Here is a 114,568-nt window from a genome sequence, read left to right as displayed (position 1 = left end):
CATCCGGTACCCAGAACGTTATATGGACCCTCGGGGCACCAAAATGTGGGAGACGGTATGGAGCATACTCGGCCGCTTGGGTGTCGGTCTCCCTGTATAACCTGTGCGCTCACGCACACCCAACCTGTGCGTACATGCAACATAACCTGTGCGCCGGCGCACACCCGTACAATCTTATTATATGTCTCCTTATAGGATCTTAAAATAATGGATGTACTCGACCCCCAAAAACTCACTTACCGTCGAGCAGTCAGGCGGCTCCCCAAAGCTAAGTCACCGCGACCGAGTCCAGGAGAAAAGTTTCTAAAGGGGCCAATCCCCATGTCGTGGCTCTCAAAGGCTGCCAGATTAAAGGGGCAAGCCCTACATGTGGGGATGGCTCTCTGGTTCCTGGCAGGGATTAAACGAAATGGAACTGTGGCCTTAGCAAGTTCAGTGGTAGAGGATCTTGGTGTCTCAAGGTACTCAGAATATCGTGCTCTTCGGGAACTTGAGGATGCGGGGTTAATAACCGTCGACCGGCATACCGGTCGTAATCCAGTGGTCACAATCCTGGATGCGCAAGAAGGCAATGCGGCTGGGGGGGATGTCAGCGGCCCCGAGATAGTTATTGAAGGCCTTGAAGGTCAAAGGGTGGGGGGACGGCCGGCCACCTCGTCTTGCGGAATCTAACCCGGTGACGGACAGAGCAACGTTTAGCACAAGCAGCAGTTACCCCCTGTGGAGTCTGCCACCTGCCTGTTGATGTCTGGTGAGTTGATAGGAGGAAAAACCATGAAATGTATAATCAGTGACGACGAAGTCCATGTTTATACCCCGATGAAAGCAATTCGGCGGAAATGCCTGGATTGCTGCTGCGGCAGTCCCAAAGAGGTGGAACTCTGTCTGGTAACGGCTTGCCCCTTATATGCCTATAGATTCGGTAGGAGGCCAGGGACCGTAAAACGGGAGGCGACCCCGGCCCAGATAGAGCGACTCAGAAAGGCCAGGGAGGCCCGTTTAAATGGCCGTCCTTCCGATTCATCTCTATCAGTGGATAGAGAAATTTTGGCAAACGCACAGGATGAAGGTTAGGGGTCAGGGGAGGCAGCCTTTGCAACGGAACCTTATTAATGCGCAACCGACTTTTCAAGGAGAGGTGATCATGCCTTATAAGGACATAGAAAAACGGCGGCAATATAATACTCTATATAAGATGCGGTGGCGGAAGGAGCGGGCGAAAAACATACCTGGGGTCAGAATATTTATTTGCCCAAGGTTTCCTTCCCTAAGTGTGGGATTGGTCAATTTTGATGGCGGTTTTCTCATCACAAGTAGGAAGGATGTCATAGACCAAGTCTTGCGGCATCCCGAGTACATGCGGTTCATTTTCCCAATAGCCCTGGACTCGGACCTTACCCCTACTCCTTCGTTAGCCGAAGATAAATAAGTTCTGTTGCTCTGTCATAAGCAAGGGGACATGCCCTACTTTATGTCCCAGGAACCCTCGGTAGGGCTTGCCCCCTAGGCTATCGGGTTAGGAAAGAAGCATGTTTTCGGTACAAAATTAATTTCATAATTCATATTTTTTATCAATTTATTTCCATTTATCTAAAATTCTATTTATAGTCAACTAATTGATTTATTGCAATAATATTAAGACCAGTTGCATTTTCGGAATAAATATCGGGCCTAAAACCCGAGTCCACCTCCGTATGTTGCATGTTTTTTCGCTCATATTTTTGTCGCCATCTCCCTGTCAATCCCGCATATTTTCCTTGAAAATGTAGGACCAGAGCACGTTTTAGGGTTTCTCGGGTTGACCACAAAATCAAAAAACAGTATTTTCAAAAAATTTCAATGGCCCAATTAATTCCGGTTTCCTCCCTGTGCCCAATTTCTTGATTATGCCGGATTAGCCTGGCTCACCTTCACTTTCAAGAGGTTTAAGAAAGAAATTGCCAGGGTTGACCGGGGTTGACTTGAGTACCCATTCCCAATGATCTGTAATTCTGTCCTGAAATATTTCTGGGCCATCTATTTTCGAACCTTTTCCTCTCAACTCGGCCGAACTTTACCCTCTAAATACCAAGCAGATCGACAATTACCCCACAGGGTCAAAATCGAAACAAATCTGTGAAAGTTACTGATGTACGTTACTCAAAAGGTCAGCTTTCTTCGTTCAGGATAGCGTCCCATTCGGCCAACACCTCCCAGGACAGGGTTTGAGGATCGGGTCGAAGGCGCAGCACCTGCTGCCTGATGACTGCTAGCCGGCCGGCAAGGTCTTGAGAGAAGCTGTCCTGAGCTACCTTGATTTCCATGCCCACGCCCCCGCAACTGGTAAAGAAAGTCCCGTGAATTTCATATCCGCCGGCTACAGGGCGGCGTTCTCGATATTCCATAAAACTGGCAGTGCCCGGCAAGGTGGAACTCACTTCAACTGTGAATACCGGATAGGTCTCCAAGAAATAATTCAGACTTAAACCAGCCTCTTCCGGAGCTCCCTTAAATTTCATTATCTGAGCCAATGTTTGGAAACGAAATAAATTCTCCAATTCTGCAAAAATAGGGCATCGTTGCGCAATCTGACGATACCGGTCCGTAAACCGCTGGGCGAACTCCCGGGCCAAGGGGTGTGCGTGGCCGGTGCCCACCCTCTGCCCAGCCTGCGCCAAGTGCTCTTCTTCAGTGAGGAGTTTCACCGTGCAGCGTTCGATGATTTCAATCCCCCTATCTTCTCGATAGTGGTTTTCGCCGGGGTAAAACCAGAAGCGGCTTATAAACGACAAGGGCATAGATGAGTCTTTGGTTTGAGATTGTTTCTTTTGCATTTCCAAAACCATGCTACTAATATTGATTAACCCTGGTATTTGAAGAGATTCGGCATCATCCGTTAATCTTTTCATTTCGTAATCGGCACTTACCATGACCCAGGCGAAGCGCGAGCTAAAGGGGACGCCCATGACCCGCACCTCCTGAGGCGACTTCCAGACACGGATATATCTTTCCATCCAGGCTTTCATCTCTTCTAAGGGAGCGCAAGAGAGCTGTTGCTCTTTGAGCTCCATAATCTTTGTTAGAGTCTCGGGGAAGGGATCGATGGAACACCCAGGAAAACTATAATAAAATATTTTTCCCTCCTTTCGGGCGTATTTATAAAAAGCGTTCCTCAGGGCTACCACCAAGTCGTCCAGATGCAGGGATGGCAGTTGAGGGTCGGTGTTGCCGATGATGATGAGGTCGTGGTTTGTCTCATCCACCACATAGCCGATAATTTTCTTCAATCCATCGAGTTGGAGCAGCTCCGGGGGGTAGGCCTTCCGGTAATGATATCGCGACAATTCTTCTTGTAGCGCCTTCAAAGATACCGCTTTCTTCTTGACGGCCTGGACACCGCTTTTATTCTGGTCAGCGGTGGATAGGTGACTTGTCCAGGTCCCAACCGCGGCCATTAGAGCGAGGACTCCGAGCCATTTCTTCATGAAAGATTCTCCTAGTCCGGCACTTCCCAGGAACGACTTCCCGAGGTAGGGCGGGATTTCATGACCTTGTCCTCTAATTCCTTGCCACCGGAGCCCTTCTTTTGAGGTTTAGGAGCTATTTGGACACCGCCAACGGGCATAATCCGGTCATAGATCTCAAACCTGGGGACCGGCACGGAGGATAAGGAGAGCGGCGTGGAATAAACGGCATGGTGACTGAAAGTTACGCTGCGGTCACTATCAATGATAATCCGGTCTAAGGTGAAGCCGCCTTTTTCCGACTGCGCGCTGGCGGTCCCAGGCATGGGGGCGATTTGTTCCGTTCCGGGCAGCTGCCACCCTTCCAGAGGAGGATGCCAGGTCAAGGCATTGCCCGCAGGACGGGAATTTAAAACCGCCTCTTTCAGGGCCGTGACGTCCCCGGCTTCCAACCGTACCACCAGAGGATTGACCACCATACCGCCGCTGAGAATCAAGGTAAGCTGATTGTGGGGGAGCTGCTGGGACATCTGGAGTAGTTCATAATATTGGGGGGTATCCACTCGGGGGATCTCATAGGCGGTCAGCCAGAAATTCAACGCCGATTCGGCCTTAATATTTCTGACCCCCTCAGCCAGCGCTACCATGGCGATGATGGGCCGCACCCGGGCCAAAATGGGGTAATGGCCACCAAGATTATTGATATGGGCCGCCACCTTTTGAGCGAATTCTTCGCCGACTTTATCTCTAATGTCCGCTAATTTCTTAGCCTTCTTCCCCTTTGTCTCCGCATAGACCACTTCCGTTTCCACGCCTACCCCGAAATTCATGATGGCAAAAACCCCTTCTCGTACGGCCAGCGCGGGATTGACGGGGAAAAACCAGAAGCGGCTGTTGACATGATCCTCTTTGATTCCCCCTTCTGCGTCCTTAACCGATAGGGATAGATAGGAAGGCACTTCACTCAAGGGGGAAGTAACTTTGCCCAGGGCCAATTTTTTTAAGACAACGTCGGCTTCCAGCATGTCTTTGCCGAGGACAGTGTTTTCCAGGCCCCCTTCAAATGTGACTACTTGTTTCTTGGTCTGGGCGGTCTCCGGAGTGCGGTCAATGCTGACTAGAGGGTATTTTTTGTGGATAAACAAGGCCCGCATGGCCACCACCAAATCATCCAGATGGAGGGGAGGCTTACCATCATTGATCTTACCGACAATGATCAATTCATGATGATCGGGGTAGTACACCATGCCGGCCAAGTCGGTAATGCCGCCAAGATTCACGACGTCCTGATCTGTCTTGCCGGAGACGGTGATGCGTCTTTCCGCCTCCTTCAGGGAATAAGCGACAAACGGCCCGGCCATGATGTAATCCGGGTAACTTAAGCAATAGAATGCCAATATTCCTAAGAGTATTTTTCTCACCGTATTTCCTCCGTGATTTAATGGAGGTTGCAGGCAGCCGGGTAGGCTAACCCGGCACCAGGCTATTTCACCCCCTGATAATTCAGGCCGTACAGTGGGAAGAAGGGCCAATCGGTTTGATCCCAGTTGGCCTGAGCCAGGGTGGCAGCAAATCCCCCGGGTGACTTGAAGTCGACCTCAGGGAGTCGGCCTAAGGCGTCCCGCCACACCCGAGCGTCCCCGGTCTTCATCCTATAGTCCGCCAAATTCTTGGCGCCCACGGCGATTTCTCCACCCACCTGCACATTTTTACTGCCGCCTGAAACAAAAGCTTTGGTGGTGATATCAGCCACGTTGCTATACCAATCACCAATCGAGCGCTCCCGTTGGATCATGGTGGACCTAAGGCTCTTATTTACTTCCGGGCTAATCTGCTTCATCTGGTTGCTCCAGATCCCCCGCAGATAGGGGTTATCCCGCATCAACTGGATATTTTGATTCAGCGGCCCGCCCCATGAGCCGAAATTGCCCTCTTTGATGGCCTGGCAATTGGATAAAAACTTTTTTTCGATCTCTGTTGCTGGGATTCTTCCACCCGCCAGCTTCAGATTCTTGTCCTGTTGTTCCTTAATGAGCTCCAGCATATGTCCGATATTCTGGGCGATAGTTTTCCGCAGACAATCAGACTTCAGAGCATTCCTCAAGTCCCTTTCCGAATCCTTCCACTGCCCCAGCAAGGTGAGGACACAACCTCGGCCGTAAAGCGCCACGGCAAATTCTGGAGAGAGGGACAGGGCTTGATCGTAAGCCTTTAAAGCCCCGAAAACCCCATCCTTCTTTTGGACCCACATGGAGCCGAAACTGGCGTAGGCGTCAGCCAGAGCGGGCTGGGCGGAGACTGCCGTGCTGAAATCCTGAATGGCGTCGTCAAATCTCCCTTGGGAAGCCAAAAGAATACCTCGGGCGTTCAAAGACAAGGCGTGGTGCGGGTTAAGCTGCAATGCAGCATTAAAGGCGCTGAGGGCTGGATCTCGCTGCTGACGGCGAGCCAGGGCGTCGCCTCGTAGATAGTGGGCCACTGCCACCTGCCTATTCCTCGTGGCAAAGTTCTCGGCCCATTCCTGCCATTTCTGGAGATCCGAATCACCTGCCGTGCTTAAAAATAAGCAGAGTGACTCATTGTTCTTATTCAAGGCGAGGCAGGCATGACCTTTAATGAGACGCAGGATCGGAGAGGGACCTTTCTCTGCATTTATTTGTTGGAGGACCTGGGGCCAGTCTTCTGCCAGAATTAAGGCTTGGAGTTCTGGGGAAACCACACCTTGGACTTGCGCTTGGAGGGTAACCGGGGCCAAGAGCATGATAAAAATCAATAATATTAACATTAAAGATAAATAGACATCGGCAAGTAATAACCTGCGGTCCTTGAAATGTGAGAAATATCCCTTAATCATTGCATTGCTGTTCATAACTTCACTCCTTGGTTATCATTTATAATAAGGCATCATGAACTGCCAGGGATGCTTTCAATAACATGGTTTTCAGCTGGTCTGCCAAGGTGCTCCTGGTAATATTCCATGTGCTTGATTCCTGGATCCTTTGGATCAATTGGCCGCTTCTTGCATGAAACAGATGTAGTTCCACACGGCAGGAGTTGGATGAAAATGGAGGGCTATCAAAGGTTATTGCCTTGAACGGCTCGTAATAGGTACCCATATAAATGATGATTTTTACTTGGTTTGCCGCGGCTTCACAGGCCTCTTCCGGATCCGACAGGTCCGCATTTTTAGCCCACGCCCCATAGTTGACGATGCGGTAAAGTTTGGTGGCGGAGAGTACTCCTCGTAATTGTCCCAGCGCCAGTAAGCTGATGGAATGGCCTGTAGCCGGCGCAACGTTGTAAGGCAGGATGGAGATCTCCAACGGGTGATCCAGGCGCTTCAACCATTCCCGAGCTGTGTTAGCATCTTCGCTAACCGGGTTCAGCAGGACCGCCTTCTTCAATACTTGTCGGGCCTTCTCGCCTTCGCCAATCTTGGCCAGGGCCTTACCGGCCAACACCAGGGTGGCCTGGTTGTTGGGCTGCAACCGATAGGCTTCTGCCATAGTTTTTAATGATTCGAAGTACTTTCCCCTAGTGAAGTCCTCCTCTCCCTTGACCCGTAATGCCTCGGCCGTTGCCGAATATTGGGAGGCTGGGGGCGACTGTCTGACGGTCTTGCGTTTGGCTCGTTTGGCCCGCATGCTCGATTTCCACAGGGAAGGGGGCGGTGAGTCACCTGGGGGAAAAGATTGCGCCAGGGCCGAGGATGGCGTTTCAGCCGTGGTGGGGCTTTTTAGGGCTGCTTCAGGAGAGGGAATCGGGGTTTCCTTGGCAGTGCGCTTGGAGCAGGCGAACAGGGATCCCAAACAGAAAACTAATAGCCAGCAGACCGGTTTGGAGGGGATCATTCCCATTGCTTAGGTCCTCCGGGTTTCTTGGTATAAGGCCGGGACGAAGGACGGGGCTCAGCGGGTGGCGGCTTTTGGGCCTGCTGCGTTTCAGACTTGGGCTTCTGACGGGGCGCAATCTTTACCGTTTTCGGAGGTGGCAAAACAGAATGAGGTTGTACGATGACCCACGGTGGTGGGGGCTTAATGGTCACCGGTGGCAGGGTTGGCGGTATGGATGGCGAAATCCGTTGCGTCGGCGGCGGGATTATGGAGCTAGGCGGCACAAACGTTGAATGGGCCCGAGGCTTTGGTTTCATAGCCTCTTGCTGGAGATATTGAACAACATGAGTTGATACGAAATAAATGAAGCCGATAAATAACAGTGACGGAGCAAGCAATCTTGTCAGAGCAATTGCAAGGTTTCTGAGGTTTACCCCTTCTTTAGAGAGGAAATGTAGCGAGTAATCTTTCATGGCCATGATATAGGTCCAGGCGGCTAGCCAAGAGAGGACCTTCCAGTGGATTTCGTTGATAACAAAGGAGGCTAAGAAAACTATCGCAAAAGTTCCCGCAAATAATCCCTTTACTGCCTGGTTAGGTTGGATATTACTCAACAGCGCCAAAGGTTGGGCCTTTGAACTCGATGTACCGGATTTGGGAGTGACTAGGGGATCCTTGATGGTCTCTGTCTGGGTCCACCAGGATATTTTAGCAGTGCCGACAGGGCCGGTCGCGGTTGACTGTGAAGAGGATGACGAACCGGATGGGGATGGCCTACCCGGAGGAGTTGGGGTATGGGTCTCCCACCAGCGGTCCACTGGCGGTTTGGGCCTTCTGGATGGAGGAGAGGCAGTAGCCGCAGGTCTTACCGGTCTGGCCGCAACTCCAGGGGCGGAGACCAGCACGCTCTCTAGATCCGGCACCTTGGCCAGAGGAACCTGACAAAATTTTTCTAAACAACCCGCCAGATACTTCACCTGCTCGTTGGGATTGTTTTTCAATCTGGTGAAGACTCGGGATAGGGAAGGGTTTTTTAAATCTTTATCCACCAGGATCAGATTGTCTTCATTATGGAACTCTTTCCATAAGCGTGGCTCCCGACCCAGGGCCAGAAGCGATAAATATATGAGGATGGCGGAAAAGTTGTCGAGATTCTCATTATAAAAGTAACCGCTGCGCTGGGGATGCTGATAATTGGGATGGCCCCGCTCCAGGCACTTTTTATTCTTGTGTTTATGGACATACATACCGTCATAGTCCACTAATTTGATCTTGCCGCCTTGGGTGACCAAAATATTGCCGTGTTGTAGATCGCCGTGAGCCATTTTATGGGACCTCATGGCTGCAACCACCTGGCGGCATTGCTCCGCTAATTCAGCTAAGATCTTGGGCTTTCGCAAGTGGTTCCCGATATACACATGGAGGGGGTCTCCTTCCACCCATTCCATCTTGATTATGGGATACCGGCTTCCTCTAACTTTGATACCCTCAGCCTGATACTCAAAATCAACAAATTCCGGGAGTCGATTATTTTTTAAGTAATCACCAATTATACGGTAATGTTCTTTTATGTCAGGAACTTCCCTACAAAAACAGCGTATAGCCCAGCTCTGCCGGCCGCACTGCAGCCGGCAGACTGCCGCCACATTGCCGGTAATCAGACGCGGTAGTCCCAGTGAGTTGGTGGTAACCGCACAATTATGCAAGGTGCCATCTTTCAGACATAATTTCGGATTCTGTAATTCTTCACAGTAATCGGATGGCAGCGGGTAGGCCATCTTACGCGTCCTCGGCCGATTTTTTCTTGACCTGGATGATGATCAGAGTGGTATCGTCATTGCGGATAGTTCCATCCCTGCGCAGGTTAGTGACGAACTCTACAAAATTTGATTCATTGGTGATCGCTAGAAGTTTTGACCAGGGCTCCCTTTCAGCTTCGCACTCCTGCAAAAACCATTGGCCCAAGGCGTCTGTGGTCAGGAAAAAGGTGTCATTTACCGAAAAACTTCCCCTGTAAGTCTCCATTTTTTCAAGTAAATTCAGCTTTTGTTGTGGGTGGCTGCATATGAGGTAGGGAGAGTTGCCGAAGTCCTCCGACGCCTTCATGGGAAACTTGGCGATTACCTGTTCTTGTCTCACGTGAAAGAGGCAGCAGTCGCCCACCGCCCAAGCCTCCCACGAGCCTACCATAGCATTCCCGGTGTGGAAGAGCCGAAGACCTAAGAAGGTAGTAAAAGCCCCCTCCTGCGCCTTATCATAGGCATAATAAGGCAATTTGTCCCAATGAATAGATGCATGCCATATTGGCTGCAGTGGGAGTAACCATTCCTCAAATGCTAGAGTGTCGTCTTGTTCTTGATAATGCTTTATAGATTCCGTTGCGTCTTGACTATGATCAAATGATAGGGTGGCCTCTTCCACACATTTCTTAAGTTTTTTAAAATACTTTTCAAATTCCTTTGGGTCTTTTGTTTGAAGAATTTGTTTTGAGCATTCCTCGACTTCTTTCGGGTCTCGTGTTTGATGAAATGATGGGATGGCACCCACACCGCTACTTTCCAAGCGCCTCTCTGAGTCCTGAGCTTTTGGTTTGGGATCCGATATGGGTGGAAGGGATTCGTACGCTTGAGCAAAGGCCTTCACCAGGATGTCAGCCCACTGTTTGGCAAAGGAAGATTCGGCAGCTCCGTCGGCGATGGCGAAGCGCATGCCTTCAGGATCGCAGAACCAGGCATCTTCATATTCTTTAGGGGCGTTGCCTGCTTTGTGAAGGTGGTAAGGCGCAGCCTCTAACTTAAATTTGTATGGCATTATGTACCCTCGGAATTTCAAGGATTACGTGCAGATAATGACGTACGGGGCTTTTGCTCTGGCCCAATCCTGACTTTCCCCAGATATCTTGGGCTTAGACAAACCCGTAGACCCACTTTCGGCCTCATCGGCTCCTGCGTCTGCTATCCCAGCAATTCATCTATCCTAATATCATTGAGAAGCCGGCATGGTGGCCTCGATTCAGGTTTCTCCAGTACTTGCTTCTTTTCTAAAAGAAATAAAAGTACGTACCAAAAGTTGTCTTACTTTTCCCGCTTTACTATGCCTGCCCTCCAGACCCACGAGATATCGCGCAGATGCATCGAGCCGAGAAACATGTCCCCACTGCCGCCAGCTTTCCCATATCAAGGAAAGTTCTTCTTTAGCTTGTCCCTCCTGCAGTAGGACGGGGCAGTCGAGCTTCTTTGTCAGTGGTGGGTGGTTGAACTTCTGGTCCCGGTTTTTCTTCGGGGGATGCCTTCTTGGCCACCAAAAATTCACAAAGTTTCTGGTCATTTGACTTGGATGTCTTGACGGCTGTCATTAACTTATACTTGCCATCCGGTGCGTTGGCAGGGATTTGCATGGGCACGGAAAACTTGTAAGTGCCACTAACTCTCTCTTGCTTAAGGCAAAAGGGCTGGCCGCAAATCTTATCCCCCACCATGACTATTTGGGTGATTTCAACAGGTACCGGGTCCATGCTGCCGGTGAGGACGCTGAAGACGGAATTCATAGCCACGCTGTCACCCGGGGATGAGCTGTCCGGCTGCACCTCGACGGCCTCAATGATTACTTTTTCACCCTGGTCAGTATTATACTGGTGGTATGCCTCCGCGGCCTGCCGGTCACGATGAAGCTGCTCCTGGTACTTGCCATAGGCAAAACCGGCAACGGCTCCGGCCACCAGTCCAGCTCCGGCCCCAATGATGGCTCCGCGGGCCACATTGGCGGCAAGATTGCCACCGGGGATCAGGCCAGCGAGGGCGCCCAAGGCGGCCCCCGCCAACGCCCCCGCTACGGCACCACCGACAGTGGAGCGGCCCGGCGAGGCTGTGCCATCCGGATTGGTGGTGGCGCAGCCCACCGAGTACACGCTAAAGACTACAAGGATACATATCGCCGTCAACTTCTTGCACATCTTCTTTCCCTCCGGTTGAGTTATGGTGGTGGTTTAATCTGGATCACCTCGGGTCGCCCGAATTTAAATTGTAGTTTTCTGGGGTCGGCCGGCGGCACCGGGGCCTGCGGCGCTGGCGGGGACGGGGAAGGAGCCACAGGCTGGGCCAGATGCTTGGTGGCCTTTGGGGGTCGGCGTGGGGCACGCCGGGTCGCCGGAGGTTTAGGGGCTGACGGCGGCTCGGCGACAGGGCCCTCCAACTGGGATGGAGGGATAGTTGGGCCTAGGGGAGGCGTTGGCTGCACTGGTGGCGGCACCACCACAGGTGGCGCGGGACTGGGGGGGGGCACAGTAGGCTTCAGCGTTGTGATTGGGGCAGGCCGGGGTACCGTGGTCACAAAGCTGGGAGGCGCGTAAACTCTCCCGTGCACCACTGACAAGACTGCCAATAAGACGCCCGGTAGGGCCATGATTTTCGCCGCAGTTAATATGGTGTTTTTACGATTGACTCCCTTTTGAGCAAGAAAATGTAAGGAAGGTTCCCACCAAGCCAGAATTGATAGTCCTGTGAGGAGCCCCAAGGGGACCAGCAATATATAGCTGAAATTTTCGATAAAACTGAAAAGCACCACACCTGAAGTTAGAGAAACAGCTGAAGCGCAAATCGCGGCTTTTCTGAGTTGTTGCACCGCGACCGAGGCCATCGGCGCAGATGGAGTGACCACTGGTGGCGGCAGATGGAGTGGCGTAGGCGGCTGGATGGGGATGTGGGCCGGCAAGGCTGATGGACCTGATACCGGTAGAGGCGCAGCCAGGGAGGAAGGTTGGGCCAGCGCAGCCTCCAAATCCGGTACCATTGAGATGGGTTTCAAACAACATTCTTCCAGTACACCGACTAAATGCCGAACTTTGGCCTGGGCACTATTTTTGAGCCTAGCCATCGCCCGGGAATACTTGGGATTTTTAAGGTCATTGCTGGTCAGAATTAGATTGTCTTCATTATGGAACTCTTTCCATAAGCGCGGCTCCTGGGCCAGGGCCAGAAGCGATAAATATATGAGGATGGCGGAAAAGTTGTCGAGATTCTCATTAAAATAGTTACCGCTGCGTTGGGGATGCTGATAATTGGGATGGCCCTGCTCCAGGCTTTTTTTATGCTTGTGTTTATGGACATACATACCGTCATAGTCCACCAATTTGATCTTGCCGCCCTGGGTGACCATAATATTGCCGTGTTGCAGATCGCCGTGAGCCATTTTATGGGATCTCATGGCTGCAACCACCTGGCGGCATTGCTCCGCTAATCCAGCTAAGATCTTGGGCTTTCGCAAGTGGTTCCCGACATACACATGGAGAGGGTCCCCTTCTACCCATTCCATCTTGATTATGGGATACCGGCTTCCCTTAACCTTGATACCCTCAACCTGATACTCAAAATCAACAAATTCCGGGAGGCGGTTATTTTTTAAGTAATCGCCAATTATGCGGTAATGTTCTTTTATATCAGGAACTTCCCTACAAAAACAGCGGATGGCCCAACTCTTGCGGCCGCACTGCAGCCGGCAGACTGCCGCCACATTGCCGGTAATCAGACGCGGCAGCCCCAGCTGGTTGGTGGTGACCGCACAATTATGCAAGGTCCCGTCTTTCAGGCAGAATTTAGGATTCTGCAATTCCTCGCAGTAATCGGATGCCACCGGGTAGGCCATCTTAGGTATCCTCGAGAGATTCTTCCAGCAAAACCTTGATGATGATCAGGGTGGTGTCATCATTGCGCAATAATTTTTGCCGGCGTAATTCTTGCACTAATTCCTCGAATTGTCCTGGACTGCTCAGGTCGTTAAGGATCCGCCAAGGTGGGTGGCGGTCTTTACTATCACAATGATCGACGGTTTCACTTTGACGCAGAAACCACTCTCCCAGGGCATCAGTGGTCAAGATAAAGAGATCGTTTACCCAAATGCGGCCAGCACAGCCTTGTTGGTAGAAGATCACTCGACTCTCTTCCCAGAGCCGCTGGTTCTTTTGCGGGAGACTACTCAACAGCGCCGGGGAGTTGTTAAAAGCATTCGGTTGTTGCAAAGGAAAGCTTTCCACTATGGTGTTGTCGCGTACCTGGAAAAGGCAGCAGTCCCCTACGGCCATAGCGTGCCACCCACCAACGATGGGGGGGCCAGAGTCCTTAAGGGAGGGATCGAACTGTAACCCCAAAAAAGCTGCATACGCCCCTGCTTGGGCTTTCTCCTCCGCATAAAAAGGCAACTCCTCCCAATTAATAGCCCGATGCCAGGCTTCTTGCATTGGTCGTAGGCGGCGCTGCAACGATTGGTAACTACAACCGTGGCAAAAAAAGGGGGATGCGGTGAACCCTTCCACCAGGCGGCGGGCCCATATTCCTGCAAAGGAGGCTTCGGAGGCACCATCGGCAATAGCGAAGCTCCTGCCCTGGGCATTGAACCCATAGGCATCCTCGTAATCCTCCGGCGAGTTGCCCGCCTTGTGGATCCAAAAAATCTTCCAGGTCAGACGCACCGCTTCCCCTCTATGGCACCTTTACTTAGGATTAGCGGAAATCAACTCTGGTGCCGATGTCCAGAAAACGGATCAGGTCAACCATATCGGCATTAAAGACAAATCCCCGGGCGCCGTCTCGCAATGAAAAATCCTTCTTGGCCTGGTCCAAGACCTTGGGCGGCAGTTCGCTGGACATATTAAAGAGCATTAGGGCGTATTGATCTCGAGGCAGTTCGCTTTCTTCAGCCGGGAAACAGACCTGCCCTGCCCTTGATGAAATATGGATATTGTAGAGGAGCACATTGCCGTCATTGGTTTTCAGGTTCATAATTCTCTGACCGTCGGCCAAAGGGTTGCCGTCAGTGGCCTCGCCGTCGGTTATGTTGATAACAATTGGGGGAAAGGAGTCCTGGTGGTTACTGAGCCAGTTCTCTAAAATTTCATGGGCGTGGCGAAGGGCTGCACACATGGGGGTGCCCCCATCCGCCATGGGCTCAAACCAGATGGGAAATTTGACCTTCTTCTTAATTATTTCACCGGTATCGTCAACCTCCTCCTTAACCCTCTCTTCCACCCTCAGTGGGCTCTCCGCCACTTCGACTATGGGCACCAGATCGCGCCCCGATAGTGTGCCATCGAAGGCAGGTCCCACCTGGGCGCCCATGCCCCGGGGCTCCTTGTAGTAAATGACGCCGACGTCGAAATAATACCGGATCCCCTCATCTTTGGCACATTTCAGGCCAAGGTTATGCAACATCCGGTTGATGGCGGTGGCCACTCCTTTATCCTTGGTTTGTCCTTGGGTAGCCCCCCAAGTATCGGCCATGGAGCCCGACTGGTCGATGAGAAATAGCATGCACGTGGGGTTGTCCCGGCTCACCTGCGCTTCATAGGCCATAATCTTAACCTCCTCTTGGAATAGGTTATTTGGTGTCTCTTTTTTCCCATGAGTCAGCCAGCGGCTCCGGTATCATTATCCGAGCCTGTGAGATCTAAATGTTTCCTTATATCCCTCTTCCAATTGATGAAAATCTGGAGAAAAAGATATGACAGCTCTTAACTCATCTTGCATAAGCTTAACGATATTCCACTCTGGTGCCGATCGCCAAAAAGCGAATCACATCCACCAAATCGGCAACAAAACCACGAGCACCTTCTTGGACAGAGAATTCTCTCTTCATCTCTGCCAATATAATGGGAGGCAGCTCACTGGCAACCTTAAAAAGTAACCGGGAGCATCGATCATTGGGAAGTTCATCTTCATGAGCAGGGAAAAAAACCTGTCCGGGTCTCGCTGAAATCATGCAATGAAATAACAATACATGGCCATCAATGGTTTTCAGATCCATAAGCCTCTGGGCATCAATCAAGGGATCTCCGTCGGTGGCTTCACCGTCGGTAATATTGATAACCAGCGGCGGGTAGGAGTCTGGGTGTCTCCGGACCCAGTCAGCCAATATCACATAGGCATGCCGCAGCGCTGCACTCAGAGGCCTACCTCCATCGGGATGCAGTTCGATCCATATAGGGAATTTGACCTTCTTTTTAATTACTTCGCCGGTCTCGTTAACCTCCTCCTTAACCCTCTCTTCCAACCTCAGTGGGTTCTCCGCCACTTCGACTATGGACACCAGATCGCGTCCCGCCAATGGCCCGCCGAACGCCGATTCTACGCTTATGCCACCTTTCAAGGGATCGTGATAAGCAATAACACCGATGTCGTAGTAACTCCGGACTCCATCATCTGTGCAACATTTCAGAACAAGGTTATGCAACAGCCGATTGATGGCGGTGGCCACCCCTTTGTCCTTGGTTTGTCCTGTGGTAGCGCCCCAGGTATCGGCCATGGAGCCCGACTGGTCAATCAGTAATACGATGCACCCCGGATTAGTTCGGCAGATCGGAGCTTCATAGGCCATAATAATTATCTCTCGATTAATTGATTAAGAATGCAGATATTATCTCACTTCCAGACCCTGCCGCTCCTAACGAGGAACTCTTGCAACAATCGGGCCAGGGACTTCCGACACCGGTAAGCAGGGTTTTGCCCGGAAAGAATTAGCCCTGCGCCCGCCGATCTGAGGAGAACCTAAGCCTGCGGCAACTCGGTTGGGGTGTTCTCGCTTGCCTCCGAGGCTGCGCCGAAACACCCGGCGTGACTTTGTTCCTCTGGGCGCCAGGTTTAGCTTAGACCGCACCCCAGCTCGACTATCCCGAGCATCAGTACAACAAGCTTTATGACTGTAATGGTTTTCTCCTATGCCTGATGGTTATCTGAAGGTCATCATAGTGGTTTGTCGATGAAGCGAAACAAGACCTCCCCCAATTTTACCACCGCTCCCGGTCTTAAGGGATTCCTATCAATCTTCATGGTCATCCCTAAGTCACTGGATAGACTGACAAAGGTGCCCTGCTGACTCTGCAGATCGTATATCACAAACTGGTCACCTTCCCAACAGATATTGGCATGCCGGGCCGACACCGAGGGATGGGCGGCCATGAGGTGATTCCCCGGGGCGGAGCCAATGAAGTTATCGCCCTTCCGCAGCGAGTAAGTTTGGCGAGGGAGGGCTTGACCCAGAGGCTGCAGGGAGAAACCGCTGACTGGGGGCGGCGGGGCGTCCGGCTGACGGTCTAAGCTCTTCGGTTCCACGCGCGGCGAAGCAGTTGACGGCACCTTATCCTTGATGGTTCGGATATTATTTTCTATCTCTCTCCGAGGGCCAGGTTCTTTTATAGCCTCCGAAAGGATCGCAATTGGCTGGCGCCGACTCCGGGCGCGCCAAGCCGGTGCATAGGCCAGGGCCAGCAACAACAACAGGAAAGCGCAAAAAAGCACGGGGTCAAAGACGACGACCATGATGCCGGGGATATAATAGGAATTTCTGCCAGTGGCCGAGGTCCCTTGAACCGTGGCGGTCAGCTCCACCTCTCGGGTGGTGCCGTCACGCATGACATTAGGGCTGTTATAGGTGAGTTCGTAGCCCCCATGAAATTGCCGTGACAGATGCTCATAAATGCCCAGAAGCTCCTCCGCCGCAGGGGCGAAGTAGTAAAGGCCTCCGGTTTCCTCCGCCAAACGGCGCAACGCCTCTTCATTGATGCCTGTTTCATTGGATAAACTGCTCTCTTTTTGGCCCAGGCCTATAGCATAAACGGGCACACCGAATTTTCTGCTTAATTCCACCACCTTGTCATGGGTTTTGCTGCTGCTATTGTCCATACCGTCGGTGATGGCCAGGACCAGTTTCCTTCCCTTGACCTTACTGATCATTTTGGTGGCTTCATAAACCGCGTCATAGAAAGCCGTTTTTCCATTGGGAGTTAAGGATTGCAAGGCCCGAATCAACGCATCCTTATCGTCCGTCAAGGTCTGTAATTTTTGAACGGTATCGGCAAAGGCTATGATGCCGAGGCGATCGGATTTTTTTATGTAGCGGGTGTAATTGGCGGCCGCGAGCTTTAATGCCGGCATCTTCCCGGCCGAGTTCATGCTGCCGCTGCAATCCACCACCAACACCGTGGTCATGGGACCGGCCAGAGAAGGATCAGCAAAGTCGAGGATTTCAACTAACTTTTTATTTTCATAAACCTGAAAATCTGATTTGCTCATGTCCTTGGCTGGCTTACGGGATTGGTCCTCTATATCCGCGAACAATCGTATGGCGGGAAAATCAGTTTTATCCACTTGGCTCAAATGCACCTTGATGGCTAAGGCAGTGCCAGGCGCCAGACAGACGCCGAAGATCAAAGCCAAGGACAACAGCATGCCAAGATAACCTAATTGCGCTTTTTGTAAACATTTGGGTGGAAGATCAGCGTCGTCCATTATAATACCTCATGAAGCCTTAATCTTTTCTTTCCAGCGGAATACCAACTTGGTGTCCCCGACCTTGAGGCGATCATTATTGGCCAGTGCAACCTCAGAAGTGATCAGACGTTCGTTTACCCACAATTTACCAGCCGTGTCTTTCAGCCCGAACAAGATAAACCTTTCGCGCTCCACCCGGATTTGGGCATGCTGTGGCAGAACTTCGGCATCACCAAACAACGGCACGTCGCAATTCTCATCACGGCCAATGAGATTAATCTTTTTTGCCAAGGTGAATTCACGGCCTTCTTGCCGACCGCTGATTACCATCAGCCAAGCGACACGCAGGATATCTTCCACTAAACCTATGAGGAAACCGATACAGGCGCCCAGGATTATTAACCCCAGGGCCTGGCTGAAGGCGTAACTGCCGAAATTCTGCCGCAGGAATTCGAAGATGGCTCCCCCAAAAAATCCCCCGAGGGTACCGCCGATAAGCCCATAATTGATCTTTTTTGGGGCCCGATTGGCCACCCCCTCGGTGATCCCCACAGCCAGGCCGATGATGGCCCAGCCCACGGCCCGGCCGCCAATGCCGCCGCCTATCACCCAGAGAACCAGTTCGCCGATCAAGAGTCCGGCCACCCCCCCCACAGCCCCATAGCCGACACCTCGGACGGCCCCTCGCGCCCCTTGAGCCAGGGACCTGTCAAAAATACCGTCTATACAGCCGATGGCGGCGCCAATGCAGCCCCCCACCGCAATCCCGTAAACGATATCTCGGAAGATCACGCTGGTAAATTCTCCCATCTGACCTAAAATCCCCCAACTTACCAGGCCACCTAAGGCTCCTAAAACCGAATTATAATAAATTCTCATTTTCATAAATTAACCTTATCGCCTAATGTTGTCTGTTGATTTTTCCAAAAGTCTATCACTGCAATATTAAGGGTTTGATCAATGTATTACTTGACATTATTAACGCCAAAGACGGCGTACCAGAGTAAATGGAATTCTAAATATATTTATTAATAATAAACAACTACCTTTGAGGAGATCATAAATAAGATTGCCTAGCACTTCTCGAAAAAGGTTGGCCCCCAAGACGATCCTCAGTAAAACTATTAGGAAGATGGGCAGCAGCACTATCAGGGTGATAATTTGGTAAGCGACGGGTAGTTGGCGCCAAAAATCGATCCCCGCAGAGTAAATTATCCCAATAATAAGGGGAACAAACAGAATACGGGCAAAAATCTTTGGAACTCGGGAGATGCGAATGATCCCCAGCATTACCCCTAAACCGGTCAGTATGAGCAGGAGGAGCTTGAAGGCCTCATTCGGGTCGGATGGTTGCATAAGACATCAAGTCAGCAACTTTGCTATTCGGGCAACAGGGGTATGACTAAGCAGCCGAAAAACCTTTCCAGGAAAGATGGGAATCTCTTGTAGCCTGGGGCCCCGCATTAGACTTTCTCATCTGCCGGCTAAATATCAAAACCCTCCATTATTTTTTGATATATCAATATTGCATAAAATTAAAGAAATATTTTTAATAATTTCTATTAAAATTGATTTAGGCCTTAGGATTTCTGCCAATCAATGGCTTCCTCAGTTTTGAGAAAGAAATGAGCGCAAAAAAAAGCATAGGCACGTTGGGCAAAGAAACTAAGGGGGGTCAGCGCGGAAGCCCCAATTTCTTCCCCAAGATCCATAGATATGGAAGGTACATACCCGGTCCTCCCTAAAAAGCCTTGTCAAGAGTCTGTTGGGGGAGTAACCGTTACTAATCCTTTTCCCACTCCGCCGACTTTTATTCTTCCACTCGCTATCCAGTTTTTGAACCATAGATTTGGGTTAATTTTTCCCCCACTGCCTTCGTTCGCGGATCATCTTTTCCCAAGGAGATTTCATAGATGCTTTCTGCCAGGAAATAATACTCTTCCGCCGAAGGCAAATCTCCTGATTTTCTATAAATATCACCCAGGTTCTCGGCAACCGGCGCTACTCGCAGCCCTTCAGGTGCCGGATGGTCGTTGACGATGGACCAGGCGCGTTCGCACAGCTTTTTCGCCTCCCCTGCTTGGTCCAGGGCCAGGAGAACGCCGCCCAATTCATTGAGTCTATCGGCTACCCGTAGGGGAGAGCGGTCAGTGGCATGATGTTCCATGTCAAGTGATTCTTTAAACTTATCTTCGGCCTCTTCAGGTTTTTCCAAGGCTTTGAGGGTCCTGCCCAGGTAGAACAGCAGATCAGACACTGCGGTATAATAATGATCCTGCGGCGCCTCCTGAGCAATCCTCCGAGCCTGGTCGAGTCTAGTCAAAGCGTCTGGAAATTTTCCCAATTCATAGAAGGCTAGGCCTAATTGAGTAAGGGTTGGGATTAACTCCGGACGTCCATAAGCTTTATAGCCATAAGCCCTATCGAAACAGGCCAGGGCTTCCTCCAATGATACCCGTGCCTTGGCATTATTGCGTTCCGCCAAGTAGTAGGCCCCCAGTTTCGTCAGCAATCCCCCTTGGGAGACCAGGGCCAAACGGCGGGCTTTGACATGTTCCAGCACTGCTTCAGCATGGGGGACCAGCAAGTCGACGCGGGTCCGTGCGGCGGGATCTTCCATTGTCTTAGGAAAGGCTTGGTTGACCAAGCTGACGGCAGTCTGAGCATAAGTATCCCATATTTCCTTGGACATGCGGTCCCGGGCCATAACCTGCACCAATGGGTGCACCGATAACAGCCTATCCTTCCGGTTCATTAGAGAATAAGTTTTTATTGCTCCCACGGTTTTATCGAACCCTAAGGATTGGCATGCTACGGCTCTCAAATTTTCCGGAAGATGTTCCTTATTTCCCATAAAGAGCTGCTGAGGAATATCTTCCGGGGCCAGGAAGGCGCACAAGTTTAGGAGATCTGCGGCTGCTGGGGCTTTCTTGACCACTCGGCTGAATGATAGTTCCCAGACGGTGGCAACCGTGAATTCATAATCATTGGCCGGTTCCCTGTATCGCAGCAATTCCAGCCGGGTTCTCTGGTTCTGGAAGTTCTGCCAATATTCGGCCATGGACATGCCGGTTTCGCTCATAAAGGCTGCGGCCTGGTCCAGAGCCAACAGGTGACCTCCCAAGGCTCTGGCCAAATTTTGCGCCTGGTCCCGGTCGGTGTAACCTGTGCGCGCCAGGAGAAAATTCGTGGCTTCGGTTTCGTTCGCCATCGGCAGATGGAAGGGTTCAGCCAGTCCTCGCCAACTGGGGTTGCTGCTGGTGATAAGGATATGGCCCCTATTGCCTGCGGGGATAAAACGCCGGACCATTTCCGAGTCCCTGGCGTTGTCAAGAATGAGTAGCCATCGGTTCCTCTGCCCCAGATCACGTTTAAGCGCAGCGGCATGGAATTCTACTCTGGGGTCTATCTTTCTAGAGAACTTCACCTTTCCGAATAAACCGAAGCATTTTGCCCCCAGGGAATACTGGACCTCTTGCGCCGGTGGCGCGGCAAAACCGGGCAACTCTTGAGCCAGAGCGGCATAGTCGGACATTAAAGTATCTCGGTCTTCGGCGCGCACCCACCAAACTAGGTCATAGTCCTGCTCATACTGATGAGCGTATTTTATAGCCAATTGCGTCTTCCCCGCCCCCGACATAGCCCAGACGACAAACGCGGCCCGTTCTGCCCGGGCGGCATTATACCTGCGATGTAATTCCCGAATCTCATTTTCTCGCCCAAAGAAGTTATAATTGAGAGGTGGCACATTGCTTATACGTTGGCTTGGCCGGACTTCTTCATCGGTGCGGCGAGTTTCCTCTTGACCCGCGCCCTCCTCGGCTTCTCCGGGGGAAAAAGCGCTGGCCTCCTCCCCAGGCGCTTCAGCAAATCCGGTTGCCTGGGAATGGGCGTGAGCACTCCCCATTTCCGCTTCTGTCGCGCCATCAGTCGTTGCCTCTGAAGAAGAGGCTTCTGCAGCTATCCCGGATGCGTCATCGAATCGGTAGCCTTCAGCTTCCGTTGGCCCGCTGCCCTTATCCTTGCCTCCGTCTTCATGCTGAGCGTTGAGATATAGGCCCAAAAGGTTCAGAACCTCAAAGGCGAAGGCACTGGCATGACGGGAGGCAATATCCTGCAGGGCCGCCTCATCCCCCGTTTTATTGCGGCCTTTATCGTCAATGAGGTCGGAAATACCCCGAATGACCAGGCTGTAGACCTGCGAGTGGTTCGCCGCCGCCTTCATGAACCCGAACCCTTCCATCTCCACGGCTATAGCATCCCCATAATGAGTGCGAAGACGCTCAGATAGGGCGGCCTTCTTGGAAGTGAACACCTGCTCTCCTGATGCAATGGGCTCGATATAAACCTTAGGATCTCGCAGGTGTAAGGAGATCGGTGGCAATGGGGTTTTGATTCTTTTCCGCCAATCATTAGCTGCAGCACATTTTAAAGCCCACTGGATTAAATCCTCTTTCACTTCCCGAAGATTGGGCCTGGCCCAAAAAAAATCCCTCGATTTATCGATACCGGATTTGCCGGCTTCATAATAGTAAACTTTATTAGCGGCCACCACGTCACCATGGCTGACATCCTTAAAACCACCCGCTACTCCCAAGAAAAAGGCGGCCTGAGGCCGGAAATAGGTGAGGGCCTGCTCCGTTTTTAAGGCGGCGCTAATGTTCCCTCGGCCGGTTTGCGCCAGCAAAACTTCCCATTCACCGCGGGCAAAGACAAAAGTACCCCATTCATAAATGGTGTTCTTGTAAAGCTCCCGGAGAGCCTCCCCATTGGGGATCTGCAAAAGTTCTTTAACAGCGGCAAGTTCCACTGGTAGCGCGGTTAAGATAATGACCCTTGGGCGATAACGACCCTTACGCGCCATTCTCTACACCTCCCAATTCAAGTCGAAGTTCCTGAAGAAGAATTAACTGAAACTATGCCGCAAGATTGCCAATTATCGGATTATGGCAACCAATGCAAAAGTTAAAACAGGTCCTCTTATCGTTTTTCTAAATTTGCTGGTTTTCTTAAAATGATGACAGTTTGCAACATGTCGAAGAATTTTCACTCGTTAGAAATGTTCTCACCCCGCCCTTTACAGGATTCCTAATAGGCTGATAAAAAAAGCTTTATTAAAAGAGCTACCGCTACCATTCCCTTTGACGGGTATGTGCTGAAGATATACTCTGAAAATTGCCCTCCCTCAAAGGTATCCGATGCCAACATGCAGTCGAATATCGGCCTGCCTTGTCGCTCAAGAAGTTCGGAGTGTTTATTCTGTTTTTAAATAATATTCTTTGCTATGAAGTTCAGTCATATCCCTCAGATCACGGGCTGGAATACCTGGATAGTGTCCCGTACTATGCCCTGTTTGCAACCATTCCTCAAATTTTTTGCTGAGATTATCAGGTACATCAACCAGGAGGATTTCAAACCTTCCCGCTGGTGGCCTGCCACCCTCAAATACCTCTCCTTCCCACCGACCTTCCCGGACAATCAGCTTTGGTTCCTTCGGCCAATGTTGTTGACCGATCCTCTCTATGAGCCATAGGTTTCGAGATCTTCCCGCTGTGACAGTTCCTTGAACCGAAAAATGTCTTTTGACCTGGGCACCGGAAAGTGGAGATTCGATCCTGCCTCTCAAATTTGGATCGCGCGGCCTCTGTTTCCAGTCTGTTTGGCCAAAAGTTTTGCCGGTGATGCCTGATACAATTCCCAAACAAGTTAAAAAAGTTATAGTCTTAATCGCTAACTTGGCAGACCACATATGTCCTTTTACCATTTCCAGAACCTCCATTAGTTTTTTATTTTGATCTTTCTGGAACGGAATTGCTCCCATATAATTGTTCCAATGACTGCACAAAATTTGCAGGCAGACGATCGGGAAACATTTCGACTAATACGTAGGCCTTATTCAAAGCCACTTGAGGTGAAGGGCTATTCATTACAATTTCCACCGCTTTAATTTCAAAATCTTTCCTTGCTTGGTTAGCAAAGTTATAAATACCGAAGCAAATAGTTGTAATAGTTGCAAATATAGGGATTAATATTGATATAGCTGTCCATTTGGTTTTATAGCGATCTATTTTTATACGTTCGTATTCTATTCTCAGTTTTGCACGTTCAAGAGGATGCAAATCACGTAACATATGGGGGTCATCATTGAGCATAACATTCATTCCTCTCAAGAAATTGAATTCGTTAACAATAAATTTTCCCGAATATGATAAGAAATCGAGGTTCAGGATAAAATCGCAATTTATGCTATCCGAGATTATGTGCCCGCCTTGGTTAAAAGAGGGGTTTGGATTCTTCCAACGAGGGTTCAAATCCGCTCCTCTTTTTGTAGCCAAATCGTCCTTTTTTAAACACTATAGCACAAATATCCATTTTCATTGTACCTGCCAGCCTCCCACTGGGAAGCTGCCACTGTCCCCGCTGATCCCTTTCCAACAAGCGCCATCGGCCCCGATCACCGATTAAAAATCGGCACAGGGTCCTCCGTCGCCCTTCATCTGTCCGACCCTGCCTGCCAGGAGCACGCTCACCCCTTACCTTCCTATTGACCTACCCCGAATCGTGCCTCAGGGCATGCGTGACGCATTTGAGGCGACAACCTGGGTGGCAAGTTATCCTTCCCAATTGATGTTCTCTGCGCCGGCCAGGATCATGACCATTCCGGCTTACCCCCCGACTAAAAATCGATTTGAAATTTTTGAGGCTTAGGTCCCATCACCCGGGGGGTGCTATCTGTCGGGACCTATCCCAGACAAACGGAATATATTGAAATTTCGATGTGATGTCCGGGCCAAGCATATAAGACAGGGGGGGTAGGAGTCCCATCTCCGGGTTTGCCTCCTGGGGCCGGGAGAGGGGGACGTGGGCAGCATCATCAGGGGCCTGGAGGGAATAAGGGTAGTGAACTCCCCACGGTGAGCCTTGGCGCCGGGGCCGGCGGTCCCTTGCGTCTGGGTGGCGATGACGGCCGCGGCGGTGGTTTGGTGCCGGGACTATGGCAGGATGCCAACTACAGGTTTTTCAGAGGAGAGCAGGAGAAAGTGGAGGTCTAATTGCGACAGATGCCCGAATGAGGATTAGAGGCTCGTGCCGGCAACCCTTCATGATGGTCACCCCCCCCCACCATCGATGGTCAAGGCATTGGTCGGCCTATCAATTCCTTTCCCTCGGAGGCAGGACGATAGTTCCGCCCTCACGAACGGAGGGAGGACTTCCCAACATGCGGGTGGTATGGTCAAGCTCGGAGCCAGGTATGGGGCGGCCGGAGTCAGGTAGGTACAAGCAGGCAGGGGGCAGTTGTGGCAGGTCTGGCCGACATCCTGGTGGCGCCCACGGGCCCGGCGTGCTAACGGTACCCTACCCCTGCATCGGGAAGGATAACTTCAGGCGCGGGGTCCACGGCTTCAAGCTGGCTATAACCAGATCCTAAGCCACCACTTAATGGGTGCTCTGGGGTGTTGGGACAGGTAGACGGTGAGGGGCCCGGATTTGGTCTTCAAGGTTATTTTTCCGCACTCTGGTTATCCCTGAGTTATCCCTGCCAAAAATAGGGCTAACTGAAATTAGCTAACTCATTTGAATCATTGGCGCGCCTGGCAGGATTCGAACCTGCGACCGACGGATTAGAAGTCCGTTGCTCTATCCAGCTGAGCTACAGGCGCACTGTCGGATATTCTACCTGATTATTTGCTTGGGAGCACTATGGGAGCACTTTTTTGGACTGGATAGTCAAAAAGAGGAACCCCCATAACCCGGCCCAGGGTTATGGGGGGTTACTCCACGCGCCCTGGTCTTTCCTGGCTAAGCGAATCTTCGGTCTCGGCCTTAAACTGGAACATGGTCAAGGAATGGGGCTTAAAAGTATACATGAACCGGGACGCCGCGTCGTTAATCTGGGTGGTGTCCAGGGTGACGGTTTTGGATTGATCCTCATTATTGTCGCTTATCCTGGAACCCGTGATTCCGAAAATCTGGGCAGTGGCCTGGGGCTTATAATCCATGAGCTGGATGGTTGCCGCCAGCGAGGCTTCCAGAGAGCGGTTGATCACCAGCAGCGTAAGCACGCCCCCATCTTTAGAAACAGTCGCCAGCGCCCCCACCAGGGGGATAGCCGTTGCATCCGTGACGTTCCCCACCCGCTGCACTGAGAAAGTAGGGGTGGTAACCTTGGTTTCCACAACTATCGGCGCCAGCTTTCTCAGAAGCTGCATGGCGTAGTAGTGTGGCCTTAGAGTCCGGGTCCCGGTCTTCCAATCATAAGCGATGGCAGCGGCTTGCATACTACCATGCAATGCCCAATTGGCCGCCAGGTTAATCCCTAACCCGGGACCATCCCGGAGAAGACCCATGAGGAGATCCGCATCGAATAAGGCCCGGCCCAGGTTGGCCCAGTCTCGCGCATCTTTGGCATCAGCCGGCCATATGCCATACTCGGTTACGGCAATTTGAATTTGTTTTCCGGCCGGGGCGTTTTCTTGTATGACCTTTCTGATCTCTTTGATATCGGCCATGGCCTGAGAGGCCCCAGCCATGACGGCCGCGAACCAGGCCTGGCTCTGATAGGGGGCGGGCTTCAGCCCCGCAGACGGATAGTAAGGGTGGAGAATAAGAAAGTCCATGTCCGCCCCACCTATCCGAAGGACCGTTGGGTTCCATTCATCGGTAAAGTCGGCGTCCCCACGCCCACGGGGAGAGGTTATCCCCACCGCCCCAATCTTGATGTTCGAGTCAACCTCTTTCATGGCCCGGGCAAAGGTCACAAAATCCTGACCATAGGTTTCGGCGCTGGTGAACCCCCCTTCATTATTTTTGTCATACATCTCGTTGCCGATTTCCCAGTACTTCACCCGGTAGGGCGCAGGATGCCCCAGGGCCTCACGTCTGCCGGCCCAGTAGCCCACAGTATGCCAGTCATTCCCCTCGTCATCGATGCCCAGAGAACGCCCGTCTTGGGGGGTACCGTTGACAAATGCCACCAGCGCGGCGGCTCGTTTAGCCTTCTGACTCAGAGAGACTTTATTGGACAGGCGCCCCTCCCGATCTAACCCGGTATTATAATTGACAACGATAATGGCCTCTGCGCCAAGGGAGGTGACGAATTTCATATGCTCCATGATGCCGTAATTATTAAAGAAATAATCCGGTTGCCCAGCCCTGGCATCGGGGCGGATAATAACTCCCGGAGGATAAGACCCTTTGAGATCTAAAACCCCTTCGATACGGTTGCCTTCCAGCCGCAAAAATTTAAACGGCTTTCCCAAGGCGCCGGCGCTGCTATGCAAAAGGCGCGCTTGCTGAACCGTCTTCCAGTTGGGAGCACCGTCCAGGGTAATGGTGGGGGTGTATGGCTTGATCTCTGCGGCGGTGCGGAAGCCCAGGCCGTCCTCCCACAAATATATGTTGCTGGCGGTGCCTCCGGGAAAACGCACTATGGTAGGGGCAAGACTTTTTACCAGCGGCCTGGCTACGGGATCGATGTCGTCAATGCTCGTGTTCCAGAGGCTATTGCTGGCAAAGAGGATATTTTGCCCGAAGATCAGGGGATTCAAGGAGTGCATTCTGTCTCTGGCATGGACCGTGATAACCGTCTCGGTCTCATCTCCCCTCACCTGGCCCCCAAAGAACAGAACCAGCGCCAGAGTTGCCAGAAGTGAGAAAAACGGCCCGGACCGCCAGAAGGAACACGGACGATTCCCGCCATGACGGGAGGAACATCGGAAAATCATTGGATTAATACCCCACCCGGAAGTTCTGCACAATAACCCCCTATGAGGTTATTCAACTTTTGACCCAGGGGCTAGTTGAAGCGTCCTCAACCCCCTCCTTGCGAATCCATATAAAGAGACCAGTCCGTGGCATTCCAATCCGCTTCGGGTACCGAGTATATTCCTCGGTAAGGTGGCTTTGCCATCTTTTGTTCGATACCCGTCAACTGACGCTGAATGCTGGTCAATTGGCGATTGACGTCCGCCACCGGCAGAGATTGATTATCCTCGGAAGTTATCGTGCCATACGCCAGGGTGTTACTGCCGGCTTCGCTCCCAGCAAACCTAACGTCACTGGCTGATTTTGGCAGAGCCAGATAGGTCATAAATTTCTGGGTTGCTGGGGGTAATCGCTTGTGGAGATTCCAGGAGCGGATTTCCTCGTCCGTAGGTTCACGCATCATCCAAGGGCCGACTTTGCCGTCGTATTTCATGCCGTTGATATCGTCGACGACAACAAAGTATAAGCTGAACCAGGAAACCACACTCTCAGTGGTCCGGCCTTGCACGGCCACCATTTTCCCTGCAAACCTCTTCAGACACGCGGGGTTTTGGTTGAGGATGACAAATTCCCGGTCGCCGCTTAATAGGTAGTAACCATCCTCACGGAACACAATTTGGCACTGAGACAGCTTAATCTTGTAGCGGGCCCGCGACCTCTCCTTGACATAGTCAGGGATTTCTTTATAGAGGATTGGCATGTTGGCCGGCACCGCGAGGACCTGAGCCTGGAGTCTATTTCCTCCGCCCACAAGAATGATGGCCAGCATGAGAGCGGCAGCGCCGCATCTTTTCAACGCTGATTTTTCTTTGGCCTGAGTCATCGTTTTACTCCTCATGCATATTCTGGATGGTTCCGGGAAATCTCCTTGTCACAGGTAGACCGCCCGTTTTGAGGTTATAACGCGTTTTCATATTTTAAAAGGTAATAGAGTGTCACTGCAAAAAAAGAAAGCATAAGCGGGGGGGAACATAACTGGAAGAGAAGCTCCTGATGGAGGTTAAGATGGCTGCCCGGCGGGCTAACCTCAAATTTTGCCCTCACGATGCAATTGATCAATGGGTTTGGAGAATTCGACCCCGGCATGATAACGGCTCTCTGCCGGCATAAGCCTGGACCACACCACTTCACCGGTAATCCGAACATTTTGATTCTCGCCGGGGGGGGTGAAGGTGATCTCAATATTTCCCATGGTGTCAAAGGGCTTAAAAGATCCAACCCTGGCACCCCAGGCGCTGATGTCTAAAATCATGGTATCAGTTACCGCTTGGCCATTCAGTTCGGAAACTTTCAAATAGACCTGGTAACGCTGGGCTCTGCGGACAACCTTGGATTCCTGATCTTCTTCCAAGTCTTCATCCAACTCCGCTTGGATGGCCTGCTCCAACTCTTGAACGGTAAAAGCAAAGCCTTCCCTCTGGACAAATGCCATCCGTTCTGCGTCAGTGGATAATGATTCAATCTTTTGTTGGAAATCGCTATCCTCGCGCAATCGTTGGAGAAATGCTTTGGCCCCCGTAGGGGTCTCCAGTTCTCCCCCCTCTGTCTCCATCCCCCTCAGCCAGGCCATGAGGTCATTTTTGACAAAACGCCACTCATTCCCCAGTTTTTTGCCCGGGATCACTCCCCGCCGGGCATAGGTGCGGATGGTGAAAGGTTTGACCCCTAAAAGGTCGGCGGCTTCCTCGGAGTTCAAAACCTCCTTATATTGCATAGCCTTAGTCTCTCTCACGGTTTAATAAGATTTCCCAAGATTACTATCGCTCCATAAACCCGCACTTTCTCTATCGGAACATATCGAAGAAGTCATAAATATCTCTATACTGAAATATATTCGCAGGCAAAAATCGCCGGGGAGGCTCCGGCTGACCTCACCCTGGCTCGGAAGGCCAGGGACGGCCCTTTCACCCGGCGGCCGAAGATTTATTGGCGCCCTCTACCTGAACGCTGAAGGTTTGAAAGCTATAGTCCACCACCAGGGTCGTAAAGACGTTGGCCCCTTCCCGACGGGTGGAAATCACCTCGATGTAATGGGGCACTCCAAATTCGTCGGCGAAGGTGATGCGCTCCCCGTCTTTGAAGCCGCCCTGCCGGAACCAGACCTCCGGCGGCAGCAACCAGACCTTGCCGTACCGGGCTTGGAACTTGAAGAATGACAAGGCATCGAAGGGAAACTGCAAATAGAGCACCAATTCTTCGTCGCTGACCGGCCGCTCCAATTCGCCTTCCAGCCGTCGGCGCTCCATCTCCAGATCCGCATCCCCGGACTTTTGGATGCCCGTCTCATCCGCCAGGATCTGCGGCCATTTCTTGCCGTCGTAGCGCTGGTATTCCAGTACCTTCTCGCAGATCCAGGCTTCGGGTCGATAGAACGGCAGGGGTCCGTAGCGGCCCAGAAGGAGATTTTTCAGGTCCAGAGAGGGTCTCTCATAACGCCCATACAGGACGTTGTTGACTGCCGTGGTCCAGAGGATTTGGGAGCCTGGGGTCACCGACCACCAGTTGCCGAGTTCCACCTGAACCCGGGCCATTTCCGTGAGGATTTCCGGCATGCGGTCGAGAAAACCCCCTTTGTCCGCCTGTTCAAAGGTGCTGCCCACCGCGCCGCCGGTGAGCTTATAGGCCGCCACGGTGGGGTCATGTCCCCGGAAAGGGCTCTCAAAGGGCTCATAGATCTTACGTTCCTGGCGCAGGAGGTCGGAGGACTGGATGAGAGCCGGGATATCCACCCCCACGGCCTTTTTCCCGTAATCATCCAAAGCCTGAATCAGGGTGAGGGCCGGGGCCTGGCCGTAGATCGCCCCATAGCCGTGGTCCGCCACGTCGCAAATTTTCGCCCCCGCCCGGACCGCGGCGCTCATGCGTCCGATGTCATTGCCGTCGGTGTTGCAGCCGTGATAATGGAGCACCAGGCCGGGGAAGGCGGCACAGATGGACTCTACCAACTGGCTGATGCGCTTGGGAGTTCCCAGGCCCGCATAATTTTTGATGGAAATGATGACCTCAGGCCCGGTGACCTCCAGGATCTCCCTGACCTTATCCACATAATAGCGATCGGTATGCTCCGGCCCGGTGGAGAAGCAGACACTCGGCATCAGGAGGCGGTCCGCCTTCTGCACCTCATCCATTACCGGCATCATATTGGGCACGTGATTGAGAAAATCATAGACCCGCCAAACATCCACGTAGCGGGCGAATTTCCGCACCGCCAGACGGATAACGTTTTCGGGGTAATGGCGGTAGCCGAACAGGCTGGAACCCCGGCAAACAGTTTGCAGCAGGGTCTTGGGCATGGCCTTCTGGGTGATCCGCAGGCGTTCGAAGGGGTCAACTTGCTTGCGCATCAGGTCCACGTGGACGGAGGCGCCGCCGCTCACTTCCACGGAAAAGAAACCCGCGGCCTCCCGGAACGGCGCCACCCGCACCGTGGTCATGGGCAGGAGCCGGTTTTTGAAGTCAGACTGCGACACATCCCGTTCATTGTTACACAGGTAATACCCCTCAGACTCCTGCAGCACCTTCAGAATCTCAGTGGGGGTCATTCCTCGAACAATTCGTCCCTGCATGATCTCTTCCCTTAATACGCTGAAACGAAGGTTGATGTTTCTCTACCCATAAGGATTCTTCTCATGGGCGTTGATTTCGGCAATGAGGCGCGCCACTTTCTCCACCTCCCGTTCCTGCTCCCGATAATCCAGAAGCTGCGGGTGGTCATCGATATACGCGGTGTCCAACTGCATCCGGATGAAATCCGGCTCTTTGACAATCTGTTGGAAGTACGGGATGGTGGTCTTCACCCCGATAATGAGAAAGTTGTTGAGGGCTCGGGCCATGCGGTCCACCGCCTCCCGCCAGGCGAAGCCGTACACGGTGAGCTTCACGATCAAGGAGTCGTAAAAAGGGGTGATTTTGTACCCCTGGTAGACGGCGCCGTCCAGCCGGACCCCGTGACCACCGGTGGACCGGTATACCTGGATAATCCCGGGACTGGCCAAGAAATCGTTTTTGGGGTCTTCGGCATTGATCCTGAGTTCGATAGCGTAGCCCCGCTCGGCCACCTGGTCCTGGCAAAAACTGATGGGTTCGCCCATGGCGATTAAGAGCTGTTCCCGAACGATGTCGATACCGGTCACCACCTCGGTGACCGTATGCTCCACCTGCAGGCGGGTATTGACTTCGAGGAAGTAATAGGTGTCGTCGGGCTCTACCAAAAATTCCACTGTCCCGGCGCTGAGATATTTGGCGGCCCGGGTGACTCGCACCGCCGCGTCGCAGATTTCCTCGGTCAAGGCCTGGGGCAATCCGGCGGGGGCAATCTCCACCAGTTTCTGGTGACGGCGCTGAATGGAGCAGTTGCGAGTCCCCAGGTGCACCACATTGCCGTAGGAGTCGGCCAGGATTTGGACCTCCACGTGTCGCGGCCGGTAGATACATTTTTCCAGATAGATGTTGTCATCCCCGAAGGACATGAGGGCCTCGGCCCGGGAGCGGCTGAGCCCGGCCAGCAGACTGCTTTTATCATCTACCTGGCGAATGCCCCGGCCGCCTCCCCCCGATACCGCCTTGATCATGATGGGGTAGTCGTGTTGGGCCGCAAAGTTCAGGGCTTCCTCTTCGCCCTGAGGTCCCGAGGCCAGCACCTGGGTGGCCGGAACCACGCGGATGCCGGTAGCTTTGGCGACTTTTTGGGCGACGACCTTGCTCCCCAGGTTCCGGATGACCTCCGGGGGCGGCCCGATAAACACCAGACCCCCATTGGTGCAGGCTTCGGGAAAATCAGGGTTTTCGGCCAGAAAGCCGTAGCCGGGATGAATCGCCTGAGCCCCGGTCTTCTGGGCCGCGGCAATGATCTTGGCAATGTTGAGGTAATCTTTCCGGGGGCCGGGACCTATGCAGACCGCTTCATCGGCCCGCATGATATGATACGCGTCCTTGTCGGTCTCCTCGTAGATGGCTACAACCTTAAGGCCTAACTCCTGGGCGCTCCGCATGATCCGCACCGCGATCTCGCCGCGGTTGGCCACCAGAATTTTGCTAAATACCAGCTTATCTACCATGGTTGTCCATCTCTCTTAAGCCAGGCTTCCACCTTTCACGTCTGTCCAAGGGAAAAAGAAAATCTAACACCAAGACCCCTTTCATCAGCCCTCCCCCTTATGGAAACTGGGAAAACGGCACATGCTAAGTTTTATTATATATCATGAAATTATCTCGTTGCGGTAAACCTGATCTTGACTAGGTTCAATCAATTGAGAATCTAGCGGCCGCTCATGTCAAAAAAATGGGGCATCATAAGGACAAACTTCTGCCGCGACAACGTTTGGCACTGGTTAAAGACCGGAGCAGGACGGCCACATCGAGGACGAAGAGTCGTTAACGGCTCGTTTGGGGCTTAAGGAGGGTGTAGACCTGGTGCACCAAATCTATCGGTTTGAAGGGCTTCTGGAGGAACGCCACCGCTCGCTCCGCCACGCCGCGTTGGACCACCTCATCTTCGGTGTAACCCGACATATAAAGCACTTTCATATCAGGGCGCAAGGGGGTGAGACGGTCGGCCAGGACGCGGCCGCTCATCCGGGGCATCACCACGTCAGTCACCATCAGGTGAATCTGCCCCTGGTGCTGTTCACAGATCAGCAAAGCCTCGCCGCCGTGGCGGGCTTCCAGCACCGTGTACCCGTGGAGCCGCAAGAACTTGGCCAGCAAGGTCCGAAGCACGTCCTCATCTTCCACCAAGAGTACAGTTTCTTGCCCCCGGAACTGCGTAGGCTTGGAAACCTTGACCTTCCGCGTCTTGGTGGATGCATCCAGACGCGGCAAATAGATCTTGAAGGTGCTGCCTTTCCCGGGCTCGCTGTCCAGGTCGATAAAACCTCCGCTCTGCTTGACAATCCCATACACCGTGGATAGTCCCAGACCGGTGCCCCTCCCCGGTTCCTTGGTTGTAAAAAACGGCTCGAAGATGTGGGCCTGGATGGCTTCATCCATACCCATGCCGGTGTCGCTCACCTGCAGCACCACATAAGATCCCGGCTGCGCCAGTCCGGATCTGGTTTGCCGGCTCGTGTCAAAAATGACCTCAGCGGTTTCCACGGCAATACGGCCTTCACACGGCATGGCGTCCCGGGCGTTGATCACCAGGTTCATGATGATCTGGTTAAGGTGGCCGGGGTCTATCTGCACCGCTCCCAGCTTCGGGGCAGTAATGATTTTCATCTCGATGTCTGCCTCGATGAGCCGTCGCAGCATCCGTTCTAGATCCAAAACGACCCGGTTGAGATCCATCATCTGAGGGCAGACGATCTGGCGCCGGCTAAAGGTCAGCAACTGTCCGGTCAAGGCCGCAGCCCGGTCGGTGGTTTTCAGGATATCTTCCAGGTAGCCGTAAAGCGGGTCGCCTTTAAGAACTTTGGTTTTCATGAGTTCGCCGTAACCCGTGATGGCCATCAGGAGGTTATTGAAGTCGTGGGCCACGCCTCCGGCCAACCGCCCCACTGCTTCCATCTTTTGGGCCAGAAGGAGTTGCTGTTCCAGAGTCTTGCGCTCGGTGATGTCCGTGGCCACTCCCGTAAACAAGATAACGTGGCCCTGCTCACCTTTGACCGGGAAACCCCGGTCGTGAATCCAACGCACCTCCCCGTCGAGCCTGATAATCCGGTATTCCAGGCTAAAGGCTTCGCCTCGATTATGGGCTGCAAAAACCTCCGACTTTACCCGCTGCCGGTCTTCCGGATGCATGGCCTCCAGAAAGGATTGGGGAGATTGGTATAATTCTTTCCTCGGGCGGCCCCAGATCTGTTCGTATCTCGGACTCACATATTTCGTCTTTTCGATACCTGGGGTGGCAATCCAGAAGACGTCTTGGATGGTCTCAGCCATGAGCCGGAACCGCTGCTCGGACTCCCGCAGGGCCTCTTCCGCCCGCTTCCGGGCGGTGACATCAAGGATCGTACCCACCACCCGGGCCTCACCCAGGCCATTCTGTAATCTCGACAGCATTGCGCTGACCCAGACGATTTCGCCATCTTTGCGCAGGTACCGTTTTTCTATCGAGTAGTATTGGCGTTTGCCGGCAAGAAGTTCCTCTTGCATCTCCAAATTTCCTGGCAAATCCTCAGGAAGGGTAAGCTGTTGCCAGATCAGGCTCTGAAGCTCTGTGGCGCTATACCCGACTATCTCTTGATAGGCCGGATTGGTTTGGAGGAATCTCCCGGTGTGATCCACCATGGTTATTCCCACCGGAGCATGCTCGAAAATGGCCCGGAGGCGGGCTTCACTCTCCCGCACAGCCTCTTCGGCCCGCTTCAGGTCGCTGATGTCCTGGGCCACGCCCATGATGGCCTGGGGCTCACCCGCGGCGTCTCTGAGGAATGAGGCGGTTACCAGGCAAGAAACTCTGGTGCCGTCTTTCGTGAGCAGCTTCACGTTCACGGTTTGACTCTCACCGGTTTCGAACATCTCTTGGATGAGCGGCAGAACGTAGGGCTGGTCCTCCGGTGCGATAAAGTCCACCCCATTTCTCGTCAACACCTCCTCCGGGCTGCTAAACCCAAATAAGTGCAATCCCCGCTGGTTCGCCATGGTGATGTTCATCTGCAAGTCCATCAACACTATGCCATTGGGGGAGGTTTCGAACAGGGTGCGATAGCGCTCTTCGCTCTCTTTGAGGGCCTTTTCCGCCTTTATTTGTTCAGTGCGGTCAATACCGATACACAGCACTTCGTTGAGTTCACCATCACGACCATAGATCGCTTTGTTGGTCCAGGCCACCCATACCCTTTCACCGTTGCGGCGCATGTTCTCATTTTCGTTGCTGTAGTAATCCTCCGGGTGTTTCAATATATCCCGCACCTTTGCGGCGAGATCATAGCCGCTGGAATCCACCTCCGGGACGATCGTCCCCACTACGTTGCGGCCAATTATCTCCTCATCCGTAAAACCGAAGAAAGTCTGGGCGAATTTGTTAAAGAACCTGATGTTCCCCTGGGTGTCCAGGCGTAGGATGATACAATTGGCGCTTTCCACTAATTCCCGGTATTTGACTTCGCTTTCCCGCAGGGCGTCTTCGGCCCGCTTGCGGAGGGTGATGTCACGGGCCATTCCTGTCAACCCTTTGACTAGGCCCTGAGGGTCCCGCATCAAGGTGATCGTGATTTCTCCCCAGCCATGAGAGCTATCCTTCCGTTGGTATTCCACCTCGTATCTGAGAGACGGAGGCATCTCGGGGGCGAGTAATTTTTCCAGCGAGGTGCCGAACACCCGGTGGTAGACGGGCAGAACGATCTGTCTCAACCCCAAAGACAAAAATTCCTCAGGGGTATAGCCGGTCATATTTTTGACCGATGGACTGACATAGGTAAGCGAATAGCTCGTATCCATTATCCAGAGGACATCCATTACATTGTCGGCCAGCAAACGGTAGCGCGCCTCGCTCTCCCGCAGGGCCTCTTGCGCCCGCTGCAACTCGGTAATGTCCGTAAGGACACTAACCACGCCACCATTGCCGGAGGCCTCGATAAAGGCAGCCTTATAGCATATCATCTGGCGTTGGCTGCCATCGGCCGCAGGCATTTGTAGCTCCAGGCGGACCTTGGTCCCTGGATCCTGCAAAGCCTTCTGGGCTCCAGCGTCGCAGACCCTGGCCACCTCCCCCGGGGAGAGATCATACACGGTCTTCCCTGGAATCTCCTCCTGGGCCACTCCCGCATACTCTGCATAAGCCTTATTACATCCCAGGATAATGCCTTGAGCATCTTCATAAAAAATCGGATTGGGGATGGTTTCCATGAGCAGTTCGATGAATTGCAGATATTTTTTCGTAGCCTTTGCCAGGTGCTTATGCGCCGTGATATCTTCCTGGACAGAGATCCATAATTTCTTTTCGGGCAGCTCTAGAGTGGTGACTCGGGCATAAGTTATGAACGAAATTCCATCCTTCGTGCGGTTCTGAACTTCTCCGGTCCAAGTGCCTTCCTTCTGCAAGCGTTCTATAATTTCCCGGGCAAACCGTTCACTCTCCTCTGGCGGCAAATCGTTCAGCACTGTAACGGGTTGGCCGGTCAACTCCCCCTCAGGGTATCCGAACATGGTATAAGCCGCGGGATTGGCAAAAACAATGTGCCCATCCTCGGAGATTCCGGTGACCGCTTCACCCATACTCTCCAAAACCAGGGCCTGGGTTTGCAGGGCCTCTTGGGCTTGCTTACGCTCAGAGATGTCCCTGACCAAGCTTAATACCTTAAGGCCTTCCGAGGTGTTTATGGTGGTGGCGTTTATCTCGACGGGAATTATCCGGCCATCTTTTTGCTGATAATGCAATTCGAGACTTTTAACGAAGCCATTCTGAAAGCATTGCTTAACTTCAGCCGCGTTGCGGTCTCGATCTCCCTTTGCAGTCCATTCAATGACACTGCGTCCTACAATCTCCTCTAACTGGTCATGTCCGGAGATCCTCACATACTCCGGATTGGCGTCAAGCACCTTGCCTTCGGGGTCAATGATCACATAACCGGTGCCGGTGGTCTCAATCAACCCTCTATATTTCTCTTCACTGTCTCGCAGGGTCTCTTCGGCTCGCGTGCGCTCGGTGATATCCAGCAACGTCCCCACGATGGCCGGCCGCCCCTGGTAATCGATCCGACGGCCTAAACCCTCTAAATGGATTACGGTTCCATCCCTTCGCAGGCCGCGGAAGGTATAGTGGGCTTCTTCGACTTCACCGGTCAGTCGCTGGCGGATTTGTTCATCCACCAGAGGGAGGTCATCGGGATGAGTCGTGTCCCTGGGGCTCATCCGGCCGATCATCTCGTCCGGGGTGTAGCCAAACATCTGGGCCAGTACGGGGTTTACATAGCGAAACTTGTGGTCCTGAATGAGGTAGACCCCGGCCAGAGATCTTTCGGTCAAGACGCGGTAGAGTTCCTCCCGCATTGCCAAGTCCGCTTCAACCTGCTTGCGTTCCTGGATGTCCCGTCCGTGCTCGGCCACCAGGACCACATTACCGGCTTCATCCAGGATGGGAAAGGCATAGATTTCCCGAAACCCGCCAGCAACCGGGTCGAACCATTCCCGTATATAAGGGGAACCGGTGGCAAAGACCTCCCGGACCTGACAAAACTCGCAGGGACTGTCCTGGTGGGCGTAAATCCGGTAACACTTGAGATAGCTGCGACGTTCCGCTTCCGTCCCATAATCATGCCTGGGCCAGTTGCTCATAACGATGTTGAAGTCCCGGTCAATCACGGTGAGCAGGTCGGGAAGGGCTTCAAAGTCATGGTGCAGGAAGGTTTCACAGCGGCCTTGGACAGCTTCCGGCTGCCGGGAGTGCTCCATTTGGACGCCCGGGGCCTGCTTCAGGTGGCAAGTCTCGGCCTCCTGTGCGGTCCGCAATTCGGCGATAGCCTGAGCGACCGCTTGTAAGACCGGCGCCAGCGCCTCCCGCGCCTCGGGCCAGCCTCCGGCCTGGTCCTGCAGGGCCTGAAAACGCTGCTCCAGGGCATTCAGGTGGTGATCAAGATCCTCACCCTTCATCATTACAATACCTCTGACAAGTTATAGGCGCCCGGTACTGATAAAGCTCTTGAGGCTGAGCTGCAAATTATTACCATATTTATTCAAATTTATTCAAATGAATAAATAAAACTATGCCCCGCGCCAGCCAATCTGCGCCGCTTAAAATCCTGGAACGCCTGGTTGACCTGTGACCTACAGCCTTCTGGCCTGTGAGCGCAACCGGGCGCGCCATCCGGGAGCTCTGAGGACAAAAAAACCGGACCCCGCGGCCCGGCTCGGACTCCCAAACTTCCTGCCCAGACCCTACTTCTTTTGTCCCTGTTGGATCTTGGCCCAGGCGTCCTTCAGGGTGACGGTGCGATTGAAGACCGGGGCGCCGGTCGAGCTATCTTTGCTGTCCACGCAAAAGTAGCCCTGGCGTTCGAACTGATAGAAACTCCCGGGCGCAGCAACGCTCAAGCTGGGCTCCAGGCGGCAGTCGGTCAGAACCTGAAGCGAGGCGGGATTCAAATCCGCCTTAAAATCGCCGCCGTGGTCCTCGCCGGGCACGGGCTTGGTGAAGAGGCGGTCATAGAGACGCACCTCCGCAGGGATGGCGTGGGCCGCAGAAACCCAATGCAGGGTGGCTTTGACCGGGCGTCCGTCCGGGGCGTAGCCCCCCCGAGTGGCGGGGTCATAGGTGCACCGCAACTCCACCACCTCTCCGGTCTGCGGGTCCTTGATCACCTCTTCGCACTTGATGTAGTAGGCGTAGCGCAGCCGCACTTCCCGGCCGGGAGCCAGACGGAAGAACTTTTTGGGCGGGTCCTCCATGAAGTCCTCCCGTTCCAGGTAGAACTCCCGGGAAAAGGGCACTTTCCGGTTCCCCATAGTGGGGTCTTCGGGGTTGTTCACGGCCTCCAGTTCTTCCACCTGGCCTTCGGGGTAGTTGACCAGGACCACCTTCAGGGGTTTGAGCACCCCCATAACCCGGGGGGCCCGGTAGTTCAAGTCTTCCCGGACACAGAATTCCAGCAAAGCCAGGTCCACCAGGTTTTCCCGTTTCCCCACCCCGATGCGTTCACAGAAAGTGCGGATGGCTTCCGGGGTATAGCCCCGGCGCCGCATCCCCGCCAGGGTGGGCATGCGGGGGTCATCCCAACCGCCGACGTGCCGTTCGTTCACCAGCTGCAGGAGCTTGCGCTTGCTCATGACCGTATAGGTGAGGTTGAGGCGGGCGAACTCATACTGACGGGGCTTAAACGGCACCGGGCAGTTGTCGATAGCCCAATCGTACAGGACGCGGTGGTCCTCGTACTCCATGGTGCAGATGGAATGGGTAATACCCTCCAAGGCGTCGGACAGGGGATGGGCGTAATCGTACATGGGATAGATGCACCAGGCGTCGCCGGTGCGTTGATGGCTTTCATGCTTGATGCGGTACAGGACCGGGTCCCGAAGATTCAGGTTGGGGGAGCCCATATCGATCTTGGCCCGCAAGGTCCGGGCGCCGTCGGGAAACTCTCCGCCCCGCATCCGGTCAAACAGGTCCAGGTTCTCCGAAACCGGCCGGTCGCGGTAAGGGCTGTTCTTGCCCGGCTCCGTCAGAGTGCCCCGGTAGGCTCGAACCTCGTCGGCGCTCAAGTCACAGACATAGGCTTTGCCCGTCTTGATGAGGTGCAGGCCATAATCATACAACTGCTCAAAGTAGTCGGACGCGAAAAAGAGCCGGTCCCCCCAGTCGAACCCAACCCAGCGCACATCGGCCATGATGGATTCCACATACTCCTGTTCTTCTTTGCTGGGATTGGTGTCGTCGAACCGGAGGTTGCAGACGCCCTGATAATCCGCAGCCAGTCCGAAGTTGAGGCAGATGGACTTGGCGTGGCCGATGTGGAGGTAGCCGTTGGGCTCCGGGGGAAAGCGGGTGATCACCCGGCCGTCATTCTTATGATTTTTCAAATCTTCAACAATAATATGGCGAATAAAGTTAGTTGCGGGCGCAACATCGCTGGTAGTCATCGAGAGGGTTCCTCACCTGTTTCCGTCATGGCAATCTCTAACATCGCGTTCGTGGGTACCATTTTTGCTTATCGGAAACGCGGTCCGGTAAACAACAGAAAAATCATTATATACTTGATATCCGGGATATTGCAATCATCCCCGCCGGGGGCATTCCCAGGCTCCGTCTGGGAAAATCCGCATTTTTCCCTTTACGCCAACATTTTGAAATATCACTAGAGCGCAAGTTAAGTTAAACTTATAATCATCCAGACTTCCTCGATCCGGCTCCTAAGGGGAGACCAACCCATGTTCAGTTCGCTCCACTGGGATATTTTTTTTACGTGCGCTTCGTTTCTCCTGCTGGCGGTTTACCATCTCTATTGGGTTTACCTGATCCGCAACAAGCCTTTGACGACCTCTACGGGCATCACCAATCACCTGCGTGGCCACTGGGTCCAACACATCAGGGAGGAGAGGCTGGATATCTTAGCCGTCCAAACCTTGCGCAACTGGGTGATGGCCTCCAGTTTCCTGGCTTCCACTGGCATCCTGATCTGTCTGGGGCTGCTCAGCGTGGCCGCCAGCTCGCAAAAAATTGCCGAGATCACCCCCAGTCTCAGTGAGCTGGTGCGGGGACACCGGGTTTTTTGGTTATTCAAATTGATGGTGCTGATTATCGACTTCTTTTTTATCTTCTTCAGCTTTTGTCTGGCCATCCGCTATTTCAACCACGTCAATTTCATGATCAATGTCCCCTCTACCCTGGCCCACAAAATCACCCCCGAATACATCACCAAGATCCTCAACACCGGCACGATGCATTATACTATGGGGATGCGCGGTTATTATGTGGCAGTTTTACTCTTTCTTTGGTTATTCGGTCCCATCTGGATGTTGATCGGGACGGTTATCATGATTATTGTTTTGTATCATCTGGACCAAAGGGCCTAGCGGCCTTGCCAAGCTTGAGCCGTCATCATCCGCCGCGTCTTTATTTTACCCGGCCTGAGATCCTGATAAACTTGGCTTACTAAAGTATTGGGAGGACTGACTATGCGAACCGGCAATCCAGCCCTTGGCGACAATACCTTCACCGGGGTGGGGCGCATCGCCCGGACCGAAGAGGCCATGACCGCCCAGGGAACAGCCAACAAGGCGCTCTTGCTCCTGTTGTGCGTCCTGCTGACCGCATCCTGGGTTTGGAGCAAATACTACGAAGCCATGAATCCCCAGGTGGTAACTCCCTGGGTGGCGGTGGGGGCCATCGCCGGGTTTATCGTGGCCCTGGTTACCGTGTTCAAACAGACCTGGGCCCCCATCACTGCGCCCCTATACGCCCTTTTGGAAGGGCTGGTCATCGGCGGCGTCTCCGCCATGTTCGAAGCCCAATTCCCCGGCATTGTCATCCAGGCCGCGGCCTTGACCTTAGGCACCTGCCTGGCCATGTTGCTGGCGTTTAAATCCAGGCTCATCCGGGCGACCGAGAATTTCAAGATGGGAGTGGTCGCAGCTACCGGCGGCATCGCCCTCTTCTATATCCTCACCATGGTCCTGGGATTTTTCGGTATCCAGATGCCGCTCATGTATGGCAATAGTCTGGCCAGCATCGGCTTCAGTGTGGTCGTGGTCATCATCGCGGCCTTAAACCTGGTGTTGGATTTCGATTTCATCGAACAGGGAGAAACCCAGAGAGCCCCCAAATACATGGAATGGTATGGGGCCTTCGGACTGATGGTCACCCTCATCTGGCTCTACCTGGAGATGCTCCGGCTGCTGGCCAAACTGAGGAGCCGGGATTAGCGAGCCGCCACTTTGCGCCTTTGCGACTTTGCGTGAGAATTTTTCTCTTGCCAAGACGCCAAGAATCGGTGGCACAGGCTTTCCAGCCTGTGCATGGCAATACTTTTCCAAGACAGTTATCCGGGACCGTCTATGAAGCCCCAAGCCATTGGCCCCTTAAGCGAAACCGGCCTGATTACGGCTTTAGCCCGGGAGTTCGGCCCTGCTCCCTCTGAGGTCATCCTGGGGATCGGGGATGATTGCGCCGCGATTGCGCTCAGTGGCGCCGATTATCTCCTGTGGACCGTGGACACCCTGGTGGAAGGGGTTCACTTCGATCTGGCCTATACGAGCCTTACCCAGTTGGGCTGGAAGTCCCTGGCGGTGAATTTGAGCGATATCGCCGCCATGGGGGGAGTTCCGCGACATGCCCTGTTATCCCTGGGCTGGCCGCCGGATCGGGACCGGCGTCTGGCTCTGGAGTTTGCTGCGGGTCTGGCCCAGGCTGCCCGGGAATACGGCGTGGCCATTATCGGCGGTGACACCGTGGCCTCTCCCAGCGGCCTGGTTATAACCGTGACCTTGACCGGCTCAGTACCTGCGACCCAGATGCTCCGGCGCTCGGGTGCTAAGGCAGGGGATTTAATTTTCGTCAGCGGCCCCTTGGGGGAGGCCGCCACCGGCCTGGAAATCCTGCAACAAGGACTTGCCCTGGTCCCGGACTTAAAAGTTCCACTTGTTGAGGCGCATCTGTTGCCCCGGCCGCAGCTGGCCGCCGGCCGCCTCCTGGCCCAAGAGGGTTTGGCCACGGCCTTGATCGATACCTCAGACGGCGTCGCCACCGATCTGTACCATGTCTGCCAGGCCAGCGGGGTGGGAGCCCTCCTCCCGGCCGCGTCCGTCCCCATTTCTCCCCGGGTGCAGACCGCGGCCCCTCATCTGGGCCGCGATCCCCTCCACCTGGCCCTCACCGGCGGGGAAGATTATCTCTTGCTCTTCACCTCTCCGCCCGGGACCGTAGCGCGCCTGGCCCAGGCTTTCGCCCAAGCCGGGCTGCCAGCGCCTTTGCCGTTGGGCCGCATTGTCCCCGGAGACCGGGTCATCCTGGAAACCTCAGGCGGCGAGGTGGATATCTCGGGCAAAGGCTACGACCATTTCGCCCTTGACCTTAAGGATGAAGATCTTTAACATGATTGGGGAGAAACTGTGGAACCGCCGCCCCCGGCGGTTTATGCGCCGGCGAGGCGCCGGCGCCACATTTCCATTAAAACTAAACTGGAAGAGAGGCAAACAGAATTCCATGACACCCCATTTGAAACCTCGGCCCCTGAAGGTCTGTTCCACCTGCCGCCACTGGTCCTACAAGTATAAGGGGCTGTGTTCCCGTCTGAACCAGGGAGTAGGAAAGTTCTGGGCCTGCGAAGCCTGGCTGGCGGCGGCTGACCGTCCTATGCCCCAAGCCCGGCGCACCGGACCGGGCCCCACAGCTCCTTAACTACGGGAGAATAGTGATGCAGACGGAAGCTTTTACGGCCCTGGTCCATGGGGTTTACGTGGTTACCACCCGCGTGGGCGAAAAGGTCAACGGCATGACCGCAGCCTGGGTCTCCCAGGTGTCCATCAATCCCTTACTGGTCATGGTCTCCATCGCTCCGGCCCGTTATTCCCACACCCTGATCAAGGAGGCTGGCATCTTTGCCATCAACGTGCTGACCAAAGACCAGGCGGAACTGGCGAAACGCTTCGGCTTTAAAAGCGGACGCAAGATCGATAAATTCGCCGGCCTGGATTACCTCACCGCCGCCACCGGCGCACCTATCCTGCCCCAGGCCTATGCCTATCTGGACCTGAAGCTGGTGCACACCTATGCCGCAGGCGACCATACCCTGTTTGTGGGCGAAGTCATGGAAGCCAAAATTCTCCACCCTCAGAGCTATCCCCTGGTCTTTAATAAAAATGATTTTTTTGGATAGCCTGACGCCCTTGCCCGTCAAACTCTGCCGCCCTCCCCTGCCATCCCCCTCATGGCCCACCCGTAGCTCCCTTCGCTCGAGCAAAATATTTTATTTGATTCTAGTTTAATTTTGGTTTATGTATTTTCTAAGAGTTTCCGATCATAGGAGTAACTCTAAGATACTTCCAGGAGCGGAAACTGGAGGGGGAAGGGTGAGATGGTTAATTTGGGGGATGTGGGACGAATTTGTCTCAATCAGGAGATGCGGGGGGTTTGTAAGAGCTGTCTCTGGTGGGAATGGGACCCCGGCCAGCAACGGTGCGGTAACTCTCAATATAATGTCTGCCCGTTGTATCGCGAACAGCTCTTCAACAAGATTGCCTCCGCCAAGTTAGGCCAGAGCTTCATCAGGGTCTAACCGTCGTAAGCGCCTGCTCAGGAGATCGGCCTGCCGCACCGGTAGGGGAATTCGGTATTTAGTGACGCAACCCAAGGTGATGTGGAGACATTCCGGCAGGGTGATGCGGTGCCCGGGCGAGACGTAGAGCGGTTTTATGCCTGTTCGGGTCCGCAGGATCAAACCTACTATTTTTCCCTTCAAAATCAAATGGTTATATGAACCAGCCGCCAGCGCCGGTTCTTCCCCAATGCCCACCAGACGGCTTTTGGCCACCCCAATCGTTGGTATATCCGCCACCAGCCCCAAATGCGTGGCCAGACCCAGGCCCCGGGGATGGGCAATCCCCTGACCGTCCACCAGGACCACGTCCGGGCGCTCTTTGAGTTGCGCCAGCGCCGCGGCCAGAATGGGCACTTCCCGAAAACTCAACAGTCCCGTGCGGTAGGGAAAGGGACACTCCCCTGCCACCCCGGCCTCCTCGATCAGTTCCAACTCCGGATAACGATAAACCGCCACGGCCCCGAAAATGCGCGTATCGGCCCGGTTGCAGATGGCATCAGCCCCGGCCACCAGCCGCGGCTGCCGCGGGAGCGGCACCAACCGCACCCGCTGGCACAGTTCTTCCTGCAGGACCACGGCCTCCTGGTAAGTCTTAGGCCAGTCTGTGGGAGGCTTTGCCTCGCCCATAATGAACTCAGACATGATTATTGAAGTTATCATAGGGCGTGCCGTGCACGCCGATTCGTGGTGGCCGCGGGCCGCCCTATAGCCTAACGCGAGGCCCTTGCCCACTACCCCCGCACCAACTCCGCACTATAAATAAACGCCCCATCCCGCTTAATCAATTTTCCGTCCCGGTTCTCGACGATCCAACCGCTCTCGCCTTTGCCGCCGAAGGGCAGGCGCAGAGGCGTGAAGATGAAATCCGGGTTATCGTACGTCATGCCGAATTTTTTTGTCAGGGCCTCTCGAGCGCCTGGGGGCGGAGAACCGAACCAGGCCACCAGGAAGGGGTAGCGGCTGCGCAACACCTGTTTTACCGCAGCCTCATCACTGTCCACCGGAGTTAAAGTCAGGAAGGGACCGAAGAGTTCCAGGTCCGGCGGCTCCAGGGTTTCCAGCAGAAACGGCCCCTGCCACTCGCCGTCCCGGCGGGGCGGCACCAGGAAGTGCGGCTCGTGCAGTGACGCCACGGCCCGCTCCAGGAGCTTCCGGGTCCGTTCCACCTTGATGGGGCCGATCCGGGTTTCAGGGTCCCGGGGGTCCCCTACTTTCACCTCTGGCATCATTGCCAGGATCATGGCCTTTACCTGCTCGTAAATCTCCCGGTTGATATAAGCCCGCTTCAAGGTGGTGCAGTACTGGCCCCCATTGATAAAGGCCCGCCGCACCACGAATTCCACCGCCTGCTTCAAGGGCGCGTCTCGAAATAAAATCGAGGGCGGCAGGCCGCTGGGCCCGGCAAAGAAGAGCTTGTCGAAGTGCCGCACTTCTTGGGCGTAAGACGCCCCCACCTCGCCGCCTCCCGAAATAAACAGGACCCGGACCAAAGGGTCGTGGACACAAGACTGGCCGAACTCCCGGTTGTCCATACCCGTTACCGCGGTGAAGGGCGGCAACCCTGCCACGATTTCTTTAAGAAGTTGCGCCGTCCGGGGGGTTTGCGAGGAGCAACTGAACCGAAACTGATTGCCCCCCAGGATGGCGGCGCCGCCCACCCGGGCCACCATGATGGGCGGGGCGTCATAAGGCAGGATGGCAGCTACCGTGCCATAAGATACTTTGCCCTGGACGAAGGGCACCTCCGTCGCCATGGTGCGGAGATGCGAAACCGCCATATCCACTTCCATGCCCGCAGCCGCGCAGGGCGTGCCGATATCTTCCGCTTCCGCCTCCAAAAACTCCGCCCGGCGTTTCTCCAGCCTATCGGCCAATTCCTGCAAGAGATTGAGTCGTGCCTCTATTTCCTTAGTCATAATTCAATCATACCCCGGCAACGGTGCATTTCCTGCCCTCTTCGGTGTCAAACGATGTTTCTGCAGCCAGACAACGTCGAAATCCTCTAGGTCCCTCAAGCGATTAAATAGTGTCTTCCAGCCCACTAAAATTTTCATATCACAAAACATTGGCTTGGCTGCGAAAAAATTTTGCGGCCCTCTCAGCGGGTTTGCTTGCCGGAAACAAAACCAGGCGCATCTCAAGGGGCGGAAACACTGCCGTAACCACCCCCAAAAATGCTTTTTTTTCTGATAAAAATATTGTATAAATATATGAGGGTATATTATTGATATAATGTTCAATAACCCCATAGATTGAGAGAATGTCAGGCAAGCCGGCTGCGCAGCCTGCGCCTGACTGGAAGTATCACACCAACACGTACTTAATGGAGGACCAATGCCAGAAGAGGCCGTTAACGAAATCAAGGTGGACAGGAAGCACCGCAGAATCGGGATTACCCCCGATATGGCGGACCGCTGCTATACCTGTGGCACCTGTGCAGGAGGCTGCCCCGCCAGCGGGCTGGTTCCCGGCTGGGACCCCCGGAAGGCTATCCGGGCCATCGTCCTGGGCCTGGAGCAGGAGGTCATTGATTCCAAATGGCCCTGGGTCTGCACCCTGTGCGGTCGCTGCCAATACCAGTGCCCCATGGGCATCCAACTGATGAAGACCTTCCGGACCTGCCGCACTCTGCGGGATCGGGACAAGGTGCCCGGACCGATCCACAAAGGCACCATGATGAATCTCCAGAGGGGCAACAACCTCGGGATTCCTAAAGACGATTTCCTGTTCCTGCTGGCTGAACTGGGCGTGGAGCTGGAAACCGAGGAAGAGCAGCCCTGTCCCGGCTTCTATGTGCCGGTGGACAAAGAAGGCGCTAACGTCATCATCACCGTCAACTCCAAGGAACCCTTCGGCGAGCCGGACGATATGAAGTTCTGGTGGAAGATCTTTTACGCCGCCAAGGAAGATTGGACCGTCTCATCCACCAATTGGGAAGGGGTCAACTGGGGACTGTTCTCCGGCGACGACCCGGCCTGGAAGGAGCAGGTGGGCCGTGTCATTGAAAACGCCCGACGACTAAAGGCAAAAACCATTTTGTACCCCGAATGAGGGCATGCCTACTATGCAACCCGGGTCGGGTTCAAAAATTGGTTCCCCGAAGTCTTCGACGAATTCAAGGTAGTCAGCGTAATGGACCTGCTGGAGGAGTACATTAAGTCCGGCAGGATCAAACTCAACACGCATAAGTACCACGAAACCTACACCGTCCACGATCCTTGCAATTACGTCCGCAAGTCCGTTTTGCTTTATAATGATTCGCCCAACAACGCGGAAAAAAGCCGCTGGATCGCCCAGCAGTGCATCGACCCCAGCCTCTATCGGGAAATGTGCGACGACCCGATGAACAACTTGTGTTGCGGGGCCGGAGGCGGGGCTTGGGCTATGCCATATGACGCAGAGCGCCTGGCTTACGGCAAGATGAAGGCCGATCAGATCAAGGCCACTGGCGCCGAGATCGTTATCGCCCCCTGCCACAACTGCCGGGACCAGATCATGAAGGGTCTGGCCGGCGAAGTTAAGAAGGGCACGATGGACATGGGCAACTACAAAGAAACCTTTTACCTTTGGGAACTGGTTTCCTTGTGCCTGGATTATGAGCCCTGGAGTGCCGAAGAAATCGACAAGGCCCACGCTGAACGCGATGCCCAGTTTGAGCGGGACGGCATCGTGTTGGATGAAGAGGAATAAGCCCCTGGTCTGAGTCCAGGTAAGCTTCAGAAAAAGCATTTTTCAGGCCCGGTGAACCCAAGGTTCACCGGGCCTTTTCTTATTTTTTTGCTGAATAGACCGTTCGTGCTAAAATTCACGAACTCTTGTCAAAAAATCTTTTCTTTCCAATCAAAATTTTATATGGTGAACGTGTAAAGTACCATAGTTAAAATGCCCAACCGGGTGAAGGAGAACCTATATGGATGCTTTGGATCTGAGCAATCTGGCTGAAAGGAAAAAGAAAAGCATATTTGCCGACGCTGTCCCTGCGGCGCATGCAAATTATTGCTATACCTGCGGCACTTGCTCCGGCGGCTGTCCCCTTACCGGCATGGAGAGCACCCGGGATGAAAACCTAGACTGCCGCAAAGGCATCCGCATGGCGTTGTTGGGCATGGACCAGGAGCTTATCGATGCGCGGTTCGTGTGGACCTGCACCGCCTGCTATCGCTGTGTGCACGGCTGTCCCATGGGCATCCATCTGACCAATATCTGGTACACCGCCAAAGCAGCCCGTCCCCGGGACCGGGTCCCCGGCGTGCTCGACAAGGGCGTCAAGATGTGCCTCAACACCGGCAACAACATGGGCATCCCCACCGATGATTATGTGGAACTTCTGCAGGAGTTGGGCGAGGAACTGGCCGAAGAAGATTGCCCCGGCTTCGTCACTCCGGTGGATAAAGTGGGGGTGGACTACATCCACTACCAGAACTCCAAGGAAGCCTACGCCGAGCCCGACGATATGAAGTGGTGGTGGAAGGTCTTTTATGCCGCCAAGGTCGATTGGACCACCTCATCCACCAACTGGGAATCAGTGGATTGGGGCATCTTTACCTGCGACTGGGAGGCCAGCAAGGAGTTTGCCCGGCGCAAAATGGACAACATGAAACGGCTCAAGGCCAAGACCATGATCTTGCCGGACTGCGGCGGCTCCTCCTGGGGCACCCGCATGAATCTCGAAAAATATTTCATGAACGAGTTTGGCCCGGAAACCGGCCACAATTTCGTATACCTTTTCGACGTGCTCCTTTCGTGGCTCAAAGAGGGCCGCATCAAGGTGGATAAATCGGTGCACGCCGACCGCATTTTCACCTGGCACGACTCCTGTAAACATGGCCGCGCAGCCTACTACGCCTTCGGAGACGACTCCAACTTCGACAAGATGCGGGAGATCCTCTCGTATTGCTTCGACATGAAAGATTTCGTCGAACTGCCCCATACCAAAATGGACTCCTTCTGCTGCGGCGCCGGCGCCGGCAACTGGCCCGGACCTTTTGAGAAGGAAAAGACGGAACACGGCAGATTCAAGGCCGATGACATCAAGGCCACAGGCGCCGACTTGGTAGTGGTCGCCTGTTCCAATTGCCGGGACCAGATCATGAAAAACCTGAAGCCGAAATTCAAACTGGACATCGAGGTAAAATATATCTGGGAAGTCATCGCCGACGCCCTGATCCTGGACGAAGCCGAATAAGGTTTCTCTGACCCGTCAGCCCAACCGAGGGGTAAGGCGCCCGGCGCCTTGCCCCATTTTTCGTTCACGACATCGGCCTCCGCCCAGGAGGAAACCCGATATGGATAAGCCCGGCACGCACGTCTTTGAATCCTCAGCCCAGGAATATGACGCCTGGTTTGAAAAACACCGTCTCTGTTATGAGTCCGAACTCCGGGCCTTAAAAACCTTGGCCGGCCCGCACCAATGCGGCCTGGAACTGGGGGTGGGCACCGGTCGGTTCGCCACGCCCTTAGGAATCGCCGTGGGGATCGAACCGGCCCGGGCCATGGCCGCCATCGCCCAAGAGCGCGGCATTCAGGTGGTTCAGGCCGTGGCCGAAGCCCTGCCCTTTCTTCAGGAATCCTTTGACCTGGTGGCCATCATCACCGCGCTGTGTTTCTTCCGGGACCCTTTCCAGGCTCTCATGGAGGCCACCCGGGTGCTCATCCCCTCAGGCCGGATTCTCATCGGCATGATCGATAAAGACAGTCCTCTCGGTCGCTTATACGAGGCCAACCGCCTACAGAGTAAGTTCTACCGTGACGCCCGGTTTTACGGGGTCAGGGACATCTTGACCTGGCTTAAACGATTGGGATATACGGATAAAAAACTCTGTCAGACCATTTTCAAGGGTTTGTCCGAAATCACCGAACCGGAACCGGTGCGGAATGGCTTTGGTGCAGGTGGTTTTGTGGTAATTTCTGCCCGGAAAGTGGACGGAGCGCTATCGGCTGCTTAAATTATTAATCAGGGTCTCAACCAAAGCACCCTGAACCATGTGTCATACTCCATCTGCCAAGAAAGGATATTGTCATGAAAAAATCCATCGGCCCCAGGACTATGGCCTTACCTACCCCGGTGTGGGTAGTGGGGACCTACGACGCCAACGACAAACCCAACGCCATGACCGCGGCCTGGGCCTCCATTTGCTGCTCCAAACCCCCGGCCATCGGCGTCTCCTTGCGCAAAGCCACTTACACTTACGGAAACCTGGTCCAACGCCAGGCCTTTACTATCAGCGTGCCCTCCGAAGCTCACGTCCGGGAAGCCGATTATCTGGGCATGGCCACGGGCCGGGACGTGAACAAGTTCGCCACCGCCCGCCTCACCCCGGTGGCCAGCAACGTGGTGGACGCCCCCTATGTGGACGAGTTCCCCCTCGTGCTGGAGTGCAAGCTGATCCATACTCTGGAAATCGGCCTGCACACCTTGTTCATCGGGGAGATTTTGGACGTCAAGGCCGATGAGAGCGTCATCGGGCCAAAGGGCTTTCCGGATATCGAGCAAGTCCGGCCTATCATCTTCGGTCCCGAGATTCGTACCTATCACGGCATCGGGAAATTTCTGGGCCAGGCCTTTGCCGTCGGCAAAGATATCGGATGAATTGTAGGGGCGCACCTGTGTGTGCGCCTCAGGGGGGACACGCAGGTCCCCCCCTACAAAAAGCTTTAAAGGGAAAACCATGAGTCCTGAAATGACCGAAGCAGAAATCCGCCAGATTCGTACCGGCATCCTGGAGAAGTATGCCAAGGTGGCCGTAGAGGGGGCCGGGTGTTGCTTTAAATACCCCACGGGGAAAGAGGGGATGACCCGGCAAGGCTATCCTTTGGAGATCCTCCGGGATTTTCCTCCGGAGATATTGGCCGCCTTCTGCGGTGTGGGCAATCCCTTCGGCCTGGGTCCCCTCTATCCCGGGGACGCAATCCTGGATATCGGCTGCGGAGCTGGGGTGGACTCCCTGGTAGCGGCTCACCTGGCGGGGCCGGGCGGCCGGGTGGTGGGGATCGACGTCACCTTCGCCATGCTCCAGCAGGCCCGGGCCCACCTGGCGCGGCTGGGCTGGCCCCAGGTCAGTTTTCAGGTGGCCGACGCCGAGGCCCTGCCCTTCCCGGACAACGACTTTGACGCAGTGATCTCAAACGGCGTCTTCAACCTCACCCTCAATAAGGCCAAGGCGCTGCAAGAGGCCCACCGGGTCTTGAAACCCGGTGGCCGCCTCATGCTCGCGGATATGGTCCTGGTGGCGGCGCTGCCCTCGGACCGGCAAGATCAGGTTGCCAACTGGTACCAGTGAATCGGCGGGGCCATCCCGGGAATGGATTTCCTGGGCTTGCTGCTTAAAGCCGGCTTCCACCGTGCCGCGCTCAAGCGCTACACCGGTTTCAAGAGTTCCCCCTACACCGAAGGGGCCTTGTTTTATGGGGAAAAACTCGTGGATGCGAGTGCCCAAGACGCCATCCGCTCCCAGGCCGAACACCTGTCGGAGCCCCTTACCGAGGTGGCCTGCGAACCCGGCAGCACCTGAAAACCGAAATAGCCCGCCCGGGCCGGGTGGGAGTAAGAACGAAAGCTAACAGGGGATTGATTGCTCATGAGTGAAGAAGAAAACGATTATGCGGCATATAAGGCCTATATAGACCTCTGGGCCAAAGAAAATCCGATTAAAACGAACAAGCTCCAGGTGCTTCTTGTGGTCAATAGCTTGCTCGTCTCGGCCCTAAATTTAGCCGGGGGCTTTATCCCGAAAAATTGGTTTATCTTTTTAGCCGGTGCGGTATTCTCATTTATCTGGGTTTTATCCATTGGCAGAACCAGCTTGTTTCAGAAGGTATGGCAAGCCAAAGCCAACGAAATTGCTTCGAAGCCGGAACACGTCAATAATCCGAAATTTCAGATATTAAAAACCGAGGCCGCCGAGAAGAAAGCACCAGTGTGGCTCCAGGTTTTGGGTTGTATGCCGTCCAAATATTATCTCCTGGGTGCCCCAATCTTGTTTTCGCTGGCGTGGGCCATTTCCCTGATCTTCATACTGATCCACCGGTAGCAGCAGACCGGGGGAGTATGTTCAGCTATCGGTGCTCTGTGCGTCTTGCTTTAGTGGTGCTTGGTATTCAAGAATAAAATGGCTGGAATGTTTATCAGGCGATTCAAGGCAACTACGATAAGAAAGCGTGTTGGTATCGTCGTATTTGAAGATATCGAGGTTTTCGATTTTTGCGGGCCATTCGAAGTTTTCCCGCCACCCGCCCCAACGAAAATTAATGATATCGGGGCCAAAGGCCCGGCTTAGCACACTATCCAGGCTAACCGGCCATTGGCGCGGCCACCCTGAGGAGTTCCTTAACCACCAGGCCCATGAGGCCCAACACCGCATCCAGTTGCCAGAAACGGTCCAGGCCGGATGGTACCGTGAAAGACACCTGGGCCGGAAACTCGTCATCCGCTTCCCAGAGAGTTACTTCAACGCTCAGTCCCGGATAAACCGACAAGGCAAAAGCGCCGTCACCGCGGTCACGAGGTTCGCCGCCCAGACGACGGCCGGCCTCTAAAAAACCGGATAGGTCCCGGCCAAACCGTTCTTCCAGGGGGGCGCTCGGGATGGCATGGGGCCCGCGGCTCTGGAAAAAAGTGGTGGCCCCGGTCAGTTCCATGGGACTGGAGGGCGGCCCCAACCCTGCGGTATCTACCAAAAGCAGGAAAAGTAAGGTGACCAGGCAGCGCCGGAAACCCGGCTCCTCTTCGGGTGTCGCGGTTCGGAAAACCCGTTTCTGGTCCAAATCCACCACCGCTTCTTGATTAAAGAAAGAGAAGCGCAAGACATTCTTTTGACGACGGACGCCGGTGCGGCGGAGGATGTCCTCCGGATCGGCCTGGGCCAAATCCCGCCAAAAATTCTCATCCACCTCGGCGCAACGGTTATAGAGCATCGCATCGGTCCATGAGCAATCCTGTAGGGAAAATAGGGTAGCCGCAGGCTTCAGCCCGCGCTTGCTAAAGCTCGCGGCTACAGAATTGACTATTTTACGATTCGTGGCATTGGCAAGATTCTTATTCTTCCCCCGGATTAAGCAGATAGGCCTCCACGAAACGGTCCAAGTCGCCGTCTAAGACCGCATCCACGTTGCCCTCTTCATGCTTGGTGCGGTGGTCTTTGATCATGCGGTAGGGCTGGAGCGTGTAGGAGCGAATCTGGCTGCCCCAGGAGATATCTTTCTGGGTATCTTGTAGTTCTTGTTTCTTTTCAGCCCGTTTGCGCTTCTCCAAGTTATAGAGGCGGGCCCGGAGCACCTTCATGGCCAGTTCCCGGTTGCGGTGCTGGGAGCGCTCCGTCTGGGACGAAACCACGATGCCGCTGGGTATATGGGTGAGGCGAACCGCGGATGAGGTCTTGTTAACGTGCTGGCCCCCGGGGCCGCTGGCCCGGAAGGTGTCGATGCGCAGGTCTTTCTCCTGAATATCGATCTCGATGCGGTCGTCCACCTCGGGCAGGACCTGCACCGCGGCAAAGGAGGTGTGGCGGCGGCCGCTGGCGTCGAAAGGCGAGATGCGCACCAGGCGGTGGATGCCGTTTTCGCTTTTCATAAAGCCGAAGGCGTAAGGACCGCTCAGAGTGAAAGTGACGCTCTTGACCCCAGCTTCGTCACCGGGCAGCAGATCGATGGTCTCGGCCTTAAACCCTTTGCGCTCAGCGTAGCGCAGATACATGCGGGTCAGAATCTCGGCCCAATCCTGGGCTTCGGTGCCGCCGGCCCCGGCATGGATGGTGATGATGGCGTTCTTCTCGTCTTCTTCGCCGCCCAGGAGCAGTTTGAGCTCCCAGTCGGAGAAGTCGCGCTCCATGGCGGTCAGGTCCCTGACCACTTCTTTCAGGGCCTGCTGGTCCGCTTCTTCCAGGGCCATATCCAAGAGGAGCTCGAGGTCCTCCAGTTGTTTGCGCCGCGCCTCATATTCTTCCGTCGCCTGGATGAGCGAGGCCCGTTCTCTGAGGATGTCCGCGGCCCGGGCCTGGTCGTCCCAGAGCTCCGGCGCGGCCATCAATTCTTCTAAATGCCGCAGTCTGACCTGTTTGCCCGCCAGATCAAAGATGACCTCGAAGGGTTTCTATGCGGTCCTGTAATCCTTTTAATCTGGTTTTAAGATCTACGCTATCCGGTAACATCGTAACCTCCTCATTTCTTCTCGGGAACCTTGACTCGGGAGTAGCGGGACCAGAAACGGCCCCGATTACTCTTTCCTTAACCTTTTAATTTTATCAAAATTTTTCCAAATTGGAAGGCTGAGACTGCTAAGGCGGGCTCGGCGCCATTAATAATATTAAAAGGGTTATCAGACAGTTATCTAATCCACCCCACTCCCCTTTATTAGAAAAGGAGGGAATGAAAATAGCCATAGCCCAGCAGCAGCGCCCCGGTCAGGACCAGGACTTCCAGGCCTTCGTTGGTGGCCCCCAAGATGTCGCCGGTGATGCCGCCCAAACGCTTCTGAAAATAGAGGCTCCCCAGCCAGACAGCGACCCCCGCAACCGCAAAGATTACCAGGCCCGGGAGGCCCATGATTGCGACCGATAAGGCTCCGGCGCTGAGGCTGGCACAGGCCGCCACCCGGCGGCTTACTCCCAGGGTCATGGCCCGCCCCAGGCCCCCTTCCGGCCGGGCATAAGGTGACAGATAGGCCAACAGAACCATGCCCCAGCGGCTAATCACCGGGTAAAGCAAAAGGGCGCCGGCGCCCCCGGGGGTGGTGGCAAAGGAGAAAAACAGGGAAAATTTCAAAAGGAGCGCCACGATGAGGCTGATCACCCCGAAGGCGCCCACCCGGGAGTCCTTCATGATGGTCAGCGCCGCCACCGGGGTGTGTCCCCCACCCAAACCGTCGGCGGTATCGGCCAGACCGTCTAAGTGGAGGCCGCCGGTGATCCAAACGCTGAAGGCGAGCAGGAGCGCCGCAGCCGCAGGCCCCGGCAGAATTTTTATAAGGCCCGTCCAAGCTCCCCAGAACGCCAAACCCAGTAATGCCCCGACCCAGGGAAACCAGAACATGGACCGGGCCAGAGCGGATTCGTCCGCCGGACCCGGCCAGGGCCAGGGGAGCTTGGTGAGAAAGGTGAGGGCCAGGGGAAAGGTGTTTTTCATTTATAGCTGTTTGCCAAAGAATTACAGATTTATCGGTAATCAGTAATCAGTGATCAGTAATCGGTTTTCAGTTTTCAGTTTTCGCCTCTTATCAATCGAGGGTTTTACAGGTTGCTCTAGTCTCAAATAATGACCACTGACCACTGATCACTGATCACTACTCGCTCTCGGCCACCCCGGCCTCCCCGAAGGTGGCCATTTCCCGGTAAATCCTCACACCGGCTTCCAGCAGGTTCAGCCCCAGGGCTGCGCCGGTGCCTTCACCCAGGCGCATCTGGAAGTTTAACAGAGGCTTCAACCCCAGAAAATCCAGCATGATCTGATGCCCCGGTTCCACGGAACGATGTGCGGCGATGAGGTACCCAGTCACGGCCGGGGCCAGGGCCGCGGCCACCAGCGCACCCGCGGTGGCGATAAAGCCATCCAGCATGAGGGGCCGCCGGGCCGCGGCGGTTCCCAGGATGAGACCTGCAATGCCCGCAATCTCCAGGCCGCCCACCGCAGCCAGCGCCCCCACCGGGTCCTCGGCGCTGGGCTTGTGCAGGGCCAGGGCCCGGTTAATCACCGCGATCTTGTGGCGCAAGGTCTGATCCTCGATACCGGTGCCCTTACCGGTGACCGCGGCCACAGGTCGACCCGTAAAGACCGAAGCCAGAGCCGCAGCAGGCGTGGTGTTGCCAATGCCCATGTCGCCTGCGGCCATGGCATCCATCCCCGAGGCCGTGGCCTGCTCCGCCAGTTCCACTCCCACCAACAGAGCTTGGATGGCCTCCTCCCGGGTGAGAGCCGGCTCCTGGGCCATATTCCGGGAGCCGTAAGCCACCTTTCGGACAATGAGATCGGGCATCTGGCCGAAATCGTGGTTGACCCCGATATCCACCACCGCCACCCGGGCCCCCACATGGCGGGCCAGAACATTGATCCCCGCGCCTCCCCGGAGAAAATTCAGGACCATTTGGTAGGTGACATCCTGGGGATAGGCGCTCACCCCTTCGGCCACCACCCCATGATCCGCGGCAAAGACCACCACCCATTTCTTTTCCAGAGGAGCCATCGGCTCCCGGGTGATGGCCACATAACGGGCCGCCAGCTCTTCCAGGCGCCCCAGACTACCCCGGGGCTTGGTCAAGGAGTCTAGGCGCTCTTGGGCTTTTTCCACCCAGGTGAGATCAACAGGTTCAATCTGGGAAATTATTTGGGACAATTCCGTCATCATAAGCAATAAGTCCTTAGTTCATAAAATAGCTATCAGCTATCAGCAATCAGCTTTCAGCAAAAAACAACAAGCCGGATTATGGCTGTCCCCGTAAAAAATCGCTCACCTTGACGAGCAACGGCACGCCCGCCACCACCAGGACCACCAGATCCGCCACCTGGGCCAGGCGCTGATGCAGCCAACCCGCCTGATCCCGAAACTCCCGGGACAAGGGATTATCCGGCACAATCCCCATCCCCACCTCGTTGCTGATCAGGATGATGGGAGTAACGGTCTTTTGTAAGGACTCCACCAGACCCTCACAGGCGGTCTGAATACGTCCCTGGGGAGCGCCTTCTTGCAGCAAAAGATTGGATACCCACATGGTGAGGCAGTCCACCAGGATGACCCCGTAGTGACCCTGGGCGGCGCTTAAGGTTGCCGTCAATTCCACCGGGACCTCCTGGGTAGTCCAATCCGAGCCGCGTTCGGTCTGATGGGCGGCGATACGGGCCTCCATCTCGGCGTCCCGGGGTTCGCAGGTTGCCACAAAGAGACGCGGCGCAGGACAATGCGCCGCCAGCCCCAGGCCATAGCGGCTCTTACCGCTGCGGGCCCCTCCTAAAACCAAGGCCACCCGGAATTGTGAGGTTACATTTTCCATAATAAAGATTGGATTCGACGTTTCACCACGGCACATCCGATTATCTGATGACTAACGTGAAAATGTAACCTAATTATCTATCACTGCCAACCAGTCAGTGCCTAATTACCGGACGGCGCGGCCGCGCCGGCATAATCTCTCCTTCCCCGGCAGAAGTTCCCCTCCCTGCGAGTGCCTTGACCAAGTTAAGCAAATATAGGATGATAGCCCTGAAGACCATGACCAGCAAAGGGGAATAGCATGGATTTTACTCTATCACCTGAACAGCAGGCGGTCCAGAAAAAGGCACAGCGCCTGGCTCGGGAAGTAAAAGACCTGTCCACCCGTCTTGACCGTGAGGCCCAGTTCCCCCGGGAAATCCTGCACCTCTGGGGCCAGGAAGGCATGTTTGGCCTGGCCCTCCCCAAAGAATACGGCGGCCAGGGTTTGAATTCCGTGGCCTACGTCCTGGCCCAAATGGAACTGGCCCAGGCTTGCCCGGCTTCGGCCTTGATTCTCCACGTGAACCACACCCTGTTCGGGGGCTCAGTGGCCCAGTTTGGCACCGCCGCCCAGAAGGAGGCCTGGCTGCCGCAGGTGGCCCGTGGCGAGGTTCTGGCCTGCTTCGCCCTGACCGAACCCGAGGCGGGTTCCGACCCCGCGGGGATGAAGAGCGCGGCCCACCGGGACCAAGCCGGCTGGGTGCTTACCGGAGGCAAAAATTTTGTCACCTCCGGAGGCGAGGCCCGGTTTGCCCTGGTGGCCGCGGTCACCGAGCCGGGGCAGGGCGCCAAGGGGATCAGCGCCTTTGTGGTGGATATCCCTGCGACCCCGGAGATCACTTGGGGGAGCCGGGAAGAGAAGCTGGGTTTGCGGGCCGCGGCTTCGGTGCCTCTCTTTTTTGACGAGGCCCTCCTGCCGGAAACCAGCCTCCTGGGCGAGAAGAATAAGGGACTCACGGTGATGCTAAGCGCCCTGGACGCAGCTCGGGTGGGCTCTGCGGCTATTGCCGTGGGGCTGGGCCGGGCCGCCCTGGCCGAGGCCATGGCCTATGCCAAAAAGCGGCAACAGTTCGGTCAGCCGGTGGCGAATTTTCAAGCCATCCAATGGAAATTGGCGGACATGGCCACGGACTTAGAAGCTGCCCACCTCCTGACCCTGAAGGCCGCCTGGCTTAAAGACCAGAAGCAGCCCTACCGGGTCGCAGCCGCCATGGCCAAGAAATTTGCCACCGACGCGGCCATGGCCGCGGCCAACGAAGGCGTGCAGATCTTGGGGGGCTATGGGTATCTCACGGATTACCCCATGGAACGCTACTTCCGGGACGCCAAAGCAGGCCAGATTTACGAAGGCACCAACGAAATCATGCGGGTAATTATCGCCCGGGAGTTGCTGAAAGGGTGATCAGTTGTCAGTGGTTAGTGCTTTAAAGGAAGCAATATGGCTGAAACGCGACTAAACCCGGGCCTCATCCAAGTTTACACCGGGGATGGCAAGGGCAAGACCACCTGTGCCCTGGGACTGGCGCTGCGGGCCGTGGGCCAGGGGTTTAAGGTCTACATGGTGCAGTTCATGAAAGGCCGGGATACCGGTGAAGCCCGGGTGGCAGCAGATCGCCTGGCCCCGGATATGACCCTACGCCACTTCGGACGCCCCGGGTTGGTCAACCTGCGGGCTCCGGACGAAGAAGACCTGGCCCTTATCCGGGAGGCCTGGGACCTGGCCCGGCAGGTCATCGTGGCCGGGGAACACGACTTGGTGATTCTCGATGAAATCAACCTGGCCCTAAGTTTCAATCTCCTGCCCCCGCAAGAGGTCTTCCAGGTTTTGCGGAATCGGCCCCCATGGGTGGAAGTGGTTCTGACAGGCCGTCAGGCGCCCCCTGAACTGGTGGAGTTGGCCAACCTGGTTACGGAAATGCGGCCCGTGAAACACTACTATGAAACCGGGGTGCAGGCCCGGCGCGGCATCGAGTGGTAGAGGTCTTTGACCCGCTGAGACACAGGGGCAAAGCTGGGGCGACCCGACGGGTCGCCCTTGTCATGTAGAGCACAAACAGTATGCTAGATCACCGTCGTCCTCAAGAACTGCCAAGCCGGCTGAGAAGATGGACTCTCAACGCCGGTCTGATCGCTTTAAGCTTCCTGGTGGCGCTCACCTGCCTGGAGGTCGCCCTCCACTTTACCTCCTATAGATACCTTTTAACCAGGGATCGTCACCTGCGTTACTATTACCAATTCGACCCGGTTAAAGGCTTCGACATCAAGCCCAACGTCAAAAGCATCCCCATGTCCGTGGACAATCGCACTGAGTATCATATCTGGTCCAATGAACTGGGATGCTTCGATGAGCCCTACCGAGGGGACAAACAGTTCATCCTGCTCGTAGGAGATAGTTTTACCCACAGCTTTGCCCCCTTTCAGGATAAATGGGGAACGCAAATCGAAAAATTATTGGACTATCGGGTCCTCAAATGTGGCGTTACCGGATATGGCACCGGCCAGGAACTGGAAAAGGCCAAGGATGTCATTAAGCAGGTGCAGGACAAGCCGCACCTAATCATCGTGGGGTACTTCTGGAACGACCTCAATGATGATACCGCCTTCCCCGGCCTGACGGTGGTGGATGGTTTTCTGGTGAATTCCCTTAAATACCGGGACCCTAAAACCAATAAACTCCTCACCGAAAAATTGACAAAACGCTATACCTTGCGGGAGAAGCTCTTTAGCGGCACCTATCCATTAAGTTTGGGGGAGATGATCAGGTACTCCTTGGATCAGCACCTGATTATCATGAACCTGATCAATGATACCTTGGCGAGGATTTTGCCGGGAGATAAATTGGATTACGCCGTCTCCAACACATTTATGGCTTTTGAACCGGAGGAGAGGAACCGCAAGTCTTGGGATCGCCATTTACAGAACTTGACGGCCTTTAAAGACTTAGCGGCAGCCGATCAGGCCAATCTTCTGGTGGTGCTGATCCCCACCAACACCCAGGTCTATCCCTTCTTGGCGTCCCATGCGGACATGGATCTGGAACGGCCAAACCGGGTTCTGACGCGGTTTCTGAAAGCCCGAGGCATTGATTATCTTGACCTGCTGCCCCTCATGCGCAGCTATGCAGATGAAACACCTCGGCCGAGCTTGAACCCCGAGAAGGACCTGTACTGGCAGCACAATTCCCACTGGAGCATCAAGGGCGAGCACCTGGCGGCCCTGCTGGTTTCCCGGTATATCCTGGAGCATAATCTGGTCCAGGTGCCAGACCGGGAAGCCCGGCTTAAGAGTATTGCAGAGAGATTGAAAGACTTCCGGTAATCTTTCTTTACTTCCACACCCCGTCGATTTCGGCCTGACACTTGGGACATTTCCCGTCTTTGAGATTATAGCGCTTGATGGCATAGCCCAGGCGCTCGATGAGCAGTTCCTGACAGGAATAACAATAGGTGTTCTCGCCGCCTTCCCCCGGGATATTACCCACATAGACGTAGCGCAGCCCGGCCTTCAGGCCGATCTCCCGGGCCCGGCGCAGAGTGGCCACCGGAGTGGCGGGCCGGTCCATCATTTTGAAGGTGGGGTGAAACGCGGTCACGTGCCAGGGGATCGACGGACTTACCCCTTTGATGAAGTGGGCGATGTCGGTGAGTTCGGCATCGGAGTCGTTGTGTCCGGGGATGACGAGGGTCGTCACCTCCAGCCAGACGCCTTTTTGCTTCAACCGGGTGATGGTGTCCAGCACCGGCTGCAGCCGGGCCTTACATACCTTGCGGTAGAAATCGTCCCGCATGCTCTTCAAATCGACATTATCGGCGTCGATAAACTCCGCCAGGGCGTTGGCGGAAGCTTCGGTCATGAAACCGTTTGAGACAAAAACGTTGCGCAGGCCCTGTTCCCGGGCGATTTTGGCCACGTCCTGGGCGTACTCCATAAAGATGGTGGGCTCGGTGTAGGTATAGGCGATGCTGGCCGAGTGGGATGCCAGGGCATAGGCCACAATGGCTTCGGGGTCCCGCTCGTCTCCCAAGATCTTGCCGCCATGGACCCGAGGATACTGAGAGATGTCATAGTTCTGGCAGTGCAGGCACATGAAATTGCAGCCCGTGGTGGCAATCGAATAGGACCGGGTGCCCGGGAGGAAATGGAACAAGGGCTTTTTCTCAATGGGGTCAATATTCTCGGCAACGACCCGGCTGTAGTTAAGGCTGTAGAGGGTGCCATCCTGGTTTTCCCGGACGTGGCAGAGGCCCCGCTTCCCCGGATCGATTTTGCATTCGTGGGCGCATAAAAAGCACTGGACTTTCTGATCAGCCGCGCTCTCCCAAAACCTGGCCTGATACATAAGCTCTCCTTAAGGGATCTACAATTTTACCTTATATGCTCCGGGAGAGATTGTAAAGGTGTGAGGCAAGGATGCTACACCAGCGAACGCCGAAGCCGCCGTCATGGACTATTGAGGTTTGCCGCGTTTCAATATGCGCCTTGCCAGGAGCCGATTCGTGTGTTACAAAATAGCCTGATGGTGGGCGTAGCTCAGTTGGCAGAGCACCGGGTTGTGGCCCCGGCGGTCGCGGGTTCAAGTCCCGTCGTTCACCCCAGAGATTTCAAGGGGTTAGGTCAATCGGCCTAACCCTGCTTTTTTTGTTCCCCGCACTATTCCCCGCACCCAACCCAAAATTGAGGCATTTTTTAGCCATCGGAGAGCCATATCGAAGGGGTAGTCGAGGGGTGATTCATACCCCACCATCATTTCGTGGGGTAGGTCTGCGAAAAAAGCGAATTAAGCGAAAAAAGGGGTAATAGTAGGGGCAGGGTCCAGCCGTTATCGTTGCTCTACGGGGCTTAGGTGAGGCCATTTTTTTGGGGAAAGTCAATAAAATTGGGGAGTTGGGGCAGGTAGGGGCAGGGCTCGCACCCCGCCCCGGTTGTGGGTTAATGCAATGACCCTCTTAGGCCAACCGTCTTTAAACTGTCCTTAGCCAATTTCAGCATTTCCCTGGCCTTCCCTAAGAGGATCAAAGTTTCTTCGGTAAGTATATGAGTCGGGGCCTCGTGGGTATAGCCGGTAAGGTGGGCTATCTCCATAACTTCGCCGCCGAAATTTAGAAAGAGGTTTGGTAGGTCTTCCATGATTGCCCCGGTTGTGGGTTATCTGGTACTACAACGTTGATATCTCCATTTGCCGCCTATGGCTTCCTGGTAGGTGTCATAAAGCTCCGCAAACTGATCTTCCATGGTCATGGCGAAGCCTTCATAATCAAATTCATCCCGGCCCGTGGAAGCGGCAACAAAGACGCTGATCTGTGTTTTGAGTTTGGCCATTTTCTGCATAATGGCGTCAAGATTTTCAGGGGTGAGTTTGGTAGAGTTTTGGTCGTAACCCGCGGGAGGTTGTAATTGATCCGGGGGTGCGGCCTGGGGTTCTGGTTCGGGTTCTCCTTTAGGTCCCTCATAACCGATAATCACCAGCCCCTCTGTAGCGAGAGCATTAATGTGAGACCCGATCTCTGCAAGGGTATCTTCGCTAAATTCATTGCGGCCTTGCCCCTCACTGTCCGCCGCCATGCACAACAAATCGCCAATACTCCTGATAGCTTTGAGGTTTTCGGTAACCTGCAACTGTTCATTGAGTAATTTGTTTGTGATAGAATCATCTGTAGCCATGACTTAACCTCCTATGTAGGTTTAGGTTGTGGTTAGGGCCGGTCCTTGTGCTGTAACACTCGGGCCGGTCTGTTTCTTGGCCGCTTATTCTTTTGCGCTCTCGCCCCCCTTTAAAAATGCTTCCAGTTCGCTTTCTAAGACCCGCCATAGGCGGCCCGCCTTCACTCCCTTTAACTTGCCGCTCTTTAACCATCTCCGTACGGTCAAGGGCTTCACATTCAGCTTGTGAGCCACATCATCAGGAGAAAGATAACGTTCATGGGATTCAGGCATGGGCACCCTCTGCTTAGTTTTGATATAGCTTAATATAGCTTTATATGCTTGTCAAGTGCTTTTTATAGCATAAAATAGGGCATGGCGAAAAGATTCTAAGCCGCCCTCTGGTTCCGGCTTAAAAACTAATGTTAGCTTCAAGGGCTTGCGTTTCGGCGGGGTAGGCTCTGGTGTGCAGGTGACGGTGTATCGCTTCGCCTTGGCTTCCTGGGAAGCCTTGTTGATGGACTTCTCGCCGGCCATTACTGCTTGCTTGGCTTCCGGGTCTGAGAGGACGTTCCGGGCACGCTCGACGGTGGCTTGGGAGGTCCCCACTATCTCAGCGGTTTTTTTGGCTGACTTACCGTTAGCATCATGTGATGCTTTCGGTTGAAACTTCCCTTCAACCCTATCCTGCCCTTCCCCCCGTTCCCGCCGCTTATCCACGGCCTCAATACACCGGAGCAGTTCCGCCTCCGTTAGATTGCGCCGGTTCCGCTGGTTATGGATGGCGTAGGCTAGGCTGCGGATTCGTTGATTGAAACAACTTCATTCATAGTTTGCACTCTCGGCTATGACGAGCGCCTCATTTTTTGTAGGCATTAGCGAGGGCACTATAGGCAAGGGTATGCATATTCTCATGCCAACGCTCAGGATGTGCTTGCATAAATTTATCAATTATGGCGACCAGTTGATAATTTGCAATTCCATCAACACGGCTTTCAAGCCACGAGAGTTTGCTTTTACTAGCACCAAATAATGGAGACAAAAGTATGCCGTCAAGCAAGCCCATGCAATATTTTGCCTTATCTTCTACATCTAATTGCATGTAATTATTGCCTTTATAAAACCCATTGTGAATGAATACATTCTGACCGATAGCTAAGCTCGCCCCTCCAATCCCAAACATTACTATCGTTAATACAGCCACCGCACTAAGGTCCCCAAATCGCCGTCGCCAGGGGACTTTCTTTATCAATGGTCGTGCCGCCATTACCATCCTCCCCTTTTCCATGTCCGTAATCCGGTCTTTATGGCCATTTCTCACAAATTCACCATGCCATAACTTCTGTAAAAATATCAAGCGTTCATATTATTCCCGCTTCCCCTGCCGTCGCTCCGCCTTGGCGCTCTCAGGGGGTTAATTTCCCTTGACATTTTCAAATCATCGTCTCAATAGTGATATGGAGGTCACACCATGAAAACCTTAGTCATTGTGTCCCTGATTCTCTCTCTCGCCGTCCCCGCCTTCGCCCAGGTACAGTTTTATGACCGCAATGGACAGTATCTTGGTTCGGCGCAATCGTCCCCCTCAACTGATGTGAACCGTTGGCAAGGATTCCCGCCGCCGATTCCCAACCCTGGCCCGGTCCCGCCGGCCTCATCAGGATCGTCCTACCCTAATAGTCAATTCCAGACCAACAATAACAACTGGGGGTATCCTCAGCCTCAGCCTTATCCCCAGCGGGGTAGTAGCTATTGAGGTAATTGAGGCATCTGTTACTGCCGTCAGCCATGTAAGTCATTTTTCGACCTTGGAAAGAGCAGGGGGGTGAATATAAGCCAGCCTGGGGGCTCTGTCAGGGAGTAGAGTTCAAATGCAAAGAGGTGGCACCAAACGTGCCACCCCCCACCCCCAGAAAGTCACCCTGTCCTGTAGACCCTCAACCTGGGGGCTCTCCTGTCGAGGCAGGGTCATGGGCCAGGGCCATCAACTCTTGAAGCTTATGTCGGGTCCAGAACACGGCTACGTACTCGCCGGGTTTTGCTGCAGCGACCAACTCCTCCTGATACTGCTGCAATACCGCTTCCTCCTCAGGACTAAAGCTCTCCAATTTTTTGGCATTGCCCGACCACTCGCCATCCTCCGTTTCCTCCGAGGTACCGATCACTTCGTAAACGACGCGAATCACAACTATCTTATCGCTCCTGCTCTCCTCCAATTTTGCCACACGTTCCTCTAAGTTTTTTATGCTCATGCCATACCCTCCTTTTCGCCTAAGGTCGGTTCGCTGCTGGTATCCTGGCCGGCTAATAACTCCTGGGCTTTATCCTTGGTCCAGTGCACAATTATGAACCCTTCACCGGGTTTCGCTGCGGCCACTGTCTCATCCTTATATTTCTGTAAGACCACCTCTTCTTCGGGGGTTAAGATTTCCCGATTTCCGGCATTATCGGACGCGATTAAAATAACAACGAGAAGCACAACTGGCTTATCTCCCCCGCTCGCCCGCTCTAATTTCTCAATTCGGCCTTCCAAGTTCTTCAGGCTCATTTCTTGCCCTCCAAGGCCTTCAACCTGGCCTCGATTTCGTTGAGTTCAACTGATTTCCGATAGGTTTCCAGCATAGCCGTGATGGTCTGCCCTTCACCGGGGGTCAGGTCCCCGCTGGCTACCGCTTCCAGCACCGCCGGAAGATTAGCTGCTCCCTCCACCTGGGGTAACTTTATGGACAGCCGCCGCTCCCTGGCGTTCGGAATGAGTTTATCCAGAATCAGCTTGACGGCCATCAGGTCGCCCTCTTTTGCCTTCTCCACCAACTTCTCGGTAATGGCCTCCAAGTCTCCTTCCAGTAGTGCCAGGGCTGCCCGTGTCGCCTTGTGTAACGTGCCCTTAGCTTTCCCCTTGGGATTGCCGGATTTTCCAGGTTTAAACATCTTACCCCTCCTTGAAAATGCAAAATATAAACAACGAATTTCTTTCAGGCTTTGGCAAAGCCCTTTCCGCTAAAACCCTCGTAACCCGCTTTGCCCACACTCTTGAACCACTTGGCCAGGTCAGGCGTTTGCAAGTAAATCTGTGGCCCTATGTGTCCGATCCTGGCCCGCGGTTCACACCAGATGGAAAACCCTAATTGCCTCGCCTTGACGCTGAAAGACAAATCCTCCCAATAATAGCCGCTCGGAAAGTCCCCCTCGATGCCGGGGTTTTGTGCGGTGGGGTCGAGTATTTGATGAATGGGCAGGGGGTCAAAGGGCCATATCCTACGTTCGAAAAAAGCTTCCAGCACCCGCCGTCTGATAAGCAAAAATCCAGTCCCGGCTGAGGCAAGCTCGAACGGTTCATCAGGGAGGCTTTTCAGGCTTCCGCTTAGAGGTACTATCTCCACCTGGGCGGGATAGGTCTTCATGAAAATCAAGCCGGTCACGATGTCCTTGTCAACATCCATCAGGAGCTCTACGTCTTCGGCCATCCAACACTGGTCACTGTCAACGAACAGCAGATATTCCCCCGGGCCTTTGAGAAATTCCCGGCAGAGGCTATTCCTTTGGTGGTGAAGGGTGGACCCCTCCCGGATAAGATAGTTGTAATTGAATCTCCCATCCCGCAGGGTTTCCGCCAAGGATAGGACATATTCCGGGCTGAAGGACCGCCGGTGTGGGGTGGCTATGGTGATAGAGGTCTTATTCATGCCGCTCTCTCCTGGGCTTGATAAACCCGTTGCCGTGACCGGGCCGCACACTCAAGCACTCCAACCGGGTCCGCGTAATCATAGACTTTTGCCTTATCCTTCCCGGGTGCCGGCCGGAGCACCCGCCCCAGGTACTGTAGGAGACGGCCATTAAACTTGATAGGAGTCGCCAGGAAGAGCGTGGAGAGCTCGCGGCAATCGAAGCCCTCACCAATGAGTTGCCCCGTTGCCACCAGGACCTTGACGTGACCGGCGTTCAGGGCTTCCACCACGGCTTGACGTTCCTTTGTGGGCATATCCCCGGTAAGAACAGTCGCGGCAATGCCACGGGCCACCAGGACGCCCGCCAGCGTTTCGCAATGGGCTTTACGGTCTGTCAGTACCAAACACACGCCGCCGCCGTTCCCCACTTCCTTTGCTACGTCTGAGGCAATCAAGGCATTACGGCCCGGGTCCTGGGTTAGTTCACTCAGCATCTTGCTATACTCTGCACTTGCATCATGGAAGGGCCGGAAATCTGTCTCTCTCCAAACAACATCGGCTTGTAAGACGTGACCGGCTTCCACCAATGCGGCCTTGTCAACCTCATGCACCAGATCGCCCAAGCTCCAAAATATCAGCCGGGAGAGTTTGTCCCTTCTCCACGGGGTAGCAGACAATCCGGTCATGAATTTTGAGTCAAAGGTCGTGACACACTCGGTAAAGGTTCGGCTGGGGGCTCTGTGACATTCATCTATCACCAGGTGCCCGAAGTGACTGGCTACATTTGTGGCCACTTTATAAAGGCTCTGAACCAGGGCCACGGTGATCTTTCCCCCCACTTGATTCTTGCCGCCCCCGATCCGCCCTATCTCGTTAGCCGGGATTCCCAAAAAGGTTTCAATCCGGCTTATCCATTGCTCTTGCAGTTCCTTGGTATGACACACCACTAAAGCCGGTTGCCGCCGCCGAGCAATCATCGCCAGGGCCATAACCGTCTTTCCTGATCCGGTAGGCGCTGCAAGGGTGCCGAAGTCACGGTTGAACATTTGTTCCACGGCCTCTTTCTGGAAGTCTTTAAGCTGCCCATGAAAGGTAAAATCAACCTCTGGCAAGGTGCGCCGGTGATCCTCTATCCTATATTGCACCCCGGCACTCTTGAGAATCCCCACCAGTTGCCGGGTGAATCCTCTGGGCATGGTGAGCACATTGCCGTCCAGGGAATAGCCTTTGATTTCCGGGGCAATATTCCAAGTAGAATAGCCGCGTTTCTCTGCGTCCTCATAAGCTGGGTTCGGGAAGGTGAGCCTGGCCTCGATGGTATCCCTAACCCGTTCGGGTATGCCGGTGAGTTCAATGCGGCTGGTGACGGTGACGGTAGTGGTCATGATTTTGCCTCCAGCGCCGCCTCGCACGCCGTAGCGCAGCCGTAGCGCCCTTTCTTCCGCTTCTCACACCGCCCAAAGGCTTGAGTCGGGTTAGGGGAACTGACGGCGGGCCGGAAATGGTCGCACTCGAAGCAAGTCAAGATGCGCTCTGGGGGAGTCGGTCTGCTTAGATATTCCAGTACATCCGGTTTATGCTCCTTCACCGTCTCAAGTAATGGCCGCACCGTGTCCGGGTCGGGTTCGCCGGGGCCGTGATACTTGGCTTTGATCTTCTCCCCGTTCACCGTGAACCGATAACCGATCTTTGCCAGCGTCCTCACCGCTTCGATGCCGGGGCTCATAGTTCCACCTCATTGCATGAAAAAAGAGTGAGATTTTTTTCTTCGATACCCCCCGATTCCTCGTGTCCCTCGTGTCCCCCGCCATTATCTTTAGTGTTATCAACATCATAAGGGGGACAGGTCATTTCCGGGGGACGTGTCCCCTCGTGGCCTTCAAGTCCTTCCGTTCCCAAAGGGGACAGGTGGGGACGTGTCCCTTGATTTTCTTGTGTCACCTCAAACTCATTAGAATTATTAGTATTATCGCCGGGGGACAGGTGGGACAGGTCATTTCCGGGGGTATCCCTTAAATAAATTTCACACAATTCTTTGACGCGGGCCGGATTGAATTGATAGGCCGTCTCCTTCTTGCCTTCACTTTTGGTTCGTCTCCTGGCTTGAGAAAGATGGTAGTTAGAAAGTGTATTCCCCACCCATTTTCCCCCCGGCTGTTTATCGCCCTCGATATTCATAGCATTAAGAATTTCGGAGACGGTCATCTCGAATCTGTCATTATGTGACCGGGCCTCATCCCGCAGCACCTCTAACAAGGTGCACTCCCAGCCGGTAGGCTCATGTCGGCCTTCCTGGGCCGCTTCCATGAATAGGGTGCGGATAGCTTCGATTTCCCCTTCCTCTACCCCCAGAGCCAACAGCACCGCCAGCATGGGCCGCCAGAGTTCGCCTATCCGGGTTCCGTTGCCGGGGTTCGCCTCATAGTGCTGGCGAACGGTCTTGAATGATGCCAGCGTGAACCGATATAATTTGTCTCTTAATTCACCCCATATCTTTTCCCACCCCTCCAAATCAGGAAGTCTCTGTCGGGTCCGGGTCATGGCAATTCGGACACATCGGTCGGCCAAGTCCAGGTCAAGAGGTTTGGTGCTGGCGTATGCCTTGGGGCCATAGGTGGAAAATTCAAGAACAGACCGCCCGGCTTTGGTGATCTCCACTACCCGGCGCTGCCCCCCGGCTTTCTTATAACTGTCCGCGAGTAAGCCAATGAGGTTTCCGGTCTCCTGTTCGCTGTTCAGTTTTTCGGCTTGGTCAAGAAGCAGGGTCCCCCGTTGGCCGTCCGCCGTATCCCCCAGGGCCGCCGATGTAATGTCTCGCCCTTTCCATGCGTTTAAACAGACGCACCGCATAGCCTCTAACGATTTGCTCTTGCCTGATTCCTTGGGGCCGTGAAAGTGAAGGAAGGGGAAGGCCGTGAACAGGTGGGCATAGTAGGTGCCTACTGTCCAGGCCGCCATTAGTCCATAAGCAGCATCGGGTAGGTCAAGGTAGGTCTTATAAGCCCCCACGAGGTTGTTATAGAGTTCTTTGGGATAGGTAGGATGGGCCATGAATGACTTGAGCAGGTCCAGCCCCCATACGTCTCTGAGAAACGGCGGGGCACCCGGCTTGACTTGGTAGGTCTGTCCACCCATTTCTATCTGCTCTGGGCCAACCTCCACTTTTACCCCTTCACCATCGGAAATTACCAGCAGTAGGCCGGTGTCGTTGTCGGGGAGGTCAACCCGGAAGCCGATGGTCATACATTCACCAATAAAATCAATGGCAGCGTGGAGACGGCGCACATCTTCCAGGTCGTTCAATGCCGGGGCTGCGGAGTCGCCTTTCTTGGCCTTGGCTTTTTTCCGGGCCTGTTTAACGTCCGCCTCTAAGCTGCTGAGGTCTTTGGCTCTGAGATTGAATTTGGCCTTGAGTTTTTCCAGCATCGCACCCGCTTCAAGGTGGGTCATTTTTGCCAGGATGGGCGCAAGAGGTAGAAGGGCAGTCAGCTTGTCAAAGGTGCTGCTTTCCGGGGTAATGTCTCTGAGGATCCAAGAGATATCGGCTTCATGGTCATTCAAGGCCGGGTCATAGGGCCGTGAGGTCTTGAGCAGGTCGGCCAATGACGCCGGATCATGGGCCGCCAGGAAGTCATCAGCACCAACCTTTTCACCGTTCGGGCCAGTAGGGAAGAACAGTACATTAACCACGTCTCGCCACCTCCCGGGCCAACCGCCAGGCCGCCAGCCGCACATTAGGGTTACTGACACCATCTGAGTCGAAAAGAATGGTGACGGGGCGCTTCCAGTTCACGAGGTCAAAGTCGGCAATGGGGCGGGATTCTTTGGGACGCTCGTACCCCTGGCCGCGCTCGCACCAGTTCCAGACCCCACCAATGCCCACCACTTGATAACCGGCTTGCATCAATGCCAATGCCTTTTTCTCGCCCTCTACCAGCAGCAGGGGAGAGTCGCCTTTCAGGTCAACGCCAGGGGGAAAGTAAAGATGGTTTGGGGTGTCTTTTTTTTGCCGGTACTTGGGGCCGCTTTTCCCTTCCTCATAGAAGCATTTAAAGCGCTCATGGCTTTCACGATAAGGGAAACAAAGCATCGAAACGACCCCGCCATCGTTGCCACCTAATTTCTTGCCAATGTCGCCAGGGGTGACGGTGTAGATACCAGCGGCCTGGATGGTTTCATCGGTCAGACCGGATTTACGGAGGTCCGCCAGATGGTCAACATGAAGGTTACGCATGGCCCACCCCCACACCCAACACGTAAGAAAGGAATTGATTTTTAAGGAAGATTCTGCTATTATTTAAGTAACGATTTTGCAGAGTTACCCCACACCTTACCCCGGTCCTGCCATGGCCGGGGTTTTTCTTTCCCAAGGGCCGCATTTACATGGCCTCCGGTTCGATCCGGTGGGATTCCATGATTGCCAAGATTTCGGGGAGGAAGTAGCGGACCTGGCGCCCGAATTTCCGGTAGGGAAAGCCACGGCCTTTGTGCCGGTCGTTCCTCAAGGTCTGGACTTTGCGGCCGGTCAGGGCTGCAACTTCGTGCTCGGTGATGTAACGTTGGGATTGTGGATCGGATGGTGCGGAAACGCTGGTCATTTGTTGCCCCTTCTTTTGTCGGGGGCAATAAAAAAAAGCCCCCAAGGATAAACAGCCATTGAAGCTGTTTCTCGCAGGGAGGCCCTTTTAAAAAGGCGTTGCCTGGGCGTATATTTAGTTTTAAGCTACATTGTCAGGGAAGGCCGTTGTGCTCACGGCGTGCCTGGGGTTTAGTTGTTAAGTTACATGGTCAAGGAAACCGGTGTGCTCACGGCGATAATTACCATCTGAATTATTATTAAACCACAACTTACCTTAAAAGTCAAATACTATTTCGATAGATAGCCGTTTTGTGAAAATTATTATTTACTCCCCATCCGCCACCTGCTCGATGTTGCTGTCAGACGCTAATCCTCTACCACCTTAAGATGGTCCCCGTTCACGACGGCTTTATTAATCATGTCTCCGGCCAAGTCAGAGGCACGCCTAAGTCCTTCGTCTCTCAGATGTGCATAGCGTTGCGTCATGGCGCTGGTTTTGTGGGTCAGTAACTTTTGAAGGGTATAGAGGTCCACTTCGCCAGATGATGCCAGCATTGAGGCAAAGGTGTGTCTCAAACCATGTAGGGGGCGGAAGTCAGCCGGTAGTCCAGCCGCTTTTCTTATCCGGTCAATGGGCCGTCTCATCTCAACTCTTTGTCCACCGCCACGGCCAGGGAAAACAAAGGGGGAGTCATTAACCTTGGGGTGATTCTCAAGAATATCTCTTGCGGATTGATTCAAAGGAATGGTCTGGTCTTTGCCACCTTTGGGATCGATGATATGGATAAAGCCTTTATCGAAGTCAATGTGCTGCCATTGCAGTTTAAGAAGTTCACCCCGCCGCATACCAGTAACCAGGGCCATCTTCATTAGGTTGCCGGCTTGTATATCGGGGTCTGCATTAATGGCGCTCAGGAGGTCTGCAAGCTGCTCCGGTGATAAATCCTCAGTACGTTGGTTATTAATCCGGGGGTGCTCCGGCTTGAACCCCAGGCCAGCACATAGCCCTTTTTTGGTTCCAAAATTGACAATGCGTTCAAGCAATTCCAGCACATTCTTGACGGTCTTAGCACTCAAGGTCTTGCTGAGATTGATTCTTAGACGGTGAACTGCGATCATGGTGATCTCTTGCGGTTCCTTGGGTCCCAAGGTGGCTTGCAAGAATTTCTGATAGCGATAGCGGTCTGTCCGAAATCCTTTGGTGTCGGGCTTGGGTCCGATGTATTCCTGCCACAAGCGGTCGAGGGTCCACTTGATGGCGCGCTCTGCCTCCCGTTTTTCCCGCCGGGAAGGTGCCTTACCATCTATTTTTTCCGCTCGGATACGAGAGGCTCGGGCCGGTGTCATGTCATCCTGATATTGACGGCCACAAGGTTCTTCTACTTCTCTACCGGCTCTCCGGTAGCGGATATAATAAATCCGTTCTGGTTTGCCGGTGGCGGTGGAAACGCCATCGATGTAAAAAACCCCTGGATAATTGGTCTTGATTCTTTTTAAAGGTGGCATGGTGTCTGCTCCAAAGGGTGATTTTATTCCCCGCACTATTCCCCGCATCTGAGGCAATTATAAGGGTATTTTCTGGTAAGTCAAGAGAAAAGAGAAATCAGGATTTGTCCTTAAATCAAGGGTTTTTGGGTAGTCATGGTAAATGATGGGAAAAGTATAACTCCGGGTTGTGGCCCCGGCGGTCGCGGGTTCAAGTCCCGTCGTTCACCCCAAAGATTTCAAAGGGGTTAGGTCAATCGGCCTAACCCCTCTTTTTTGTTTTCCAACCCTATTTCCAACCTACACCCTCAATTTGAACATTTTTTTAAGTTATCGGAGAGCCATATCTAGGGGTATCGTCTGTCGAAACCAGAAGGGATTAAATGGGTGATGTGACCCCTCGAATATCCCCACCATCATCTGATGGGTAGCCTCTGAACTGCGCGTGCTTGTGCCTTGGCAGCCACTTCTGTACGGTCCCTCGGTGGTGCTTTTGTCTCCAGGGAGTTCAAGAGGTTTCTGGAAACTGCCGCTATCTCGTCAACAGCCGCCAGGAATGCAGCTTCGTTTACCTTCGATGGTTTGTGGAAGCCGCTCACTTTTCTCACGAATTGTAGCGAGACTGCGCGAATCTCTTCGTCCGTCACAGGCGGCTCTAAGTTAAAGAGTGTCTTGATGTTCCTACACATAGCATCCTCGGAATCCGGGGGACACAACCCCGCTGTGGATACTGAGGCTTCTCCCATCCTATGCAGCGAATAACTCTTACCGGGCAATCCCCTGGTTATTCAGGTTCGCCGGTCTCCCCCACACCCCACCAGCCTGGACCCCAGCCGCCCCAATCCCAGTCGTTCATCTGGGCTGCAGCGTACTGTTCGGCGATCATTTGGGAGTCCGCAGCCAATTGCTGGAATTTCTGATAGTTCCGCTGGTTCCCGGCGTACATGCAACCGCAGCCGTTGGCGTCGGCATAGACATAGTAGACTTTGGGACCCTGGCTGATTAAGAATATCTTCTTCTGAGGCATGTTAGCCAGCTTCGTCTTTTGAGTCGGGGTTGTCGGGAACACCTGCTTGAAGCCAGCAGCGGAAAGCAACTGCTCAGGCGTTTGCGGCGCAGGCACCCACGGAGTCATGGACGAACCGCCAGTAGCGCAGCCGATGAGGGCCAAACACACAACCACCAGCCAGCTTCCGGTTAGCCACCACTTAATGTTTTTACGCATACTATTCTCCTTATGGATGTAAATGGATGAAAATTGATGTGGCGGCCCTACCCGCCTGCCTCGCCAAGACGCAGATCACCGCTGATCACCACATTATTGATCGGCTCTCCCGGCGGGAAACATGAGTATCATTTTTGGCCGCCGTCAATTCCTTAGTTTTGCCTTCGCCATGACTATCCCAAAATCACAAACTATCCGGGGTTTAGGTCGAGATAGACACAAAAGGAGCCGACAGCCAGGTCCACTGTCCACCTTGATCGTGGACCAAACGTTAAGTTTAAAATAGGTATGCTGCTTCTTAAATCAAGAATATACAGATAATTTTCTTAACTATAGGGTTCTGCCCTACGGCAAGAAAATTTCATAGGTTTGTTCGAAGTATTACAGTGCCGTTAGGCCGGAACCGGATGGCGTCTGGTAAGGTGCGCCAGGCATTCAATGTGGGAGGTCTGAGGAAAGAGATCAAAGGGTTGGATGCTGAGGATATCGTAGTGCTCCTGGAGGAGGGCCAGGTCCCGGGCCAGGGTGGCGGGATTGCAGGAGACATAGATGAGGCGCGGGGGGGCAAGCGCCAGGAGCGTTTGCACTACCTGGGGGTGCATGCCGGCCCGGGGCGGGTCGGTGATTACCACATCGGGACCAGGCTGACCGGGGATGTCCCGATGGGTCTCCCGGAGTCGCTCTTTCAAATCTCCTGCCAGGAACTGGCAATTTTCTATCCCGTTGAGTCGGCTATTGAGGTAGGCATCGTGCACCGCGGTTTCAATCAGTTCAAAGCCCACCACCCGGGCCACATGGGGGGCCAACGACAGGGCGATGGCGCCGGCGCCGCAGTAAAGATCCCAAACGGTCTCCTGCCCGGTGAACTCTCCCAGCCGTCTGATGGCGTCATACAGGCCTGCGGCAGCCGCGGTGTTGGTCTGGAGGAAAGCCTGTGCCGAGACTCGCAGCCGCAAATCATTGATCTGCTCTTCAATATATCCGGGTCCATATAAGGTGCGGCTGGCCTCGCCATAGGCCAGTTGAGCCTTTTTCTGGCTGCGGGAGTGAACCACACTAGTAATACCCGGAAACGCGGCTACCAGGAGAGTGGCCAGGGTCTCCACCACGGCCGGCTTGCCCTGGTCGGTGGTGATAAGATGCACCAGCGTCTGGCCGGTATTTTTGCCTTCCCGCACCACCAGAAATCGCCAGAAGCCCCGCTGAGTTCGGGTGTTATAGGCCGACAAGCCGCTTTTGCCACATAAACTTCGCACCTCTTGTACTATGGCCGGGGCCTGGAGAGACTGCAGAAAGCAGTGCTCCAGGTTGAAAATCTGGTCGAAAGAGGCCCCCACGTGCAACCCCAGGGCGCAGCCGCCATGGTGCGAGGTTCTTCCCACCGCCTGGTCGCCGGTAGAGTGCCAGGCCTGGGGCGCAAAGGTAAACTCCATCTTGTTGCGGTAATAACGCTGCGGTGAGGCCACCGGCGGCAGGATATCTCCGGGACTCAGGCCCGCCAGATGCCGGAGGCATTCCTGCACGTGGAGCCGTTTCCAGTACAATTGCTCCGCATAAGCCACATCTTGCCATTGGCAGCCGCCGCAGAGCCCAAAATGAGGGCAGAAGGGCGCCGCATATGCCGGGGACTGCTCCAGGACCTGGACTACCCGGGCTTCGGCGAACTGGGATTTTTTCCGGGTAATCTGCACCCGCACCTTTTGTCCGGGCACGGCATGATCCACGAACACCACGAAACCGTCCACCCGGCCCAGGGCTTTGCCGCCAAAGGCCAGCTTTTCAATGGCAAGATCAACCTCCGCGCCCTTGGACAACGCCGCGCCAGAGGCCTGGGGATGCTCCGCGGACATATCAGAAAACCTGTAAGGAATGGGGGATAAAGGCGATAAGCTATTCCTGGTTCACTTTTTTATCGGACAACCGCTTCAGTTGGTCAATGTATCCCTGCGCCTTAGGGTCTGGCATAGAGGCGTTTTCCCAGCCGCCGCCCAACGCCTTGTAGAGGGCAACCAGGTTGGTGTCCACAATGTTGGTGCTCTGCACCAGGGCGTTTTCGGTGGTATAAAGGTTAAGCTGCGCGGTGAGTACGTTCAAGAAACCCGTCTTGCCGGCAACATAAAGTTTCATGGCCAGGTCCACCGCCTTGCGGTTATTGGTCACGGCTATGGCCAAAGATTTGCGCCGTTGCTGTTCCTTAGCGTAAGCCACCAAAGCGGTTTCCACATCCTTCAGCGCGGTCAGCACGGTCTTTTGATAAGTGAGCAGGGCTTGCTCGGTGAGAGCATCCTGAACTCTTATATTATACACGATGCGGCCACCGGCGAAGATCGGCCAGGTGACGGTGGGACCGAAGGACCAGAATTTACTGCTGCTCAAATTCCCCAGCTTGGTCAGGTCATTGCTGGAAAAGCCGAAACTGCCGGTCAACGAGAACTTGGGGAACAAGTCGGCAGTGGCCACCCCGATGCGGGCCGTGGCGGCATGGATCTGGGCTTCAGCCCGGCGGATGTCCGGGCGGCGCCGGAGCAGCTCGGAAGGCAGTCCTACCGGAATTTCCAAGGGGGTAGGAGGAATCGGAGTGGCTTGGGTCAGTTCCTTTTCCAGGGCCGCGGGCTCCCGGCCCAAGAGCACCCCCAGGCTGTAAACGGCTGCCCGGGCCGAGGACTCTAGGCCCGGAATCTGGGCTTCGGTGGTGGCTACCTGGGCGTCGGCATTGGCTACGTCCAGGGCGCCCACAAAGCCGGCATTAAAGCGCTTCCGGGTGATTTCGGCAGTATGCTTTTGCGCCTTCAGGTTTTGGCGGGCAATGGCTATCTGCTGCTGAAAGCCCCGGAGGTTGAGATAGTTGTTTCCCACCTCCCCCACCAGGGTTACGAGAACGTCGCGGCGGTCCTCCACTGCGGCCTGGAGATCGGCCCCGGCAGCCTCGATGTTCCGGCGCGTGCCCCCGAATATATCCAATTCCCAACTGGCATCCAAGCCCACCTGAAATAATTTCCGAAGCCCACCGGCGGTTGCCAGCGCGGGACCTCCCGAGGTTACGGTCTCGCTGGAGCCTTGGCTGCGCTCATAAAGCGCCGAGGCCTCAACCCCCGGCCAGAGGGGCGCGCCCGCGACTCCCAGGGCTGCCCGAGCCTGGCGGATACGCGCCTCGGCCAGGCGCACATCCAGATTGGCGCGAATCGCCATTTCCACCAGGGAAGAAAGAGATGGATCTTTAAAAGCCTGCCACCAATCCACCAGGGCTACCGGTTGGTTCGTGGTTTTGCTGGGTTGCTCCGGCGTGACGATATTTTGGCCGTCCCAAGTTTTCGGGACCTCTGTCTGCGGCGGCCGGTAATCGGGGCCCACGGCGCAGCCTGCCGCAACCAGCAGGCAAAGGGCGACCAGGCTTAACCTCAAGATGAGCCTGTTATTATTATTGTTCCGGCCAGTTCCAGTTGATAAGGACATGAGAAAATTCACTTTCGGTAGCACAGCCTTTCCAGGCTGTGCCATCATTAGATTGCTTCTAATGCTTCCCCTGGCTCCCAGAGAAAAGGATACTCATCAGGACGTTCGCTTAGTCCTGTTTTAACCGGATTATTACGAATATATTGCCATTTTTCCAGATATTCATCATAATCTCTGACAATGCGATCATAACTTTCAGCCTGCCATATAGCCCCTTTGGCACCCCTGACTTTATTTATTTGCCGAGCAGTGAAGCCTTTAATACTTTGTAAAATCTTGCTTAAGGAAAATTCAGCGTTAGGCCCATTCACAACTGGTTTCATAATTAAATGAACATGATCTAGCATCACTACTGCTGTAGTTATCAAATATTTTATCTTATGGAAATGTTTTACAGCATCTAAAACCATTCTTCTTTCATCTTCAGACATAATTCCTGATCTAAGACGAAAAGTAACAAAATAAGTGCTTCCTTGCAATTGCCAGTGTGGCAAATTGCGCCGTTTTATTAATAAGGCAACCTCTGGCGCACAGGCTGGAAAGCCTGTGCTACCGTCCTTTTTAACTTTCATTACTATTGACTATTTAAAATCCCATGACTTTTGGTGGCACAGCCTTTCCAGGCTGTGCACGGTGTTTTTCAAAACGCCGTTTATTTCTATTCATACCGCAACGCAATGATCGGGTCCAGATGGGCGGCCTTCCAGGCCGGGTAAAAGCCGAACACAATGCCCACGGTGACCGAGACCGCAAAAGCCGCAACGATCGCCTCCAGAGACAACGCCGTCGGCCACTGCAGCAACACCCTTACTAACATAGATATTCCCCGTCCTACCAGGATACCCACAGCCCCGCCGCAGAAACACAGGATCACGGATTCCGCCAGGAATTGCTGGAGAATATCCCGGGCCCAGGCGCCCACGGCCATGCGCAAGCCGATCTCCCGGGTCCGCTCCGTCACCGACACCAGCATAATATTCATGATCCCGACGCCCCCCACCAACAGCGAGATCAGGGCCACCGCCAGTAAAAGTTTGGTCATCATGGTGCCGGTGGAAGACAGGGCCTTGGTCATTTCGGTCATATCCCGGATGTTGAAGTCATCAGGTTCTCCCGGGCCAATCCGGTGCCGCTCTCGCAGTATCTGGGTGATTTGCTTGATGGCGGCAGGAATTTCCTGGGTGGAGCGACCCGCGGTTAGGATCTGATCCACATTGATAAACCGCACCGGCAGCGGCGTGTCGGCCTGCTGAGTAGCCGATTGCTCGGGGTACAGCTTCTTCTGGCTGGTGGGATAAATCTGGTTCAGGGTGTTAACCGTCGTGGAGGTGCTGGACCCGGAACCACTGGCGGCGGCGGCGCTCTGGTTAGCGGTCTCCGCCGACGAACCGGTCACCCGGAATTTAATTGTCGTCCAGGGAGCCAGCAGGACATCGTCCTGATCCATGCCCATCATGTTGGCCCCTTTGCTGGTGAGGACCCCGACCACCCGGAAGGAGACGTTTTTAACCCGAACTTCTTTGCCGAGAGGCGACTCGCCTTGGAAAAGCTCCCGAACCAGCCTCTGGCCCAACACACAAACCTTGCTGGCATTGCGGACATCCCGATCCGTGAACATGTCGCCCTCGGCCAGGCCCCATTCCCGCACGTCGAGCCAGGCGGGCGTGGTGCCGTAAATAAAGGCGGGCACCCAGTTGCGGTTGCCGTAAATGACCTGGGTCCGGGCTCGGACGACGGGCACTGCGCCTCTGACCGCCGGGCACTCGTTCAAGATAGCCTCAGCGTCCTGGGGGGTAAGGGTCATGTTGCTGCCCCCCCCGAAGCTCACGCCGCCGCTGGAGGCCGTACCCGGTAAGACTAACAGGTTATTGGCCCCCATACTGGCGATGGTTGCCTGGATCGCGCTCGAAGAACCGCGCCCGATCTCCATCATGGCGATGACCGCAGCCACGCCGATAACGATGCCCAAGGTCGTCAGAGCCGCCCGCATGACGTTGCGGCGCAAGCCGTGCAGCGCGGTCCGCACCATCCATTGGAGCCGTAGCCACGCGAGTCCGGTGCGCAGCTTGCCCACGACTTCTGAGCCCCCCGGGGGCGCTGCGCTAATCTGGCTCCCTTGAGCCTTTTGAATTTGGGGTGCTTCGGCTTCCACCATCCCGTCGGTAATCCTGATGACCCGCTTGGCGGAGCGGGCGACGTTGGCGTCGTGAGTGACCAGAATAATGGTCACCCCTTCCTCTTCGTTGAGCTCGCGAAATAATTCCAGGACTTCTTCACTGGTATGGGAGTCCAGGTTGCCGGTGGGCTCATCCGCAAACAGAATGGTGGGATGGTTGACCAGGGCGCGGGCAATGGCCACCCGCTGTTGCTGCCCGCCGGAGAGCTGAGAGGGTTCGTGATCCTGCCGATCCCCTAAACCTACCCGTCGGAGCAAGTCTTCGGCCCGCTGGCGCGACTCCCGGTCGGACAGGTGCTCTGCGGTATACGACAGAGGCATGATCACATTTTCCAGGGCGCTGGTCCGCGGCAGCAGGTTAAAACTCTGGAAGACGAAGCCGATTTTCTGGTTCCGGAGTTGGGCCCACTCATCGGCAGACATGGCCACTACATCCTGCCCGTCCAGCCAGTATTCTCCGGAAGTGGGGCGGTCGAGGCACCCCAGGATGTTCATCAGCGTGGTCTTACCTGAACCCGAGGTACCCATCAGGGCAACGAACTCGCCCCGGGCAATGGTCAGCGAGATGCCTTTGAGCACCGGCACCTCGATTTCGCCCAGGTTATACGTTTTATGTAGGTCGCGCAGCTCGATAAATTCCATGGCGGCTCTCGTTATCAACCTTCACAGGCACGATGCTGCAGAAGACGAATAGTTATTTGCCATTGGCGGGCTTTTTGAAAATTTGCGGGGTAAAGGGGCTGCCGCCGGGTGCAGGTTGTCCCGCCGGCTGACTATTCATTTCGCCCACCACCAAGAGAGTCCCGTCCTTGAGTTCGCTGCTCGAAACTTCCGTCAGGCTGCCGTCGCTCAGCCCGAGCTTGACCTTGATGGGACGCACCTGAGAGCCTTGCGGAACCCATACGACCCCACTGGCTTGCTCCTTGTTGGCCGCGGCCGGTGACTTCACTTGAGATGGCGAGCCGGTCCCCTTCCCTTCCTTTTTAGCGGTTCGAGACTCCGGGGCTATCTGGTCCGACAGGGGCACCCAGCGTAGCGCGGCGTTGGGAACGAGCAGGACATTCTTGCGTTCGCCCACAATAAAATTGACGTTCGCGGTCAGATAAGGCAATAGTTTGCCGCTGGAATTATCAGTGATAATCTCCACGGTGTAGGTGACCACGTTTTGGGTCATGGTGGCGTTGAGCCGCACCTTTCCTACTTCCCCCGAAAAGACCTCACCGGGGAAGGCATCAACGGTAAAGGTGACCGCCTGGCCCGGTTGGATATGGCCGATATCCGCTTCATTGACCGAGACCCAGACCTGGAGACGCTTCAGATCCTTGGCCAGCAGAAAGAGACTGGGAGCATTGAGACTGGCCACAACGGTCTGGCCGATGTTGACCCGCCGGTCGATGATCACCCCTTTGACCGGCGAGATAATGGTGCAGTAACTCAGGTTTTGCAGAGCCCGCTTCAAGGTGGCTTCGGCCTGGGCCACGGTGCCTTGCGCCTGGACTATGGCGGCTTTGCCAACGGCGAGATTGGCCTTGGCAACTTCAAAGGCTGAACGAGACGCGTCGAAGTCGGTTTGCGACAGGGCGTCCGATGGTCCCAGCTTGCGGGCCCGCGCCCAGTCGTTCTCGGTCTGAACGAGCTTGGCCTTCATTTGCCCTAGATCGGCTTGGGCTTTCTGGACCGCGGCTTTGGCCTGAGCCAGTTGGGCTTTGGCCGAGGCCGCATCCGCGGCGTAGAGGGCATCGTCGATCCGGGCCAGCACCATCCCGGCCTCGACAACGGAGCCGTAGTCAACCTCCTCGCCATTCTTATCCTTACCAAAGGACACAATCCTGCCCGCGACTTGGGCCCCGATATCGACCACTTCCTCGGGCTCCACCGTGCCGGTGGCGCTGATAGTGGCCAGCAGGTCTCCCTGTTTCACCGGGACGGTGCGAAACGCCACCCCGTTGCTGCCGCGCTGCAGGAACCCCACGAGCGCCAAAAGGGCCACCAAAACTCCGGCAGCGATTATTATGGTCCGTTTATCGGCAAGCTTTAACCTAAGGTTCATCAGGTTCATTTTTTAGGTCCAAATATTCTTTGGCTAGAGGCGGCTAACCCTGAATCCGTACCCCTTCTTACAAATTACAAAAAACAGAAAAAGGGGGGGCAGTTTGCTGACCGGAACGCTCAGTTTAAAAGCATTATGAAGCGAATCCCTATCCCTGTCAACGCTGTTGCCAACTTAATCATTATCATATTAACCAATTTTTAAGGGAAAACCGGCGCACAAATAATCAGTCTCAAAAAAAAATCGGAATGAAAATTGCGGGCTACCACCCTTTGCTGCACAAGACCAGGTGGGCCGGACTGAGAAAGAAAATTTCTTTGACAACTCGTTATATATTTAGTAGTTATTGCCTATAACTAATTCTATGAACGATGACCGCTATCCCATTCAGGATTCCCTGGGCTTCATTATCTACCGGACGGCCCTGGCCCTCAAGTCAGCCCTGCAGCGCTGCTTTAAAGAGAACGGCTATGAGATTACCGCCGAGCAATGGGCCATCATCCGCCATCTCGGGGAGGAAGACGGCATTTCCCAACGGGAAATCGGCGAGAAGGCCTCCAAGGACAAACCCAATATCACCAGAATGCTGGATGCCTTAGAGAAGAAACACCTGATCTTTCGCGCCCCCGACTCCCGAGACCGGCGTAAGTATTGCATTTACCTCACCAAAGAAGGCAAGCATCTTAAGACCCGCCTCTTGCCCCTGACCCGAAGCCTGCGGGAGAGAGCCACCCAAAACCTGCCCCAAACCGAAATCGAACTCCTCAAGCTTACCTTAAACAAAATTTATCAGAATATCGGCAACCTCTGATAGTCGCACGCTTACTCAAAAAACCCATGTGGGATTAATAATACAAAATACCCCTGGTAATATTAGCGTATCCCAACTGTTACTATAGGATCAAGAATGGAGTTGCTCGCCGCAGCAGAGATTTTTCCTTAGGAATTTCAAGGACAAACACTAAAATATTCCATCCTATTTAAAAGAATTAATATTTCATTTTAATATCTTTACATAACTATAAAATATTGCCAATATAAGTTGGATTTTTATTCTCGGATGCACAAAAATCCCCGGAAATCTCTCGGCTCGCTTGCCATCAAGGCCGGCCTATGGCAACGTATGCCGGGCGCGGTTTTAAGGTCTCTGGGTAAGGGAGGAGATTTCCCTGGGGGATATGGACGAACGGCTTCTCACTCCCAGCGCCCTGGTGTCATATGTCTTATGGGGCCTTTTACTGCTGGGATTACTTCTGACCAGCCGCTACAGCTACCTGTTATTCCACAGTATTGCCGGGTTCTTCAGTGCCGTCATCGCCACCGGCGTCTTTGCTATCGCCTGGAATGCCCGGCTATTCCAAGAAAATAACTACCTGCTTTTCTTAGGGATTGCCTACCTTTTCGTGGGCGCCCTGGACCTGCTTTATACCCTATCCTACCAGGGCATGGGGGTCTTCCCCGGCGCAGGCCTTCAGTTGCCCGCCCATCTGTGGCTGGCGGCTCGTTCTCTGGAGGCTGTATCTCTGTTTCTGGCTCCCCAATGCATCGGTCGCCGCCTGCGACCTTATGCAGTTCTCAGTGGTTATCTGCTGGCCTTCATCACCATCATTCTGATGATCTTTGTCTGGCGGCAGGTCCCCTTCGATTTGGTAGCGCCAGGCCCGGTTTTGGCCGCCCTCCAAAAAACCGCCGAGTATTTCAATAGCGTCATCCTCCTGGGAGCCATGGCCTTATTATGGCGCCAGCGGAGCGAATTCGACCCGGGTGTACTCCGCTTGTTGCTGGGGGCCATCGCCCTGGCCATCGCCTCGGAGGTGGCTCTTACCTTTCTGGCGGGGGTGTCGGCCCAGGCCGGTCTGGCCGGGCACCTCCTGAAGATTGCTTCATTGTACTTGATTTATCGGGCGCTGATCGCCACGGAGCTTATCAAACCTTATAATCGCTTGTTCCACAACCTCAGGTTAAGCAGCGAAGTGGTGCGGCAAGAGAAAGATTTTGCCGACCGCCTCATAGAAATGGCCCAGGTAATTGTGCTCGTCTTGGACGCCGAAGGACGCATCATTCGTCTTAACCGTATGTGCGAGGCCATCACCGGGTATGCTTTGGCCGACGTCAGAAATCGACCTTTCTGGGAAGTATTCCCGGCTCCTGAAGAAGTGGATGAAGTGCAAGAGGCCTTCTTTGATCTCATCGCCGGTGATTTTTCGCAATCCTGGCAGATCGATTGGGTGGCCAAAGACGGCACCCGCCGCCTGATTGCCTGGTCCAATACGGCCTTCCCCAAAGAAGACGGCTCGGTGGAATATGTCATCGGCACCGGCATCGACATATCCGGATACCGGGAAGTGGAAAAACGCCTCCAGCGGCTTAACGGCAAGCTGGAGCAGCAAATTCAAAAAGAGCCCGAAATAACCAAGAGAGAGGTGCGGACCCCTTACCGGGATCTGGATAGTTGCCCCGATACGATATTTCACGATTTTAAGGTCCTGGGGCGCTGGCTCCGCGGCTACTGCCGGGCCTTGGAGGAACACAGCGCCCAACAACTCGATGTGAAAGGGCGCAACTATCTTGAGCGGATGCATGGGGTGATTCTTCAGCTGGGTGAGCTCATCGAGGCAAGGCTGGAAGTTTCCCGGCTGGGCCGGCTCGATTTGCATCGTGAAGAGATTGACTTGAGCCACCAGGCCCGGTTAATCGCTGAGGGTCTCAAGCGCACCGCGCCGGCGCGCCGGGTGGAGTTCATCATCGAGCCAGGCCTTTCCGCCTTAGGCGACCCCACCATGCTCCGGTCGGTCCTCCAAAACCTTCTGGGCAATGCCTGGAAATTTACGGAGGAGCTGCCTCAGGGCATAATTGAGTTCGGAGCCCTGCCCGCAAAGAATTGCCACAAAGGTTTCTTTGTCCGAGACAACCGCACCGATTTTGGCATACACTATGGCCACAAGCTGTTTCGGTCTTTTCAGCGGCTGCACGCCGGCAGAGACTTTTCCGGCGCTGACGTCAGACTGGCCACCGTGCGGAGCATCATTCTCCGGCATGGCGGCCGGATCTGGGCAAAAGGCGCCATGGGACAGGGGGTGACGTTTTATTTCACCTTGCCCCACCCCCCTCCCGGAATCGACCATGAGACAGCTAAAGGAGATCAACCGAACTCTCAAACAAATTAGGTATGTCCGAATCCATCCCTTTCAGTTTTGTGCATTGCGCCGATCTGCACCTGGATAGCCCCTTTGAGGGGATCCACGCCGCCGCGCCCGAGATCGCCGCCGTGCTCCGGGAGGCAACCTTCCAGGCCCTCGACCAGATCGTCGACCTGGCCCGGCGGGAGCAGGCAGATTTCATCATCGTGGCCGGGGACGTGCACGATGGCGAGAACCGCAGCCTGCGAGCCCAACTCCGGTTCCGGGACTCCCTGCGGAAGGCCGCCGACGCAGGCATTCCCTGTTTTATCGCCCATGGTAATCACGACCCCCTTTCCGGCTGGGAGGCCCACCTCACGATGCCAGGCCTGGCCCGGCGCTTCGGGGGCCACAGCGTGGAGTGCTTCCCCATTCGTCGAAACGGCGCCACCTTGGCCCACATCTACGGCATCAGTTACCCGGTCCGGGAAGTCAAGGCCAATCTCGCCGCCGGCTTTAAGCGCGACCCGGAGGCCCCCTTTGCCATCGGGGTGCTCCATTGCAACGTGGGCGGCGACCCTGACTACGATAATTACGCTCCCTGCACAATGGAAGACCTGGCCTCGGCTGGCCTCGATTATTGGGCCTTGGGGCACATTCATGCCCAGAAGATTATGCGGACCCAGGCCCCGTGCATCATTTATCCCGGCAACCCCCAGGGTCGCAGCTGGCGGGAAATGGGCCCTCGGGGCTGCTACCTCGTGCGGGTGGATGCCGCCCGCCGCATCTCGCCCACCTTTGTGGCCACCGACGCAGTGCGCTGGTTCAGACAGGATCTGGACATCGGTGATCGTTCGACCTGGGACGACCTGTTGGACGCCATGTTCCGGGTACGGGAGGAGGTGCGGGCCGAAGCCTCCGGTCGGGCTGCCATTCTCCGTCTCAGTCTGACCGGCAGAGGCGAACTCCATCGGGAATTGGCTGGAAGAATCGACCTGGAACGGGACCTGGCGGAACCGTTGCGTGAAGGCGAGCCGGAGCGCCTTGACTTTGTCTGGGTGGAATCTATCCAAAATCAGACCCGGCCGCCCCTGGACCTGGCTCAGCGCCGCTTGGTCCAAGATTTCGTCGGCGATTTCCTCAATGCCGCGCAAAGCCTCCGGGATCAAGCCAACCCCGGAGCCCTTCTCCGGGACGTATTGAAACAGCGGCCGGAACACCGGGTGATCGCCGCTGCCCTGGAGCGTCTCGCGGATGCCGAACTCCTCTCCATCCTCGATGCCGCCGAAATCCTGGGGGTGGACCACCTGCTCCCCGAGGAGGAATAGCTGTTTTGTCATCCTGGGGTAGCGAAGGATCGCTAATTTTGGGACTCTTGGGTCACTTCCTCCCTCCTAAAAGCCCCCCTTTGAAAAAGGGGGGGTTTGGGGGGATTTGTCTTTCATTTAACCCCGGATTTGATTCACCTAAAAACCATTTACCAAACACCATATTAATTATGAATTTAGTTCTCTCATGCATATAACCGGCTTGCACATCGACGGGTTCGGCATTTACCACGATCAGGGCATACAAGACCTGCCCCTGGGCCTGGTGCTTTTCCTGGGTGACAACGAATCCGGCAAAACCACCTTGATGGAATTTTTGCGGACCCAACTTTTCGGTTTTCCCCGGCGAGATAAAAAGCGCAACGATTACGAGCCCTTGCGCGGGGGCAACCCCGGCGGGCGCCTGGCGCTCATTATGCAAGACGGCCGGCAGTTCACCCTGGCGCGGCCCGGTCGCGGTCCGGCAACCCTCACTCAAGCCGGCGGGGCCACGATCCAGGCCGAGCCGGCTCTCCACCTTTTGGGCGGGCTGGACCGGGAGACCTTTAAGCATGTCTTTGCCGTAGGGCTGGACGAACTCCAGGGGTTGGGGGTCCTCTCCCAGGAAGGCGTGCGGGGCCGCCTCTTTGCCGCGGGCGCGGGCCTGGGGAGCGCCTCGGTGCCCGAGGTTTTGAAGAATCTTGATAAAGAACTGGCCGCCCTCCTGGCCCAACGGGGGCAGAAACAGATCAACCTGCTGACGAAGCGATTCCGGGAGATCGAGGCCGAAATCAAGGAGCTCCAGGGCCAGGCCGCGGCCTATGCCGAAGGGCAGCGGCAACGGGAACAGCTTGAGGCCCTGGTCGATACCAATCGCCGGGAGGCCGAACAACTCCGCCGCCAATTGGGGCGGCTGGAGCGGCTGGAACAGGCTCGGGTCCCCTGGGCGAATCGAAACCTGGCCCGGGAAAAGGCCGGCGAGGTGGAGTTTGCCCGGAATTTTCCGGTAAACGGCGAAGCTCGCCTGGAAAGTGTCCTGAAAGATTTGAACACAAATCGCCAGCAGCAGAAGCTAAAAGTTAGGGAAGTTCAGCAACTCGCTGGTCTTCTTAATCAGCTTACCCTGGATGAAGCGGTCCTGACCCAACAAGAAGCTATCGAGTCTTTGGCCAGCGAGCGGGAGAAGTTGGCAACGGATTTGGACAACTACCCCATCGTCAAAAGTGACCTGGACCAGGCCCAAGCCGAGTTCCTACGAAAACTGCAGGCCTTGGGACCGGACTGGGATGCCGCACGCCTCGCTGCCGTGGATACCTCGGTGCAGGTGCGCCAACGGGTGGCCGAGTTCGGGCGCTACCTGGACGCCGCGGAACGCCGGTTAGAAGCCGCCAGGGCCGAAGAGCGGTCCATGACCACAGCCGTTACCGAGGCGCATCAACAGGCCGAAGCGGCACACAAGCACTTACGAGACCTCCCGCCCCCGCCCCTTCCCGATAATCAGGAACTGGCGCGGCATCAGGAGACGCTGCGGCAGATGCGGGCCTGGTTGCACCAACGCGACGTGCTGGCGGAGAAACTCCGGTCAAAAGAGAGCGCCAGCGATGAGGCTGAGGCTCGGGCCGCGGCGCTTGAAAGCCAACTGACGATCCCTACGGCCACCCTGCCCTGGTGGCTTAGCCTGCCCTGGCTGGTGGTGGGCCTGGGCCTGGGGGGCTGGTTCATTTATCGGCAGGCTTATCTCCTCGGGGGCATCATCCCCGGCGTCGGGCTGGCGCTGGCGGGGTTATTTTTTTGGCTCCACCATTGGCAGACCCGGGTGGAGACCCGTCGCCGTACCGTGTTGGGGCAAGAGTTGCAGCAGGTGGAAGAGACCCGGACCGGCATCCTGGAGGCCATCGCCGACTTGAAGAGGCAGATTGAGGCGGCGGATACCGAGATCACCCTGGCGGCCCAGGTCATGGACCGGGAGCCACCGGGTGATGCCATGCTTTTGGAGGAAATTGCCGGGGAATTGGAACAGGCCGCGGCCCACCTCAGGGATTGGCAGGCTCGAGTCCAGGCTGAACGTCAGGCCGCGGACCAGTTGGCTCAGGCCCGGGCGCGGCAGGAGTTGGCCCAGACGGAAATCGAGGCGGCGGCCCTTGAGCTGGTCCGGCGAAAGGAGGAATGGTCCGGGTGGCTAGCGCAACGGGGCTTCACGGAAACAGTGCACCCCGCCGGGTTCGAGGCGGTGCTTCAGGCAGTGGAAAATGCCCGGAGTGCAGCCAGGGTACTGGATGGCCACCACCGTCGTTTGCAGCTTTTATCCGCATATCTGAACTCGGCTAGAGGGAGAATCGGCCAGGTTCTGACGGCTTGTGGCAAAAAGCCTCATGAGACTGAGCCCGGAGTGGCAGACCTGGATGCCCTGCGCCGAGCCTTAAGCACGGTCCTGGCGGCTGGCCAGCAGCAACGCGAGCTCACCGCCCAAAAGGTCGCCACAGCCCGGGACCTCAATAATTTAACCAGCCAGGGCCAAGAGCTGGAACGGGAACGGGACGACTTGCTCCGCCAGGCTGAGGCCATTGACACAGAGGACTTCCGGCGGCGGGGCGCGGCCTACCAAAAATGGCAGAATTGGTTCCAGCAGATGGAGAACGAAGAAAATGCCCTGCGCCGCATGGCCGGCACCCGGGAAGCCCAGGTGGCCTTGGAAGAGGAACTCAGCCGCACCGACCCCATAGAACTGGAAACGGATAAAGTGCGCCTGAACGGTCACTTACAAGAGCTGGAACAGGCGATTTCCCAGGCTGACCAGGAAATCGGGAACTTGAAAGGCAGATTGGAATCGATGGAGCAGGACCGGCAGTTGGGCGATTTACTCCTGCAGCAGCGCACGGTGCAGGCCCAACTGGCCGAGGCTACCCGGCGTTGGGCCACCCTGGCGGTCTGCCGCTATCTCCTGGAAAAGGCCCGGGGCGTATATGAACGGGAGCGGCAACCTCTCGTAATTCAGGAAGCGGGCCGGTTTCTGAACACCATGGCCCATGGCCGCTACCGCATCCTGGCCGCGGTGGGTGAAGATGGGGTTCACCTGGAAGACCGGACGCTGGCCCGGAAAGATGAAGTGACCTGGAGCGCCGGGTTGGCGGACCAGGTCTATCTGGCCATCCGCCTGGGGCTGGCCCGGGAGTTCGGCCGCTTATCCGAGCCCCTGCCGGTCATCTTAGATGATGTCCTGGTTAAGTTCGACCCCAGCCGCCGGGCGAACGCGGCCCGGGTCATCCTCGATTTCGCCCGTGAGCAACAAGTGCTGCTTTTCTCCTGCCACCCGGAATTTCTCGATATCCTCGAGTCCGTACGCCGCGACCCCGGTTATCAAAAAACCCTGGTGGCGGCCTTTGCCATTACCGACGGGATGATCAACCAGGTCTCTGCCGGGCCTGCCGTCGCCTTGCCCTCGCCGTAATAGCTTCCGGAAACTGCTCATGGCAAGTTTTCCCCCCAAAATGGCCGCCGAAAATGCAAAAGACCCTGGCGCAGGTCTGAACGAAGCATTAAAATAAAAAAACTTTAAGCGGCCATCTCTTTTTCCTCCTATAGCGCTTGCCAAAAGTTCTTTCCTTTTATTCCCCTCTCCCCTTGCGGGAGAGGGTTAGGGTGAGGGGTGAATAAGAAAAAACTTTTTGGCAATGAGTATAATTTTTTTCATCAATAGGATATGCCACGTGGGCGCTGGTCTGATTATGGCCGGTAAGGACATCGCCAAAAAAATTGCGGCCCTGGGCTGCATGTGCGGCATTACCCCCCAGTACTGGGATAATTTTGGCAGCCGTCACCGCACTTCCCAGGCCACCTACCAGGCTCTCTTGACCACCATGGGCGTGCCGTGGGAGGACCCGGAAAGCCTGGATCAGGAAATCGCCCGGCGGCGCTTGGGTCCCTGGGGCTCATTGGTTGAGCCGGTGCAGCTCGTTGCCCCGGCGCCATCGACTTCCGGGGCGATTCTGCGAGTCTGGTCCCCCTCACCTGAGCCCCCGGCCACAGTGGATATTCAGGGAGAACTGGTCAGCGAAACCGGCGAACGCTACCATTGGGAGAAGCGCCTTACCCCTGACGGACCTAACGAGAGTCATAAGGTTCCAGAGGGGTTCAGATTCGCTTTGGATTTGCCCCTCCCAGCCAGCCTGGAATTGGGATACTACGACCTGACCCTGAAGGTGCGAAGCGGCGGCCGGGAAGAAACCGGGTGGACCAGGTTGATCGCGGCGCCCTCTCAGGCTTACGCCCCGGATTGGCTGGATAAAGGCTACCGGTATTGGGGCCTCAATCTGCCGCTCTATGCCTTGCGGAGCCGTGGTAACTGGGGTATGGGGGATTTTGCCGACTTAAGCGCCATCATGCGCTGGGCCGGGGACTTGGGCGCGGCGTTTGTGGGGGTCAACCCCCTTCATGCGGCGAGCATCCAGGATAACGTCGATCCCAGTCCGTATTCTCCCACGAGCCGCGTCTTTCTCAATATCCTCTACCTCAACCTGGAAATGGTGCCCGAGAGTTCAGACTGCCGGAAGGCCCAGGAACTCCTGGCCAGCCCGGAATTTCAAGCCGGCAAAACCCGACTGGCCGAAGCTCCATTGGTGCCCTACAAGGAAATCCGCCGCTTGAAGGGCAAGATACTGAAACTGTTGTATCAGACCTTCTGCCGGATGCACGGCGACCCGGAAAATCCCAAGACGACCCGGGGGCAGGAGTTCGCCGGGTTTTTGGCCGCCAAAGGAGAGCCTCTGGCCAGATTCGGTCGGTTCAGCGCCCTGGCGGAAAAATTCCACGAAGGCGACTGGAGGCGCTGGCCCGAACCATATCAGGACCCCGACAACCATGCTGTGGCCAAGTTCGCCCGGAAACACCCCCAGGAAGTCGGGCTTTCCCAGTACGGACAGTGGCTGGCCGAAACCCAACTTGGCCAGGTGTGCCAGGCCGCCCAGGAGCAGGGGTTGACCTTCACCCTTTACGAAGACCTGGCCCTGGGAGCGGGACCCGGGGGCTTCGACACCTGGGCACATCAAGACCTTTTCGCCCTGGGCGCTGCGATAGGCGCGCCCTCGGACGCCTTCAACCCCAAGGGGCAGAACTGGGGCCTGCCGCCTCTGATCCCGGAACGCCTGCGGGCCTCAGGTTACCAGTTGTTCATCGACACCCTCCAGGCCAACATTCCTCCAGGCGGTATGCTCCGGATGGACCACGCCATGGGATTATTCCGCCTGCTGTGGATTCCCCGGGGCGCCGAAGCAGACCAGGGGGCTTACGTCCGCTACCCGCGACGCGAACTCCTGGCCATCCTGGCCCTGGAAAGTGTGCGCCGGCGCGCCCTGATCATCGGGGAAGATTTGGGCACTGTGCCGCCCCGCATCCGCCGGGACCTGAACAACTGCGGCGTCTTTTCCTACCGCGTCTTTTATTTTGAACGGGACGGGGATCGCCACTTTCTCCCCCCGGAAGCGTACCCGCCCCGGACCATGGCCGCGGTGACCACCCATGACCTGCCCACCCTGGAGGGATTCTGGCAGGGGGGTGACTTGGCACTCAAGCGCAGGCTGAACCTTTACCCCGCTGGCCATCTGGCGGAGGCCGATGCCGCCGCCAGGGAGGAGGACCGTCTTCTCCTGCAGGCGGCCTTGCGGGACCGGGGACTGCTGCCGGAGAATGCGGTGCTGAATTCCAGCACCGTTGACCTGCGAGAGGCCGTGCTCACGTATCTGGCCCAGAGCCAGGCCGCCCTCGTTGAAGTCCGCCTGGAGGATATTTTCGGGGTGATCGAACAGCAAAATCTCCCCGGCACCACCCAAGAGCACCCCAACTGGCGGCTCAAGCTGCCTTTGACCCTGGACCAAATGATTCAAGACCCGGAACCCGCCCGGATCGCGGCCCGCCTGAATGAGGCCCGGGGGCGGGAAAAATAGTTGTAAACGGTCAGTAGTTTGCTCCTGCTTATACTGACCACTGACCACTGATCACTGCATTTACTAAGAGGTGATAGATGCCTGAAACGGCCGAACCAGCTCTACTCTACAATCTCTTTCCGCCCCTGGCCGGGACCATCCCCCAGTGGGAGGAGCACCTGGACCGCATCGCGGGCCTGGGCTTTACCTGGATCTTTCTCAACCCCATCAACACCCCGGGCCTGTCCGGCAGCCTCTATGCCATTAAAGATTATTTTGGCCTTAATCCCCGCTTTTTTCCCGAATCCGGCCAGGACCCGGAAGCGGCCCTGGTACATTTTCTCAAGGCGGCCCAGGGCCGGGGCCTCAAGGTGATGATGGACCTGGTGATCAACCATACCGCCATCGACTCGCCCCTGGTGACGGAGCATCCCGAGTGGTACGCCAAAGACAAAAAAGGCAAGATCAAGCACCCAGGCGCCATCGACCCTGCGGATGCCACTAAGGTCACAGTGTGGGGCGACCTGGCCGAGTTGGAGTACTGGCCGCCTCCCGACCCCGAAGGCTTGCTGCACTTCTTCGACGCCGTCGTGGCCAAATACCTGCGCCTGGGCTTCATGGGGTTTAGGGCCGATGCCGCGTATAAAATCCCCGGCGACTTCTGGGGCCGCCTCATTGGCGAGGCCAAGAACCTGGAACCCCAAGCCCAATTTTTCGCCGAGACCTTGGGGTGCCGTCTGGAAGAGTGCTCCCAGCTCTCTTCCTCGGGGTTCGATTTTCTCTATAACAGCTCCAAGTGGTGGGATTATAAAGAGCCCTGGTGCCTGGAACAGTACAACACCTTCCGTCACCTGGCCCCCTCGGTCAGCTTCCCGGAGTCCCACGACACCGAACGGCTGGCCGCAGAAAGCGGCGGCGCCCCGGAAATAGCCCGGCAACGCTACCTCTTCGCGGCCTACTTCTCTACCGGATTGATGATGCCCATCGGCTATGAATATGGGTTCAAGAAGCGCCTTAATGTGGTTGAAACCTGCCCTCAGGACTGGGAAACCCCCACCTACGACCTGACATCCTTTATTAAGGGGGTGAACCGGATGAAGAAGGCTTGCCCGGTGCTTCTGGAGGAAGGACCTCAGGCCCGGGTCAATCCGGAGGAAGAGCCGGTGGCGCTCCTGCTCAAATCCCGGGAAAGCCGCAAAGGCCGAGTTCTGGCGGTGATCAATGCCACAGCCGAACCTCAGACGGTAGCCATCCCTGACCTGACCAAACTTTTGGGAAAGCCGGTTCGGGCCTGGAAAGACCTGACCCCCGATACCATTCCACTTAAATTGCGTTCTCATTTGGAATTCAACCTGCCGCCGGCCAGGATACGGATCTTTTATAATCCCGAGGGAGCGCCCCTGCCAGAAGTGACCAAAAAGGAAGAAACTTGAGGTTCCTCTCTTGCCCAAGGGGATTCATAGGGTGGGGTGACCCTCCGCTCCGGTGGGGCGGGCCTCCGTGCCCGCCACATGTAGCCATGGCCAAAAGTCCTTTCCTTATTATTCCCTCTCCCCTTGTGGGACAGGGTTAGGGTGAGGGGTAAGTAAAGCCCATGACCCAGACCCTGGCGGGATTGAACGAGCACGGCATTGTGTTGGCCACGGACAGCCGGGCCACCCGGTTCGATACCAATGGGCAGCCGGAGATCTTCACCGTCAACAAGCTCTTCGCGCTTGATGGCCGTTCTGCCATCTTAAGCAGCGGCGCCGGCGTCAGCGTGCCCCTGTCCATGGCTTTACGCCGGCAGATCGCCCGCCATCCCGGCTCCTTGGCGTTTGAGGAGTTGGTGGAGTTCGCCCTGCCCTTCCTTTCCCGAGGTTACGAGCGCCATCTGGATGAGCATGGGCCGGAGGCCGAGGGCTTTCGCCGCATTTACTTTATCCTGGCCGGCTATAGTCCCGACAGCCCCCCGCCTCACTTCGAGATGTTCCTGTTGGGCAGCGAAGATAATGAACTTCCTTTAAAAAACATTCAGATAGGCAACGCGGTGGTCATGCCTCGAAACCTGGGAATGGAGATGCGCCTGTTTAAGGCCCTGAGCCAGGGCGCCGACCTGGAGGATATCCTGCATCTGAGCCGGGACTTTTTGGAAAACATGGCCGCGGTCAAAGACGAGGTGGGGCCGCCCTTCCGCTTCGCCATCATCACCTCCCGGGGCTATCAACCCATAAGGCTGTGAGGTCAATAAGATGCCCGTTTATCTCCTCATTGAAATTAACGTCCTGGACCATGAATTGTACGCCGAATATACGGCGCAGGTTCTCCCCTTGGTGGAACGCTACGGCGGGCGCTACCTGATACGGGGCCGGGAGGTGTTTCCCGTGTCGGGCAACTGGCGTCCCGAAAGGCTGGTCCTGGTGCAATTCGAAACCATGGACCTGGTGCAGGATTTTCTCACCAGCCCCGAGTATCAGGCCCTGATCCCCCTCCGGCAGCGGGCCAGTTCCTCCCGGTCCATCATCGCCGAAGGCTATGAATATGATATATGAGGCTTCCTTGCTGCCCCTGATCTAACCTTAGCTGGGCTTCGGCCTTTTCCCGCCTGAACCGGCTATGTATAGTATAATACCCCCGTGGATCTCATCACCTTCCTCCAGCAACTCATCAACGGCTTGTCCCTGGGCAGTCTCTATGCCCTCATCGCCATCGGCTACACCCTGGTTTACGGCATCCTCAGGCTGATCAATTTTGCCCATGGAGACTTGTTGATGGTGGCGGCCTACCTGGCCGTCATGGGGGTGGGGCTCTTTGCCTGGCCCTGGCCCGTGGCCTTTGCTCTGGCCGTCGGGCTCACCGGCCTCATGGGGGTGCTGTTGGAACGGGGCGCCTACCGGCCACTCCGCCGGGCTCCCCGCATTTCGCTGCTGATTTCCGCCATCGCCGCCTCCTTCCTGCTCGAGAACCTGGCCCTGGTCATTGCCGGGGGCCGGGCCAAACCTTTTCCGGTGCCACCGGTATTCGCCGGGGCTTTTTCTTGGGGCGGCCTGTTTGTCCCTCGCTTGAGCCTCCTTATCCCCCTGGTTACGGCAGGGCTCCTGGCGGTGCTCTTCATCATCATCAACCGGACTGCGGTGGGACGGGCCATGCGGGCTATCGCCCGAGACCTGGAGACAGTCAGCCTCATGGGCATCGACGTCAACCGGATCATCGCCTTTACCTTTCTCATCGGGTCACTCCTGGCGGGGGCCGGGGGACTCCTGTGGGCCATGAAATATCCCCAGGTGAACCCCTTCATGGGAATCCTGCCGGGGTTGAAGGCCTTCATCGCCGCGGTCCTGGGGGGCATCGGCAACGTCACCGGCGCCGTCTTGGGGGGGCTGCTCCTGGGCCTCCTGGAAGTTATGATCGTGGCCTGCTTCCCGGCCTGGGCGGGCTACCGGGACGCAGTGGCCTTTACCCTCCTCATCGTGCTCCTGCTGGTGCGGCCCACCGGGCTCTTGGGAGAGTCTTTGAATGAGGAAAAGCTTTAGAAGCAGTGGTCAGTTGTCAGTGGTTAGTCTTGCATTTTATGAGACCACCTCAAACTATACAAAGAACGGTGGGGCGGGCCTCTGTGCCCGCCATTGGTGGCACAGGCTTTCCAGCCTGTGCTGGTGGGCCGCTCCACCCCACTGTTTGCCCAAGGTTTTTTCTGGCCACTGGCCACTGACCACTGCTTACAAAGGAGTTAGCCATTCGCACGCGGTATCTCAACCTGGGAGCCCTGGTCCTGTTATTCCTCCTCCTGGGAGCCATGAGCCATTGGGCCAACGAGTATCAGGTGCGGCTGTTAAACAACGTCGCCATTTTCATCACGTTGGCGGTGGCTTATAACCTGATCAACGGGGTGTGCGGCCAACTGCACCTGGGGCCCAACGCCTTCATCACCCTGGGAGCGTACACTGCCGCGCTTTTGACCATGACCCCGGCAGAAAAGACCCTGAACTTCCTGGTCATCCCGCTTTACTGGCCACTCAGCCAAATGACCTTGCCGTTTCCCCTGGCTCTCTTGGCCGGGGGGCTCGTGGCCGCCATATTCGGCTTGATCACCGGCTTTCCGGTCTTCCGGGTGCGGGGGGATTACCTGGCCATCGTCACCCTGGGCTTCGGCGAAGTGGTGCGAGCCCTGGCCAACAACCTTCAGGGGCTGACCAACGGCCCCCTGGGTCTCAAAGGGCTCTATCCCTATACCAATCTCTGGTGGGCCTGGGGGGTGGCGGTGGCTGCGGTGGCAGTGGTCGTCGCCCTGGTCAACTCCAGTTACGGCCGGGCCATGCAGGCCATCCGGGAAGATGAGACCGCAGCCAAGGCCTCCGGCATCAACACCTTTCGCCACCTGTTAGGCGCTTATATCCTGAGCGCCTTTTTTTTCGGCGTGGGCGGGGGGCTTTTGGCCCACCTCATCACCACCATCTCCCCGTCGCTCTTTTCCTTCTTCTTCACCTTCAATCTGTTGATTATCATCGTGGTAGGGGGCCTGGGTTCCACTACCGGGGCCATCCTGGCCGCGACTTTTTTTACTCTGGCAGGGGAGTGGCTGCGGGTGGTGGAAGAGCCGGCCACCATCTTGGGGCACACCATCCCCGGCATTCCGGGAATGCGTATGGTCATTCTCTCTTTGGCGCTGCTCCTGGTGATTATCTTCCGCCGCCGTGGCCTGCTGGGCCGTTACGAATTTTCCTGGGCGGGAGTAAGCCGCCTCCTGCGTCGCGCTTCGGGGTCCCCGGCGTCTGACTCCGGGGCCTGAGAGGGTTGCGATGCTTCTCCTCCGGACCGAACATCTGGACATGCGCTTCGGCGGGCTTTCGGCCCTGGAGGATTTGAACCTGGCAGTGCCGGCAGGTGGCCTCTATGGCCTCATCGGGCCCAACGGCGCGGGCAAGACCACGGTCTTCAACCTCATCAGCGGCTTTGTGCGGCCCACCAGCGGCCGCATCCTCTTGGACGGCACCGACGTCACCGGTGAGCCCCCCCACCGCCTCACGGCCTCGGGGATCGCCCGCACCTTTCAAAATATCCGCCTTTTCGCGGAACTGAGCGTCCTGGACAACGTCCTGGCGGGGTATCATTGCAGGAGCAGAGCCGGCTGGATTGAGGCCATCCTGCGTCTGCCCCGTTACCGCCGGGAAGCAAAGGCGCACCGGGCTAAAGGCTTGGGCCTGCTTGAGGAGGTAGGATTGGCGGACGCAGCAAGCCTCCCCGCGGGTACGCTTCCGTACGGCCACCAGCGCAAGCTTGAGATCGCCAGGGCCCTGGCCACGGGGCCCCGAATTCTCTTGTTGGATGAACCCGCCGCCGGTCTCAACCCCGGCGAAACCCAGAAATTGATTGAGTTCATCAGGGAGATCCAGGGGCGCTATAACTTGACCATCATGGTCATCGAACACAACCTGCGACTGGTCATGGGCCTCTGCCAGCATCTCACCGTCCTGGACCACGGCCTGACCATCGCCGCGGGCGCACCTTCAGAGGTTAAGAGAAACCCCCAGGTAATCCGGGCCTATTTGGGAAAGTAGCTGTCAGCTTTCAGCGTTCAGCTATCAGTAAAAGCAAAATGTCGCGTTTCGGTTACGACCAGTCTCCCGTAGGGTGCGTCCTGCGCACCAATAACTTATAGCGATTGCCAAAGGAGGCTCTTGCAAAAAGCCATCTTGTCATCCTGAGTGAAGCGAAGGATCTCGTATTTTCGAGTAGTTATGAGATTCTTCGGTTGCTTCGCTCTCTCAAAATGACCCGCACGGAGATAGGTTCATGAGGCTCTTTTGGCAATGAGTATATATCCGTTATCAGCCTAAATTCTGATTTTGTTTTTTTGCTAATTGCTATCTACTGACAGTTAACTGCTGACTAAGTTTTTTTGCTGACTGCTGACCGATGACTGCTGATTGCTGACCAACATGCTGGAAATCTACGACCTCCAAGTCTCCTACGGGGCTATCACGGCCCTGGACGGGGTAAGTCTGTGCGTGCCTAAGGGGCGCATCGTGACCCTCCTGGGGGCCAACGGCTCGGGAAAGACCAGCACGCTCCGGGCCATCACCGGCCTGGAAACGCCGCGGGCGGGCCGCATTGTCTTTGCCGGGCGGGACATCCAGGGACGTCCCACCCACGAGATCATCCAGGCCGGCATCAGTATGGCGCCGGAAGGCCGCCGCATCTTCACCAATCTCACCGTTTACGAAAACCTGCTCCTGGGAGCCTATTTTAGGCGGGATCAAGAGAACCTGGGCCGGGACCTGGGCCTGCTCTACGACACCTTCCCCCGGTTGGCGGAACGGCGCAACCAGGCCGCGGGCACCCTCTCCGGCGGCGAGCAACAGATGCTGGCCTTAGGACGAGCCTTGATGTCCCGGCCGCAGCTTCTGCTCCTGGACGAACCCTCTCTGGGGCTGGCGCCGTTGTTAGTCAAAGAGGTGTTTCAGATCATTACCCTCCTCAACCAGCAGGGCGTCACCATCCTTCTGGTGGAGCAAAACGCCGCCGCAGCCTTGCAGATTGCCCACCACGGCTACGTCCTGGAAACCGGCCGGGTAGTGCTGGCCGGCTCCGGGGTCGACCTCCTGGCCCACCCTCGGCTCCAGGCAGCCTACTTGGGCGCTGGCCAGGAGACCGGCTCGTAACCCTGCGAAGGCAAGTCCCCCTTTGGTAAAATGGCGATTTTTCAAAGTAATTCCTTATAGTTCCCCCCTTTGGCAAAGCGGGGTTAGGGGGGATTTTCACCCTCGTTCCCAAGCTCCAGCTTGGGAACGCCACTTTCCGCCCAAGCTCTGCTTGGGCACCGCCTGTCCTCAAGTGACCCGCCGTTAACCTGGTGACCCATCTCGGGTTTAGCTTTGCTCTCTCCTAAAAGTCTGATATAGTGACCAAATTTAAGCCAATATGCATCCTCCATTGTGCCCATTTCTGGAGCCATGAAAAATAATCGAGTTTTTTTTACTTTTTTGCTTCTCAGCTTATCGGGGGTCTTCATCTGGTCATTCATCGACCCCCGAAACCGGTTAATCTGGTTTCTGGACGCATCTCCGGCAATTATCGCCCTTATCCTGCTGCTGCTCACTTACCACCGTTTTCCCTGTACCCGTCTGGCTTATGTATTGATTTGGGCTTTTGCCGTCATGGTGTTGATCGGCGCCCATTATACGTATTCGCAAGTGCCTTTGTTCGATTGGCTGCGTGACACCCTTTCTCATAAACGTAACAATTTCGACCGCTTGATCCATTTTACCCAGGGGTTTGTGCCCGCTATCGTGGCCCGGGAAATCTTGCTGCGCAAAACGCCCTTGCTACCCGGGAAGATGCTTTTCTTCCTGGCAGTCTCGGTCTGCCTGGCCGCCAGCGCCTTTGTAGAGGTTATCGAGTGGTGGGCAGCCGTTCTTACCAGTTCGGGACGCGATGCCTTTCTTGGTTTCCAGGGCGACAGGTGGGACACGCAGAAGGACATGTTTCTTTGTTTCCTGGGCTCCATCGTATCTCAACTGCTGCTGGTAAGGATACATAACCGGCAATTACGTCGATTGGCCGATGCGAGCTTGCTCTTAAAAATGCAGACGAAACACTGACATGATTCAATCTTCAGAATGCATCCCTTAATTTTTCTATCCTTCCCTCCGCATTGCATAAATCCCTCAACAAAGTCATAATTTCCGGCAGGAGATTATGACTCATGCTTGAAGCCCTGCGCCTCACCGACGCCCTCAAAGGCTACACTTTCGATCAAGACAAGCTCCTGACCCCGGAGGAAACCGTCCGCCGGGTGCGAGACCGCTTGGCGCATCTGGACCTGAAGCTCCTTCAGGAGACTATGCGTATCGACTCCGGCCGCCTGGACATCCCCGTCTACCTCAGCCTCCTGGACGTAGACGCCCGCCGGGTGGTGCCCACTCACAAGCAGATGGGCAAAGGAGCCACCCCGGTCCAGGCCGAGGCCAGCGCCCTCATGGAATTGGTTGAACGCTTCAGCTTCTTCGCCTATATCGAAGCAGGCCCCCTGGATTTGGGCACCCCCCGTGACCTTAAGGGCCAGGCCCTGCCCTTCTCTTATCTGGCCCGCTCCCTGTTTGACGAAACCCCCGAAGCCGCAACCGCGGCCCGGCTCTATGAAGACTGGCCGCTGTATTTCGTGCCCGCCACCAACCTGACCCGGGACGAAGCGGTCTATCTGCCCATCCACTGGTTTTACCTGATCGAAGAATACAACGGCCCGGCCGCGGGTAACTGCCTGGAAGAAGCCATCCTCCAGGGCTTATGCGAAGTGGTGGAGCGCCACGTGGGTTCGATCATCAGCCACGACCGCGTCCCCACCCCCATCATCGACCCCGATTCGGTCACCGACCCCGCGGCCCGGGAGCTGCTGGAGAAATTTAAGAAAAACGGCATCGTCCTGCACCTGCGGGATTTTTCCATGGACACCGGCATTCCCACGGTGGCGGCTCTGGCCTACGACCCATCCACCTTCCCTGCCGATAGCGAGATCGTCTTTGCCGCGGGCACCACCACCGACCCCACCAAGTCCCTGGTCCGAGCCTTGACCGAGGTGGCCCAACTGGCGGGGGACTTCCATAGCCGCACCAGCTACCGCCCTACCCTGCCCAAATATGAGACCCTTGAGGACGCGGCCTATCTCATGGCCCCCGGCCCGGTGATCCCCCTGGACAGCCTCCCCAACCTCTCCCGGCCCAATCTCAAGGACGAGATTCAACTTTGCCTGACAGCCTTGTCTCGCCTGGGGTTGGAGGTTCTGGTGGTGAACACCACGCACCCCCGCGTTAACCTCCCCACGGTCTATGTGTTGGTCCCCGGTACGCATTTCCTGGATCGCACCCGCAATACCACGGTCATTTTTCACCTGGCCAAGGTCGCGGCCCTGTACGCCCCGCCACTGATGGCCCTGGCGGCCCTGGCCGAGCTTGATGCCGCGTTCCCCCAGCGCTTCGACGTTAACTTCTTTCTCGGCCTGGCCCTGGAAAACCAGGACCGCGCTCACGAGGCCTTGGTCCACTTCCGCCTGGCCATGGAGTTCGACCCGCCGGCCCACGAAATCCCCAGCATTTACGTGCACCTGGGCGCTTGCCAGAAAGATTTGGGGAATTTCCAGGAAGCGGCCCAGGCCTTCACCCAAGCCGTGGCCCTCTCTCCCGATCTGAAAGAGGCCCACCACCTGCTGGGGTTCTGCTGTTTCAAGCTGGAGGACTATCAGCAGGCGGTGGAGTGCTTCGAGAAGGTCATCGACCTGGACCCGGGCTCGGCCATCGACTACGCCAACCTGGGGATCAACTTGCAGCGCCTGGGCCACCCCAAGGAAGCCGCCTATGTGCTCAAACAGGCCCTGGAACTGGACCCCACCCTGGACTTCGCCGCGCAGGCGTTAGCTGATTTGGCAGGATAGGTTTGGGGACGGAGCTAAGAAGCACCTGTAGGGGCGGACCTATGTGTCCGCCCTCTTGCCCTCCATGCAATCTTATTTCCCCAGACGTTCCCGGCATCGCCCACAAAAAAGGCAGGACCTTGAAGGCCCTGCCGTGTGAGAAAGTGGCAAGATTTTGATTACTTGGAAAAGCGCTTCCTCAAGGCCAACAGCCCCAGCAAGCCCGAACCCAGGAGAACAAGCGAGGGAGGCAGCGGCACACTGGTAGCCTTCAGCTGGTACTCAAATAGCATGTTGCCGAACTCATCATAGTCTCGATTTTGGATTTCCCCGATCCCGGCGGCCATCCAGCTCACATGGGTTACTCCATAAGGGACTGCGGTGTAATCCAAAACGAACTCGTCATTGGCCTTGGTGGGGCCTCCGAAATTCTTATCCAGGGCGAATTGCACCAGGACATCATCAAAAGTACCTGCAAGAACCGTAAGGCTGGAGCCGAGTTTCTGAAAATACCACGGAAAATCTGCGTGTTCAGGAAATGGGCTGACGACTACCTCATCCAGTTGCTGAATTGCGTCGATTTTGATTGGCGGACTGTAAACAATGCCTTCATTCTCATAAACATTCACGCCGCTGGCATCCCAATCGTAAATCCGCCAATCCGTGCCATCTCCGAGACGATATTTGCCGGTCAAAGGCCCTGAGCCTACTTGAGTTAAGGCAAGGGTAAAGTCAGGCACTCCAGTGGGTGCTATGTAAGCATAGGTCCAGTAATCCCCCACATTTCCGGCAACGTAATAAGGCAGAATATTAATTTCCGTCGCCGCCGCCTTCTGTCCGCTCGGCCATACCGTCAGGGCAATGGCCACCACTGCCAGGATTACAGTCAGTCTCTTTTTCACCATGCTCTCTCCTAAACTTTTTAGGTTGAAGTCCCGAACAACCTTGCAGAAGAGGTGTCACGTTTTGCCTGTTTAGCTAATGGGGGAAGCGCCTCCTCACGACCAACAGCCCCAGCAATCCTGACCCCAGCATGACCAGGGGCGCGGGTACTGGCACAACACTGGTGGCTTGCAGTTGATACTCAAACAACATTGGACCACCTTCAGAAGGTTCATAGTCCCGATTTTGGATTTCGCCGAACCCGGCGGCATACCACACCACATGGGTTACTTGATACGGGAAGGCTACCGGGTCCAAACCAAACTCGGCATTGGCGTCACTCGGCCCGAAAAGCTTGGTCAAGGTTATGTCTACCAGGACATCATCAAAAGTGCCGGCAAGCACCGTCAGGGAGCCGAGCCTCTGGAAAACATGGGTATGCTCGTCTAAGTCCGGCAAGGGGTCAAACATTACACCGAGTGGCTGCATTGCGGCAATTTTAAGCGGCGGGCTGTAAACGGCACTCTCGGTGGCATAAATATTTATCCCGCTGGCATCCCAATCGACAAAGCTCCAGCGTATATGGGGAGAATCGATAATATCTACAAAATCTCCGATACGATATTTGCCGGCCAGGTCCCCGGAGGTCACCTGAGTTAAGTTCACCGTGAAGTCGGGTGTACTCGGGTAGGCTGGATCGATGTAGATAAAAGAATAGGTCCAGGAATCCCCCACACTACCGGCGACATAATAAGGCAAGATATTGATTTCCGCCGCCGCAGCCTCCTTCTGTCCACCCACCCAGCCCATCAGACATGTAATAGTCACCACCGCCACGATTACAGCCAACCTCTTTTGCATAATTTTCCCTCTTTAAAATATATTTGTTTCCATATTTCCTTACAGGAACATTAAAGCAAAACGGCGTCATTATTTAATTATTAATTAAATTAATACGATATAAACAAACTGAAGTTTAGTTTTGGAACCCTAGCAGATGGGATTATAGATGTCAAGCCCTTTATAACTTATTTAAATGATTTTTTAACATTACTCCGGCATTGGGCGCAAAACCCCGGCCCCTTGCGGTCGGTGTCGGAAAGTGAGTTGGAGAAGAACATGATGCAGGCCGGGTCGGAGCAGTGGTCCAGGCCCCAAAGATGCCCCAGTTCATGGATCGCTTCTTTGAGGGCCCGTTCTTTGAACCGGCCGGGGGCCCGGGGCTGGCCGTAAAATTCCGGGTAGAGGCGGGCCAGGGAAATGATGGCGCAGCGGCGGGAGGGATCGGCCAGGCCGAAGACGAAGTTCAAGCCCGACACGTAAAGGTCCACGCCGGTAACCCCCAAGATCACCTCATCTTCGGGGGTTCGGGCGGCTTCCAGCGCCTGCAGGAACGGCTCGCCCGGATACTGCCTCCGGCCCTCGGCACATGAGGCCGGCAGGGGCAGATTCCCTCCCACCCGCACCACCACGCCCAGTTCCCGGGCCAGGCCCTCCTGAAGAAACCTCAATAGCGGCGGCGGCAGGGACCCCACCGAGACCAGCTTTATCTTAAGGGAAACGCCATGTCCCATAACAACCTATAGCCAAACCAGGGCCACAATCGGCAACCAGAAGTACATGGATCATTCTCCCCATCAGGCGGCGGGGATCGTCCAATCTTGAACTCCCATGAGCCTCGTCCCCCAGCGTCTGTTCAGCTTCGTTTTCTTAAAGTTAACTCACTGCGCTGAGGCGGTCAATTTCCATTGACGTCTCTGAAAAAAAGATTACTATTACCAATGTTGGCCACATCACCATGAGGCTAACCGCCGAGTTCTCCGATACCCCATCGGAGAAGCGGGGGACCCGAGTCTTTGGGGCGAATCCGCATACCTATGCGGTAGGGCAGAGAACCTCCCGCCCGAGCCCGCCAGCTAACCCCGCAGGCAGGAGGAGGATATAATGGACATCTGCATTGATGCGCCCGAGGCGCATCTTTTCGGGCTGAACCAGCGCCCCCAATCGACTTCCCGCCCAAACATCCCGGTCAGTCATCACAGTGACCGCTATTGCTTCACCACCATTGTCCTCGCCCTGCTTCCCAGACCGGAATCCCATTCTCCTTAATCAAGCTCGTTGAACTGCCTGAAGTCTTGGCGACGTGCCGAGTTTTCACCCTTGAACCAGGCGCACCGCACCGCTCAATTCTGAATCCAGAGTTGTCTTAGTAGATTGATGTGACCATGGCGCCGATATGTTACGAGGACTGACGCAGTGAAAACCACGATCCTGACCATACTCAACCTGGGCCTGGTGGCCTTCTTTATCTACCTGCTCCGGAATAAGGAACTCCTGTCCTACCACCACAAGGGACGCTGGTGGCTCACCTGGCTGGCCATCGGGGTCATCACCCTGATGGACGAATTCACCTCCATCTTTTACGTCCCCGCCGAAGCCTTCCGCTTCATCGGCCTGTCCGCCATCGTCTTTATTGCCGTCACCAGCCTGCTGATCAGGATTTTTACCACCCGGCTGACGGAGATCGCCGAGATCCTGGAGCACCATGGCCTCATCGGCGGCGGGGTCTATTCCTTTTCATACCTGGTCCTGGGTCCCATGGTGTCCTTTGTGGCCGTGGCCTCCATCATGGTGGACTATATCCTGACGGCCTGCATCTCCTCGGTGAGCGCCATAGCCAACATGACGTCTTTTTTCCAGCTTTCCGAACCGGTCAAGATGATCCTGGTGCTGGGAATCATCTGGGGGGTGGCCGGCTTGAATATCATGGGGATTCGGGAAAACGCCCGGTTCACTTTCATGATCTTTATCGGCGCCGCCTTCATCATGCTTAACTTGATCGTCTCGGGGATTATCAACCTGGATCAGCGCTCCTTGGGGCAGATTTTTCAGTCGGGAATAATTGCCACCGAGCATTTGCAGACCGGCACCTGGATTGGAAGCTATTCCAAGTTCATCTCCCACATCGCCTTCTGTATCCTGGCCTTCTCCGGGGTGGAATCTGTGCTCCAGACCGCGGGCCTGGCCCGTAACTGGCAAGAAATCCGCCGGGCCTACCTGTTTTTGGGCCTCACAGTGGGGATCATAACTCCCCTGGTGGCCGCCCTGACCTTGTCGGCGCCCATTGACTTCAAAGCTCACGAAGGAGATTTGGTCACTCATTACGCTACCCTGTTAAACGGCGTGGGCTTTGGCGTTATGGTGGCGATCCTGGCCAGTTTCACCCTGAGCATGGCCATCAACACCGCGTTCGTGGCCTCCAGCGAATTGATGGAACGGGTGGCCCACCGCTACGGCTTCCTCTGGCTCATCGCCACCAACCGCAATCAGTCCTTGTATCGCATTCACATTTTGAACGCCGCCTTTTTTTCCTGCATCATTTTCATCACCGCGGGCAGCCAGTCGCTTCTGGCGGATATGTATGCCCTGGGACTTGTGGCCAGCTTCGCCATCAACACGGGGGCCCTCGTCATCTACCGCTATTTCGTGGGCACCAAGGACGTAAAATACCATACCAGTCGCTGGGGAACCCTGGTTTTATGGATTATTCTGGCCAGCTCCTTTGTCTTTTTGGCCTATGAAAAGCACTATGCCACTCTCCTCTGGGGCTCGGTTACGACCCTGATGCTGGTGGCGGGGTTCCTGGTGGCCAGAAAGCGGGCTCCGGAGCTGAAACAAATCGCCCAGGCGGACACCGAAATGGACATGATCTTGCGGTTGGCCGAGTCCGATTCCCCGGATATCCATCTCTATTTTAGGCGCTCCGAAGAGTCGGACTACGCGGCGATCAAGGACAATGAGGCCTATATCACCTTCTTCAGCCCCCGGGCCGGCATCCCCCCCAAAACGGCCGCCAACCACTACCGTTTCCCCCTTACTAAGATCAGCCTTTATCACCGCATGTTGAGCCTTTTGAAGGTGGTGGAATATGAACTGGCGGATCGTCAGGTAGTAATCCACTTCGGCTGGCCCCTGTCCTCCTGGTGGGACCGCCTGGCCATGGGGGTCATGGTCTTCAACCTGATGCGCCTGCCCCGCTTGTTCCCCCAGTTCGAGTTCGACATCCGTTATTTTAGGCGGCCCAAGGAATTAGCGGCCTGAGCCGCTGGTAGCACAGGCTTGAAAGCAGTGCCTAACCGCAGCCAAACCCTGCGGTTACCTACTGCCCGGCATTTTTACGCCCTCGTTCCCAAGTTGTACTTGGGAACGCCGCTTTTCGCCTAAGCTCTGCTTGGGCACCTCCGTAGGGGCGGGCCTGCATGTCCGCCCTCTACCGGTGCGCCCCTCCCACCACATTCCTTATATCTTCCTCCCTTTGATGGAACGGTCAGGGGGAGGGGGAAGCAATCTCTTTTTCGCTCCGAATAATAATTGTAGACCACAACCTAAGAATGATAGAATCCCTCCGGTGGCATCCGGCGGGCAAGCCCCGATTCACCGCTTTAAGAGCATATCTCTTGACCCCCAATTGGCGAGGCCCAGGCGTTGTACCTGAAGAGCATACTCCTCATCGTCGCCAACCTGGCGCTTGTAGTATTTTTCATCTATCTCCTCCGGAAACCGGGGCGGCTCTCGTACTATCTCAACGGCCGCTGGTGGCTCACCTGGCTGTCGATAGGGGTCATCACCCTGATGGACGAGCTCACCTCGGTGTTTTACGCCCCCGCCGAGGCTTACCGCTTTATCGGCTTAAGCGCCATCGTCTTTATCGCCTTCACCGCGGTCTTCGTCCATTACATGACCACCCGGCTGGTGGAAATAGCCGAGATCCTAGAACACCACGGCCTCATCGGCGGCGGCGTCTATTCCTTCTCCTACCTGGTCCTGGGTCCCCTGGTCTCTTTTGTGGCGGTGGCCTCCATCATGGTGGACTACATCCTCACCGCCTGCATCTCCGCAGTGAGCGCGGTCTTAAACGCCACCTCGTTCTTTCACCTGCCCCACCACGTCATCATCATCCTGGTGCTTATAACCATCTGGGCCATTGCCGGCCTCAACATCCTGGGGATCAAGGAAAACGCCCGGGTCACCTTCACCATCTTTATCTTTGCAGCGCTGGTTTTCGTCACCCTGATCATCTCCGGCATCCTGGCCCTGGACAGTTTTTCCCTGGGACAGCTCAAGCAGGCCGTCGTCAAAACCGCCTCCGACCTGAAACCGGGCTCATTGTTTGGAAGTTACCATATCTTTATCGCCCACATCGCCTTCTGTATCCTGGCCTACTCCGGGGTGGAGTCCGTGCTCCAAACCGCCGGCCTGGTGCGGAGCTGGCAGGAGATCGGCAAGGCCTATATCTTCCTGGCCGTTACCGTGGGTCTGGTGACCCCCATCGTCGCCGCCCTGGCCCTGTCCGCACCCATTGATTTCCACCAGCATGAAGGCGACCTGATCACCCATTACGCCACCTTGATAAACGGCCTGCCGTTCGGCGTCGTCGTCGCGGTCCTGGCCAGCTTTGCCCTGATCATGGCGGTAAACACCGCGTTCGTGGCCTCCAGCGAACTCATCGAGCGTGTGGCCCACCGCTACGGCTTTCATTGGGTCATCGTCACCAACCGGCGTCAGTCCCTCTACCGCATCCACCTCCTCAACGCCGCCTTCTTCTCCATCATCATCCTCATCACGTCGGGCAAGCAGGAAACCCTGGCGGACATGTATGCCCTGGGACTTTTAGCCAGCTTCTCCATCAACATGGGGGCCTTGCTCATCTACCGCTACTCCATGGGCACCAAAGAGGTGATCCGTTTTTACACCTCCCGCCTGGTCACCTTGATTATGTGGGTCGTCTTTCTAAGCTGCTTCATTTTTTTGGCTATCATGAAGACCCACGGCACCATGCTGTGGGCCATCGTCACCGGTCTGGTGCTGGTGGCCGGATTCTTAGTGGCCCAGAAACGGTCACCGGAGAAGAAAGAGATCGAGAAGGGCGACGCCGAAATGGAGATGATCCTCTACCTGGCCGAGTCCTCGGCGCCGGATTTGCACCTGGTATTCAAGCGCTCCCAGGAGATGGGCGGCCCCCACGAAGACAACGTCGCCTATATCACCTTCTATTCCCCCCGGGCCAGTATTCCTTCCAAACTGGCGCGCAACCACTTCCGCTTCCCCCTCGTCAAGTTGAGCCTCTACCACCGCTTGGTGGCCCTCCTCCGGGTGGTGGAATACGAGCTGGGTGACCGCCAGGTCAACGTCCATCTGGGCTGGCCCATGTCCTCCTGGCTAGACCGCATGGCCATCGGTGTCATGATCTTCAACATGATGCGCCTGCCCCGCCTCTTTCCTCATTTCCGCTTCATCATGAGCTACACCGAACCCACCGGCGCTGCCTCCAAACTCCACGCCACCGCAGTGAAGTAAAAAAACACTTGTCACCAGCCAGTTGTCAGGGATAAGCAGGAGAATCTTGATTATGCATTGGTGGCACAAGCGTCTCGCCCTGTGCCGGCGCAGGCTGAAATACTAGAGTTTAAAGTGCTGGTTGAGGTGAGATGTAGATATGATAACCATAGAGAATACCAATTATTTTTAGTTAAGATGCGGATTGATAGCAGTAAGTAAAACGTAAGCTGCTCGTTCACATGCAGAACCCCAAAATGCATAGGTCATGCCCAGAACCGGGCCATGAACCCAAGCCGAGACACCGAGTTGAGCCAGGCTCTCGCCCAGGTTATCCCGAGAGCCCCGAGCATTTCGATGTCTTAATTGAACCCCACGTCAACGGGTCAGGCCCTTCTTGGCACTCTCTCGCCTTTCATCGGGAGGCGAGTACCAGATGGGCGAACTCCAGGCCCGCTCCTGTACGGTCGAGGGCACAGGGTGCTCGACTTCCATAGTTTTGGCGGTGGTGGGCGGTGCCATCCCCAATTTCCTCGCCTCAATGGTGCTCCAGCGGGGAGTGGGGATTTCCAGCACCCTGGCGTAGTAAAACGCCTCCAGGGCAGGAGCGAAGTCCGGGTCGGTCCACACCGCCTTGAGTTCGGTGGCCCCGATGGTGTTCTGGTAAGTAGCGGTGGAAATATTCACGGTGTTGCCCACCGGTGGCAGTTTGCCCGTTTGTGAATCGATCTGTCGTTTGCCGGACCAGGCGACGTCATAGATCTTCTCGAAGGTCTGGCCGTTCTTGGTCCAACCCTTGATGATTTGGATACGGTCGAGATTGCCGCTATCGGGGTCTTTCACCGCCCAGACAATGAAGGTTGGGGCTTTGGCCATGGGCGCCGGCAGGTCGCTGCCCATGGGGACACCTTTTTCATAACCGGTCTGCACCCATTTCTTGGACTCAAAGCCCCCTGGCAGTTTCAGTCCGGAAAACTCCCAGCCTCCAAAGAAGCGTAGTTTATGGCGGGGTCCGCTGGTGCCGTAGGTCTCCCGGCGCTGCAGGGCAGCAAAGATGGCTTCCCGGGTGTTTTCTTCCGCCCACACCCCGGTGAGTCCGGCGGGGTTTTCTTGCAAAATATCCAGGCCGACCATGTTGACGCCTGACATCCGCTCCTTGAGCCCCCCATCGATGGCTCCATGGGCGCCGAAAAAGTTCTTTTGCCGGTACGGCGACCCCGTGTCATGAGAATCGGACCCGCCTACGAAGCCGACCTTGTAGGGGTTATAGCCGCGGCGGTCCTGCATCGCCATACCGTTCTCCAGACCTTCCCGGATGTAGCTGCCGTGGACCTGTATGGGCCGCTTCTGCGTCACAAAAAGCAAATAATCCAAAACCTCGAAATTGGCAAACTCGTCATTGGGTGAAAGCAGAGGGTGCGTTTCCGACTGGCCCTTGATCTGCTTAACCTCCGAGAGCGGTTCATTGCGCATCCGGGCTTCGGCCCAGGCCGCGTCCAAGGGCCGGCCCCGGCTGTCCACTTCCGTGGGGAACATCAGGCCATCGCTCAGATTGCCGTTGTGTGAAATCGCCAACAGTTCATGGCCTGCCTGGCGCTGGCCGTCCATCCATTGCCACAGGTCTTCGGGATGCCGGGAATCCAAAGAGCTGAAGGGCACCTCCGGCACCTTCTTGGAGTCTTTGAACAGGATATTGCGGTGCAAATTGCAGTTGTTCGGGGTGGAGGTCCACTCGTAGGCGGGGAAGGTCGTGAACTTGCCGGGCCGGTAAAACCGGTCGGCAAAGGCCACGTTTTCTTTCCAGACGGCGCCCGCCACCTGAGGGTCAACCAACTCCTTGACCGGCTGGTTTTTGGCCAGCGAATCGCCGAGCCACGCGAAAATTCTCTGAATATCGGCCTGGTTGCTGACCTTGAGCTTCTCCGCGATAGGCAGCTTGCTGATCGCCGACCCGGGTTCATTGGCCAGCCGGACCGTACCCGCGTATTCCGAATGGTCGGTCACCGCCACCCAGTCAAGCGGGTGTTTAAGTCGGATGGTATACCCCATGGGGTGCTTGATAGGCTCACCCAGCGCATACTTATAAGCATCTTCCGGTCCGGTAAGATTGTTGCCAAAGAGGTAAGCATCAAAGGACCAGCCGGTGTGCACGTGGGTTTCGCCGAAATAAGCCTCCTTGAGGGGGTTCTTATCGGCGAAGACCGGATTGGCTGCCAGGGAGATTGCCAGGACGAATGACAGAATTACTGATAGGACTGCTCTGGTCCCCAAGTTTCCCTCCACGATCTGATTTTTAGGTGTTGAACCTGCATTAACGTCGGGGCGAAGAAAATGCCGGGGGGATTATTACATAAAGCGCACAATGTTCAAAGGCAATTCAGCCTGAGGCAGGCTGGACCCAAATTGTTTGACTCCATCTCCCATGCTGGTAGCCGTAATAGATGCTTGCTTGCCATCTCCTTCACTTATCACCGAACCGGCAAAAACTAGGATTTGATCAGCATAATGACATGAGGTCTTGGTGGGGGGAATTTCCGGAATCGAGTGGCTGAGAAATTAATCTAATGGCCGGTCAAATGATCTCAAGGCTTGATGGAGAGATTGTCTGGCCAGATCTTGAGCATTACCCATAAAGAGAATCAATCAGATCGAGCCAGCCTTGCATGGTGAGGCCGGAGCTGAATTCATCCTCCGGCACGTGCGGCGGGCTGGTTTCATCCACCATAACCTCACCGGTAACCAGGCAGACAGGCCAACCCGGACGCCCCGGCGGCACGTGGCATTTCTCCACCAGGCGGTACACCGCAAAGGTTCGAGCGTCACAACTCACCAGGTATTTATCAGCTTGATAAGTCAGACTCAGGCTCTGCCCAAAAATGCCCAGTTCCCGGAAACGGTCCTGAATCCGGGCGAGCATCTCTGCCGGGGATGTTTGTGCGGGAGATTCCGTTCTGGCCATGGTAGTCACGACCTTTATTTCCCCTCTCCTCTTGATACAAGGGTCAGGGTGAGGGGTGAGGTTCGCACCCCGGCAAAGATGCCAGCGCTACATCGCCGCCGCAGGCGGTGCCCCGAAGGTCTCGGCATAACGGTCCCAGAACTCTTGAATTTCCAAGCGGTGCTCCTGGGTGCCCTGCTGTTCCACGGAAAAGCTGGCCAGCACCGCGCCCATGCGGGCGGCGTCACCCCAGTCGCAGCCCTGCGCCAGGCCCTTGAGCAGACCGGCCCGGTATGCGTCCCCGGCGCCGGTGGGGTCCAGCACCTGTCTGGCCGGCACCGCCGGGACTTCTTCGCTTCCGCCGTCTGTCTGCAACAAAGAGCCCTTCTCCCCCCGCGTCGTAATCAAATGGGGAGTAAGGGTCAGCAGGCCTGCGACATCCAGTCCGGTTTTTTGCCGGAACATCTCCAATTCGTAGTCGTTGACGATGAGGGCCTGGCTGCCTTCGGCCATCTCCCTCAGGTCGTCGCCGCCCCAGGCCGGGATGCTCTGGCCCGGATCAAAGATGAAACGCACGCCTCGTTCCTTGTAAAACCGGGTATAAGCCAGCATGTCCTCCAGACTGCCCGGCGCCACGATGGCCAGGGCGGCCGCAGGGTTTAACCCCTCAAAACCATACTCCGACGTATACTTCATGGCCCCGGGATTGAACCCGGTAATCTGGTTGTCGGACAAATCCGTGGTGATGTAAGCCCCGGCGGTGAACTCCTGGGGAATCTCCTTGATACCCGTGAGCGGCAACCCCAACTGCTCCAGCCACTCTCGGTACGGGCCGAAATCGCGGCCCGCGGTGGCCAAAATATAAGGGCTTTCCTGCAACAAAGCCAGATTGTAGGCGATGTTGCCCGCGGTGCCGCCGAAGCGTTCCGTCAAGCCGTTGACCATGAAACAAACATTGAGGATGTGAATCTTCTCCGGCAGAATGTGATCCACAAACCGGCCGGGAAAATCCATGATCCGATCGTACGCCAAAGACCCGGAAACAAAGATGTGCATAGCGTGCCTCGATGGATAGTGATCAGTAATCAGTTATTTTCTGATAACTGATTACTGATCACTGATTACTGAGATTACTGATTACTGAAATACTCCTTCGCCTCCCCAACCGTATACAAAGAGCCGGTAACCACGATGCGATCCTCGGGACCGGCCAGGGACTGGGCCTGGCGGACCGCCGCAGCGACCTGGGGCACCTGCATAATTTCCAGCCCGTAGGGTTGGGCTCGCTTGGCCAGGTCCCTGGTGGTGGCGGCCCGGAAGTATTGCGGTTGGGTAAAGATCACCGTCTGGGCCAGAGGCAAAAGCCGGGCCAAAATCGTATCCACGTCTTTGTCGGCCATGACGCCCATCACCATGATGAGGCGGCCGTTTCCCCGAGTCTGTTTTAGATTCTGAGCCAGGGTCAGGGCGGCGGCGGGATTGTGGGCCCCGTCCAACCAGATACGGGGGTCCTGGGGAAGTTGTTCCAGGCGGCCCGGCCAGCGGGCTGCCAAGAGACCCTCTCGGATGGCCGCCTCGGACACGGGAAACCCAGCCTTGTCAAGCAATTCCACCACGGCCAGGGCCAGAGCGGCATTGCCGTACTGGTGCCGGCCCTTCAGGTTGAGGGTCAGACCGGCAATCTGCTGTTCCAGGCCAAAATAATCGAACGCCCCCTTGGATTTCCCCCTGGACCTGAAATCAACCCCACCCTGGTAGAAGGGGGCGCCCACTTCCTGGCAACGGTGGCGAAACAAAGTAACCACCTGCTTTTGCCGGGCCATGGTGACCAACGGCGCCCCGGGCTTGATAATCCCCGCCTTTTCCCCGGCAATGGCCAACAGCCCCTCCCCCAGGTGGTCCTCGTGGTCCCGGGAGATGTTAGTGATCACCGTTACCAGCGGCTGCACGATATTGGTGGCATCCAGGCGGCCCCCCATGCCGGTTTCCAGAATAATGGGTCCGGCGCCGGACTTAAGGAAATAGAGAAAGGCCATGGCCGTAGCGAACTCAAAGAATGTGGGGGGTTCAGCAATGTCCACCGCGGCCCGCACTTCGTTGATCAAGGCCAGCAAACGGTCCGCCGACACCTCCTGGTCTTTAAGGCGGAAGCGCTCGTTAAAGCTCACCAGGTGCGGCGAAGTGAACAGGCCCACGGGATATCCGGCCCGAGAAAGGATGGCGCTGAGCATGGCCGCCACCGACCCCTTGCCGTTGGTGCCGGCAATGTGGATGTAGCGGCCCTCCTGGTAGGGGAGTTTCAAGCGAGCCAGGAGACTTAAGGTGGAGGACAGGCCGAACTTGATCCCAAACTTCTGCAAATCAAAGACCCAGGCCGTAGCCTGGGCCAAATCGGTAAACGCCGTCATGCCGGCTCCCCTCAAAACTGTTTGTATTCGTGGCTCATCACTGTCTGTCCATCGGGCTTGAAGCGAATGAGCAGGGTGCTGCGCAGGATCTTGCCCTCTTTCTTGATGGTAGGCTTCTTGACCTGCTTATTTTCATCGAGAAGATAAATCTGGTCGGATTGCGGAGCAATCTCGCGTTCATAATGTTTATACGGCAAGGCGGGCGCATCCTTGAAGTTTTTGTATAAATAGGTGACGCCATCCGCAGTGCGGTCGATCTCGTGGGGGTCCCCGAACAGCGTGAGGATCTCCATTTTGGTGGTCGTGCCGTCTTTGATGCGCTCCACGTGGCGCGGATCGATAGTTTCGCCGCTGACGATGCGCCATGCCCCTAAAAGACCTGGCAGCAAAAGGACCAAGAAAACCAGCGCCATCCGGCGCCAGCTCCGGCTGGAACCCGATTGCAGTTTTTGACTTGTCCGTAACTCTTGCATAAATCATTTACCTCCCGAAATCACCCTTTACCTGCGGTCCACCCCGCCCACCTTCGGTAGCACAGGCTTTCCAGCCTGTGCCGGTGGGCCGTGCCCACCCAACTTTTTGCCCAAGGTTTTATCAAACCCTGACCACTGGCAACTTTTCAGGACAGTTGCATGAGCCTTCAGCTCTTTCAAAACCATGAAAAACCCGGTTAGGGCGGGCGTCCCCGCCCGCCAGTCTACTTTGAACCTTGAACCTTGAACCTTGAACTTTTCAGGACAGCAGCACCGCAATAATCCCGCTGAGAAAGATAGCGTCAAAGGTGCCGGCCCCGCCGATGGAGGCTACCGGTGCCCCCAGTTGCCCGATATTTCTCAGGTTCATGAGATCCGCCCCGATCAAGATACCCATAGTGCTGGCAATATAGGCGCAAGGAGCCCTCAGATCCGGAGGGCACAAGAGGTAGGCTCCCAGAGCCGCCACCAGGGGGGGCGCCAGGCCCGGCACGCCGATGCCCATACCGCGCACCGGACGCGCCAGGCGATTCACCACCAGGGTCACCACCACCAACAGAATCGGCAGGGCAATGCCAAAATC

Annotated in this window: 97 protein-coding genes, 2 tRNA genes and 1 riboswitch (1 of these 100 only partly in view); of the genes, 36 read left to right on the top strand and 63 right to left on the bottom strand. The window is 55.6% G+C overall.

Annotation, left to right across the window (positions count from 1 at the left end):
* Positions 1-2,147: 2,147 nt before the first annotated feature.
* From WC600_03590 to WC600_03510, 17 genes are all read right to left on the bottom strand, one after another.
* Positions 2,148-3,464: a DUF1598 domain-containing protein gene (locus WC600_03590; GenBank protein MFA4901808.1), complete on the bottom strand. Its 1,317-nt coding sequence runs from the start codon at positions 3,462-3,464 to the stop codon at positions 2,148-2,150.
* Between the two features lie 11 nt (positions 3,465-3,475).
* A complete protein-coding gene (locus WC600_03585; protein MFA4901807.1) occupies positions 3,476-4,864 on the bottom strand; it encodes a hypothetical protein in 1,389 nt (462 codons plus the stop codon).
* A gap of 62 nt (positions 4,865-4,926) precedes the next feature.
* Complete coding sequence (locus WC600_03580) at positions 4,927-5,928, bottom strand: tetratricopeptide repeat protein (GenBank protein MFA4901806.1); 1,002 nt, start codon at positions 5,926-5,928, stop codon at positions 4,927-4,929.
* A gap of 406 nt (positions 5,929-6,334) precedes the next feature.
* Positions 6,335-7,087 (bottom strand): hypothetical protein, encoded by a 753-nt coding sequence (locus WC600_03575; GenBank protein ID MFA4901805.1) that lies wholly within the window; start codon positions 7,085-7,087, stop codon positions 6,335-6,337.
* A 203-nt stretch (positions 7,088-7,290) separates the two neighbouring features.
* Positions 7,291-9,054, bottom strand: coding sequence for an AarF/UbiB family protein (locus WC600_03570; protein MFA4901804.1), 1,764 nt, complete (start codon positions 9,052-9,054; stop codon positions 7,291-7,293).
* A gap of 1 nt (position 9,055) precedes the next feature.
* The gene (locus tag WC600_03565; GenBank protein ID MFA4901803.1) at positions 9,056-10,087 is read right to left on the bottom strand and encodes a hypothetical protein; all 1,032 of its coding nucleotides are present in this window, start codon (positions 10,085-10,087) and stop codon (positions 9,056-9,058) included.
* 382 nt (positions 10,088-10,469) lie between these two features.
* Positions 10,470-11,228: a hypothetical protein gene (locus WC600_03560; GenBank protein MFA4901802.1), complete on the bottom strand. Its 759-nt coding sequence runs from the start codon at positions 11,226-11,228 to the stop codon at positions 10,470-10,472.
* 20 nt (positions 11,229-11,248) lie between these two features.
* A complete protein-coding gene (locus WC600_03555) occupies positions 11,249-12,916 on the bottom strand; it encodes an AarF/UbiB family protein (GenBank protein ID MFA4901801.1) in 1,668 nt (555 codons plus the stop codon).
* Position 12,917: 1 nt separating this feature from the next.
* On the bottom strand, positions 12,918-13,739 hold the full coding sequence (locus tag WC600_03550; GenBank protein ID MFA4901800.1) for a hypothetical protein: 822 nt from the start codon (positions 13,737-13,739) through the stop codon (positions 12,918-12,920).
* 31 nt (positions 13,740-13,770) lie between these two features.
* Positions 13,771-14,619: a vWA domain-containing protein gene (locus WC600_03545; GenBank protein ID MFA4901799.1), complete on the bottom strand. Its 849-nt coding sequence runs from the start codon at positions 14,617-14,619 to the stop codon at positions 13,771-13,773.
* 178 nt (positions 14,620-14,797) lie between these two features.
* Positions 14,798-15,640: a vWA domain-containing protein gene (locus WC600_03540; GenBank protein ID MFA4901798.1), complete on the bottom strand. Its 843-nt coding sequence runs from the start codon at positions 15,638-15,640 to the stop codon at positions 14,798-14,800.
* 365 nt (positions 15,641-16,005) lie between these two features.
* On the bottom strand, positions 16,006-17,550 hold the full coding sequence (locus tag WC600_03535) for a VWA domain-containing protein (protein MFA4901797.1): 1,545 nt from the start codon (positions 17,548-17,550) through the stop codon (positions 16,006-16,008).
* 9 nt (positions 17,551-17,559) lie between these two features.
* Positions 17,560-18,417, bottom strand: a complete 858-nt coding sequence (locus tag WC600_03530; protein MFA4901796.1) for an FHA domain-containing protein — start codon at positions 18,415-18,417, stop codon at positions 17,560-17,562.
* A 93-nt stretch (positions 18,418-18,510) separates the two neighbouring features.
* Positions 18,511-18,888 (bottom strand): hypothetical protein, encoded by a 378-nt coding sequence (locus tag WC600_03525; GenBank protein ID MFA4901795.1) that lies wholly within the window; start codon positions 18,886-18,888, stop codon positions 18,511-18,513.
* 469 nt (positions 18,889-19,357) lie between these two features.
* On the bottom strand, positions 19,358-22,396 hold the full coding sequence (gene fxsT, locus WC600_03520) for an FxSxx-COOH system tetratricopeptide repeat protein (protein MFA4901794.1): 3,039 nt from the start codon (positions 22,394-22,396) through the stop codon (positions 19,358-19,360).
* A gap of 390 nt (positions 22,397-22,786) precedes the next feature.
* On the bottom strand, positions 22,787-23,353 hold the full coding sequence (locus WC600_03515; GenBank protein MFA4901793.1) for a hypothetical protein: 567 nt from the start codon (positions 23,351-23,353) through the stop codon (positions 22,787-22,789).
* On the bottom strand, positions 23,319-23,867 hold the full coding sequence (locus tag WC600_03510; GenBank protein MFA4901792.1) for a hypothetical protein: 549 nt from the start codon (positions 23,865-23,867) through the stop codon (positions 23,319-23,321). The genes WC600_03515 and WC600_03510 overlap by 35 nt, the downstream gene beginning before the upstream one ends.
* A 579-nt stretch (positions 23,868-24,446) precedes the next feature.
* Between WC600_03510 and WC600_03505 the strand changes: the two genes are divergently transcribed.
* Entirely contained in the window at positions 24,447-24,584 is a 138-nt protein-coding gene (locus WC600_03505) for a hypothetical protein (GenBank protein MFA4901791.1), read from the top strand.
* 532 nt (positions 24,585-25,116) lie between these two features.
* On the opposite strand, the gene WC600_03500 is transcribed toward WC600_03505, so the two are convergent.
* From WC600_03500 to WC600_03465, 8 genes are all read right to left on the bottom strand, one after another.
* Positions 25,117-25,193: transfer RNA gene (locus WC600_03500), tRNA-Arg, on the bottom strand.
* Positions 25,194-25,304: 111 nt separating this feature from the next.
* On the bottom strand, positions 25,305-27,257 hold the full coding sequence (locus WC600_03495) for an alpha-L-arabinofuranosidase C-terminal domain-containing protein (protein ID MFA4901790.1): 1,953 nt from the start codon (positions 27,255-27,257) through the stop codon (positions 25,305-25,307).
* An 86-nt stretch (positions 27,258-27,343) separates the two neighbouring features.
* Complete coding sequence (locus WC600_03490; GenBank protein ID MFA4901789.1) at positions 27,344-28,120, bottom strand: hypothetical protein; 777 nt, start codon at positions 28,118-28,120, stop codon at positions 27,344-27,346.
* 204 nt (positions 28,121-28,324) lie between these two features.
* Positions 28,325-29,011, bottom strand: coding sequence for a Nif11-like leader peptide family RiPP precursor (locus WC600_03485; GenBank protein MFA4901788.1), 687 nt, complete (start codon positions 29,009-29,011; stop codon positions 28,325-28,327).
* 190 nt (positions 29,012-29,201) lie between these two features.
* Positions 29,202-30,863: a hypothetical protein gene (locus WC600_03480; GenBank protein ID MFA4901787.1), complete on the bottom strand. Its 1,662-nt coding sequence runs from the start codon at positions 30,861-30,863 to the stop codon at positions 29,202-29,204.
* A gap of 42 nt (positions 30,864-30,905) precedes the next feature.
* Positions 30,906-32,354 carry a biotin carboxylase N-terminal domain-containing protein gene (locus WC600_03475; protein MFA4901786.1) on the bottom strand — a complete coding sequence of 483 codons (1,449 nt, stop codon included), beginning with the start codon at positions 32,352-32,354 and terminating at the stop codon, positions 30,906-30,908.
* 316 nt (positions 32,355-32,670) lie between these two features.
* Entirely contained in the window at positions 32,671-37,830 is a 5,160-nt protein-coding gene (locus tag WC600_03470) for a PAS domain S-box protein (protein ID MFA4901785.1), read from the bottom strand.
* A 282-nt stretch (positions 37,831-38,112) separates the two neighbouring features.
* Entirely contained in the window at positions 38,113-39,810 is a 1,698-nt protein-coding gene (locus tag WC600_03465; GenBank protein ID MFA4901784.1) for a glutamine--tRNA ligase/YqeY domain fusion protein, read from the bottom strand.
* A 288-nt stretch (positions 39,811-40,098) separates the two neighbouring features.
* Between WC600_03465 and WC600_03460 the strand changes: the two genes are divergently transcribed.
* The 5 genes from WC600_03460 (at position 40,099) to WC600_03440 (ending at position 43,544) form a co-directional block, all read left to right on the top strand.
* A complete protein-coding gene (locus WC600_03460) occupies positions 40,099-40,743 on the top strand; it encodes a DUF599 domain-containing protein (GenBank protein ID MFA4901783.1) in 645 nt (214 codons plus the stop codon).
* 102 nt (positions 40,744-40,845) lie between these two features.
* Entirely contained in the window at positions 40,846-41,592 is a 747-nt protein-coding gene (locus WC600_03455; GenBank protein MFA4901782.1) for a Bax inhibitor-1/YccA family protein, read from the top strand.
* 132 nt (positions 41,593-41,724) lie between these two features.
* A complete protein-coding gene (gene thiL, locus WC600_03450) occupies positions 41,725-42,759 on the top strand; it encodes a thiamine-phosphate kinase (protein ID MFA4901781.1) in 1,035 nt (344 codons plus the stop codon).
* A 1-nt stretch (position 42,760) separates the two neighbouring features.
* On the top strand, positions 42,761-43,066 hold the full coding sequence (locus WC600_03445) for a hypothetical protein (protein MFA4901780.1): 306 nt from the start codon (positions 42,761-42,763) through the stop codon (positions 43,064-43,066).
* Between the two features lie 16 nt (positions 43,067-43,082).
* On the top strand, positions 43,083-43,544 hold the full coding sequence (locus tag WC600_03440; protein ID MFA4901779.1) for a flavin reductase family protein: 462 nt from the start codon (positions 43,083-43,085) through the stop codon (positions 43,542-43,544).
* 372 nt (positions 43,545-43,916) lie between these two features.
* Here WC600_03440 and WC600_03435 read toward each other — a convergent pair whose 3' ends face one another.
* Positions 43,917-44,627, bottom strand: coding sequence for an endonuclease V (locus WC600_03435; protein MFA4901778.1), 711 nt, complete (start codon positions 44,625-44,627; stop codon positions 43,917-43,919).
* 89 nt (positions 44,628-44,716) lie between these two features.
* Positions 44,717-45,901 (bottom strand): aldehyde dehydrogenase, encoded by a 1,185-nt coding sequence (locus tag WC600_03430; GenBank protein ID MFA4901777.1) that lies wholly within the window; start codon positions 45,899-45,901, stop codon positions 44,717-44,719.
* Positions 45,902-46,319: 418 nt separating this feature from the next.
* Between WC600_03430 and WC600_03425 the strand changes: the two genes are divergently transcribed.
* The 8 genes from WC600_03425 (at position 46,320) to WC600_03390 (ending at position 52,015) form a co-directional block, all read left to right on the top strand.
* The gene (locus WC600_03425) at positions 46,320-47,036 is read left to right on the top strand and encodes a 4Fe-4S dicluster domain-containing protein (GenBank protein ID MFA4901776.1); all 717 of its coding nucleotides are present in this window, start codon (positions 46,320-46,322) and stop codon (positions 47,034-47,036) included.
* Positions 47,037-47,117: 81 nt separating this feature from the next.
* Positions 47,118-47,675: a (Fe-S)-binding protein gene (locus WC600_03420; GenBank protein ID MFA4901775.1), complete on the top strand. Its 558-nt coding sequence runs from the start codon at positions 47,118-47,120 to the stop codon at positions 47,673-47,675.
* Between the two features lie 220 nt (positions 47,676-47,895).
* A complete protein-coding gene (locus WC600_03415; GenBank protein MFA4901774.1) occupies positions 47,896-49,170 on the top strand; it encodes a (Fe-S)-binding protein in 1,275 nt (424 codons plus the stop codon).
* A 100-nt stretch (positions 49,171-49,270) separates the two neighbouring features.
* A complete protein-coding gene (locus WC600_03410) occupies positions 49,271-49,930 on the top strand; it encodes a methyltransferase domain-containing protein (protein ID MFA4901773.1) in 660 nt (219 codons plus the stop codon).
* A gap of 74 nt (positions 49,931-50,004) precedes the next feature.
* A complete protein-coding gene (locus WC600_03405; GenBank protein ID MFA4901772.1) occupies positions 50,005-50,574 on the top strand; it encodes a flavin reductase family protein in 570 nt (189 codons plus the stop codon).
* Positions 50,575-50,653: 79 nt separating this feature from the next.
* Positions 50,654-51,265: a methyltransferase domain-containing protein gene (locus WC600_03400; GenBank protein ID MFA4901771.1), complete on the top strand. Its 612-nt coding sequence runs from the start codon at positions 50,654-50,656 to the stop codon at positions 51,263-51,265.
* 21 nt (positions 51,266-51,286) lie between these two features.
* The gene (locus WC600_03395) at positions 51,287-51,496 is read left to right on the top strand and encodes a hypothetical protein (protein ID MFA4901770.1); all 210 of its coding nucleotides are present in this window, start codon (positions 51,287-51,289) and stop codon (positions 51,494-51,496) included.
* A 66-nt stretch (positions 51,497-51,562) separates the two neighbouring features.
* Positions 51,563-52,015, top strand: coding sequence for a hypothetical protein (locus tag WC600_03390; GenBank protein ID MFA4901769.1), 453 nt, complete (start codon positions 51,563-51,565; stop codon positions 52,013-52,015).
* Between the two features lie 259 nt (positions 52,016-52,274).
* Here the strand turns inward: WC600_03390 and WC600_03385 are convergent, their stop codons facing one another.
* From WC600_03385 to cobU, 5 genes are all read right to left on the bottom strand, one after another.
* Positions 52,275-52,898: a DUF3786 domain-containing protein gene (locus tag WC600_03385; protein MFA4901768.1), complete on the bottom strand. Its 624-nt coding sequence runs from the start codon at positions 52,896-52,898 to the stop codon at positions 52,275-52,277.
* A gap of 121 nt (positions 52,899-53,019) precedes the next feature.
* Positions 53,020-54,130, bottom strand: a protein-coding gene (gene prfB / locus WC600_03380; protein MFA4901767.1) for a peptide chain release factor 2 whose coding sequence is annotated in 2 segments (ribosomal slippage) — positions 53,020-54,051 and positions 54,053-54,130 — 1,110 coding nt in all. Because the reading frame shifts where the segments join, the coding sequence is not laid out codon by codon here.
* Between the two features lie 202 nt (positions 54,131-54,332).
* Complete coding sequence (cobS, locus tag WC600_03375; protein ID MFA4901766.1) at positions 54,333-55,103, bottom strand: adenosylcobinamide-GDP ribazoletransferase; 771 nt, start codon at positions 55,101-55,103, stop codon at positions 54,333-54,335.
* 157 nt (positions 55,104-55,260) lie between these two features.
* Positions 55,261-56,319: a nicotinate-nucleotide--dimethylbenzimidazole phosphoribosyltransferase gene (gene cobT / locus WC600_03370; protein MFA4901765.1), complete on the bottom strand. Its 1,059-nt coding sequence runs from the start codon at positions 56,317-56,319 to the stop codon at positions 55,261-55,263.
* Positions 56,320-56,395: 76 nt separating this feature from the next.
* Positions 56,396-56,962, bottom strand: a complete 567-nt coding sequence (gene cobU / locus WC600_03365) for a bifunctional adenosylcobinamide kinase/adenosylcobinamide-phosphate guanylyltransferase (GenBank protein MFA4901764.1) — start codon at positions 56,960-56,962, stop codon at positions 56,396-56,398.
* Positions 56,963-57,202: 240 nt separating this feature from the next.
* On the opposite strand from cobU, the gene WC600_03360 reads away from it, so the two are divergent.
* The 3 genes from WC600_03360 to WC600_03350 all read left to right on the top strand — a co-directional run bounded on the left by WC600_03360 (position 57,203) and on the right by WC600_03350 (position 60,261).
* Positions 57,203-58,345, top strand: a complete 1,143-nt coding sequence (locus tag WC600_03360; protein ID MFA4901763.1) for an acyl-CoA dehydrogenase family protein — start codon at positions 57,203-57,205, stop codon at positions 58,343-58,345.
* A 36-nt stretch (positions 58,346-58,381) separates the two neighbouring features.
* Positions 58,382-58,921 carry a cob(I)yrinic acid a,c-diamide adenosyltransferase gene (gene cobO, locus WC600_03355; GenBank protein MFA4901762.1) on the top strand — a complete coding sequence of 180 codons (540 nt, stop codon included), beginning with the start codon at positions 58,382-58,384 and terminating at the stop codon, positions 58,919-58,921.
* 80 nt (positions 58,922-59,001) lie between these two features.
* On the top strand, positions 59,002-60,261 hold the full coding sequence (locus WC600_03350; protein MFA4901761.1) for an SGNH/GDSL hydrolase family protein: 1,260 nt from the start codon (positions 59,002-59,004) through the stop codon (positions 60,259-60,261).
* Positions 60,262-60,268: 7 nt separating this feature from the next.
* On the opposite strand, the gene amrS is transcribed toward WC600_03350, so the two are convergent.
* Positions 60,269-61,282, bottom strand: coding sequence for an AmmeMemoRadiSam system radical SAM enzyme (amrS, locus tag WC600_03345; GenBank protein ID MFA4901760.1), 1,014 nt, complete (start codon positions 61,280-61,282; stop codon positions 60,269-60,271).
* 180 nt (positions 61,283-61,462) lie between these two features.
* Here amrS and WC600_03340 point away from each other — a divergent pair.
* Positions 61,463-61,538 (top strand) — tRNA-His (locus tag WC600_03340).
* Positions 61,539-62,088: 550 nt separating this feature from the next.
* Here the strand turns inward: WC600_03340 and WC600_03335 are convergent.
* The 4 genes from WC600_03335 to WC600_03320 form a co-directional block, all read right to left on the bottom strand.
* A complete protein-coding gene (locus WC600_03335; protein MFA4901759.1) occupies positions 62,089-62,604 on the bottom strand; it encodes a hypothetical protein in 516 nt (171 codons plus the stop codon).
* Positions 62,605-62,688: 84 nt separating this feature from the next.
* The gene (locus WC600_03330) at positions 62,689-62,877 is read right to left on the bottom strand and encodes a helix-turn-helix domain-containing protein (GenBank protein ID MFA4901758.1); all 189 of its coding nucleotides are present in this window, start codon (positions 62,875-62,877) and stop codon (positions 62,689-62,691) included.
* A gap of 51 nt (positions 62,878-62,928) precedes the next feature.
* Complete coding sequence (locus WC600_03325) at positions 62,929-63,192, bottom strand: hypothetical protein (protein ID MFA4901757.1); 264 nt, start codon at positions 63,190-63,192, stop codon at positions 62,929-62,931.
* A gap of 250 nt (positions 63,193-63,442) precedes the next feature.
* On the bottom strand, positions 63,443-63,850 hold the full coding sequence (locus WC600_03320; GenBank protein MFA4901756.1) for a hypothetical protein: 408 nt from the start codon (positions 63,848-63,850) through the stop codon (positions 63,443-63,445).
* A 204-nt stretch (positions 63,851-64,054) separates the two neighbouring features.
* On the opposite strand from WC600_03320, the gene WC600_03315 reads away from it, so the two are divergent.
* On the top strand, positions 64,055-64,339 hold the full coding sequence (locus tag WC600_03315; GenBank protein ID MFA4901755.1) for a hypothetical protein: 285 nt from the start codon (positions 64,055-64,057) through the stop codon (positions 64,337-64,339).
* A 181-nt stretch (positions 64,340-64,520) separates the two neighbouring features.
* Here WC600_03315 and WC600_03310 read toward each other — a convergent pair whose 3' ends face one another.
* From WC600_03310 to WC600_03230, 17 genes are all read right to left on the bottom strand, one after another.
* Positions 64,521-64,835, bottom strand: a complete 315-nt coding sequence (locus WC600_03310; protein ID MFA4901754.1) for a hypothetical protein — start codon at positions 64,833-64,835, stop codon at positions 64,521-64,523.
* The gene (locus WC600_03305) at positions 64,832-65,131 is read right to left on the bottom strand and encodes a hypothetical protein (protein MFA4901753.1); all 300 of its coding nucleotides are present in this window, start codon (positions 65,129-65,131) and stop codon (positions 64,832-64,834) included. Before WC600_03305 ends, WC600_03310 begins: the two co-directional genes overlap by 4 nt.
* The gene (locus tag WC600_03300; GenBank protein MFA4901752.1) at positions 65,128-65,514 is read right to left on the bottom strand and encodes a DUF5681 domain-containing protein; all 387 of its coding nucleotides are present in this window, start codon (positions 65,512-65,514) and stop codon (positions 65,128-65,130) included. The genes WC600_03305 and WC600_03300 overlap by 4 nt, the downstream gene beginning before the upstream one ends.
* Positions 65,515-65,558: 44 nt before the next feature.
* The gene (locus tag WC600_03295; protein ID MFA4901751.1) at positions 65,559-66,269 is read right to left on the bottom strand and encodes a hypothetical protein; all 711 of its coding nucleotides are present in this window, start codon (positions 66,267-66,269) and stop codon (positions 65,559-65,561) included.
* Positions 66,266-67,636: a DEAD/DEAH box helicase gene (locus WC600_03290; protein ID MFA4901750.1), complete on the bottom strand. Its 1,371-nt coding sequence runs from the start codon at positions 67,634-67,636 to the stop codon at positions 66,266-66,268. The genes WC600_03295 and WC600_03290 overlap by 4 nt, the downstream gene beginning before the upstream one ends.
* Complete coding sequence (locus WC600_03285; GenBank protein MFA4901749.1) at positions 67,633-67,977, bottom strand: hypothetical protein; 345 nt, start codon at positions 67,975-67,977, stop codon at positions 67,633-67,635. Before WC600_03285 ends, WC600_03290 begins: the two co-directional genes overlap by 4 nt.
* On the bottom strand, positions 67,974-69,941 hold the full coding sequence (locus WC600_03280; protein MFA4901748.1) for a hypothetical protein: 1,968 nt from the start codon (positions 69,939-69,941) through the stop codon (positions 67,974-67,976). The genes WC600_03285 and WC600_03280 overlap by 4 nt, the downstream gene beginning before the upstream one ends.
* Entirely contained in the window at positions 69,934-70,485 is a 552-nt protein-coding gene (locus WC600_03275) for a DUF3854 domain-containing protein (protein MFA4901747.1), read from the bottom strand. The genes WC600_03280 and WC600_03275 overlap by 8 nt, the downstream gene beginning before the upstream one ends.
* Before the next feature lie 145 nt (positions 70,486-70,630).
* The gene (locus WC600_03270) at positions 70,631-70,849 is read right to left on the bottom strand and encodes a hypothetical protein (protein ID MFA4901746.1); all 219 of its coding nucleotides are present in this window, start codon (positions 70,847-70,849) and stop codon (positions 70,631-70,633) included.
* A gap of 347 nt (positions 70,850-71,196) precedes the next feature.
* Positions 71,197-72,336: a site-specific integrase gene (locus tag WC600_03265; GenBank protein MFA4901745.1), complete on the bottom strand. Its 1,140-nt coding sequence runs from the start codon at positions 72,334-72,336 to the stop codon at positions 71,197-71,199.
* 395 nt (positions 72,337-72,731) lie between these two features.
* Complete coding sequence (locus WC600_03260) at positions 72,732-73,004, bottom strand: DUF2277 domain-containing protein (protein MFA4901744.1); 273 nt, start codon at positions 73,002-73,004, stop codon at positions 72,732-72,734.
* A 95-nt stretch (positions 73,005-73,099) separates the two neighbouring features.
* Complete coding sequence (locus WC600_03255; protein MFA4901743.1) at positions 73,100-73,540, bottom strand: hypothetical protein; 441 nt, start codon at positions 73,538-73,540, stop codon at positions 73,100-73,102.
* Between the two features lie 392 nt (positions 73,541-73,932).
* On the bottom strand, positions 73,933-75,390 hold the full coding sequence (gene rlmD / locus WC600_03250; GenBank protein MFA4901742.1) for a 23S rRNA (uracil(1939)-C(5))-methyltransferase RlmD: 1,458 nt from the start codon (positions 75,388-75,390) through the stop codon (positions 73,933-73,935).
* 40 nt (positions 75,391-75,430) lie between these two features.
* Positions 75,431-76,993 (bottom strand): efflux transporter outer membrane subunit, encoded by a 1,563-nt coding sequence (locus WC600_03245; protein MFA4901741.1) that lies wholly within the window; start codon positions 76,991-76,993, stop codon positions 75,431-75,433.
* 47 nt (positions 76,994-77,040) lie between these two features.
* Positions 77,041-77,565, bottom strand: coding sequence for a transposase (locus WC600_03240; protein MFA4901740.1), 525 nt, complete (start codon positions 77,563-77,565; stop codon positions 77,041-77,043).
* An 86-nt stretch (positions 77,566-77,651) separates the two neighbouring features.
* Positions 77,652-79,811 carry an ABC transporter permease gene (locus WC600_03235; GenBank protein MFA4901739.1) on the bottom strand — a complete coding sequence of 720 codons (2,160 nt, stop codon included), beginning with the start codon at positions 79,809-79,811 and terminating at the stop codon, positions 77,652-77,654.
* A gap of 52 nt (positions 79,812-79,863) precedes the next feature.
* Positions 79,864-81,228: an efflux RND transporter periplasmic adaptor subunit gene (locus tag WC600_03230; GenBank protein ID MFA4901738.1), complete on the bottom strand. Its 1,365-nt coding sequence runs from the start codon at positions 81,226-81,228 to the stop codon at positions 79,864-79,866.
* A 355-nt stretch (positions 81,229-81,583) separates the two neighbouring features.
* Here WC600_03230 and WC600_03225 point away from each other — a divergent pair, with 355 nt between their 5' ends.
* The 14 genes from WC600_03225 (at position 81,584) to WC600_03160 (ending at position 100,969) form a co-directional block, all read left to right on the top strand.
* Positions 81,584-82,030 (top strand): MarR family transcriptional regulator, encoded by a 447-nt coding sequence (locus tag WC600_03225; protein MFA4901737.1) that lies wholly within the window; start codon positions 81,584-81,586, stop codon positions 82,028-82,030.
* Positions 82,031-82,397: 367 nt separating this feature from the next.
* On the top strand, positions 82,398-84,386 hold the full coding sequence (locus tag WC600_03220) for an MASE3 domain-containing protein (GenBank protein ID MFA4901736.1): 1,989 nt from the start codon (positions 82,398-82,400) through the stop codon (positions 84,384-84,386).
* Between the two features lie 2 nt (positions 84,387-84,388).
* A complete protein-coding gene (locus WC600_03215; GenBank protein MFA4901735.1) occupies positions 84,389-85,666 on the top strand; it encodes a DNA repair exonuclease in 1,278 nt (425 codons plus the stop codon).
* Positions 85,667-85,853: 187 nt separating this feature from the next.
* Complete coding sequence (locus WC600_03210) at positions 85,854-89,093, top strand: AAA family ATPase (GenBank protein MFA4901734.1); 3,240 nt, start codon at positions 85,854-85,856, stop codon at positions 89,091-89,093.
* Positions 89,094-89,352: 259 nt separating this feature from the next.
* Complete coding sequence (gene malQ, locus WC600_03205) at positions 89,353-91,584, top strand: 4-alpha-glucanotransferase (GenBank protein MFA4901733.1); 2,232 nt, start codon at positions 89,353-89,355, stop codon at positions 91,582-91,584.
* 77 nt (positions 91,585-91,661) lie between these two features.
* On the top strand, positions 91,662-92,996 hold the full coding sequence (locus WC600_03200; protein ID MFA4901732.1) for an alpha-amylase family glycosyl hydrolase: 1,335 nt from the start codon (positions 91,662-91,664) through the stop codon (positions 92,994-92,996).
* 161 nt (positions 92,997-93,157) lie between these two features.
* Positions 93,158-93,784, top strand: coding sequence for a hypothetical protein (locus WC600_03195; protein ID MFA4901731.1), 627 nt, complete (start codon positions 93,158-93,160; stop codon positions 93,782-93,784).
* Between the two features lie 10 nt (positions 93,785-93,794).
* Complete coding sequence (locus WC600_03190; protein ID MFA4901730.1) at positions 93,795-94,094, top strand: DUF1330 domain-containing protein; 300 nt, start codon at positions 93,795-93,797, stop codon at positions 94,092-94,094.
* An 84-nt stretch (positions 94,095-94,178) separates the two neighbouring features.
* Positions 94,179-95,075, top strand: a complete 897-nt coding sequence (locus WC600_03185) for a branched-chain amino acid ABC transporter permease (GenBank protein MFA4901729.1) — start codon at positions 94,179-94,181, stop codon at positions 95,073-95,075.
* Between the two features lie 263 nt (positions 95,076-95,338).
* On the top strand, positions 95,339-96,331 hold the full coding sequence (locus WC600_03180; protein ID MFA4901728.1) for a branched-chain amino acid ABC transporter permease: 993 nt from the start codon (positions 95,339-95,341) through the stop codon (positions 96,329-96,331).
* A gap of 10 nt (positions 96,332-96,341) precedes the next feature.
* Positions 96,342-97,100 carry an ABC transporter ATP-binding protein gene (locus tag WC600_03175; GenBank protein ID MFA4901727.1) on the top strand — a complete coding sequence of 253 codons (759 nt, stop codon included), beginning with the start codon at positions 96,342-96,344 and terminating at the stop codon, positions 97,098-97,100.
* A 381-nt stretch (positions 97,101-97,481) separates the two neighbouring features.
* Positions 97,482-98,204 carry an ABC transporter ATP-binding protein gene (locus WC600_03170; GenBank protein ID MFA4901726.1) on the top strand — a complete coding sequence of 241 codons (723 nt, stop codon included), beginning with the start codon at positions 97,482-97,484 and terminating at the stop codon, positions 98,202-98,204.
* Between the two features lie 291 nt (positions 98,205-98,495).
* Positions 98,496-99,143, top strand: coding sequence for a DUF2238 domain-containing protein (locus WC600_03165; GenBank protein MFA4901725.1), 648 nt, complete (start codon positions 98,496-98,498; stop codon positions 99,141-99,143).
* A 104-nt stretch (positions 99,144-99,247) separates the two neighbouring features.
* Complete coding sequence (locus WC600_03160; GenBank protein ID MFA4901724.1) at positions 99,248-100,969, top strand: YcaO-like family protein; 1,722 nt, start codon at positions 99,248-99,250, stop codon at positions 100,967-100,969.
* A gap of 158 nt (positions 100,970-101,127) precedes the next feature.
* On the opposite strand, the gene WC600_03155 is transcribed toward WC600_03160, so the two are convergent.
* The 3 genes from WC600_03155 to WC600_03145 all read right to left on the bottom strand — a co-directional run bounded on the left by WC600_03155 (position 101,128) and on the right by WC600_03145 (position 103,404).
* Complete coding sequence (locus WC600_03155; GenBank protein MFA4901723.1) at positions 101,128-101,853, bottom strand: hypothetical protein; 726 nt, start codon at positions 101,851-101,853, stop codon at positions 101,128-101,130.
* Positions 101,854-101,926: 73 nt separating this feature from the next.
* Complete coding sequence (locus WC600_03150) at positions 101,927-102,691, bottom strand: hypothetical protein (GenBank protein MFA4901722.1); 765 nt, start codon at positions 102,689-102,691, stop codon at positions 101,927-101,929.
* Between the two features lie 167 nt (positions 102,692-102,858).
* Entirely contained in the window at positions 102,859-103,404 is a 546-nt protein-coding gene (locus WC600_03145) for an archaemetzincin family Zn-dependent metalloprotease (GenBank protein ID MFA4901721.1), read from the bottom strand.
* A gap of 225 nt (positions 103,405-103,629) precedes the next feature.
* Positions 103,630-103,775, top strand: a riboswitch (cyclic di-AMP (ydaO/yuaA leader).
* Here WC600_03145 and WC600_03140 point away from each other — a divergent pair.
* From WC600_03140 to WC600_03130, 3 genes are all read left to right on the top strand, one after another.
* Positions 103,775-103,939 (top strand): hypothetical protein, encoded by a 165-nt coding sequence (locus tag WC600_03140; GenBank protein ID MFA4901720.1) that lies wholly within the window; start codon positions 103,775-103,777, stop codon positions 103,937-103,939. It overlaps the preceding riboswitch by 1 nt.
* A gap of 147 nt (positions 103,940-104,086) precedes the next feature.
* A complete protein-coding gene (locus WC600_03135; protein ID MFA4901719.1) occupies positions 104,087-105,931 on the top strand; it encodes an amino acid permease in 1,845 nt (614 codons plus the stop codon).
* A 384-nt stretch (positions 105,932-106,315) separates the two neighbouring features.
* On the top strand, positions 106,316-108,187 hold the full coding sequence (locus WC600_03130; GenBank protein MFA4901718.1) for an APC family permease: 1,872 nt from the start codon (positions 106,316-106,318) through the stop codon (positions 108,185-108,187).
* A 357-nt stretch (positions 108,188-108,544) separates the two neighbouring features.
* On the opposite strand, the gene WC600_03125 is transcribed toward WC600_03130, so the two are convergent.
* The 6 genes from WC600_03125 to WC600_03100 all read right to left on the bottom strand — a co-directional run.
* The gene (locus tag WC600_03125; GenBank protein ID MFA4901717.1) at positions 108,545-110,437 is read right to left on the bottom strand and encodes a DUF3604 domain-containing protein; all 1,893 of its coding nucleotides are present in this window, start codon (positions 110,435-110,437) and stop codon (positions 108,545-108,547) included.
* Between the two features lie 352 nt (positions 110,438-110,789).
* Positions 110,790-111,125 carry a hypothetical protein gene (locus tag WC600_03120; GenBank protein ID MFA4901716.1) on the bottom strand — a complete coding sequence of 112 codons (336 nt, stop codon included), beginning with the start codon at positions 111,123-111,125 and terminating at the stop codon, positions 110,790-110,792.
* Between the two features lie 87 nt (positions 111,126-111,212).
* Positions 111,213-112,160: a carbohydrate kinase family protein gene (locus tag WC600_03115; protein MFA4901715.1), complete on the bottom strand. Its 948-nt coding sequence runs from the start codon at positions 112,158-112,160 to the stop codon at positions 111,213-111,215.
* 74 nt (positions 112,161-112,234) lie between these two features.
* Complete coding sequence (locus tag WC600_03110) at positions 112,235-113,512, bottom strand: folylpolyglutamate synthase/dihydrofolate synthase family protein (protein ID MFA4901714.1); 1,278 nt, start codon at positions 113,510-113,512, stop codon at positions 112,235-112,237.
* A gap of 11 nt (positions 113,513-113,523) precedes the next feature.
* Positions 113,524-113,985: a hypothetical protein gene (locus WC600_03105; protein ID MFA4901713.1), complete on the bottom strand. Its 462-nt coding sequence runs from the start codon at positions 113,983-113,985 to the stop codon at positions 113,524-113,526.
* Between the two features lie 259 nt (positions 113,986-114,244).
* Positions 114,245-114,568, bottom strand: the 3' portion of a protein-coding gene (locus tag WC600_03100) for a DUF1614 domain-containing protein (GenBank protein ID MFA4901712.1). The gene runs 348 nt beyond the window's last position; only the last 324 of its 672 coding nucleotides appear in the window; the start codon falls outside the window, past its right edge; its stop codon occupies positions 114,245-114,247.

It is taken from the genome of Desulfobaccales bacterium (genome assembly GCA_041648175.1).
GTDB lineage: Bacteria > Desulfobacterota > Desulfobaccia > Desulfobaccales > 0-14-0-80-60-11 > 0-14-0-80-60-11.
The sequence above is the reverse complement of the archived record's forward strand: the minus strand, read 5'-3'. Positions and strand labels throughout refer to the sequence as shown.

Excerpts from the sequence above, each read along its gene's own strand:
- WC600_03590 (MFA4901808.1), bottom strand. The coding sequence starts at position 3,464 with ATGAAGAAATGGCTCGGAGTCCTCGCTCTAATGGCCGCGGTTGGGACC.
- WC600_03575 (MFA4901805.1), bottom strand. The coding sequence starts at position 7,087 with ATGCGGGCCAAACGAGCCAAACGCAAGACCGTCAGACAGTCGCCCCCA.
- WC600_03570 (MFA4901804.1), bottom strand. The coding sequence starts at position 9,054 with ATGGCCTACCCGCTGCCATCCGATTACTGTGAAGAATTACAGAATCCG.
- WC600_03565 (MFA4901803.1), bottom strand. The coding sequence starts at position 10,087 with ATGCCATACAAATTTAAGTTAGAGGCTGCGCCTTACCACCTTCACAAA.
- WC600_03560 (MFA4901802.1), bottom strand. The coding sequence starts at position 11,228 with ATGTGCAAGAAGTTGACGGCGATATGTATCCTTGTAGTCTTTAGCGTG.
- WC600_03555 (MFA4901801.1), bottom strand. The coding sequence starts at position 12,916 with ATGGCCTACCCGGTGGCATCCGATTACTGCGAGGAATTGCAGAATCCT.
- WC600_03545 (MFA4901799.1), bottom strand. The coding sequence starts at position 14,619 with ATGGCCTATGAAGCGCAGGTGAGCCGGGACAACCCCACGTGCATGCTA.
- WC600_03540 (MFA4901798.1), bottom strand. The coding sequence starts at position 15,640 with ATGGCCTATGAAGCTCCGATCTGCCGAACTAATCCGGGGTGCATCGTA.
- WC600_03535 (MFA4901797.1), bottom strand. The coding sequence starts at position 17,550 with ATGGACGACGCTGATCTTCCACCCAAATGTTTACAAAAAGCGCAATTA.
- WC600_03530 (MFA4901796.1), bottom strand. The coding sequence starts at position 18,417 with ATGAAAATGAGAATTTATTATAATTCGGTTTTAGGAGCCTTAGGTGGC.
- WC600_03525 (MFA4901795.1), bottom strand. The coding sequence starts at position 18,888 with ATGCAACCATCCGACCCGAATGAGGCCTTCAAGCTCCTCCTGCTCATA.
- fxsT (MFA4901794.1), bottom strand. The coding sequence starts at position 22,396 with ATGGCGCGTAAGGGTCGTTATCGCCCAAGGGTCATTATCTTAACCGCG.
- WC600_03515 (MFA4901793.1), bottom strand. The coding sequence starts at position 23,353 with ATGGGAGCAATTCCGTTCCAGAAAGATCAAAATAAAAAACTAATGGAG.
- WC600_03495 (MFA4901790.1), bottom strand. The coding sequence starts at position 27,257 with ATGATTTTCCGATGTTCCTCCCGTCATGGCGGGAATCGTCCGTGTTCC.
- WC600_03490 (MFA4901789.1), bottom strand. The coding sequence starts at position 28,120 with ATGACTCAGGCCAAAGAAAAATCAGCGTTGAAAAGATGCGGCGCTGCC.
- WC600_03485 (MFA4901788.1), bottom strand. The coding sequence starts at position 29,011 with ATGCAATATAAGGAGGTTTTGAACTCCGAGGAAGCCGCCGACCTTTTA.
- WC600_03480 (MFA4901787.1), bottom strand. The coding sequence starts at position 30,863 with ATGCAGGGACGAATTGTTCGAGGAATGACCCCCACTGAGATTCTGAAG.
- WC600_03475 (MFA4901786.1), bottom strand. The coding sequence starts at position 32,354 with ATGGTAGATAAGCTGGTATTTAGCAAAATTCTGGTGGCCAACCGCGGC.
- WC600_03470 (MFA4901785.1), bottom strand. The coding sequence starts at position 37,830 with ATGATGAAGGGTGAGGATCTTGATCACCACCTGAATGCCCTGGAGCAG.
- WC600_03465 (MFA4901784.1), bottom strand. The coding sequence starts at position 39,810 with ATGACTACCAGCGATGTTGCGCCCGCAACTAACTTTATTCGCCATATT.
- WC600_03460 (MFA4901783.1), top strand. The coding sequence starts at position 40,099 with ATGTTCAGTTCGCTCCACTGGGATATTTTTTTTACGTGCGCTTCGTTT.
- WC600_03455 (MFA4901782.1), top strand. The coding sequence starts at position 40,846 with ATGCGAACCGGCAATCCAGCCCTTGGCGACAATACCTTCACCGGGGTG.
- thiL (MFA4901781.1), top strand. The coding sequence starts at position 41,725 with ATGAAGCCCCAAGCCATTGGCCCCTTAAGCGAAACCGGCCTGATTACG.
- WC600_03445 (MFA4901780.1), top strand. The coding sequence starts at position 42,761 with ATGATTGGGGAGAAACTGTGGAACCGCCGCCCCCGGCGGTTTATGCGC.
- WC600_03440 (MFA4901779.1), top strand. The coding sequence starts at position 43,083 with ATGCAGACGGAAGCTTTTACGGCCCTGGTCCATGGGGTTTACGTGGTT.
- WC600_03435 (MFA4901778.1), bottom strand. The coding sequence starts at position 44,627 with ATGTCTGAGTTCATTATGGGCGAGGCAAAGCCTCCCACAGACTGGCCT.
- WC600_03430 (MFA4901777.1), bottom strand. The coding sequence starts at position 45,901 with ATGACTAAGGAAATAGAGGCACGACTCAATCTCTTGCAGGAATTGGCC.
- WC600_03425 (MFA4901776.1), top strand. The coding sequence starts at position 46,320 with ATGCCAGAAGAGGCCGTTAACGAAATCAAGGTGGACAGGAAGCACCGC.
- WC600_03420 (MFA4901775.1), top strand. The coding sequence starts at position 47,118 with ATGGACCTGCTGGAGGAGTACATTAAGTCCGGCAGGATCAAACTCAAC.
- WC600_03415 (MFA4901774.1), top strand. The coding sequence starts at position 47,896 with ATGGATGCTTTGGATCTGAGCAATCTGGCTGAAAGGAAAAAGAAAAGC.
- WC600_03410 (MFA4901773.1), top strand. The coding sequence starts at position 49,271 with ATGGATAAGCCCGGCACGCACGTCTTTGAATCCTCAGCCCAGGAATAT.
- WC600_03405 (MFA4901772.1), top strand. The coding sequence starts at position 50,005 with ATGAAAAAATCCATCGGCCCCAGGACTATGGCCTTACCTACCCCGGTG.
- WC600_03400 (MFA4901771.1), top strand. The coding sequence starts at position 50,654 with ATGAGTCCTGAAATGACCGAAGCAGAAATCCGCCAGATTCGTACCGGC.
- WC600_03395 (MFA4901770.1), top strand. The coding sequence starts at position 51,287 with ATGGATTTCCTGGGCTTGCTGCTTAAAGCCGGCTTCCACCGTGCCGCG.
- WC600_03390 (MFA4901769.1), top strand. The coding sequence starts at position 51,563 with ATGAGTGAAGAAGAAAACGATTATGCGGCATATAAGGCCTATATAGAC.
- WC600_03385 (MFA4901768.1), bottom strand. The coding sequence starts at position 52,898 with ATGCTCTATAACCGTTGCGCCGAGGTGGATGAGAATTTTTGGCGGGAT.
- cobS (MFA4901766.1), bottom strand. The coding sequence starts at position 55,103 with ATGAAAAACACCTTTCCCCTGGCCCTCACCTTTCTCACCAAGCTCCCC.
- cobT (MFA4901765.1), bottom strand. The coding sequence starts at position 56,319 with ATGATGACGGAATTGTCCCAAATAATTTCCCAGATTGAACCTGTTGAT.
- cobU (MFA4901764.1), bottom strand. The coding sequence starts at position 56,962 with ATGGAAAATGTAACCTCACAATTCCGGGTGGCCTTGGTTTTAGGAGGG.
- WC600_03360 (MFA4901763.1), top strand. The coding sequence starts at position 57,203 with ATGGATTTTACTCTATCACCTGAACAGCAGGCGGTCCAGAAAAAGGCA.
- cobO (MFA4901762.1), top strand. The coding sequence starts at position 58,382 with ATGGCTGAAACGCGACTAAACCCGGGCCTCATCCAAGTTTACACCGGG.
- WC600_03350 (MFA4901761.1), top strand. The coding sequence starts at position 59,002 with ATGCTAGATCACCGTCGTCCTCAAGAACTGCCAAGCCGGCTGAGAAGA.
- amrS (MFA4901760.1), bottom strand. The coding sequence starts at position 61,282 with ATGTATCAGGCCAGGTTTTGGGAGAGCGCGGCTGATCAGAAAGTCCAG.
- WC600_03335 (MFA4901759.1), bottom strand. The coding sequence starts at position 62,604 with ATGGCTACAGATGATTCTATCACAAACAAATTACTCAATGAACAGTTG.
- WC600_03330 (MFA4901758.1), bottom strand. The coding sequence starts at position 62,877 with ATGCCTGAATCCCATGAACGTTATCTTTCTCCTGATGATGTGGCTCAC.
- WC600_03320 (MFA4901756.1), bottom strand. The coding sequence starts at position 63,850 with ATGGCGGCACGACCATTGATAAAGAAAGTCCCCTGGCGACGGCGATTT.
- WC600_03315 (MFA4901755.1), top strand. The coding sequence starts at position 64,055 with ATGAAAACCTTAGTCATTGTGTCCCTGATTCTCTCTCTCGCCGTCCCC.
- WC600_03310 (MFA4901754.1), bottom strand. The coding sequence starts at position 64,835 with ATGAGCATAAAAAACTTAGAGGAACGTGTGGCAAAATTGGAGGAGAGC.
- WC600_03305 (MFA4901753.1), bottom strand. The coding sequence starts at position 65,131 with ATGAGCCTGAAGAACTTGGAAGGCCGAATTGAGAAATTAGAGCGGGCG.
- WC600_03300 (MFA4901752.1), bottom strand. The coding sequence starts at position 65,514 with ATGTTTAAACCTGGAAAATCCGGCAATCCCAAGGGGAAAGCTAAGGGC.
- WC600_03295 (MFA4901751.1), bottom strand. The coding sequence starts at position 66,269 with ATGAATAAGACCTCTATCACCATAGCCACCCCACACCGGCGGTCCTTC.
- WC600_03290 (MFA4901750.1), bottom strand. The coding sequence starts at position 67,636 with ATGACCACTACCGTCACCGTCACCAGCCGCATTGAACTCACCGGCATA.
- WC600_03285 (MFA4901749.1), bottom strand. The coding sequence starts at position 67,977 with ATGAGCCCCGGCATCGAAGCGGTGAGGACGCTGGCAAAGATCGGTTAT.
- WC600_03275 (MFA4901747.1), bottom strand. The coding sequence starts at position 70,485 with ATGCGTAACCTTCATGTTGACCATCTGGCGGACCTCCGTAAATCCGGT.
- WC600_03270 (MFA4901746.1), bottom strand. The coding sequence starts at position 70,849 with ATGACCAGCGTTTCCGCACCATCCGATCCACAATCCCAACGTTACATC.
- WC600_03265 (MFA4901745.1), bottom strand. The coding sequence starts at position 72,336 with ATGCCACCTTTAAAAAGAATCAAGACCAATTATCCAGGGGTTTTTTAC.
- WC600_03260 (MFA4901744.1), bottom strand. The coding sequence starts at position 73,004 with ATGTGTAGGAACATCAAGACACTCTTTAACTTAGAGCCGCCTGTGACG.
- WC600_03255 (MFA4901743.1), bottom strand. The coding sequence starts at position 73,540 with ATGCGTAAAAACATTAAGTGGTGGCTAACCGGAAGCTGGCTGGTGGTT.
- rlmD (MFA4901742.1), bottom strand. The coding sequence starts at position 75,390 with ATGTCCGCGGAGCATCCCCAGGCCTCTGGCGCGGCGTTGTCCAAGGGC.
- WC600_03245 (MFA4901741.1), bottom strand. The coding sequence starts at position 76,993 with ATGTCCTTATCAACTGGAACTGGCCGGAACAATAATAATAACAGGCTC.
- WC600_03240 (MFA4901740.1), bottom strand. The coding sequence starts at position 77,565 with ATGAAAGTTAAAAAGGACGGTAGCACAGGCTTTCCAGCCTGTGCGCCA.
- WC600_03235 (MFA4901739.1), bottom strand. The coding sequence starts at position 79,811 with ATGGAATTTATCGAGCTGCGCGACCTACATAAAACGTATAACCTGGGC.
- WC600_03230 (MFA4901738.1), bottom strand. The coding sequence starts at position 81,228 with ATGAACCTGATGAACCTTAGGTTAAAGCTTGCCGATAAACGGACCATA.
- WC600_03225 (MFA4901737.1), top strand. The coding sequence starts at position 81,584 with ATGAACGATGACCGCTATCCCATTCAGGATTCCCTGGGCTTCATTATC.
- WC600_03220 (MFA4901736.1), top strand. The coding sequence starts at position 82,398 with ATGGACGAACGGCTTCTCACTCCCAGCGCCCTGGTGTCATATGTCTTA.
- WC600_03215 (MFA4901735.1), top strand. The coding sequence starts at position 84,389 with ATGTCCGAATCCATCCCTTTCAGTTTTGTGCATTGCGCCGATCTGCAC.
- WC600_03210 (MFA4901734.1), top strand. The coding sequence starts at position 85,854 with ATGCATATAACCGGCTTGCACATCGACGGGTTCGGCATTTACCACGAT.
- WC600_03200 (MFA4901732.1), top strand. The coding sequence starts at position 91,662 with ATGCCTGAAACGGCCGAACCAGCTCTACTCTACAATCTCTTTCCGCCC.
- WC600_03195 (MFA4901731.1), top strand. The coding sequence starts at position 93,158 with ATGACCCAGACCCTGGCGGGATTGAACGAGCACGGCATTGTGTTGGCC.
- WC600_03190 (MFA4901730.1), top strand. The coding sequence starts at position 93,795 with ATGCCCGTTTATCTCCTCATTGAAATTAACGTCCTGGACCATGAATTG.
- WC600_03180 (MFA4901728.1), top strand. The coding sequence starts at position 95,339 with ATGAGCCATTGGGCCAACGAGTATCAGGTGCGGCTGTTAAACAACGTC.
- WC600_03175 (MFA4901727.1), top strand. The coding sequence starts at position 96,342 with ATGCTTCTCCTCCGGACCGAACATCTGGACATGCGCTTCGGCGGGCTT.
- WC600_03170 (MFA4901726.1), top strand. The coding sequence starts at position 97,482 with ATGCTGGAAATCTACGACCTCCAAGTCTCCTACGGGGCTATCACGGCC.
- WC600_03165 (MFA4901725.1), top strand. The coding sequence starts at position 98,496 with ATGAAAAATAATCGAGTTTTTTTTACTTTTTTGCTTCTCAGCTTATCG.
- WC600_03160 (MFA4901724.1), top strand. The coding sequence starts at position 99,248 with ATGCTTGAAGCCCTGCGCCTCACCGACGCCCTCAAAGGCTACACTTTC.
- WC600_03155 (MFA4901723.1), bottom strand. The coding sequence starts at position 101,853 with ATGGTGAAAAAGAGACTGACTGTAATCCTGGCAGTGGTGGCCATTGCC.
- WC600_03150 (MFA4901722.1), bottom strand. The coding sequence starts at position 102,691 with ATGCAAAAGAGGTTGGCTGTAATCGTGGCGGTGGTGACTATTACATGT.
- WC600_03145 (MFA4901721.1), bottom strand. The coding sequence starts at position 103,404 with ATGGGACATGGCGTTTCCCTTAAGATAAAGCTGGTCTCGGTGGGGTCC.
- WC600_03140 (MFA4901720.1), top strand. The coding sequence starts at position 103,775 with ATGGACATCTGCATTGATGCGCCCGAGGCGCATCTTTTCGGGCTGAAC.
- WC600_03120 (MFA4901716.1), bottom strand. The coding sequence starts at position 111,125 with ATGGCCAGAACGGAATCTCCCGCACAAACATCCCCGGCAGAGATGCTC.
- WC600_03115 (MFA4901715.1), bottom strand. The coding sequence starts at position 112,160 with ATGCACATCTTTGTTTCCGGGTCTTTGGCGTACGATCGGATCATGGAT.
- WC600_03110 (MFA4901714.1), bottom strand. The coding sequence starts at position 113,512 with ATGACGGCGTTTACCGATTTGGCCCAGGCTACGGCCTGGGTCTTTGAT.
- WC600_03105 (MFA4901713.1), bottom strand. The coding sequence starts at position 113,985 with ATGCAAGAGTTACGGACAAGTCAAAAACTGCAATCGGGTTCCAGCCGG.